The following is a 115,343-nucleotide window of genomic DNA, read 5'->3' on the forward strand; positions in this document are numbered from 1 at the left end:
CATTGATATAATTCCAGTTGTCGTTGCCGTTGATTTGGCTGAATTCCGAAAACCGCTCAATATCCACCCCCCAGGAGAGACTGCCCCGGGGGTCGCCCATAATCTTGGCATGGACCGCCAGCTCGGGAGCCAGCTCGTGAATAATCCCGGCCATCCATTCATGCCAGCGTGAAAAGTAGTCATTGTTGAACATCACATAATCGTACGACCAGGGGCTGGCCGTTACATTGGCAGGCATGGGCACCTCCGTAAAAGCGGCGTACCCGCTTTGATAAACCCGGTTCAGCTCCCCGATATCCCCGCCGTACAGCTCCTCCAGATAGCTGTGCCAGAAGGGCAGCGCGTAGGCATCCTTGTTGGACTGGTAGACAGATTCATTGGTCAAGGTGATGCTATGCAGCGACGGATAATCTTTGACAGCGGGAATCAACGCCCTCAAATAATCCTCCATAATGGCCTGCGCCATGGGTTGAAACAGAGAAAATTTAATAAATCCGTTGTTGGCTACATTCAGCTCCGGCCATTTGGTCAGAGCCCATGCCGGAAAATAATGGGGGGAAATCAGCAGATTAACCGCCACATCATGGGTTGCCGCCCGTGTTAAGGCCTGTTCAATATCCGACTGGATTTTTCCGGTGGACACAACATATTCCTTATTCTCGTCATAACCGCCCAAATCCTCAAAGCCGGAGTTGGCCACCAGATTCACGTCGCTTCCCAATTTTCCCACCCACAGATCATCCACCCAGATGACCCCTGTATTTTCCGACAGCACCATTAGCTTGTAGCTCGTTTCCTGAGGCCCCGTCGTATATTCATAGACCACTTCCTGCCAGTCGTAAGTGCCGCTGGGGAAGGATTTGCGCTGCTTCATGGAAGCGCCGCCGGGGAACCAGGTATTCCGTGCATTATTACCCTTCACCCACACCTTGAACTGATAGGTGGTGTTGGGTTCTACCGCAATGGTTTGGGCCACATTGATGTAGACGTTAGACTGGTATGGCGAGGAATTGGAAATCTGCAGGGAACGGAGGCCGGAATGGCTAACCCCCTCCACTACCTCCGCAGCAGCGTTGACATTGCCTGCGCGGCTCACCGAATATTGATTGATAAAATCCTTCTTGTCGAGAATCACATCACGGGGGCCGATTTCAATCTGAATGGCATTGGCTCCCAAATCCTGAAACTTGGGAATATCCTCTCTCACCTTGGTAAAAGCGCCATAACCCGTGAAGAAAATGGGACGTTCCTCCACTGCGCCCGTGCTTCTGACCTTCGTATCCCCCACAAAGGAATACCCGTCTATGGCCGGACGGCCGGTGACATACCGGGGGACGGCCAAGGGTGTTCCGCTTCCGTTCAGATAACCTTGCAGCTTCCCGGCAGCTTCCTCATAGAGCTCTTGCAGCTCCACCGCTACATAATAGGCCCGGCTCAGCCGGCCCTGAACAATATCCTCCTTGCCATAGCCGATAAAATCCTTGATCACCGCATAATTGATCCGCTCGTAATCCGTGGCAAGCCCCTGGGCCTCACACTGCTGCAAAAGCCCCTCCAATTGGGGAAGCTTGGCGGCGACCGCATTCAACCGGGCCTCCACCTCCGCCGGCGTCATCACCGCCGTTGCCACCAGCTCCTGCTGCCGTTCACCCCCGCCGGAGGCCGTCAGGGCAAAGTCCAAGGGATGGTCTCCCGCTTCCGCCGGGGCAAAGGGCAGCCTCACCTCGGCTACCGTCCGTCCGGGCACCGTCAGGCTCCGGTCCGCGCCCAGGGCTTCGGACTTCAACTGCAGGGTTACGGGAGCGCTTTCCCAATTGACCGCGTAAACGGCATATTCCACCGTAGCGGAAACCGGAACCTCCTTGGGCCCCTCCACCCAAAAGCTCCAATCCGTTTCTGCCGGAATCAGGTGAACCTGGGCATGGGAGGCCGGGCTTTTGGCCTTGCCGATCCCGGGGGTCCATTCCATCCATCCCCGGCGTCCCGCGCCGTCGTTGTCATTGAACAGCATGGTAAAGGGAAGCACATTCGTCTCCGGCTTCCCCGTATAAATGGTGCTCCAGGGCATCTTCACCTCATACACAATTTCATTGCCGCCCTGCACCGCAGCTACCGTAATTTGCGCCGCTCCCTCTATCGCCTTGCCCTCGCTGAACTGCCAAACATGGGCCTGGCCGTCCATATAGTTGATGCCGTATTCCGGGCCATAGGTGCCGTCGGGGCTGAAGGCAAACTGAATGCTGTCCCCCCGCCACATGGTGCTGTCGGAGACGGGAGTATGTACATTATCCGTCACCCGGGCTGCCCAGTAAAAATATTGCTCATCATAGGCCATATAGACGCTTGCCGACACGTCCTCCGGCCCGCTCCAGCCGGTCATGGCCAGTTGGGCCTCATTTTGCGGCAGCCGCAGCTCCGCATACGGCCCCCATTCGTCCAAGCTGCCGTCAATGGCGATGCTCCCTGTTCCTCCTGCTCCCGCTTCCAGAGCCAGGGCATGATTATGGCTGCCAAAGGAGGAACGGAAATCCTCCCACATGATGTAGACTGGAGGCTCCGGCGGCATGGAAGTCTCCAGTCGAGATTGTGACAGCGCTTGCAATTCTTGCCCCAGCACAGCAGCGGGAAATCCCGCTGCTGCCAGAGCGAACACGAGCAACCACATCGCCGCCGGGAAACACCGCCGCTTCCGCTGCTTCCATATGCCGAGGAATCTGCGATGCTCCCGCCTGTTTGTTTGATTGTTCATCCGTTTGCTCCCTTCTTTAATCATCTGCCGACTCAGCCCTTCACGGAGCCCAGCAGAACTCCTTTAACAAAATATTTTTGGAGGAATGGATACACGCATAGAATGGGCAGTACAGTAATGATAATTCCCGCCGCCTTCAGCCCCTCCGGCTGGATATATTGAGAGGCGTCCCCGCCGCTGAGCAGTGCGTCCAGAGGAGTCTGAAGCATCTGATACAGCTTTACGGTCACCGGCAGCAGCTTGGATTTGCTGATGAAGTAAAGGGCGTTGGCATAGGTGTTCCACAGCGCCACCGCATAGAACAGCGAGATGGCTGCCAGAATGGGCTTGGACAAGGGCAGAGTCAACCGGAAAAACACCACCAGGTCTGTTGCCCCGTCCATCATGGCCGATTCCTCCAGCTCCTTGGGCAGTCCCTCAAAGAAGGACTTCATCACAAACAAATTATAGGCGCTGACCAAACCGGGCAGCCAGATGGCCCAAAAGGTGTTTATCAGATGCAGGTTCTTGATGAGCAGGAACAGCGGAATCAGTCCGGTGCCGAACATCATGCTGAACAGCACAGCGAAGGTGAACACCGCCCTGCCCTTCAAACGCGGCTTCGACAGGGAAAAGGCAGCCAGAGTGGTAGCGACCATCTGCAGCAGCGTGCCAATGAGCGTAATCTCCACCGTATTGCGCAGGGCATAGAGCAACTGGCCGTCCTGAAAAAGCTTCCGGTAAGCCATCACGTTGAATTCCACCGGCCACATCACCACTTCACCCGAAACAATAGCCCTGCTGCTGCTAAAGGACATAGCCAGTATGTTCAGAATGGGGAACACAGTTGTAAAGGCGCAAAGCGCCAGTGCCAGATACAGGGGAAGACTTGCCGTCCTGCGCTTTACCATAGTCCGCCCTCCCCCAGCTTTTTCACCGTTTTGTTAACCGCAAGCACCAGGATCAGGCTGATGGCCCCTTGGAAGAGGCCCACCGCCGTAGCCAGGCTGTACTGGGCATTCTGCAAGCCTACCCGGTAGACATAGGTGCTGATGACATCCGACACGCTGAACACTGCCGGATTCTGCAAATTCAATACCTGCTCGAAGCCTACGTCCATCATCTTGCCCATTTGCAGCACCAGCAGAATGGCAATGGTGCCGCGGATGCCCGGCAGCGTGATATGCCAGATTTGCCGCAGCTTGGAGGCGCCGTCAATCTTGGCCGCTTCATACAGCCCCGGGTCGATGGAGGTAATGGCTGCCATATAGATGATGGTCCCCCAGCCTGCGCTCTGCCACACCGTAGAGGCGCTGAACACCGCCGGCCACCAGCGGGTGCTGGTCATGAAGAAGATCGGCTCCTGACCGAAGAATTGCAGCAGGGCGTTGACCACTCCTGTGGAGGGAGACAAGAGGGAGGTGATGATTCCTCCCAGCACCACCCAAGAGATGAAGAAGGGCAGATACAGCATATTCTGCACAACCCGCTTGAACCAATTGACCCGCACCTCATTCAGGAGGATGGACAGCACTATCGGCGCGGGGAACGCCACGATAAGATTATACAGGTTGAGCAATAGCGTATTGCGCAGAATCATCCAGAAATCCTGGCTGTGGAACAAGATCCGGAAGTGCTTCAGCCCCGCCCACGGACTGCCCCAGATTCCCTGAAGCAGCCGAAAATCCTTAAAGGCAATAATCTCCCCGAACAGGGTCACATACTTAAACAAAAGGAAGAAAGACATGGCCGGAAGCAGGAACAGGTACAGATAACGATCTCGCTTCAAGTAGTACAGCAGGCCTCTCCCGGGCCTCCGCTCCGGCATAACCGCAAGGGGAACGGCGTCCCCCGAGGAATGCTTGTGTAATGTGTTCATGTCCTACCTCATTTCAGCTTATCTTTGTTGGCGTCATACCAGGCCTGCACCTTGGCGGTTACACTGTCGCCGCCCAGGTTGTCCCAGGCTTGCTTGATCTCCGCCACAGCCTTGTCCGGGGTCTCATCCGTCATGGCCATGCGGGTGTTAATCTCCTTCCACTTGGCTTCAAACTGGGTGGCAATGGCGGAATATTCCGATACCGGCGGCACATACGGGAAATCCTTGCGGAACGGAGTGGTTTCCGTATTTTTGATGATGGTATTTTTCAGCTCGGCCATGGCCAGATCCGTCGGGTCCTTGCCCGCCCGGGTAATCAGATATTCCGGAGTCTGCTGCTCCTGAAGCACCAGCCGGTATTCATTGCCGTAGGCCACCTCTGTCTTCCACTTGTCGTAATCGCTGGTGACGGGAATGCCGTTTACCAACTGGTAATGAACCCCCTCGGTTCCGTAGGTGAGAGGTTTCCAGCCCGTATCCAGCATCCAGTCGATGAATTCCATGGCGGCCTTGGGGTTCTTCATATTCGTGTTGAAGGCGGTGAGGAGGAAATTGGGCACCTCCATCTCATAGCCGTTCGTTCCGTACTTGGTGGACAGGGGCGGAACCACGGCCAGCTTGGCCCCGGGATTATTTTTTTGCAGATCGCCCAATGTGTTGTCCATGCCGATGTTGCTAAAGTAGATCCCCGCTCTGCCGGTGGTCCAAAGCTGCTTCTGGCGGGAGAATTCCTTATCGGTGGCATATTCCTTGTCCACTAAGGATTCCTTGTAGACCAGTTGGCGGAAGGCCAGAGCATCCTTGTATCGGGGGGTAAAAAAGCTCTGAATCACCTTGCCGTCTTCCACGAACCATGCCCCGCTGCGGGCCTGGAACCAATCGTCGGTAATAGCCATATAGGCGGTGGACATGGCCATGGGGATGGTATCCTTGGCATTGTTGCCGTCCGGGTCCCTGTCGCGGAAGGCCTTGGCTACCTCGATCAGCTCATCCACCGACTTGGGCATCGCCAACCCCAGCTTATCCAGCCAATCCTGCCGGATATAGATGGCGGTGTTGGCGCGGGTGGGGCGCATGCTGGCAATGGTGTACATTTTTCCGTCCTCCAGGGTCAGGTACGGCTTCAGCTCCGGATGCTCCTGGAGATATTTTTTGTAGCTGGTGCTGTACTTGTCGATGTACTCATCCAGAGGCTGGATCGCCCCCTCCTTGGCCCAGCGGACTATGAAGTCCCGGTTGTAGGTGGACAGCATATCCGGGGCCTGCTCCGAGGCGAGAAGCACATTGAACTTGTCCGCCTCCTGATTGCGCGGGATGGGTACCCAGTTCACCTTGACACCCGACTGTTCATTGATCAGTTTGGTCCAGCGGTTCTCCTCATAGGTGCCTTCACTGGTGGCCACCTGCCCCCGGTCATAGATGGAAGCGGATACCACCTTGGGCAAGGCATCATATTTGTCGCCTCCGGCAACGGATGCCGACGGCTCTGCCCCTCCGGAATCGCCGCCGCTGCAGGCGGACAGTACAGCCGAGCCGCCTGCCAGGATAACCAGAAGCGCCGGAAGCAGTTTCTTCGTCTTCGTTCTGTTTGTCATGAATTGACCTCCTCTTGTGATAGTAGCGATGCAAACCGAGCGTACCAGAAAGCGCCGGAGGCAGGCCAGTGGCAGAATCACCGATCAGGTGGCAACAGCCCCACACCAGGCTTTTTTGTAGGAAACGGCAATGGATTATGGAAAATGACACGCGCTAAAATTGCCGCATCCAGGCTATAATGAATGGAGATTGCAGAGGGAGTGAACGGGTTTGCGCAGAAGGATATCCTTGAAAGTCCAGCTTATCTATATCGGCCTCTTCATTCTCATTATAGGCTTCATCGCGGCTATTAATTATACAAGCTCCATTCGCCAGTTGGAGAGCCAGGTTATTGAATCCAACCAGAATGTGCTGGCGCAAATCAGCAAGCGGATGGACAGCATGCTCCAGGAAGTGAACCTTACGGTTATCAATTATTTGCGGATGCCGGGAGTGCAAGCCTTTTTTGAAACGCCCTCCTCCGGCTCTTCCTCCTATCTTCTGAGTGTCTCCGCTCTCCAGGACCAGTTGGGCAGTGTTATGGGAGCCAATTTCAATATGAAATCGGCGATGCTCTATTCCCGCGTCAAGGACGAAGTGATGACCGCATCCGATGTATACAGTCTGAAGGAACGGAAGGAGCTGGAGTGGGTCAGGTCATTTCTGGACAGCAAGTCCCCCAAGTGGACGGCTCTGGGTCCGGAAGCAGACCTGTCGGGAGGGAATGCCGCATATGATGCAGCCTCACCGGATAGGCCCGGCGAGTGCCAAATTCTTCTGGTCCATTATTATCCCCTGAATGCAGGTCCGGCGGACAGCAAGGGAATGGCGATTATCCGGATTAATGAAAAAAGCATTTCCGCCCTGTTTGAGGATCTTCAGTTCAGCGGCAGTGACAATGTATTTCTCATGGACGGCAGCGGCCGCATTCTCTCCCACAAGAACCCCGGCTTGATCTGGCAAAGCGTGGCCGACAGGAGCTACAGCCGGGAACTGCTGGCCCGGCAGGGACGGGGCTACCTGATGGACAAAGGAAACCGCAGCCTGATTTTTTACGACACATCGTACACGGGATGGAAGCTGGTGTATATTGTTTCGGAGCGGCAGATCAGCACGCTCACCCTGACTGTCCGCTATATTTTGGCAGGGTTGGCCTGCGCCATGGTGCTTGTGGCTGTGGCGGCCAGCTTGTTCATTAACCGGAGATGGTTTGCGCCAATGGAGCGGTTTGTCGGCAAGCTGGAGGAAATGGCGGTTAGGCGCCGCGGAGGCCAAGGAGGCGGAGGCTCCTATCAGGAGCTTGAGCTTGAAATCCGGCAGGTGTTTACCGGATACTATGACGCGGAAAAGCGGCTTCACGAAAGCCTGCCGGCGCGGAAGCTGCAGATCATGTTCGAGCTTCTTACCGGTGGCAGAACCCGCTACCAGGCGGCGGAGCCGCTGCTGGAGCAAGCGGGAATCAGGCTGTACCCTGCCCATTACACGGTATTGGCTATGGAATTTGACTATACGGCAGATTGGGGCAAGCCCGGGGATATGAACCTCTTTTTGTATGGGCTGTGCAATGTGGCGGAGGAAATCGCTTCCTCGCTGGAGGGAATGAAGGGCGCCGCCGTCCAGATGAACGGCTACCAGGCGGTGATGGTGCTAAGCTTTGCCGATTCGTCGGAAGCCCGCAATCTGCAGGCTGCCAGACGTTTTGCGGAGGCTTTGATGAGCTATATCGAAGCCTGCTTCAAGCGGACGATCTGTGTGGGAATAGGCGGCCACTATACCGACTTTGGAAGCATCAAAACCTCCTATCAGGAAGCGCTGCGGATGATTTCATGCAAAATTCTGACCGGACAGAATACCATCATTACCCGGGATGAGGTGGGCAATTGGGACAACCGCAGGCTTGTGGAGGTGTTTGAAACGGCCGATACCTTGCTGGGGGTGGTGCGGCAGGCACAAGCGGAACGGGCCGGGGAGCTGCTGGAGGAGCTTTTTGCACAGGCGGAACGGGCCAGACTATCCAAGGAAATGATGGTTCAGCTTTGCCTGCAGCTTGTCCTCCGCACCTTGCAGACAGCGGAGGATGCAGGGGTTGGCGAGCTGTTCAGAGCGGAGCACAAGGCGCTTCCCGGCAGCCTGGAGCATTGCGGGTCGCTGAAGGAAATGCGGGAAGCCGTCGGCGTTATGACGGCGCAGCTGATTGCGGCGCTTCAGGAGAAGCGGAGCAGCCGAAGAAAAAGCGCGGAGCTGGTGGAGTCGGTTATGGCTTATGCAGCCGAGCATTATAATCAGAGCGATTTGTCGGTGAATTTCCTTGCGGAGCGTTACGGCCTCACCCCCAATTATGTGAGCAAGCTGTTTAAGGACTATACCAAATGCAATTTTGTGGATTATCTGGCACAGGTGCGGGCCAAGGAGGCGGCCCGCCTCCTCTTGTCCACGCCGATTAAGCTGGATGAGGTTGCGCTGCAAATCGGCTACACCAACTTTTCCAGCTTTCTGCGGAACTTCAAGAAGCATTACGGGATGACCCCCACCGAATACAGGCAGCTGCACCGCGCCGAAGACTCCTGAACTTGAGCGAGCGCACGTTAATCCTTGTACGGATCGAACTCATCCGCTCCGGCCATGCAAACTCCAATGGGCTTCAGCGTATGCAGCACGCCTATGGTTTCCGCATGGGCATCCAGCACCTGCCGCAGGCTCCGGTACACAAACGGACTCTCGTCCGTGCCTGCGCCCCGCAGCTCCACACCGAAGGACTGGACCGCCTCCATCATCTGCGCTCTGGTGATCTGCCCGCCGCTTCTCGCGCGGGTCTTCCAGTTCATCCTGCCGGCGGCCTGGGTCCGGCTCATAATCCGCCCGGCGCCGTGCACCGTGCTGTAGAAGGCCTCCTTGTTTTCGGCGCTGTCCTTCCCCTGCACAATGACCGAGATATCCCCCATGCTGCCGCCGATAAAACCCAGCTGCCCCGGCGCGGAGGGGGTTGCGCCCTTGCGCACCACAATTACCTCCCTGCCGTCATGCTGCTCCCGCCACGCATAGTTGTGATGGTTATGCACCGCAAAATCCGCTTCCGTCCCCAAAATCCGCAGCACCTGGTCCATGACGTAATCCCGTCCGGCATAGGCGTACCGTCCGGCCAGCCGCATGGCGCACTCGTACATCTCTCCCAGTTCGCTGTTCAGGTCAAACAGCACAGGCGGCTGCTCTAGCTTTTCCCCGGGGGCATTGTCCAGGAAGCCCCGGTCCGCCGCCAGATTCAGAAACCCGCTGGCCGTCCTGTGCCCGAAACCCCGGCTGCCGAAATGATTGGCCGCCCACAGGCGTCCGGTACCCTCTTCCTCAAACAGGTCCACAAAGTGGTTGCCGCTGCCAACCGTACCCAACTGGTCCCGGGCCAATGTTTTCAGCTTGTCATGGACCTGCTTGCCTATGGAACTGTACACCGCCCAATCCGGGTCATCAAAAAGCGCATGATCCGCCTTCTCCTGGTTCACCCGCCCGATCCCAAAGGAAATGGTCCGGGCAATCTCATCCATCACCTGCGCCAGCCGCGGCTTCATATCCGCAGCATAAAGCCGGGTGCGGACCGCCTTGTTGCCGCAGGCAATATCGTAGCCTACGCCGGAGGGGGAAATTTGGCCGTCATAGACCACCACCCCGCCGATAGGCTGGCTGTAGCCCTGGTGATGGTCCGCCATCAAGAGGGTTTGCACCACCTGCCCGGTACCGGCGCAGGTCCGCGCCTGGGCCAGCGCGCCCGCGTCCGGGCTGCCCCAAATCCTTATGCCGTCAATCACTTGATAGGCCATGGTATTGGCTCACTCCTTTAGGTGTATAAGTAGTCTCGAACTCAGCGACTCAGCCCCACACCTCTGCCAGCGCCGAGCGGAAGAGTTCATCCAGCTGCCGGTCCTGCCTCTCTCCGGCTGTCCGCATACCTGGTGCAGCTTCCTCGTAATAGGCGATTCCGGCCTCCAAAAAGTCGTTGATAGCCGAGATTCTCGGCTCTATATCCAGCTCCTCGCCTGCCCGATTCGCAGGCATACAAGATCCGCACCTGCTCCTCCCCTTCGATTTTGGCCAATTCGGCTGTTACCCGTTCCTTCATGTCTGTCATCCCTGTTCCTCCTCTCTCTTCGCGTCTATCTTCCCTCATTCCAGTCCCGCCGAACATGGCGGAAGTATTACGAGCGGAAAAAACTTTGCCATTTCCGTCCAACGGAACCCCTGCTACAATAAAACCAATAAGAAATGGAGGATTACCATGGCCAAGGAGAGCTTCGATAAGGAAATCCAATTTCTGCGGCTGCTGGCGCTGACCAGCGGGGCTTTCAGCAGGCAGCAGTTTGCCGAGCGGCTGGGCATTTCGGTGCACACCTTCGACAAGACTCTGCGCCGCCTGAAGGATGTGGTCGGCTCCATGCAGCAGCAGAACTATTATGATTCCGCCGACCCGCTTTTGCTGTTTCTCTTCCGGGCCAAGTCGGTGAAGGAGTCGGAAAGCGAACGGCTGTCCCTGCTCTTGGGGACGATGCAGCAGGGCGAGGCCCTGACTGCCATGGAGCTGCTGGATACCTGCTGCGGCGCCATGCCTGCCCATCTTCCCCCGCCTGACGAAAAAACCATCCGCTCGGATCTGAAATATCTGGAGGAGGTGGGCGTCATCCGCAAGGAGCCGGGCCCCCGCCCCTACCGCTACCGGATTCAGGACCAACTGGTGCGGAGCCTCACCGATGACGAGCTGCGGGATTTATATGATTTTGTGGATGTGATGTCCAATACCCAGGTGCCGTCCGTACAGGGCTATCTCCTCCGCGACGGGCTGAAAAAGCAGCTTCAGCGGACCGCCGGCGGGGAACCGGCTGTGGAGGCTTTTTTATACAAGTACCATTACCACTCGCGGATTCTGGACGAAGCCCATCTGTTCACCCTGCTCCATGCCATCCGCCGCTGCCGCAAGGTGGAGTTCCTTTACTTTTCGCCCAAGTCTGAAAAGAGCTATGCCTCCAAAAACACCAATCCCCTGTTTGAGCGGGATGCGGCGGGGAAAATGGTGCGGACGCTGCCCCTGCGGATTGTGTACGATCACCAATACGGCAGATGGTATCTGCTGGCCCATGGCAGGGAGGGTTTGCGGAAATACCGGATGGAGGGCATGACCCAGATCGAGGAGCATGAAGCCGTAGACGAAGCATGGTACGGGCAAAAGCAAACCGAGCTGGATGACAAGCTGCGGTACAGTTGGCTCATCGATACGGGTCCGGCGGTGCGGGTGCGGGCCCGGTTTTTCAGCCCGGAGGGCTCCGAGCCCAACTTCGTGAAGGAGCGGGTGCTGCTGCAGGGGCAGTGGGGAGAAATTGTACAGGAGGAGGAGCAATCCTTCATCTATGAAATCACGGTGAACGGCATTACCGAGATTAAGCCATGGCTGCGCAGCTTCGGCTCCAGCTGCGAGGTGCTGGAGCCCCGGCAGCTCCGCCAGGAAATGATCGCCGAATGGAAGGAGATCCGGGACTACTATGAATCTGTTTGAGAAAATCTTCAATTACCAGATTATCTCCCGGCTGGAGGATTCCGGCGCGTTTATGGTTACGGCCCATGAACGGGCCTGGCTGAAGACGATGCTGGGGCATCCTGCCGCCAGAGAAGCCTTCACCCCGGAGACTCTGGAGAAGCTGCGCTCCATTCTGGAACCGGATGAGACGCTGGATACCCACCGCTACCTGCTGGAAAAAGCGCGGAGTGTGGAGAAGCAGGTGTACCATCCCCTGCTGCGGACGGTGCGGCGGCTGATCCAGGGGAAAAGCGGCATCTGTCTTTCGTACAAGGTGAAGGACGGACGGGTGCATACCGGGCAGCATGGCTGCCCCTACAAGCTGGAATATTCCATGGTCAAGCGGGAATGGTATCTGCTCTGGTTCCACCTGCGGAGCCACTCCTTCATGAGCACCCGGCTGCAAAACATCCTCTCTCTGGAGGCGGAGCCTCTGCATCCCCAGACGGCGGGGGCCGTTGGCCGGAAAATCGGGAAGCTGCTGGACTTCCGCAGAAGCGAGGCTCTGATCGAGATCATCCCTATGTACAATGAGGAGCTGTCGCGGATTCTGTATGCTTTTTCCAGCTTCGAGAAGGATGTGCTGTATGACGGGGATACGGATACATACCGGGTGAAGGTGACGGTGATGGGGGACCAGGCGGAGTATCTGCTGTCCAAAATCCGCTTCCTGGGCAAACGGGTCCGGGTGGTGGAGGGGAATTATCTCAAGCGGCGTATGCTGGAGGCCTCCGCCAAAGCTCTGGACCGCTACGGCGTGGGCGAGTCCGGGGAGGCGTTGTCCCCATCCTCGTAACGCAGCCGCATTTTCAGAATGGGGAAAGGATTGCCTTGGTCATCCCGGGCGAGACGTTCAACTGCCTCGAAGCCCATATGCTCATAAAATCCTCTTGCCCCGGGATTCTGCTCATTCACATCCACATACCGGACGCCATAAGTGCGGATGGCCAGCTCCACCAGCCTTCTGCCGGTTCCCTGGCCTGCATAGTCCGGCGACAGGAACAGCATCTCGATTTTCCCGTCGGCCAGGCCCATAAACCCTGCGGGAACATCGCTGTCGCTGGCCACTATCAGCACAGGGATTTCCGCAAGGGCGGCTTTGACCAACGGCTCCAGCCTCTCGATATCCGCCAGGCCCAGAAAAGCATGGGTCGCCTCCACTGAACGCCGCCACACTCCCGCCAGCGCTGCCATCAGCTCCGGCGGTCTTTCTTTGTATAGGGTCAGCTCCATATTCTTCCTCCCGCTCTTATGCTGCCATCAAGGTCCGGCCGTTTCCTTTGCCGCGGCGGTATCGGCTGTGCTGTCCAGCATGCCATATTGGGCGAACATATCCGCCGTATACCGGGTAATGTTCCGCATCTGTTGCTCCTCCGGGTCAAGTTATTGCTTCCTGGCGGAAATGATCAGCATCATCGGCCGGCGAAGCTCGTTTTCCATCCCTTCCACGGTGCGGAGCAGCTCCTCGGAGGGAGTAGGCTCCACTACACCGGTGACGGCAAAGCCGCCTTGAAGGAGGCCATTCAGGTAAGTGGTCAGGGTACGGTGAACCTTCACCACCTGCTCCCCCAGAAACACGGTGCTGCGCTGCCCTTCGGAGAAATAGCGGTCCACCGGAAAGTGCATGATGCGGCCGTCCTCGTCATAATGCCAATCCTGAGCGCCGGATGCGGTAAACACCGGATGCTCCACCGTAAACACCAGCTCCCCTCCGGGAACCAGCCAGCGGGCCAGCTTCTCCACGATTGCCCCGAAGGATTCCACATAATGAAGGGCCAAGGAGCTGATGATCAGGTCAAAAGACCGGTCGGCGAAGGCGACCTCCTCAATGGACTCCTGGATGTAAGCGATGCGCGGGTCTGTTTGCTCCTTTGCCCGGCGGAGCATTTTTTCGGAGAGGTCTACCCCCGTTACGGAGACGGCCCCCTGCCCGATGGCGTATTGGCAATGCCAGCCGAAGCCGCAGCCCAGGTCCAGCACCCGTTTGCCATTCATGTCCGGCATCATCCGGCGGAGGCTTTCCCATTCCCCTGCCCCGGCAAGGCCGTGGACGGAACGGTTCATTTGGCTGTATTTTTCAAAAAAAGCCTGATCGTCATATTTGTTCTGCTTCATGATGAATGCTCCTTATTGGCGAAATGGAGGGGCTACAGTTCAAAAAAGGCGGTGGCTGCGGCTGTTGTGGCCTGTGCCACCTCTTCAGCCGATTTGCCCAGACACTGGGCGACAGTGTGCAGAATATGGGGCAGGAAAGCGGGTTCGTTCCGCCCGTCGGCAGGCTTTTCCGGCAGGTCCCGGGGAGTCAGGAACGGAGCATCCGTCTCCAGCATCAGCCGGTCCAGGGGGATCAGCCGCACCAGCTCCCGCAGATGCTTGCCTCTCCGCTCACCTGGGGCAAGGCCGCCAGTTCCTTCAGTTGGGCAAGGATATCTTCGTTGCAATGTTTGGCGTCATGGGGATGGACGCCTGCCGTGGCGTACAGCTTGCCGGGATACCGTCCCGCATAACGGGCCGCCTCCCCGCTGCTCCGCAGGTTGGTTCCGGTGATGACAAGGGGAGTCACCCGGTTGGACAACGCCCGCTCCACCACCTGCTCCCGGTCCTGCTGGAAGGAGCGGTGCATCAGATTGACGCCGATATCTACAATAGAATGAGGCAAGGGATGCCGCAAGTCCGGATTATTCATGATTGGGATGCCTTCCTTCCGCGTGTTGGTCTATGGAGCAGCTCGCCGCCGGAACCCGGTCTGCCAACCAGACTTCATTGCCTGCATAGTAAAAGGTGGCGCCGGACTCCCGGGCATGGGCCGTATCCACCCGCAAGATAACCAGCTCTCCCCTGCGGCTTCCCGCCATTGTGGCGAAATGGGTACCCTCCGAAAGATGAACATACTGCCGGCCCATGGGGAGCAGCCCCTCCTTCAGAATGGACGGCAGCGCCTTTTGGTTGGTGCCGTGATAGAGGACAGCCGGCGGAATCTCCGGGGTGTAGGAGATATGGTCATGGCTATGCCCATATCTGGCCCGTATCCGCTCGCCTTTCCATTCAAACCGCTGCTTGTCCGAATTGCGCACCACCTGCCGGATATGCTCCAGTGTAACCCATGACCACCGGGAATGCGAAGTAATCGCCGCCAACAGGGAATCGGCCGGACATGATCCGTCCTCCGGGTCCAGAGTTAAGCCAAACTCCCCGGGGGTGTGCCGGAGCGCTTTGGTCATCCATTTGCTTAAAGTTTTTTCTTGTGTTGGCTTTAGCATCTTCTTTTCACTTCCAGTTCTGTATTTCTCCCTTTATTATACCCGGCTCTACCTGCTGGTGCCGGTAATCTTTGGGTAGACTGAAAGATTCCGCAGAGCAAGCTGGGGAGAGCGGATACCGTTTTGTACGTGCCAGAAGGACAAATCTTCTTGGAATGTCCGTTGGAAAGTGGACACGGAGGGATATTGGGAGCACTCGGGAGGTGTGTCTATATGTAGTGTTTGAGCAGCACACCACTTCCGTATATTGTGTTTCACGAAGGAAGTGGAGGGAGAAAGAGCTATTAAGCTCGTGTCCACTTTATGAAAGACAAATTTCGCAAAACGTCTACTATCACAGGACAAAACAACAAGGCAATCGCATTAGAATCACGCACAACCCGCTATTTCCGTATAAATCCGGGCACAGGGAGACACAGCCGCAAACAGTTGAAAGGCGTGCGCCCCTTGGGGTTGCACGCCTCCACTTTCAACCGCGGCTCTACAGCCGCGGGTCAATGCCCTGCTCCTGCGCCACCTCAAACAGAAGGCTGGCGGCAATTTCCTTGTAGCCTTCGTGCTCAGGGGATATGCTGCCGAAGGGGATTTCCAGCATCCGCAGGCCAAGCTGATATTCATTCTGCGAGGTGCGGAGCTTTTCCCGGATGCTTTTTTGCTTCATCAGCTTGCGGTACTTGTGCGGGAACCGGTAGTCATAGCCGTAGATGATGGACAGATAATCGGCGTTGCGCACCTTCATGTACGGCACGGTTTTTCCGTCCCACAGCTCCGGCTTGATGACCACGCCCTCCATCCCTTCCTCTGCCGTAAGCTTGGCAAAAAACTCTTCCGCCTTCCCCACGGCATCCCCGTCGGACAAATCCAACACAAGGGCCTCATCCTCGGACAGAAACCGGAACATCTCCGAGGTGCTCCACCGGGGAAGCTCCTCTGTCCCTTCCTCCTTCACCAGCTTCAGCACGGCAAACGGCTTATACTCCAGCTCCCCCTCCTTGGCATACAGCTCCAACTGCCGTTTGTAGGTTTCATAGGCTGCCTCATGCCCGGCCAAAGGAACATACGTCTGCCGGATGGCGTAGAGATCCTTGTAGTTTTGGTACACATGGGAACCGTACTTTTCCATCAGCTCCCCTTTGGCGGTATGATGCTGGTCCTTTTCGAAGCCGCTGGCTTCATAATCCTCCAGCAGCTTCCCGTAAGCGGCCTCAAAGCCATGCTCCGCAAGAAAACCAAGCTCCGTCTCCAGCGCTTTGCCGATTACCGCAAACTGCCGGTTGATCAGTCCCTCGCCCAAGGCCCTCCAGGGCAGCAGTTCCCCGTCCAGCACCAGCATAGTTACTCGCTGCTCCGCCATATAGCCGCCGAACTTCTCCAACAGCCCGCCGTATACGGAGGTCATATCCGGCTGCTTCATCCTGTACCCATTTCGGCTTACGGCAAAGCATTGCTCCAGGTCGCGGTGCAGGTAGATATTGCAGCGCGAGCCCATATATTTGGGCTGGAGCACAACCTGCCCGACGTCATGCTCCCGGAAGTAAGCCAGCCCCCGCTCCAGGGACTCCAGCTCGCCTGCCGCTTCATCCTTATCTGCCGGAGACATGGTTCCGGAGATGAAGTTCACCTGATTGCGGGAGCAATAGTGGAGCCGCCGGATATCCTCCTCCCCCAGATCCCGCAGAGCAACCTTCCGCTCCTCCCGGAACAGCACCGGCAGCTCCTCCTGTACCGCCGCGCGGGCCGCTTTCCGGTTCTTATAAAAAGGCTTATATCCGATGCTCACGGAGGTGAGCTGGTTGCCGTGGGCGCATCCCGTGTCAATGTGGATTTTATTTCCGAAGCGGAAGGTCTTCGCGGCGGCAATATGGCCGAATATATGATAAGGATGGTTGGCCACCGCCTCCTCCTGCAGAAAAGCCAGTTGCCCCTCCAGCGGCTCCTCCCGGTTGATCCGCAGGTTCCGCTGGTGCCGCCTGGAGCCAGTATCCAGCTTGCCGATATATTTCTTCCGGCACGGGGCATGGGTCACATAGAAGGAAGGCCCCCTGATGCCCGCATACCGGTAGAAGGGTTGGGAAAGGGAAACCAGATGGCGGAATTTCGCCAGCAGCTCCGGCTCCTTGGCCAACACCTGCACCGAGTCAAAATAGCTGTCCAACAGTTCCTGCTCAACCCCGGCCACCTCGCCCTTGAGATATTTATCCACAAAATTCTCGTGGTTCCCCAATACGAAGTAAAAGAAATCCCGGTTCTCATACAAAAACTCGATGGTTTCCCTGGTGCAGCGGCCCTTATCGATCCAGTCGCCCACCAGAACCAGCTTGGTTCCCGCCACCTTCCCGGCTGCCTCCAGCCTGCCGCCGTTCAGCTTGAAGCCGTGGTCCAAAAGCAGTCCCTTCAGGTCATCCACACATTCATGGATATCGCCAATGATAATATATTGCCGGTCCTGGGGCAGCACAGCCGCCAGATAATCCTCCAGATTTCCGATTGCAACGGTGTAAGCGGGATTCGCCAGCCCTTCCTCCGGCAAATAAAAATCCTTGGCCCGCACCTTGTGGATGTTGTCATATCCCTCCCGCGGAAGGCCCCCAAGCACCTCTTTTTTCAACCGGTTGATATGGCTGGTAATCAGCTTCTTGGAGCGCTCCGAGGCGTAATAATCCTCCCGCTTCCGGTAGTCGAAGACGATGGCCTCCACCTTGTAGTTATTCTGGTGGGCGATCTCCTTCACCCTGGCCCGGAAATCCTCCGACAAGCCCGTGGTATCCACCACCACAAATTCCGCGTTCACCGGGAAGGAGGTCGCCGCCTTCAGCTTTTCAAACAGCAGCTGAAACGCCTGTTCACTGGCCTCCAGCATCACCTGGTCATACTTGTCGTATTCATACCCCAGCACCTCCTGGCGGATGGCGTCCGAGGAGAGATACTGGATGTTCGCCCTGATATTCCGCCCGGCATCCTCAAAACGGAGCCCGGGAATCAGTACCTCCTTGGCAAAGGTTGTCTTGCCGCATTCGGTGGAGCCTACCAGCATAAACACTGTGTGTACGTCGGCGCGGATTTCCATGGTTACGCCCCCTCTCTTTTCAAAATGACGCCCTGGGTGGTTCTGATATTGTCTACGCAATCGCCGATTGCAATAAACTCCGGATGCAGCTTGGAATCTTCAATGACCTCCCGGACCCACTCCCGGAAAGCCGCCTCTCCCATCTCCCATTTGTGGTCCTCATGCCGGAAATGGCTCAGCTCATAGAACGGATTGAAATCGGCGTTGGGGGTGGTGATGATGAAGCGGCCGAAGTCCACATGGCGGAGAATTTGCCGGATCAGTTCCTTGGCCTCCTCCTCGCCCATGTGCTCGATCACCTCCGTCAAAATCACATCCACCTGCTCCCCGTTGTAGCTGTCCAAAAACTCGTTCAGGGAGCCGAAGGTGATCAGATTGTCCAACTCCTTGGCCTCCGCCTTGCGCTTGACCTTCTCCAGCAGCTCCCCGTTGATGTCGATGGCATAATAGCTGCTTTCGATTTTGCCTGCGAAGGGAAGGGCATAGAATCCCTCGCCGCAGCCCACATCCAGAATCGCCTTGTCAAAAGCCAGCGCGCCCCCGATATAGCTCCTCCGCTGAAAAGCCGTACCCCCGTAGGCAAACTGGATGCTGTAGCGTCCGGTATTCTCCAGCTCCGCCTTGTACTTCTGGAACCGGCCCCGGGAGGACAGGAAATTGCGGACAAACAGGCTGCGGATATAAAACGGCGCATCGATCACATTCACGCTTTTGATATATTTGTCCAGAATGCTGTCGGAAATATCGAAATACTCATTGCCGAACATGGACAAAAACAAGCAGACCACGCTGGCGGCATGGAGGAGATGGTACAGGCTTTTCTCCGTCCCGATGGCAAGGGAATAGCTTTTGTGGGCTTGATGCTCCACGGTAAAGGTGAAGTCCTTCATATGCTTTTGGAAAAAATCAATGTACCGTTCCCGCTCAACATGGACCATATTGATGAAAAAGGTATGCCGATACCCCTCCGTGTCCCGTTCGTCGCGGGCCTTCAAGGGGGCGGAGAAAAATTCATTGATGGCATTCAGCGCAAACAAAGGCGAGTTATAGCGGGACACATTCAGGTATTCGAAGTGTTCGTCCGCATTTTGCTTATAGGAGATTTCATTGTCCGCATCCTTGAAATACACATTGTAGGTTTCCTTGTCGGAATACCAGCCATATGCCGTTCCCTTGCGGACGGCGCGGAGCATCATGCCGGAGCCGGGATTCTTTTTGATCAAAAAGGATAATTGCGGATTGGCGGATCGGATTTGCACGATGGCCATAGTCATCAGCTCCCGGTGTTCAGAGTGGTTTGGGTTACATCTATTTTCCATCCTCCAGGGAGAATTGAACAGGGCGGAAGTATTACGAGCAGGAGCAGGCGCCAAAAATCCCTTATAGGAAAACTTTACCTCCACTTGCCGCCGTTCCATGCTACCCTGTTTATAACCGGCGCTGCCGGCAACAACCTATGTATATGAAAGGAAACGGCATGAATATTTCCGCATCCGTCACTTCCAAGCAGCTCATGGAGCTGCTGCTCAATATTGCCATTATCCGCCCTGTGTTTATTTGGGGACCGCCGGGCATCGGGAAATCCTCCTTGGTCCAACAGTTTGCCGATATGGTGGGTCTGCCCTGCGTCTCCCTGCTGGGCAGCCAGCTGGCCCCCGAGGATCTGATCGGCGTCCCCCAGATTGTGGACGGGAAAAGCCGTTTCTGCCCTCCCGATATGATCGCCAAAAGCGAGCCTTACTGCTTGTTCCTGGATGAGCTGAATGCTTGCTCCCACGAGGTTCAGAAGGCCTTCTACAGCCTGATCCTGGAGAAACGGATCGGCGACTACAGGCTGCCCGCAGGCTCAGTGGTCATAGGAGCAGGCAACCGCGCCCAGGACAGCGCCATCGTCAAACCCCTGTCATCGGCTTTGATCAACCGCATGTTTCATGTGCAGCTGAAGGTATCCCACCGGGAGTGGCTGGAATGGGCGTATGCCAACGATATCCACCCTTTTGTCGTCAACTATATCGAGACCCGGCCGGACCATCTGTGGGTTCAGCCCCCCAAGCATGAGGAGCCCTTCTCCACTCCCAGAGCCTGGCATATGCTGAGCGACGCCTTGAAGGAATATGGGGAGCAGTTGTCTCCGGGGATACTGGATATTCTGGCGGCAGGCTGCCTGTCTCCCCATCATGCCGGGCAATTCAAGGCCTTTTATAAGCAAACCCAAAGCAAATACAGGCTTCATGCCATTCTGGAGGGAGAAACCGGCTGGCCCCGTGAGCCCCAGGACCGGGATGTGCTCTATTTCCTGGCCCAATCCTTCCGGGCGCATTTGCTGAAGGAACTGCCTCCTGCAAAGGAGGGCTTAAGCGGACGGAATCAGCAGTTGATCCACCGGGCCAAAGGCCTGATCAAGGATTTAAGCGCCATCAGCCTGGAGATTGCCCAGCTTGCCGTCTCCGAAAGCGAATCGGGAGAGAGCCTGCCCGACTGGTTCCTGGTGGAAATCGTGCGGGATTTGCCAAGATTGGTGCAGCGGAGGAAGGAGGGGTAAGATGGGAAAAACGAGATGCGGCGAGCAGCAGGACCCGGCCACAAAAGCTTTTACAGAAGGACTGCAGATCATATCCCGGCATCCCATGTTCACTCCTTTGGTCACACATGCAGGTATTAAGCGGTATGAGGGGAAGAGTTTTTGTCCCGATCAAGGGTGGGTGACGGTGGAGTGCAACGGGACTGTTCATGTCCACCCTAAACGCAGAGGGCTGCCGGAGGAATGGGTGTATGTGCTTGCCCATGCCTTGCTGCATCTGGGTTTTGGCCACTTTCAAAAGAGGGAGCGGCAGGAGCTGTGGAATGCGGCCTGCGACTGCTTTGTGGCCAAGTTTCTTTATGATATGAAATTGGGGAAGCCGCCTGCGGGAATGGAAGGCCGGGTGGAGCTTCCCGCCGAAAGCGAGGAGGAATTGTACCGCCTCTTTTTGGAAAATGGGATACCTCCTTCTTTGTACAATTTGGGTACAGCCGGACAAGGCCTTCAGGATATGCTCTGGCATACCAATACGGCGGAAGCCCATTATTGGAGCAAGAGAGAACAGAAGATCAACTGGCCGGATGTTTTGGGAAAAGGGCTGGCGATGGCCGTAACCAGCGCCGTCAATGTAACCGCAGGTTATGAGCCTTATCTGGGGGCAAACCGGGAGCGCCTCACTCCCGCCCAAAAAGCGCGGAATTGGTTTATCAGCAGCTATCCTCTCATGGGAGCGATGGCGGCTCATTTTACCATTATCGAAGATCCGCTCCTATGCCAGCGGTTATCCATCTCCGTAGCGGCTGTCGATGCGGAGGCAAGGGAAATTTATCTGAATCCGGCGGCGGGTCTGGATGAGCAGGAATGCCGGTTTGTGCTTGCCCATGAATTTCTCCATGTGGGCTTGCGGCACCACGCCCGTACGGATGGAAGGGACCCTTATCTGTGGAATGTAGCCTGCGATTATGTGATTAACCAGTGGCTGATGGAGATGCAATTGGGGGCGTTCCCCAAGGTGGGAGGGCTGCTTGACCCGGAGCTGGCGGGGCTGTCTGCGGAATCCGTCTATGACCGGATTGTCAACGATCTGAGGCTGTACCGCAAACTGGCCACCTTCCGGGGCATAGGGACAGGGGATATCCTGGGCGGACGGACACCGGATTGGTGGAGCCGCCAGGATGGGGTGGCGCTGGATGAATTTTACCGCGGCTGTTTGGCGCAGGGATTGGAGTATCATTACGGGGAAAACCGGGGGCTGATTCCCGCCGGGCTGATCGAGGAAATCCGGGCGCTGTCGCAGCCGCCTATCCGGTGGGATGTGGAGCTGGCCAAGTGGTTCGATGAGCATTTTCCTCCGGTGGAAAAGGTCCGGACCTATGCCCGAATCAGCCGCAGGCAAGCCTCCACGCCGGATATTCCCCGGCCCTGCTGGGTACCCAACCCCGATGACGCGTTTGGCCGGACCTTCGGAGTGTTGCTGGATACCTCCGGCTCCATGGATACCAAGCTGCTGGGCATGGCCCTGGGCGCTATTGCCAGCTACAGCATATCGCGGGATGTGCCGCTGGTCCGGGTAGTGTTCTGTGATGCCGCTGCCCATGATCAGGGCTATCTGGCTGTGGAGGCGATTGCCGACCGGGTTACGGTCAAAGGCCGCGGCGGAACGGTCCTCCAGCCCGGCATCGATCTGCTGGAGCAGGCGGAGGACTTTCCCAAGGAAGCGCCGCTGCTGATTATCACCGACGGCTACTGCGAAAGATTGACCGTCCGGCGGGAGCACGCTTACTTGCTGCCTAAAAGCCGCCATCTGCCGTTTGTGCCGAAGGGCAAGGTATTCCGGATGGAGTAAGGTCCCGCCGCATAACCCGGCTGCGGATTTCCCCGTCCAGCACATCCGTGCCGAACAGCTGCTCGATATGATACACCCCGGGAGGCTGATCTCCCCGTTAGAGCTTCGCCGCTACTGCTGCCGCCACCCGCGCCGTCATATCCGGTTCCACGCTGCCGTGGAAGAAGCGCTCCGTTTTCCACGGGATGCCCTCTCTGCTTCCGGAGGCCTCTACCTTCAGGGCGTAGGCTTTCGTTCCCATCCGCATCCGGGCGAACAGCTCCGCCGCCAGTCCGGCCGCCGGTTTAAAGCACAGCAGTTTCCAGAACCCCCAGCTTTTCCAAAGCAAACAGCAGCCAGGTGATAAAGGCAGAATCAAAGCACAAGCGGGTGGACACGGAGGCGTCTCCCAGTGAGGCAGGCAGGGTATGCTGGTCGGAAAAGTTGAAACGGTACGCGGTTTTCCGGAATCAGCCCGATAGATCTGCCGGATCGCCGCTTTGCGCATTTGATCGCCCCCGATATCCACGATGATAAACTCCACAGCGAGTTAAAACAGGAAATGTACACGCTGCTGGATTTAGCATTTCAATATGCAACAGATGCAGACAGAGCCATATATTATACGACAGGGCAAGTAAGCACTTAACAGCGGTGTATAGAACCGTCAATGGGAAAGAGACGATTCTGCGCGAAATTGTACAAGAATATGAAGTAAAAAAAGCCTCAGAACCAGCTTATGACGAAGTAGAACGGATGAAAGAGCTGGTTAAAGCACTCTTCTCTTTTGAAGAAAAATACGGTGGCACATATGAAGAAGTCATATCCCGCCTAGGAGATCCCCAATTAACCGATGACTGGACATGGTCCAGAGATGCCGATGAATGGCGTTACATCATGAAGGAGATCGCCGGTGAACGGTAAGCCCAAAAGTGACCTGAATCGCATTAGGGAGCCTTATCATATACATGCACCCAAGGATTCAGTTTTATCCGGCATGGACCGGTTCCCTAACTTTTCCCACCAGGACCTGTATCTGATTGTTGAAGGCATCATCATTTTCTCCGTTATCCCATCCCGTCCGTCTTTAGACTGAGGCCATTACGCATGATTCTGGATCAACCGCCCGGCGTGCTTCAAAAATCCGCTGACGGCCTCCAACTGCTCCCCGTTCAAGGCTCCGATATAGTCGAACAGCTCCCGGTCGAGGCGCTGGTGGTACTCCTCATGAAAGCGGTACGCCGTCCAGCCTTTTTCCGTAAGCCGGAGGCGGAACCGTTTTTTGTCCTCCTCGTCCTGCTCCTTGGCTACCAGCCCCCGCTCCTCCAGCTTGATCAGCGTTTTGTGGATCACCGCCCGGGTAATGCCGAACCTTCTGGCAATCTCCGAGCTGTAGATGCCGGGATAATCCCCGATGGTCTTGATGATGTGAATCTCCCCGCGGTAAAACACCATATCCTCGCTGCCGAAGTCCAGCACATTGGTTCTGCTGTTGGCAATTCGCTCAGTCAGCGCAATAAACGAATGAATCACCTCATGCTTCATCTCATTCATGGTTCTTCCCCCCTCCTGGCATATACAAGTATCCGCTGAACGGCCCGTTGGGCAGCTCCCGGACAAGCTCCAACCCTGCAGTATGGAGCGCTTCCTCCAGCACAGCCGCGGACGGTCCGGCCTTTAGTCCACCCAGCCTTCCCGACAGCCAGGCAAGAACTGCTGCCGAATCGCGGGTTTCCTTTTGGCTGTATTGCCCAATGACCAAAAGAAACCCGCCGGGAACAAGCGCCTCCCTCATCCGGCAGAGCAAATCCGTCAAATTCCCGCCGGCAAAATCCAGCACCCCGGAGGCAATCACCAGCTCGTATTGGCCGCCGAACCGGTCCCGGTTAAAATCCCCTTCCCGGACTCTGACCCGCTCCTGCACGCCGTACCGGGCGATTACCTGTCTGGTGGTCTCCGCCACGTCCGGATGCTCAAAAACCACCGCTTCACTGTTGGGGTAGCGCAGGACAAACTCAATGGCCAGCAAGCCGGAGCCGCCGCCTACATCCAAGACTTTAAGCGGCTCCTCTCTGCCGGGAAACGCCGTTTCCATCTCCCGGAGAAAGGCCTCCACCCTTCCGGTGGCATACATTTCCGGCACAACAGCCTCGGCCAGCCCGGCAAAATCATAGGGCAAACCGGAAACGGGTACCACTCCGCCCTCTGCCACAAGCTGATCCATCTGCTCCAGAGAGGTCATACGGGAGCGGAACAGCAGCGCGTCCCCGATGCAATGCCGGCTGCTCCGGGACAGATACTCCGCGGCATCCGGTGTATTGCGGTAGCGGCCGCCCTCCTCCTGAACGAATCCGGCTGCCGCCAGCGCCTCCAGCACCCATACAAGCTGCCCTTCCGGGTAGCCGGTACGGGCGGCAAGCTCTGCTGGGACGGTCCACTGCCCCAGGCAGGTGAACAGGTCCAGCCGCAGAGCAGCCAGCAGCAGCTGCGCCTCCCGCTGCTGGTGAAGCAGCTTATAATAACGTCCGGGAGATAAAACGGGGGTTTCCGTTTCCATGATGGCGGCGCCTCCTTAGTGAGTTACTTTTGTATACATAGCATACAAATAATCTAATTGTATGTCAAGCATACAAATACGCCAAAGGAAGGCGCTCGAAAGAAGCTATTGAACAGCTCTCCCGCCAGCTGCGGACCGAGGATCCGTTATTTTGCCAAAAGGAAGGCTTTTGACGATTTCGCGGACACATGGTACGCTATTTCCTCACCCCACCGTCCAATCCGGCTCTTTCCCGGCACATAACGGAAGCTGTGTCCGCTCAGATGACAAAACCCCGTTTTTCTGCCCAATAACGGATCGTCGGTCCGGCTGGCCAGGCCGAAGCCCCATAAAAAAACAAACCCGCTGAAAACTCATCCCGCGGGTTTGCTTTTTTGAATAAACACCAAGGTATCCTTGCCGGAAAGCTCCGCCGCATAGGCAAAGTCCATCCGGTCAAAACCCTTGATGTCCTCCACGGCGGTGATCCGATTTTCGGCCATGTACCGGACCATTTCCCCCCGGGCCATTTTGACCAATGTGCCCTTCTCCACCACCTTGCCGCCGATCCGCTGCCCGAATACGCAGGTGATGAACCGGATGCCTTGTCCCGCATAAGCGGAAATGCACTTGCTGTACTCCTTGGAGGCCAGGTTGACAATCACGCGGCTTTCGGCGAATAATTGGTCCGCCAGCTTCCTGTTCCAAAAGGCGTATAGGGAGTTCAGCTCGGGCCCGTTCAGCTTCGCCTGCATCTCCAGCCGGTAGGGCACCACCCCGTCAAAAGGCTGCAGCATCCCATAAAAGCCGGACAAAATGCGCAGATGCTTCTGCAGATAGTCCAGCTCCTCCATTTGCAGCACATTGGGAGCCATATATTGGTATTGAATGCCTTCATAGGAGAAAATAGCCGGAGTCAGGTTGCGCTGCAAATCCATATGTTGAATGCGGTCATAATTCAGCTCCGCAATGGAATCATTGCAATTCCAGACGGCCTTCGCCTCTTCATAGCGCAATGCCTTCAGGTACTCCAGCAGCGTCCCGGTCTCTTCCATAAATTGCGGCAGCCGCCTGCTGCCGAAAATATCATTGTCCGTTTTCATCTTTTTGGCAGGTGAAATGATGATTCTCACGGTTGCTCCCGCCCCTTCCAGATACGCATTGTAAAAGATCATATTCAAATTCTCCATGTGGCGGGTCTTAAATGCGTCGATCCGCTTGGCGCTTTCCTCCATGGGAACCAGACTGCCGAAGAAAAGCTTCAGCAGAATTTCATACTTGGTATACTCCTTCTGCTCCTGAACCTTCAGCCACTGGGTCAGCGTTTCCCGGCCCGCTCCAATAATGGAGTACAAATTCCGTTCCGGGCCTTTGCTCTCCCCACTGATCCGTTTGGTCACCAGCCCCTCCTGCTCCAGCTTGGCCAGGGTGGGGTAAATCTGCCCGTACCCGATTTCCCAGAAGCTTGCGATCATGTAATCCGCCCGTTTTTTGATATCGCAGCCGCTTAAATCCTCATGGTTCAACAATCCCAGGATAATGTGGATTGTTGTGTTTTCCTTGGCCGTTCCGATACCCCTTATATCAAAATAATATGTGCGATTATAGTCCTTTTCATAGAGGGATGTCAATCCGGTTGGATTCCTTGGTTGGATTCCTTGGCCCTGTCCGCCCGAGGCCGTCTCCTGCCTCCCGAACAGCAGCGCCGTGCCGGCAATCAGGCCCACCACCAGGAAGTAGGTGATATAGGCGTAGTTATGGGAAACAATTCAGCCACCACCCAATTTATTACATAAACCAGAAGGAAATGGATATAGTAAATCCATGAAGCAACTTGACAAAGCATTCCGGCACCCCGGTTATGCCAAGGAGACTTTTTCTGAAATGGAGCAAAAGACCAAAGCTTCTTCCCGGGAGCAGCAGCTGCCTTGGTGGCAATTATCCTTGCTGGGTGTTGCCTGTACGGTTGGTACAGGCTTTTTTCTGGGGTCTGCCATCGCCATCGGAATCGGCGGTCCCTCCGTGCTGTTCAATTACGCCCTGGCTGCACTGGGCACGTACCTGGTATTCGACCAGCTTGCACGCATGACAGCAGAGCAACCGCTTGAGGGCTCCTTCCGGTCTTATGCGCAAAAGGCGTACGGCCGTTGGGCCGGCTTCAGCAGCGGTTGGGTGTACTGGTCCTCGGAGCTGCTCATTATGGGCAGCCAGCTGACTGCCCTGTCCCTCTTCTCCCGGTACTGGTTTCCTTCCGTGCCCATGTGGTGCTTCGCCGCAGGATATGGAGGATTGGGGCTGTTGGTCATTGTATGGGGAACAAAAGGGTTTGAGCGGCTGGAGAATACGCTGGCTGTCATGAAGCTGGCCGCTCTCCTGATGTTTCTGGCCATCGCCGGCCTGGCATTGGCCGGCGTGATTTCACCGGATGAGCACGGCGCCTCCATGCCCGCCCAGTGGCTTCCCAAAGGAATCACCGCACTATGGTCGGCGCTGATATTTTCCTTTTACGCTTTCGGCGGGATTGAGGTAATCGGGCTCATGACCATCCGGTTGAGGAATCCCAAGGACGCCCCAAAGGCGGGAAAGGCGATGCTTGGCGCCCTTGCCGTGCTGTATGTCCTGTCCATTGGCTTTGTTCTGCTGCTGGAGCCCTGGACATCCTATGCGGCAAACGAAAGCCCGTTTATTGCTTCGCTGGCTGAGTATCATCTGGCCTTTGTGCCCCACGTATTCAACGCCGTGCTCATTATCGCCGGCTTTTCCACCATGACGGCCTCCCTGTTCGCCGTTACCAGCATCGTGGTCACTATGGCAAAGGATCATGACGCGCCTGCAGTCTTTGCCAGGGCGGCCGGGAAAAACGGCAAAAAGCCGGTAGCCTCCATCGGATTATCGGCAGCCGGTTTAACAGCTTCAGTGATATTCGCATTATTCATGCCTGAAAGCGTGTATGAATATTTGACCACAGCGGCAGGCATCATGCTGCTGTACAACTGGTTTTTCATTCTGGCAACGGCCTGGCGGCGGCTGCCGGCAACGCCCTTCACGCGCACGAAGCAGATTGCGGGCATGAGTCTGATCGCGCTGGCCGTAGCCGGAACCCTGTTCCACAGCATCAGCCGCCCCGGCTTTTTCATCAGCCTGGGCTTCACGGGGGTAATCGGTCTGTTGACACTTTTCATGGCGCGCAGGTGGAAGAACCGGCACGGGGAACCTTCAACCGAACAAAAGCTTAAACGCCTCCACACCGAAGAAAATTCCGAAGCCAATGAGGAACAGGCCCGAAAGCACCGATATGGCAGCAAGGAGCGCGCGCGTTAGAAACCGGCGGAAGGCGCTGGCCAAAAGCGCCATCATCACATCCCACAGCATAATGCCCGCCATGATAGCCGAGCTGTAGAGCAAAACTTCGGGGGCTTCGTATTTGGCGATCATGTCGGCCAGAACGGAGCCATAGATGCCGAGCCAGAAAAGAATGGACATGGGATTGGAGACTGAGAGCAAAAATCCGGACGCGAAGGATCTGACAGGAGACTCGGTGCCTCCCCGGCGCCCGTCCTTCTCTTTGCCTGCCTGAAGCAGACTTTCCACACCCGTGTAGGTCAGGACAAAGCAGCCGAACAGCCACAGGAAGGTTTTCATAAACGGTTCATTCAAAAAATGGATGACTCCGAAGTAAACAAGCAGCATAAAAGCGCCATCCGCCAGCATAGCGCCAAGGCCGATCAGCCAGGCATGCAGAAAGCCGTTGCGGATGCCGCGCTCCATCTGCGCAGTGTTAATGGGGCCGATGGGAGCGGCCAAAGACAAACCCAACAGAAAATGACTGAACAAAACCGTCATTATAAACCCACCTCTCATTTTCCTCTTAAGAGAATATGCGGTTGACCGGGCTCGTACTACCGAGCCTCCCGATTTTGTTTTTGGATGCAGCCGGGAAATTGTCTTTGTGCCTGAACTAAAGGAGGGAACGAACATGAGCGCGCCCAAAAAAAAGGACCTGCTGGCCCTGTCCTCCATTCCGTTAATTATGACCCTGGGAAATTCCATGCTGATTCCGGTGCTTCCCGGCATGCGCAGTCAACTGAATGTAAGTTCGTTTCAAGTCAGCCTGATCATCACCGTCTATTCCGTGGTGGCCATTTTCTTGATTCCGGTGGCGGGTTTCCTGTCCGACCGTTTCGGCCGGAAGAAGGTCATCGTGCCCAGCCTGATCCTTACGGGTTTGGGCGGGCTTCTATGCGGGATTGCCGCCGTATGGCTGGCGCATGCCTATGTCTGGATATTGGCTGGGCGGTTTATACAGGGCATCGGTGCGGCGGGGGCGTTTCCCATTGTTATGCCGCTGGTGGGCGACCTGTTTCAGGATGAAGCCCAGGTCAGCGCCGGACTGGGCATGATCGAAACCTCCAACACCTTCGGCAAGGTGCTCAGTCCCATTCTCGGCTCCCTGTTGGCTGTTATTGTCTGGCACGCCCCTTTTTGGGCAATCCCGGTACTATGTGCCGCATCGCTGATAATGGTCTGGCTAATGGTCAAGGTGCCCAAGAAACAAGAGGCTAAGCCTCCCGGCATTCCCCAATTTTTTGCTTCCGTGAGGACTCTGTTCCGGCAAAAGGGGCGCTGGTTATACGCTATCTTCGTCCTGGGCGGCATCTGCATGTTTGTGGTATTCGGCACTCTGTTTTATTTGTCGCAAATGCTGGAGGATGAGCATGGAATGCACGGTGTGCTGAAAGGGGGCATGCTGGCCATTCCGACGGCGGCTTTATGCGCCTGCTCCTTCGGAACCGGCAAGCTTATCGGCAACCACAAGAAGCGGATGAAATGGTTCAACCTTTCCGGAACCTTCCTGCTCACCGCAGCCACACTGGTTTGCGCCTGGTTTGGCGAGAAATCGGTCCTGCTGGATATGGTGCTGATCTCCTTGAGCTCGGCTGGAGTCGGAATCGCGCTGCCGTGTCTGGATGCGTTTATTACCGAGGGCATCGAAAAGGAACAGCGCGGCACCGTTACCTCCTTCTACAGCAGCATGCGGTTTATCGGCGTCGCGGCAGGGCCGCCCGTGGCCTCCGTTATGCTGAAGCCATCCGCCGGCCCTTTCTTTTATTTGGCCGCCGGCTTGGGAGGAGTCGCCATATTGCTGTCCGCCTTCGCCCTCAAGCCCAAGGAAGACTAGCGGCGGAGAGTTGATCGAAAAATAAGAGGCTGTCCAAAAAGTCAAATGGGAGAAGCGGCTAACGAATCCAGGTATCGCTATTTGCCTATAGGTGAGCCTGTTTGAAATCTAACGAATCGTAGGATCGCTATTTGTCCGAATGTGCGCCGAAAGGCGTTCAACCCGGCGAATAAGGCGATATAGATTCGTTAGATTTTTTGCCATGCCCGTTTTCGCGAAATAGCGTGAGAGAGATTCGTTAGCCAGACTCTGCTTGTCCTCAGACGTATGCTTCCGAAGCTGGGTTTCCTGCAGAAAACCCTTTACCTTCCGGTATGCCCTTGGAATTTTAAAACCATCTCGGCATTCTTCCGATTATTCGCCAGCAGGAGGTGCAGATCATAGGCAGGAGCCGTCTCATGCGAAACCAAGTGCTTAGGCTCTTGATCACGCTCATATCCATTCATTTCCAGGGAAATAAAAAAACAGGGAGCACGCTTTACCGCGGTCTCCCTGCTTCAGATCCCGGACGTTATTGGTACCGGTGCGGCGCCTGGTGCGGATTGGCCTGCTGTTGGTACGGAGCTTGCTGATAGGTCGTTTGCTGCTGGTATGGCTCGTGCTGGTAGGGAACCGGCTGGAAGGTTTGCTGCAGGGTTTTCATAGTGGAGACAGGCGCCTGCACTACCGGATACCAGCCTTTGCGCGCCATGAACTGCCATACCTCGAAGCTTTGGTGGGAGCACATGCGGAATGCATCCTCCAGGAAAGACCGGAGCTGGGGGGTTGAGGTTTCGAAAGCGGCCCATGCGTACTCTCTGCCCGCCCTCTTAAGCGTCAGCAGATATGAGGTGGCAATGGCCCGGTCATCCAGCTTCGACAGCTTGACCTCCGGTTGGACAGGCTGTACATTCATCCCGCCGGCCGGCATAATCGGATTCAGGTTGAGACCGGGTACATTCAATTGATCCCGGGACATGGCTTGGGAGATATACTCCACCTTCATGTTGTAATCCTGAATATGGACCTCAAAATGGGCGGCGATCATATTCTTAAGTTCAATATCCTGGGCTTGCTCAAGAAACAGCCCCATAGATTGGATGCTGTTGGTGCAGCTCATTAATAATTCGCTCAATTCGTGGGCTTCATGGGCTCCTAACATAGATGCTTCCTCCTTTAGAGTGCGCGGCCAATGCCGCTATCGACCAGATTATAGGGTTACCTGTTTCCAGTCGGGTATACAGGCTTCTCAAATGTAGCATCCAGGCAACCCCATCCGTTCGGAAGCCAGTTCAAAATAACGGGCGGCCCCTCTGTCTTTGGTCGTATAATAGGGCTTAAGGAGGTGGGCTCATGGATTGGGTTGAACGGATGAATCAAGCCATCGGCTATGTGGAAGAGCATCTGAACGGCGGCATGGATACGGAGGAAATCGCCAGAATTATGGCATGCCCGTTTACCGTGTTTCAGCGTTCCTTCATTGAAATTGCAGGAATGCCCCTGTCGGAATATATCCGCTTCCGCAAGCTGAGCCGGGCCGCATATGATCTGCAGAACAGCGGGGAAAAGGTGATTGATATCGCGCTTAAGTACGGTTATGAATCCGCCGATGCGTTTACAGCCGCATTCAAGCGGCTGCACGGGGTTTCTCCTGCAACGGCACGGAAGGAAGGCGTAAAGCTGGCATTTTACGGTCGGCTGCAATTTGAGCTAACGATTAAGGGGGCATCCAAAATGGATTATCGGCTCGTCCGGAGAGAAGAGTTTCAGGTGATGGGAAAAAGGTCCACAACCCCCTTCGGGGGCGGGACCTGGGCAATAGTGAAAAGCGACGGAAGCGCCGATGCCTTGCAGAAAATAAGCGGGCATTTTGTTGACCTGGGCCTTTGCTTCGGGTTCGGCGAAGACGGCAGCAATGACTATATGTGCGGGGTGGAATGGGCGGGGGCGAACCTGCCTGATTTTGAGCTTTACCGGTATCCGGCTGCTCCATGGCTGGTGTTTGAAGCGGCCGGGGCCATATCGGCGCATGTTCTGAACATGACCTGGCAGCGCATCCACCAGGAGTTTCTCCCGCAGAGCAAATACAAGCTGTCCGGCCTGCCCACCATCGAAAAATATGTTTCCTGGGACGACGCTGCCGACCGCTGCCAGGTAGAAATCTGGCTGCCGGTTGCACTTAAGTAAGCGTCCGCTCCTTCAAATACGCTTCTTCTGTCCAAGGATTCTAGGGTTGCCATTCGGACCAGTCCGCCAAGCCTTGGTTATAGGAAAAGGCGCTGCAATGAGAGGAGAGGTTCAGACATGTTCGCTGTACTTTTATTTATCGCCGCGGGTTTAGCCGAAATTGGGGGAGGTTATTTGGTTTGGCTGTGGCTGAAGGAGTCCAGGCCAACGTGGTATGGCATTGCGGGGGCTCTCATTCTGGTTTTGTACGGGGTGATTCCGACCTTGCAGAGGTTTCCCTCCTTCGGCCGGGTCTATGCCGCATATGGCGGGGTATTCATCATACTGGCAGTATTGTGGGGATGGATGGTGGACCGGAAAATGCCGGATCTGTATGATTGGATCGGGGCGGCCATCTGCCTGGTTGGAGTATCGGTCATGTTATGGGCGCCCCGAAGCTGAACATACGCTGGAGAGGATTTCACCTGGCTGTTAATCCAGCTTGTGATGGGCATGATGCTCCTCTCCGCCGCTTATCTCTGCAAATAAACCGGCAGCGTACGGAGAAACGCCTTGCGCTTCTCCGCCGGAAGCTCCCGGTCCGGCTTGCGCCTCCGCGGCCAGCGCCGGGGGCTGCCCTATGCCGGCCATGGCCGCATATTGGGCCAGCAGGCTTTTCATTTGGCCGTAGGTCAAGGGCTGGGCATCCGGCATATATTCGTAGCCGATCAGACCGTTGGTTTCCATGGTCACCGTCTTCATATCTCCGATTCGGGCAATCCCCGTTTGCCGCAGCTTCATCTCCAGCTGATCCACCGTCATCCGCAGCTTGGCCAGCTCCTTCACCTGCAGCTTGCCCTCCCGGATTACGGTGACTGCTTTGCCACGCATAATGTTTTCAAAAAAATTCCACTTCAATTCCAAAAGCTCCAGCAGAAGCAGAATGGAGATAAACGTAACCGCCGCTATCAGAGCCATCCAAATGCTCTCTTCTGCAATCGGCTGCACTATTACCGTACCGATGGAAATCATAATAACCGTAGTCGGTATCGTCATCTGGGAGATGGATTTGCGTCCGGCAACGCGCAAGAGAATCATCGCTGCTACAATGACGACACATGATTTCCAGAACTCTCCCCAGGCATCCATCCAATTCAACATCCTCACACTCCTGTCCGTCTCCAGTTTCTTCTATTATTCTTAAGGGGACAGCCAGGTATGCAAAGGCTCGCCGAATAAAATGGTCCGCACCGCCCGCTCCTCATGATTCCGCCTTTATTGGTCCGGCTGAATCCACATGCTCCCGACCCAGGTGTTGATATGGTACCATACCTTTCCTTCCGGATCGGTCCATTTTTCAAAAGCGGTGACGTTCTGTGGGGAAAGCATCCCGAATCTTAAGGAAGGAGCCTTGGGAAACATATAAAGAGTGACAGACTGCTTCAATTCTACAGTCTCCTTGATTTGCTCCGCTCCGGAGGGCTGGGCATAGTCCGGATGAACCCAGAATACACTGCCGTCCTGGGAACGGACATGGTATACGCCCTGCTCCGTTTTTTCCATGGCGAACACCTGCTGCGGAGGAATCAGCTTGGCGTCGGAGGGGCGCTGCATTCTGTTGGCCGAATCGTAATCCTCCATATACAGAGTTTCCGTAGGCAGCTCCATGTCCTGATTGACAATCTCCACATTTGTGAGTACATGGGGATTGGCCACCACCCACATGTCGCCCAGCCAGGATGTCTCAATGCGGTAAGGGGTGGACAGATAGGCAAACGGGGATTCAAATACAGCGTTGGCGTGAACCGTTTGCGGGGACAGCACCGCCTCCGTCTGCGCGGATACAAGCGGCTGCGTGTAGAGATAGGCGCCCCATAACAGGATAAGGTAGGTATCCACCGGCTTAACCACACCGACGGACTGGTAGTGGAGATTTACCCACAGATTGCCCGCCCAGGTGGTTTTGATCTTGATCCACACCCGGTCATCGGTTCTGGCGTACCAGCTTGCCCCCGCCTCCACCGTCTCCACATCCTGCGGGCTCAAAGCGGCCACAGGGGAAAGGGAAGCATCCGGTTCCGCATACAGCGGCGTCTCCTCCAGCAAGGTAATAACCGGCGGCAGCTCCGGGATGTGCGGTCCCAGGGCATACGCCGGAAGCGTTCCGGCGAGTCCGCTTAACGCCAACAAACACACAAGCACATACAGCTTCATTTTTCCCAACAACAGGTTTTTTCTCATCCCAACCCTCTCCTTCCTGCGTATCAAACTCTTCGTCTTGCCATGCGGTATATGCCATATCCCAAAAGAGCGGATACTCCCAGAGCCGCTACCGTTATCAGCCAAACTCTTCCGCCGGAAATCCCGGACGGTTCGGAGGCTTCGTTCAGAGCAATTTCCTTATCCTTTAAAAAAGCAAGCTCCTCAGCCGTGTTCTCCTGCTTCAATGTAGGAGAACAGAGAGGATTCTCCCAGTCGCTGCCGTTTTTCTTCAGAAAAAATAAATTCTCACTGATCGAAATACGGGCATCGGTTATGTCCATCAATCGGCGGGGGCTGGGCGCAGCTAAGCGCCTCTGCAGGTTGAGGCCGCTGGGCGCAGAGAATTGCCAGAAATGCGGCGGTCATGAACAGCGTTTTCATCCATCCTTTCATCGGCTCAACACCTTCCTTTGCCTTACAGACGGAAGCACAAACCTAGATGTTCCATTTCCCGCTTTCTTTTTTGAAGCGCAGGCTTCCGTCCGGCAATGTCCCGTCCAGCCGATACCCGTTCTTTTCCAGAATGCGGGCGGAAGGAAGATTGGCGGCAATCACGCAGGCATACAGTCTATGGAGCTGGAGCACCTCAAAGGCGAATGCATCCACCAACGCTACACACTCGGTGCCATAACCCTGGCCCCAGTAGCCCTTATGGAGCACGTATCCGATCTCCGCATGGCCCTCCCGGGCATCCATATTGAACAGCATGGCGTTCCCGATGACAGCTCCGGTGGATTTCAGAATAACCGCCGCGTACAAGTGGGTGCCTGACGCCTCCCGCTCCAGCAATGTGCCGATATGCCTGCGAGTATCATCTATGGTGTGCATGAGTTTCCAGCCAATGTACCGGGACACCTCTTCGTCGGACAGATAGGCATACATCTCCGCTGCATCCTCCAGGCTGATTTTCCTCAGCTCAATTCTTGCGCCCTTCAGGGAGTGGAATAGGACAGGATTCATATTTTCTCACACCTGCTATATGCAAATTGATATAAATGGCAGCTTATAATTTCATGAAGGCTTCACTCAATAGTTCATCTCTGACCTGCCTGCGGACGGGTTTCCCCGATCCGGTCAAAAAGCCGGGCACACTGCAAGGTCAGCTCATGGGGGACGACGGGGCTTTCGATTTTGCCATTTTGTATACAATGCATCGCCTCTTGAATTTGGTAGACAAACCCGTTTTGGGTCTCTTCATCCTTGTGATGGGTGCGAAGCTCCTTGTCAGCCGCATACAAAAAAGCCTCGGAAGCCACATGGGGCCGGGGAACAACGATTTTCCCGCTGTCGCCGTAAATTACCAGCCCTTGATCCAATGCGCATACGATGCTGGTTTCGAGGGATGCCAGCATGTCCGGGTAACGCAGCGTGATCTGGTTGGTCACATCCACGCCGGTGTCCGCCCAAATTGCCGCCACCTGCATGTCCTCGATAGGGCGGGTAATCAGGTACGTGGCGATTTCATAGGCGTACACCGTAATATCGTAAGCAACGCCGCCCCCCAGCCGGGGGTTAAAATACCGGTTTGTCCTGTCATTGGGAGCCACAAACCCGATGCCCAGCTCCAGGAAGGAGGGATTGCCGATAAGCCCTTCCGCCAGCCACTGCTTGGCCTGCTTCAGCGCAGGCAGGAAGCGGCTCCACATGGCTTCCATAACAAATACATTCAGCTCCTTCGCCCGGGCAAAGACCGTTTCCGCTTGCCCGCTGCTCACAAACATGGCTTTTTCGCAGAGCACCGGCACCCGGTGGTCCAAACAAAGCATGCATAAATCATAATGGGCATCTGTTGTGGCGGCGATATACACACAGTCCGGCCGCTCCCGGACAAGCATTTGCTCATAGCTGTCATATGTGGCAGATATGCCATGCTTCGCCGCAAACTCTGTGGCCCGTTCCATGGATTTGCTGGATACGGCGGCCACCCGGCAGCCGTCAATCAGCTCCACCGCGGCGCAAAACTTGTTGGCAATTTTCCCTGCGCCCATAATGCCGAATGTAAATGCTCCCATATGTCTCTCCTTTGTCATGAAGAAGTGAATACGAACCCGATATGCTTCATTGTGGCATACTGGTATACGGTTGGGAAGAGGGGATGACGCCCCTCTTTTTTATTTGCACGGATTCGGGAACATTATTTATAAAATAATTATATTTGTTTATTGACTATAATGTATGTCATACAGTATATTAAAAATGAGGTGATGACATGGAATCCATCGACGAGCTCATGAGCACATTGATCGTGGAGCTCAAGCGCGGAACTCTGGTGCTGTCGGTATTAAGCCAGCTGCGCTCACCTGAATACGGTTATTCCCTTGTCCAGAAGCTGGAGGAGAAGCAGGCCGCCATTGAGGCCAACACCCTCTACCCGCTCCTGCGCCGGCTGGAGAAGCAGGGGCTGCTTACCAGCGAATGGGATACCACCGAAAACAGGCCGCGGAAATACTATATTCTGAGCCCCACCGGCAAGGCTGTTTATGAGAAGCTGAAGGAAGAATGGATGCAGATGAGCCGCCAGTTGGCATTGTTATTGAAGGAGGACGATGAGGATGACACTGATAGACCGGTATATTGAGGCGGTGGCGGACCGCCTGCCGGAGAAGCTCAAGGCGGATGTGAAGCTGGAGCTGCGGTCCAATATTCTGGATATGCTGCCGGATGATCCGGAAGAGGAGGATATCCGGCGGGTGCTGGAAACTATGGGGAGCCCTTCGGAGCTTGCGCTGCAATACTCCCCAACCAAGCGGTATTTGATCGGACCGGCGGTTTATGACCGCTATATTGAGGTGCTGAAGCTGGTGCTGGGCATTGTGGCGGCAACCTTCACGGTGCTGATCAGCCTGGATTGGATGTTCAAGGATTCGGGCGGGGAGGATTTGGCGGGAAATGTGGCCGGCTATATTTCCGGGACCATCGGCGGAGTTTTGGAGGGGATGCTTCAGGCGGCTTTCTGGGTGACGATTATTTTTGTTTTCCTGGAGCGCAGCCATGTTCTGGACGGCCAATCTCTCTTTAACGCCAAACCTTGGCGCATCGAGGATCTGCCCAGCCCGGTTGTATCCAAGAAGAGCCGAATCTCCCGGGGCAAAACCATTGCCGGAATCTGCGTGACCATCTTCCTTACCTTCCTGCTCCTGACCCGGCCCGAGGTGATCAGCGTCGTTACGCATGATTCCTCCGGCACCATCGTCACGCCTATTTTCGATATAGACCGTTTTTCCGGATATGGCTTCTTCATTCTGGCGGCCGCTCTCCTCTCCCTGGTGCTGTCCATTTGGAAGCTGCTCACCGAAAGATGGACCTTCCCCATAGCCGTCGGCAATACGCTCTTCAATGCCCTGATCTGTGTCCTGATCGTGATGATGGCCAATGACGGCGCGCTGTGGAATGAAGCCCTGCCAAGCGCCATCAACAGCATCTTCTCAAAGGATGGCGCAGATCACCTGATCACCTGGTCCAAAAACAGTATCTATCTCTTCCTGATTATGGTCATTGGCATCAGCCTCTGGGATTCCGCCGACGGCTTCCTGCGCAGCCGGGGTTCCGGGCGCTAAGGGAAACAGGATATAAAGCTCCCCTATTGCAGCTGCAAGGGGAGCTTTTGTGTGACGCCCGGTATGGGCGCGCATTTTTCGCCCTATGGTTGGTTTTACCCCTCCGGCCCTAAATCCCCAGTTCCTGCATCCTAAGCGCAACAGTCTTTATCCGGTCTTCCGCGCTGCCGGACTGGGGGAGCCGCAGTTCGCTGACGATTTGGCCGTCGTGCATAAACAGAATCCGCCCGGTCCGCGCCGCTACCTTGGCGTCATGGGTAACCAGCACCACGGTTGTACCCTCGGCGTTGATCCCGGCAAGCAGCTCCATAATCTCCGCAGCCGCCGCCGAATTTAATGCCCCGGTAGGCTCGTCGCCGAAAATCACCCGGGGGCTGCCCATCAGGGCGCGGCAGATGCCGGCCCGCTGCAGCTGGCCTCCCGACACCTGGGCCGTGTCCCGTTTCTCCAGCTCCGCAATCCCTGTTTTCTTCATCAGCGCCCTGGCCTTCTCCACAAGGGCTGCGGCGTTTTTCCGGTTGTCCCGCATGGACGGCAGAATGATGTTGTCCAGCAGGTTCAGGTTTTTCAGCAGAGTGGGCTGCTGAAACACAAAGCCCATCCGGGTGCGGCGGAGATCCGCCAGCTCCTGCTCCCGCAGGGAGGACAGATCCCGTCCGTCAAACCTGATCCACCCGCTGTCAATGCCGTCCATCCCGCTCAAGGCATACATCAGAGTGGATTTGCCGGAGCCTGACGGCCCCATCACCGAGACAAATTCGCCCTCGCCGATCTCAACCGACACCCCGTCCAGAACCCTGACCTGCTCATCGCCTGCGCCGAAGGATTTGACAATTTGCTCACCGCTTATAATCGTCTTCATGGCCTACTCCTTCATATATTGGGATATTTGGACGTGGCCCGCCCTCCAGGCCCCCGCCACGGTGGCCAGCAGCACCGAACAAATCATTGCCAGCGGACAGACCAGGTAAGCCGCAAGAGGGTTAGCGGCAAATTTGAATGTGGAAGCGCCGAAGAAGGAAATGGCCATTCCTGCAAGCCCCTCTCCCAGGGTATTGGCCAAAAGCAAACCCAGCGCCATGGCGGCAAGCAGCACAAACAAGGAGCGGGAGGCGTATTGCCTGGCAATATCACCGCGGGTAAAACCCAGCGCTTTCATAATGGCGATGGAGGTTTTGTCCTTGGCCGCCAGCAGCTTCATAAACAACAGAGTCACCAGGAACATGAGCAGCAGGGCAACTGCAAATGCGGCATAAGCCGCCTTGCCCACGGCGCTGATGGTGGAGCCGAAGGTTTTGGCCACATAGTCGTCAAGGTCCGAAACCTTGGCATACCCGAACCGGTCGGCATATTCCCGCACCTTGCCTGCGGCCAAAGACGGATCGGCCAGCTCCGCGTAGATGACGCTGCGCATGGCTTCACCGCTTGTATCGGTAAACACAGCCTTGGCTGTTTTGCCGCCGTTGGTAATATCCGAATAAATGCCGCATACGGTAAGGGCTTTTGCTTGCCCGCCGCTCAGCAGCGTTAGCGTATCGCCAATGCTTCTGCCCAGCGCCTCCGCATTCAGCACGGACAAAGCAAGCTCGCCGCTTCCGGAGGGAGCGCCGCCCTGGGAATATTGAACCGGAAACACGGCATGGTTCCCCAGCTCAATGCTGATTCTCCCCTCCTGCCCGGCCTCTGTTTGGACCCTGTACGTGCCGGTGGTCAGCACCGCATGTTTCTTTACCGCCTTGTCGCCTGCCAGCGCCTTGTCAATCTCGGCGGCCTTGGCGGCAATATCAGCGGTCTGCTGAATGTCGAAGCGCATATCGGCGCGCCCGATGCCCATGTAGGTGCTGAAGCTTTCCGAGGAAATGGTGCTGTACAGGTTCTGGGGCACAATCATCATAAATGCCGCCAGCACCAAAACCGCAAGCATGGTGGCATAAAGCTTTTTGCGGGAGAGAACATCCTTGATCCCGAGAAAAATGTTCGTGTCCAGCAGCCTGCAGCTGCTTAGGCCCATACGTCCGGCGCCGCCGGACCGCTCCCGGGCTCCCCCAAACCGGATGGCGTCGGCGGCGGAGATTTTCTTAAACCGCGCCAGCACCCGGCTTACATAGGCCGTAATCACAAGGAATATAAGCGCTGTGCCTGCCAACCCGGCCAACAGAGCCGCCTTACCATGCCCGCTTTCGCCCATGGACAGCCGGATCTGCTCCAGAAGCGGCCCCTTGAACAGCAAGGACAGGGCATATCCCAGGATACAGCCAACCGCCGCCATAGCCGCATATTTAGCCAGATACAGCCTTTTGATATCCTTTACCCGCAGCCCGATGGCCTTCAACACGCCGATTTCCCGGTACTCCTCCTCGATTTTGGCAAGCAGGGTAAAGCGGATGCACATCAGGGCCACGGCCACTACAAGGGCGCTCATCAAGAGAATAACGGCGATCATCATCCCGTCGGAAATGGCATTGATCATCCTGAACAGCGGATAGGTAACCGCCGGTCCGTTGGCTTCCAGCCCTGCGGAGGCATAGGCCGCTTCAAAAGCCCCCAGCCCCGACAGCTCCTTAAGGCGAAACTCGATCAAATACTCCATGCTTCCCTGACCCTGGATAGCCGCATAATCCTCCTGGCTGACCAGAAACCGCTTGGAGGAGGAGAGGCTGGAGTTCATCTGCGAGTCCCGGAGAAATCCGGCCACCGTCAGCTCCCGTCCCCCAACCGCCGCTTTATCCCCCACCTTGGCGCTGTTGTCCTTCATATAAGCAATAGGGACATACAGCTCTCCTTTTGCCGCGTGGATCACATTGCCGTCCAGGTCCAGAAGATAGTCGAAGCGGCCGCTTTGGACGCTGAAGCCGTTGTCCTGGGCGCTGTCGGCCAGGGATTGCCCGCCCAGCACAATGCGCGCTCCCTCCACGTTCAGGAACTCCAGCACCTGGAAGTCCTCCACATTGCCGTTCCCCTCCGCAAAAGCGGCAAGCCGCTCCCGGTCTATCGTACCCGAATGCATCTGCATAAAATGGGGCGTTTGGGCCTTCGTCATCAGCGCCTCGATGGAGCCGGACAGCTGGATGGCAAGCAGCGCCGCCAGGGAAACCAGCATAGCCGCCGCTGCGACAAACAGGGTGGCGATCAGAGTGGTAACCTTGCTTTTCCGCACATCATTGCGGATGATTCTCGCGAACATCATGCACCTCCGGCTTCCAGCTTTTTAACCGATTGGACCTGGTACAGCAGAATTGAAGTCAGGCACAGCAGCCCTCCGGCCACTATGATCAAAAATCCCGTTCCTCTGCCGCTGCCTGTGCCGATGATCCGCCCCACGCTTCCGGCAAGAGCCCCGCCGTCTATCAGGAGCGGGTTGAACACATAATCCGCCAGCACCCCCGAAAGGGCATAAGCCGCCACATACCCCAGCTGGGAAATAACCCCGATCAGCCCCCAGGCTCTGCCTTGTTTGCTGTTCTCGATATTGCTCCGGGTCAAAAAATCCAAACTGGCATTGGCAAAGGGCAGCATGGCGAAGAAGAAAAAGCCCGAGAGGCAAATCCACACGATGCTCTCCCGCATGCCGAAGGCCGCCATGCCCAGCCCGGCGCAAAATAGGGAAAGCGAAAGCAGCTTTACATAGCCTTTTTTGATGGGGAGAATGCCCACAATCACACTGGTGACAAGCATCCCGGAGGCGGCCACGGTCTCCATGGTTCCCAGGGCGGCGCTGTCCGAAAAGGCCAGCACCAGCGGCGTGGAAAGGGTCTGGATGAAGCCCAGGAAAAAAGTAATCACCGAGGTCATCATGACCAGCACCAGCACACCCCTTTTTTCGGAAACGGCGGCCCAGCCTTCCTTAAATTCCCGGATAAAGGAGGCGGACGCCCTGCCCGAACCTGAAGCAAGGCCGCTGCGGACCACAAGGGTGGAGGCGACGGTGACGAAAAAGGTGCAGATGTCCAAAACAAGCAGCAGCTTGATGTCCGCCACAGTAAGCAAAAATCCGGCCACAATGGGCGAAATGAGGTATTTGGAGGAGCCCGCCACCTGCACAAGGCCGCTGGCTTTGGTGTATTGCTCCGGGGTCAGCAAATCCGTCACCGTCGCCTTGTACGCCGGCTCCAACAGGGAGGAGAATACCGAGCTGATGGCCACCCCTGCGCAAATCTGCCACAGCTGCGCTTCGCCGCGGAGCATACACACCAGAATAAACGCCACCCCCAGGGCGGAGAGGCTGTCCCCCAGCACCATCAGCAGCCTGCGGTCATACCGGTCCGCCAGCACTCCCGACACGGCACTGAGCAAGAGCGACGGCATAAAGGCAAGCAGGGTGACCAAGGCCACTGCCGAGGCTTTTCCCGTGGCCCCGTATACATACACCCCCAGGCCGAAGGACGACAGCCCGCTGCCAATGGCGGAAACCAGCTGTCCCGACCACAACAGCATAAATTTCCCGAAGGGGCTCCCCGTCCTATTCATGGCCGCCGCCCCCGCCGAACATCTGCATCACGGACAGAAGGCTTCCCGCCTCCGCTCCCAGAAGCCGCTCAATATTATGAATGAATGCGGGGATACGGGCGGCCACCTCCTCCTCTGTCAAACGGGCCCCATCGTCAAAAATCGTATTGGCATAGACTACCACCATCTCCATACATTCGTAGGGAAATGGCGTATTGAACAGCCCCTCATCAATCCCTTCCCGGATCATGTCCGCCAGAATGGGAGTGAGGCCGCTGACAATAACCTTCTGAATCTTCTGGTGCATCAGCGCATTCTGGGGCTTGTGAATATGCTCCATAATCTCCTCCCCGCCTCCGCCGCTCACATTCATGGCCGCCACGGCGCGGATAATCCGCTCCACAACCGGGATGCTCCTGTCCGCCGCCACTTCCTGCGCAGCGCGCATCAGCCGGGTATTGTACCGCTCAATCAGGGCGTCCATAATATCCTCTTTGGACTTGAAGTGGTGGTACAGGGTCCCCCGGGCGATGCCCACCTTTTCGAGAATATCGTTGGTGCTGGTGCCGTCAAAGCCCTTCTGGCCAAAAAGCGCATCCGCCGCATCCAATATTTCATCTCTGCGCTCCTCGGGCTTTTTCACAATTCTCATGCTGTGCTGCGCCTCCTTACAACAATAGACCGACTGTCTGTCGGTAATATCATGACATATCCCCCTTGATGTTGTCAAGGAGGAGTCTGACGTGGGTGGGGATGCTCTAACGGCGATGAGAGACGCTATTTGACCAAAAACGGAGGGTTGCAAAACCTAACGGAAGCAGGAGACCTTATTGGGACAAAATTGGGGTGGCGGCAGACAAATTGGGGCAAATAGCGGCTGTGGCCGCCGTTAGATTTTTAGAAGCGGTGTTTTCGCTGAAATAAAGGCTGTGGCCGCCGTTAGAATCCCTCATCGCCGGACCCCACCCTTTTCGCAAAAACTTCCGCGGCCGCGTCCGGCCACCTAAATCAGCTCCAGCAGCCCCATTTCGAGACAGGTGGTAAGGTCAAGGGTCTTCTCCCCGGTTGTGAACCGGATGCTGATTTCTTTTGCGGTTACTTGGGAGACGGTCCCGCTGCCGAATACCCGGTGCTTGATGGACTGCCCCCGGGCCAGATCGGACCGGTTGCGGATGGCGTTGGGGTTGGCGGCGGCTTGCCGATGGGTGTGCTGCTGAGCAGAGGAACGCTGGGAGGAGGCCCGTTGGGACGAAACCTGCCGGGAGGAAGATCCCTGCCGGGACGCTGCAGTTTGTTTGTTCTGCCCTGCCGCCTGGCCGCTCTGTCCTGCCTGCTGCGGCGGATTCAAGATGTTCCTCACCTCGCTGATAAACCGCGATTCCGCCGTCTTTTCCCCGTCCCGCTCCTTGTAGGAAATCATCTGGAGGTTCTGCTTGGCCCGGGTCATCCCCACATAAAACAGCCTGGCCGCCTCCTCCATCAACGCCTGCTTCACCTCCGGCGCGCCGCGCTCGTCATCCTTGGAGGGAATAATCCCCTCCACCAGATCGATCATGTAGACATGCTCGAATTCCAGCCCCTTGGCGCTGTGGAAGGTAGAGAAGGTGACGGCATTCTGTCCTTTGCGCCGCTTGGATTTCTTCAGCTCCGCCTCCAGATGCCTAAGCCGCTCATGGAACTGCACCATGGTTTCCAAACCCTCCGCAATGCCCTCCAGCGTGTTGAGGATGCCTAACAGGTATTCTTTCCGGAAGCCCAGCCGCTCGCACATTTTCTCGATGGCTTTTTCATAGCCCAATTTTCCCCGGATAGTCCGGATGGCTTCCAGGGGCGGAATGCCGCGCATCTGCTCAAAGGTTTCCTTGCACTCCTGCAGCAGCTTCACCTGGTAATCCTGGATGGGGGCGTACCGCTTCAGGTTATCGAATACGGACTCATTGTTGTCGAGGCCTCTGATGGACTCCATCTGCTGGCGGGTAATATACGCGTTCAGCTTCAGGTGGATTTTCTCCAAAATGTCGGCGCGTTTGTCCGAGAAGGTTAACCGCATGAAATTCAGAATGTCCTCCACGATCCAATGGTTGAAAAAACGGATATCCGCATCCTTCATGTAGAAGGGAATCCCCGCCCGGTCAAAGGCGTTCATCAAGGCGATGGAGGAGGAATTGTTCCGGTACAGAATGGCCGCCTCGCCAAGCTCCCCGATTCCTTTTATCTCCTGAACCAGATACTTCGTTTGGGATTCATAGCGTGAAAAGCTTTTATGCTTAATCCTGCCGCGTGAAGGATTATCCGTAAACATGTTTTTGGCATACCGGTTCTTATTGCGCTTAATAAATTCATTCGCTATATGAACAATCCCCTTGGACGAACGATAATTCTGCTCCATGTAGAGGATTGCCGCATTGGGGTAAACCTCGCTGAACCGGAGGAGATAAGAAGGCTCGGCCCCGCGCCAGCTGTAAATGGACTGGTCGTCGTCCGCCACGATGCACAGATTCCGGTGGACCCGGGCCAGCTTTTCGGCAATGGCATGTTGGACCAAGGAGGTATCCTGGCCTTCGTCAATGAGGAGGTAATCGTAGCGCCGCTGATATTTGCCGAGCAGCTCCCCGTCCTCCTCTAGCGCCTGCTCCGCCCAGGTGAGCATATCGTCGAAATCCACCAGCAGGCTGGCATGCCCCGACTGCTTGAAGGCCTCATACTCCTGCAAAACCAGCTCCGCTTGAGGCACATCGCATTTCACCGACTTCCATTGGTCGGACGGAAGCATCTTGTTCTTGATAAAGCTGATATAGGTGGTCAAATCCTCCAGTTGATCATCCGTAATCCGCTCACGGGCAACGGCGCTGTAGATGTTGCGGAGGATGATCTTTTTATGGAGGGGCAGTTGGCCGTCAGCCTGAACCGTTTCCTGCTCCTCCGGGGTGATGTCGCCTTCGATGATTTTATAGGAAATCCGCTTCCTCCAGAAATACTCCCGCATCACCTCAAAGGCAAGGCTGTGTATGGTGGAAAAATCCACGGTTGGCAGCTCCGGGAAAAACCGGCTGAACCGCTCCTTCATATCCATGGCCGATGCTCTGCTGAAAGTGACCGCCTTGATCCGGGAGGGGGCCACCCCCTTCTCTTCAATCAGATAGCCAGTCCGCATAATGATGGTAGTGGTTTTGCCGGAGCCGGGTACCGCCAACAGCAGCATAGGCCCGTCGGTTTGCGCCGCGGCCTTCGCCTGCACCTCATTCAGTTCCACGCCAAGCTCCGCTTTTTTCCGCTGGAAAAATCCGGCCATATCACTCATACTTTTTCGTGTCCTTTCGGTCTACTACAGAAAATTTTCGGTATTCCAGTACATTTTTCAATACTTTTTATGATATAATGCGGGTAGAATGGTAAAGAGGAGCTGCGCGAACAGCCCCTCAATGCCAGCCGCTACAAGGGCGGAGGTTCATCATGTTTTGTGGCAGAAGCTAGGCTCCCGGTCCTTCAAAACCAAGGGGGCCTACTTCTTTTTTAATTACCGCTGCCCCGAACAACCGCCGGGATCAATCTGACCACCAGGTCTCCCTCTACGGCCAGCTCCGTCCCTTTTGGCATATCTACATGCTTGATTTCTTCCACATCCTCTTCGTCCAAGCCGAATATTTCATTTACGCTCCCTTCCCCCACATTGATGCCGCCCGAGCCGGACACGGCTACAATATTGTAGGTGCCCGCCTTGAAATCATCTCCGGCCTCATAGTTCCCGGTGGAGAGCTCCACGGCCCGGGACATCTCATAGGTGCGTCCGGTAAATCCGCTTTGAATGGACTTATACACCACCTGCACCGTCAGCTTCTCGCTGATGATCAACGAAACTCCTCTCGGCAGCTTCAGACCCTTGAAGGAGGAAACATACCCCTTTTCCACACCGAACTCCTCATCCATCTCCAGCTCCGAATCCTGAAGAAAGCCTGTTCCGGAAACCGCTGTAATGTCGCATTTGCCTGGGGGAATATCAATGCCCGCTGTATAAAAGCCTGTGCTCAATGTATACGTATCCGGGACTTGGGACAAATCCTGCGGAGCTTCCGGAGCATAGGCGGCATTCACCGCTCCCGCAGGGGATTCATCCTCATCCTCGACATAGATAAGCGGCGCTCCGCAATACTCGCAAGCACAGTCATCCTCGATCTCATTCTCCGCCCCGCAGCCGGAGCAGACCACCATCTTGGGCGTGGTATAGATAATCCGCAGCTCGTCCTCTTGGTCCGTTTCCTCTTCATCCCGGTCCCTGTTGAAAAGAAACGAAAATAGCCCCTTTTTCATATGGAAGAGCCCCCTTGCTCGGTTGCCGGCAGCTTGCCGCATAAAGCCGCAATCCGATTTTGCTTGGTTTCTTCCTTTTTGGCCAGCTCAATAAATTGAATCTGCTCCCGCTTTATGTAATCCGGTTGGCGGAGAAAGGCGTCCAGCACATTCCGGTTCTTAAGAGCTTCCTCGATGTACGCCGGTAAAACCACCTGCCGGTTCTCCTTGCATTCCTTCAGAAGAACATGGACGGAATCTCCCAGCTCCTTGCCAACGGCTCTCCGCATAAACTCGTTGTAAACAAAATAATGCCCGTTTCTGGAGGGAAGCAAAGTATGTTCGAAGTCATGGCCGTCAACGGTTACGTGGACAGGCACTTTTCCATTGGTGCCGAAAACTTCTGTCCCCTGATGCGGAAAGTAGACCACCTTCCATTTCATTTTGCCCTCCAGCATTTTGATCCCGCTGTCAAACTCATAAACCAAAGCGCTTCCCCCCTGTGATCCTGCCATAAAATGCGTTTTTTCCCTGTATCCCACTGGGATTTCAAATCCATTTTACACCAAGAACAAGAGCTTGAGAAGATCACTGGTGATGGTTTTGCGGCTTTTGCCGTTTACGGGAATCGGGGTACAGAATTTTAGTTATTCCCAGATAAACTCTGCGCTTGAATATCCAATTCGGTCATCGCTCCGGCATATATCCGCACATCATCCAGCTTTCCTTTAAACCAGCCCGACCCGGATATCGCTCTTCCCAGGTACAACGCGCTTGAGCCTGTATTCAGCGTAGTCGTTCTTGCCGCCTTCAGCGTTCCGTCCAGATACAGGCGCATGGTAACACCGTCGAAGGTAAGCGCCAGATGATGCCAGCGTCCATCTGCATATCCATTGGCGGCTGTGCCGAGATTGTTCCCTCCGCTGTTAAAGCCGATCTCGCCATTTCCGTAAATGGAGATTTGCGAAAATCCGCTACCTGCGGCCGTTCCCCAACCAAGCAAAGTGGACGGCGAGATGGAGGTTGTATTGAACCAAAGGGAAATGGTGCGGGCGCTGTTGACCTTCAATAAGTCCCAGGAAGTCTCCACGGCATCGTCCACTCCGTCAAAAGCGAGCGCCCCGTTAAAGCCTGACGGCCCCTCGGTCCAGGACGGATTGCCCGTCAGGCTTCCGGTGCGGTCATTGCCCGAGGAATCGGCAACCGAGCTGCCGGTTCCTTCATCCAAGGTCCAGTGAACCAGCGGATCGGGATTGGCCAGCAGGCGAATCTCCTGGGCCGTCAGCTTGCGGTTGTACAGCATGGCCTGGTCAAGCATTCCCTGATAATAGCCGCCGCTTGCGCCCCGGCCGAGGAATAATTCGTCGCTTGCCGTATCCAGAGCGGTCGCTTTGCTTTTTACATTCACTCCGTCCACATAAAGAATCATATTGCTTCCGTCAAACGTAACAGCCAGATGATGCCAGGCATCGTCCGTATATCCGGCGGATGCCACCGTCAGCTCATTGCCGTTTCCGAAATAGCCGAGTTTGCCGCCCTCAATCCCCAACTGAAAAGCCCGATTGGCGCCATCGGCTCCGTAACCCAGCATCATTCCCTGGCCGGATGCCGATGTCTTGAACCATACCGCCGCACTTCTTGCCTCATTGCCGGCAAGCTCCTTCCACGAAGTGCGGACAGCATCCTGAACGCCGTCAAATTGCAGCGCCCCGCCAATCCGGCCGTCCGTCCGCTGCGGTGAACCTTCCAACAGACCGTCACGGCCGTTCAATGAAGCGTCCAGCGCCAGCTGGCCGGAAGCTTCATCGAGCACCCAATAGCCGTTCAAGGCGGATTCAATGACCGGTCCCATCCTTAACGGTGTGGAAAGTGCATCCGAGCTGCCGTCCGACGTTCTGAAATAGTAGCTGTGGAGCCCTTGCGGCAGCCTGGTCGTCACTGCATACGCTGCGCCCGACTGATAATTCGTATTTGCCGGGTCCGCCGGAGTCATGGCATGGACCACTCCGTCCACCACGGCTTCAACGGCCAGCGGCGGCTGATTGTCCGCATCGCTGTACACAACATGGAAGGTGAAGCCGGTCTCATTGCTGCCTCTGGAAGGCGTTACGCTCTCCTGGGCCAATACCGGGGAAGTCCCCGCAGGCAAGTTGACTGCGCTGATTTCATTCACATACAATTCTCCCGGCTGAACGGCGGTTTGCAGCAGCCAGAAGGTCAAATGCGCTTTGCTGCGGTCCAGCTGCGGATACTGGTCCATATCGAACAGATAGGTATCCCACTCTCCCCCGACTGCCACCGGCGTGCTGCCGGAAATGTTGACAGAGCTGACCCCGTCGCTGATCGCAACTTTGACGGTGGTCTGAGGCGCCGTCGGACTTTTCATCACCACTTTGAGATAACGGTAGCCGGTTAAATCAACCTCGTCCTTCATCGGCTCAAATTTGGCCTGGGATGCCGTGCTGGCCGGATTTTGCCGGAACAGTCCAACCGTTCGGCCGTCTATGGTCGTTCTTTCATAATAGCCCGTGCCTCCCCTGTCGTTCCACCAGTTCACCCAGGCTGCGCCGGAGGTTCCCCCATAATAGCCGCCGCCGCCAAAATCATCGTAAAGCAGCCCGTTGGAAGGATCGGGAAGCGGAGGCGCAACGGTAAAATGCGTGTTGGCAAAGCTCCGGTTGCCCGCATCATCCATCGCTCTGACATCGACTCTTCTGGTGGTATAAGGGCTTAAGCCGGATGTATCGTAAACCGCGCTGTAAACGCCGCCGCTTAGGGTCAACGGCTGCCAGGCGCCTCCGCCCACTCTAAATTCTGCCAGGTCAACACGGCCGGCCGCTTGAACCTTGATATCCACCTGGCCGGTTACGGTTTGCTCCGTCAGCGGAGACAACACCTTCAGCGGCTGCGGAGCCGTGCCTCCCTGATACGCGTCGCCGCCATGCTTGACCATTCCCATGATTGTATACACCAGGCCTGCCTGAATGCTGATGCTGAATTCATTGTAGCGCCACTGATTGGTATCGTCCGCCCATAACGCCCGGTCCTCATACCAGGGACTGACGCTGGCCCGGTCTTTCGTATCCTTGAGCACAGGGCCGCTGACCATGGCGCCGGGAATAATAACGCCGGTGCTGTCCCGGTCATAGGATTGTTCGTCCAGACGGGTATGCAGAAAATCCACATGATCCGCGCCGATTCCCGACACCCAGCTGATATTCCACGGATTTCCGCCAAAAATCCAGTACAGTCCTTTTTGAATGGCCTGCAGGACGGCAGGGTCCTCGAACAGCTCGTAGTAGCGCATCAAATCGCCCAAATAAGAGGCATGGGGCTCATTCACGCCAAAGTCGCCGAACTGGTTGAGCATCCCATACGGGGTATCGTCGGCCAGCGACATAAAATAGTGGGCCTGATAGCGCAAAAGCTGTTCAATATGGGCTTGGACCGCCGACTCGGCAACCGGATACAGCTCTGCCAGAGACATCGGCCGCAAATCCCAATAGTTCGTCGTGTAATATTGTCCCGGAGACAGCGCCAGGGCGCGCCCTTGGGCCGAGGTTAAATACCCGGCATTTCCGGTAAGGCGGTACAATTGGGTTTCCGCCCACAGCAGCACGTTATCCATGCCCCCGTAATTGCGGGTATTGTAGCTTTCGTTGGGACCGGCGAAATCATCGGCATTATCGACGGCAAATTCGTAGAAGACCAGAGCGGCCGCTTCGCTGCGGTCGATGAAATCGAGGGCATAGCCTTCTTGGCCGGCGGCAATTTTCCCGTGATCCAGCGCATATTGGAATGCCCGCGCGGCAGCGGCCAGCGCTCCCGCCGCTTTTCCCGCTCCGTGGATATTCGGCCGGAGCAGCGGCCGGTCATCCGCCGTGCCCGGAATATTGTCCGATACCTTGTCCGGATGCTGAAAGCCGTAGCCTTTGTTGATGTCGTACATCAGGCCGCCGAAATGATCGGCGAATTGGATTACATATTCGCTGCCGAAGGCCGCTTCATCCAGCAGGTCCGGAATCCCGTTGGCATCATTGTCATATTGGATGTCCGCCACATCGGCGTGATTCAGATAAGCCAGGGCCAGTTCCCCGATCACCCACTGGTTGCCGGCATATTTGCCGTAATCGCCGGCATCGTACCAGCCGCCGACCAGATCATAATGCTGTCCGTCCAGCACACCATCGTCCAGATGGGAGGCGCCGTGGAAAATTTTTGCCGACGGTGCGGTATCACTGTACCCTTGAGGATAGACGTCGCTGGTCGCCACGCCGGAGCGCAGCAGCCGGTAGAAGGCCGTCATCTCATCCTTATATTGGCTCCAGAGATTGGACTGGATTGCAAAGGGATAGGAGGCGGCTCCATTGCTGGAAATTGTGAACTGGCTGCCGGTCTGGGTCACATGGGAAAAATCCGCCACGTACACTCTTTTGCCCCATGCCATTCCCTGATCGTCAAGCACCCCGCTGGCAACAGTTGCCGAATTGTTCAGGACGCGAAAGCTCTTATCGGTCAAATCATGGTCCGTAATGACATACGCCACTTTGTATGCGCTTCCATCATAGCCCGCTTGACTGACGGCAATGACAGTTCCCGCCGCTGCCGCAGCCGGAAGCGGCGCGGCGAACAGCCCGCCGAAGGCGAGCAAAAACGAAAGCAACGTCAAAAACGCGGCCTTAAATCCCCGCGGCCTCTTTCTTGAAAACCATGGCATAGTAACGCCTCCGTATCATCATATTTTTGATGCGACTTTTATTAGCCGGATTGTAACTACAGTTCCTTCGCCGGGAACGGAATGAATGTCCAAACCGCCGGAGCTTCCGTTAAACAGGGCAAGCCGGTCCTCTACATTGGACAAGGCATAAGAGTCCCTTGCGCCCCCGGACAGCATGCCGTTTTTGCGGAGATCCATGAACCGTTCTCTTTTGTCAAAGCCTACACCGTCATCCCGCACCTGAATCACGATCATATCCGCTTCCTGGGAAACCGTAACGCGGATGGTGCCCCGCATCGTCTTTTTCTTGCGAATGCCGTGCAGCAGCGCATTCTCCACCAAAGGCTGGAGCGTCAGCTTGGGCATGGAATAATTGCCGACCCCGGAATCCGCCTCAAAGAAGAACTCAAACATTCCGTCAAACCGTTCATGCTGCAGCTCCAGGTACACCTTGGCCAGTTCAAGCTCATCGGACACCTTGACCAAATCCTCGCCCTTGCTTAAGCTAAGCCGGAAATAACTCGACAGCCCTTCAATCATGCGGCTGATATCCGGCGCCTGCCGGTCCCGGGCCAGCCAGTTGATGGTGTCCAGCGTATTGTACAGAAAATGAGGGTTGATCTGGGCCTGAAGCGCCTGCAAGCGGGCTTCCCGTTCCCTGACCTGCGCGCTGTAGACCTCCTCCATCAACAGCTGCACCTTGCGGATCAATTGGTCCACCGAACGCTCCAGCAAGCTGCCCGGTTCATTAAGATAATCGGCGTTTAGAGGTTCTCCCCCGGATTGCCGGATGGCCCGGACCGCAGTTTTCATTCTGCTGTTGATCCGGCGCACAAAATAGGTTTGCAGCACCAGCACCAGCAGCACCAGCATAAGCACGGCCCCCATCAAGGTCGCCAGCTCGGAATACCTGCCCAGCAGCACCGCCTGCCGCGAAATTTCCGCAGCGGGAATCTGTGCCGACAGCATCCAGTCCGGCCCGCCAATTTCAGTGAATACCGCGTACCGGGTTTCCCGGCCTTCATCCCAGCGCAGGATTCCCTCCGTCTGGCTCTTCCACTCTTCGGTCAGATGCCGGGGAAGCGCGGCGGATGGAGCGCTGTTATCCTGATACATAAGAAGCCCGTTCTTATCGGTCATGCTTACCTGTTGACTGGATTCCATGGATAAATTCCGAATCACCGTCCATATGGACGCCACCCGCATATCAATCAGCAGCAGTCCGGCCCACTCCTCGTAGTGCTCAGGGTCGCGCAGCATCCGGCCTACCGAAAAAATAATCTGGCCCTCCCGGTCGATGAAGCGTTCCAGGCGTGAACCGATCCAGACATTCCGCCCTGCGCCGGCTTCAACGCTTTTATACCAGGACTGGTCCTCGGCGTCGCTTAAGGAGAAGAAGTTAATCTTCTCTCCCGTGTATATCTTATAGTTCTTCAAGAACAGGCGTACCCGGAACACATTGGGATTGGCCTCCGCCGGAACGATAACCTGGGTGAGCAGCTTGTTCTTCTCCTCGTATTGCTGAAGGTAAGAAAACCCGCCCTCTCCGGGCGGCCGCAGCGCTTCATACACGACGGGATTCATCAGCAGCGCGTCCGACACTTCGCTGACCCGGTTGAACTGATATTCCATGTTCAACGCCGCTTGCTGGACCGTCTTCAGCATGCTGCGGGTTACCTGCTCCTCCACAACCGCAGAGGAACGTTCCGAATGCATATATAACAACAAGGACAGAGGAATGAACAACAGCATCGTATAAATGGCCAGCCACATCCGCGCCGCCCGCACCTCGGCTATCATCCGCTTGAGCCAGTGGCGCCAACCCGGCCGTTTTGCTCCCATTTTTCCTCCTCCTGTCCGTTGTGATTTATACGCTTTCGGAAACGAGTCCGCCGGCAAATTCCATTACAGCTGATCCCTGTAAGCGCTGGGGGTAAACCCGGTATGCCTTTTGAACTGCTTGGTGAAATACCCGGGATCGCTGTAGCCTACGGCACCGCTGATTTCGTACAGCTTCCAGTTGACGTCGGCCAATAATTCCTTGGCCTTCTCCATGCGCACGGCGGTCAAATACTCCAGCACCGTCATCCCGGTCTCCTGCTTAAACAACAGGCTGAGATAGGTGGGCGAAAGATAGACCTCCCGGGCGATGTCCTCGATCAAGAGGTTTTCCGGATACCTTTTATGAATGATGGATTGAACACTCTCAATGACATGCCTTGGTTTGCTGCTCCGTTTAAATTCGATCTGGGCGCAAATATCGGACAGATACCGGCCGACAATGCCCGAAAGTCCGGTCAAGGTCTCCGCGCGAAGAATGCTCGAGCAGCATTCGGTCTCCTGCTGCTCCATCCCGTCTTTGGCCACCCCAAGCTCCAGAAGCTGCCGTCCTGCAAGCAGCGCCAGTTCCATGGAAACGCTGCGGGCATAGACGATTCCGCCTTGGCGATATATGGACAGGCTGGAGAACAGGCGGTCCAGACAATTGGCAAGCGCATCCCTGCTGCCGCTATGAACCGCCTTGACCGTCTCGTCCACAATGGCCCGGTCGAACCGCTCTTCATTCTCCTGCTCCAGATAGTCCATGGTGATGGTGCGGTTGCTTCCCATATACCATTTATAAGCGGCGGCCTCCCGCGCGCCGGCAAAGGAAGCCGGAATCTGGCGGATATTCTCGGCTTTGTTGCCCACGCCAACCGTCGTGCTGATCTTGAGCAGCCGCCCTGCCGTCTCCCTTAATTCTTCCGCCAGCTTATACAGCGTTTCCTCGGGCATACCCGCCGACTCCCGCAAAATGGCGGTGAACTCTCCCGGCCCCGACTCAAAGCAATAAGCCTGCCAATACTGGCTGGCCAACTCCTGGTAAATATTGGCGAACGAATAATACAACAGCTGCATATCCCGTTCAGACCTCACTCGCATCAAATCCTGCTGCCCGTCAATGACCGCAACCATAATCCAATAGGTGCTATCCGCCGGCAATTCCAGGCCAAGCAGCGCCAAACGCTCCTCAAAGCGGGGAGTGGGCCGGATTGGCCCTTGAATCAGCGAGAGCAGAAATTTCTCCCGCAGCAGCGGCATGCTCTCCACAAGCTTCTTCTCCATGGCGCCGATCCGCTTGCGTTCGGCCTCTTCCCGGTCGAGGGCAAGGTTAATGTTCTTTATCGCCTCTTCCAGCTCGTTCATTCTCACAGGCTTGAAGATGTAGTCCACCGCCTGCACCTCAAGCGCTTTTTTCAGAAAATCAATATCATTATGCCCGCTGATAAATACAATCTTCATCTCCGGAAACAGCGTTCTTAGCCGAATCGACAATTCGATTCCGTTCATATTGGGCATCAGCACATCCGTCAGCACAATATCCGGAGGATTCTCCATAATCCTTTCCAGCGCCACATCGCCGTCATGGGCATCCCCGGAAACCTCAATCCCGTGCGCCGGCCAATCAAAATGCTTCCTCAAGCCTTCACGAACAGAACGCTCATCATCCACTATAAAGAGCTTCCGCATCCCTGCTTTCTCCTCTTCCGCTTGCAGCCTTGTCCGTGCCTCTCGTACTTGTTGTTTAAGCATATTACAATACACTTGAACAAGCAACGCGCTTGCCGCAGCCCCGCCTCCTCCCAAGCCGGTTGCCAGGCCGCGCTTACGGGCGCATCTCCAGGCAGAGGGAGACGGCGCCCGCACCGTCTGCGGGAATAAATGCCGCCGCGTCCGCTCCATTCCATGTACACCGGGCAATGCGGCTGCCGCCGCCCCGCAGCTCCAGGTTGATGGTCCAGCCGCGGTAAGAAAGTCCCTGCAAACTGACGGTTCCCAGATGGTCCGGCAGCACAGGAGCAAAACGCAAGCCTTCTGTCGTAAACTCCGCCCCCGCCAAGCCGAACAGAATCATCCGCACAAAACCGGTGGCTGACCAGGTCTGCCGGGACAAAGAGCCCCAGACCTTGTCCGGATGGGCCTCTCCCTCCTGAATGCCTCCATAGATGGAGCCGTCCAGCGGATGATACAGCTCGGCAAAATGCCCGTCCCGGCAAGCAAAGCCAGCCAAGACGGTCAGGTCATGCAGAAACAGATCCATCCGGCCGTTCCGCAGGGCCGCCTCTGCCCAAAAAGCCTGGATATGAGGCCAGACCGTTCCGCTATGCCGGCCAAAGGTGTTTCCGTCCGGGCGTTCATATCTGGCAAAATTGGGCCACAAGCAGGGAATGCCGCTTGGCGTTATATGCGCGCCGGCAAGAATTCTCCGGGCTTGCTCGTCATCGGCGATTCCCAGCAGCATGGCAAGGCTCAGCCCCATTCCTTCTTGGGCCTCGCTCCCGCCGTACTCGTCCACAAGATAACGGAAGGTGCCCTTGTCCTCGTCCCAGAAATGTCCGATGATCCGCTGTTTCAGCTCCTCGGACTTCACCAACCACAGGCTTGACGCCCTACCGTGAAGCTCTTCTTCCATTTGTCCGGCGATTTTGTAGGCGGCCGCATAGAGGCAATTGGTGGACAGGGCCTGCATGCCGATACCTTCCCCCGGCGTTGAGACCAGACCGGGATTGCAGACCGGCCATTGTTTGATCGAGCTTGAGCCATTGGTTTGGGCATACAAATCCGGGTAAGCGGCCACCCCGTCGCCATAACAGGCCGGGCCACGGAACAGTCCCGTCTGCGGATTCCATTCCGTCGCTTCAAAATACTCAATCGAAGCGGCCACAACCTCATAGGCAAAAGCGAGAAAATCCCGGTCTCCCGTATATAAATATTGATGCCAGGCGCCCAGCGCCCAAATAATGGCGTCCCAATATTCGCCTCCCGCACGCACGCGGCCGCCTTCCTCCACCAGCACGGACAACAGAGTATTCTTCGTCACCTCGGGCATCAGCAAACCGGCGCCGTTCCAAGTGTTGATGGAGGCATCCCGGGTCCATGGCGTCTTGTAGTTCAGCCCGGCCATCAGCACCGGCTGCGGTTCCCGCAGCACCCCCTCGCAATAAGGCAGCACATTGCCGGCGATATCCCCGATGGCGATTTGAAACGCATCGTTAAGCGCGGGGATATCCGTCTTCAGACTGGGAATGGAAATGGTAATATTCATAGGGCATGCACCTTCGGCCATTTCAGTTCAATTCCCTCTGAAACAAGCAACTTCTGAAAATCCTCCAGCAGCTCCGGCGTGTTGCGCACCTGTCTTGGCATCAATCCCTTCTCCAGGCAGTAGGCGGCCAGATAACCTGCCGCTTCGCCGATGTTCCACTCCACCGGATGCAGGCGGTAGCAGCCGTTGGTAATATGGGTGACGCCGAGATTTTTGCAAGCCGGCAGCAAATTGTCCATGCGCACAGGAATCAGGCTCCCAAGCGGAATCTGGAAAGGAAGGCAGGCGATATCAATGTAATGGCGCATACCGGTGCTGGGATGAAGGTCGATCCGGTAGCTGCCGATCCCCACGGAATCATGGAAGACCGCGGCCTGATCCCCTTGAATTTCAGGGCTTATATGCTGCTCCAGTACGGTAAACTCGGCGCGTATCCGGCGTGATTCCCGGATATAGGGATACATGGCCAAACCATCCGCTGTGCCCACGGCATGACCGCACGGCTTGAGGCCGGGGTAACCGGCGCCGCCGTCCGGGCGGGGAGCTTCGGTCTGCGCCCAATACAACAGAGAAAGCGTCAGCTGTCTGGCGCCCTCCAAATGCTTCTGCCGTTCCTCCTCGCTCACTTCATACAACGATCCCAGCCAATAATCATTCTGCTGCCAGTTGACAATCGTGATGTCGCTGGCGAATGCTCCGGCAGCGAACAGCTCCTTATCCAGCACCTTGCGCCATCTCCAGCGGGACATGCTTCCGGTTCCGTCTTCAAACATCGGATAATACACCGGTTCGAACGTGCAGTGATGGGCTACGGTCCAGCTAAGCAGCTCCCCCACCCAGAAATCCGGTTTATAGCTGCGCCAGAAGTCGTACTGGGCGGGCCTTTCGATGGTATGATCCTCTCCCGGAAAGTACTCCAGCGCCATGCAGTGGGTGGCCGACTGCATATCAAGCGGGTCCGCCTCTCCCGCAAGAGCATGCGGCTCCCCGGTATCGCGCCGGGATTCGGAGCCGGTCACATATTCCGTTCCTGTCATCGGCAGCAAATCCCCGCATTCCGTTGCGTCCAGGAAGTACGGAGCCCACAGCACAAAGCTGTCCCCGCTGTTCAAATCCTTCACCCTCACCGCAATTACGCGGTCCCCATCGACTTCGGCCGCCTCGGCCTGATGCCGCGTATAAATGATTACCTTCCCGGAATGCACGTAAGGGGCAAGCATTTCCTGCAGCACCGCAAGCGCCGTGCGCGGCTCATGGCAAAGCTTGCTGACACCGCCGCCCCCGGGATTCAAATACGAAACGCTTCGCGCCGCTTCCGTCAGCGGAAAATTTCTGCGGTAATAGTCTCTTACGCCGTTTCTGAACTGCCGGTAGCTGCGGGTGCAGCCGAATTGCTCAATCCATGGATGCTCATCCGGCGGAACCGCCTGGCTGGTCAGCTGGCCGCCAATCCAGTACGTTTCCTCTGTCAGGACCACCCGTTTTCCCCGTTTCGCCGCGGCGAGCGCCGCCGCACAGCCTCCAAGTCCTCCGCCGATAACCGCGATGTCAGCATATATTTCCCTCATCATGATGTATGTTCACGCTCCAGTCGCACAGTCAGCCGCAGCGGAGCGCCGGTAAGCGCAATCCGCATAAACAGCAGCTTGCCCTCCACAATTTTAGTGTCCACAGCGCCGTCGCATGCAGCGACCTTCCAGCCGCTCAACTCCTGCCAATACGTCAAGCCGAAGGGGATGGGCTTCCAATGCCCGATTTCGAACATCATTTCTATCGCCTGCCCCGATTCGGCATACTGCGTGACAAATACCGGCGGAGCCTCCTCCGCAAAGTTCTCCTGCATGTTCCATTTTCCTACGTAGCTGCGCAGCATTCTGGGTTTGCATTCCCCCTTCACAAAGGCCATCTGGCATTCCTTGTCATAATAAAAGAAGGTATCGGGCCACGGTCCCAGCCCCACTCCGCCCAGCGTCATCGTATATTCGTTGACCTCCGGCCGGATCAAAGGGTCTTCCGTCAGCATATAGGCGGGAGCCGTTTCCCGGTTTTGCCGTTTGTAGGTCCGAATCGCTTCAGGCAGCGTGGTCACCGTAATCGGGAAGGTGCGCAGGTACTCGAAAAAAAGCTCCTGCATTTGGTCGCAAGCTTCCACGTCGGCTGCCGGAAACACGGAAAAAGCTTCGGAGTTTTCCATTTCATGCGCTTCCTGCTGCTGAACGAAATACACATGGTCGTTATGCTCCGTATTCCTTAAATAATCCTGGAACACCCTCTTCCAATATTCCACATCGGTTCCCGAGCAAAGCCCGGCCCGCAGCACATCATTGGGATCGGTAGAATAAATGCAGGGATTGGCCGTATGGTAAGCCTGATGCAGATCACGGGCCGTCCATTCGCAGGCCACCATGCTTCCGCCTTCCGGGGCGGGGATTTTGTAGCGGTCCTTATCCACATACCAGAATCCCCATGGAATCCCTTCATTGGTAATGCCGTCCCACCATACCTGCTCCCAGCAATATCCCCACACGCCTTCAAAGCCGCATTCCTCCAGGAGACGGATCGCCTCCCCCTCCTTGATGCCCAGGCCGGCAACCTTTGTCTTCACCCATGGAAAAGCTTCGGTGATCGCCGCCCATTCTTCCTTCAGCAATTGCTTGAACCGAAGCGGCGATTCCCCTGCATCCCTTGCGAAGGTCGGACAACGCAAAATAACATCGTCCCCAAACTCCTCATGCCATTGCACAATTCTCTCCCGGAGCAGCGGAATCGAACCCCGGTTCACCATCCAGGTTACCGGCACTCCATATTTATGGGCGGTTGCCGCCGTATGGTCCACGCCTTCATCCGGCGCTCCTTGTCCCCAATCATTTTTGACATAACCCGCCATGCTGACATAGGTATAAATTAATCTCTCGGGTTTCATTATCCACCACTCCTTTATGCCAGGGCAGGATGACAGCTGCAGCCGTCATCCTTGCCCGTCAATGGATTGTTGATCAGTTTGGCTTCTTAAAGCTGCTGTACCACTTTTCAACCTCCTGCACGGCTGCTGTTGCTCCCGCCTGATTCATCTTCGTTTGCGCAGCAGGCAGATTGCTGATCGGCTCTGAACCGAAGATGAATTTTACCGTGTAATCATTGGTCATCGTATCCAACGACTGCGAGGTTTTGGCATATTGCGGCATGTAAGGGGCAACGCCCAGCCAGTCTTGAATTTTCGCTTTTTCCGGAATATTCTGCAGCAGCTGGAAGGCGGCAAACAGACGCTCATCCTTTCTGACGCGGGCCTGCCAGTAAATCGGATAGTTCACTTCGTCGATGCCGGTCAGGAATTGGTTGGCTCTGTTGCGCTCGTCGTTAAAGATCGGCAGAATCGGCTTGTAAGCGCCGCCCTCGTAGGTGTAATGCACACCTTCCACGCCGATTGTCATTTCACGGAACAGATTTTTCTCCAGCTTGGCGTTCAGGTATTGGACGGTTTCCTTGGGATGGGCCGAGGTTTTGGGTACAACGGTATAGTTCATGGATTTAATAATCCGTGTTCCCGCCTGACCGTCCGGTCCTGTCAGAATAGGAACGATGCTGTATTGGGCATTGGGGAAATTCTTGCTCAGCGCATCGGCGATGCCGGGAATATCCGACCAGTACGCCGGAATGACGCCCGCTCTGCCGCTGGTAAATTTCTCCTTGATCGTCGCGTCCTTGTTCACGGCGAACTCTTTATCAAGCAAACCTTCGTCGAACAGGCCTTTCATATAATCAATATAAGAGCTGTATGAAGGGTCCAGCAGGCGCGGCACCAGCTTGCCGTCAACCTCGTTCCACGTATTGGACAGCCCGAACGCCCCTGCAACGCCGTCAATGAAAGGATTGTTTCCGGTAATGGAGAAAGGCACATTTTTATCCTTGTTGCCGCCCGGGTCCTGATCCTTGAACGCCTTCAGCATAGCTTTAAACTCATCCGCAGTGGACGGCAGCTTCATGCCCACCTTATCGAGCCAGTCCTTACGGATCAGCAGTCCTGCGCCGACGGATTCAATGGCTTTGGTAGGAATGGCGTAAATTTTGCCGTTTACTTTCATCGCTCCGAAGGATTCCTCGGAGATGCTGGCTTTGATGTTGGGGCCATACTGTTCAATCAGATCCGTAAGATCGGTCAGCGCGCCTTTGCTGGCATAATCCGCATAAAGAGCGGAGAAAATCGGCGTTCCCGGCAAATTGATGAAATCGTAGGCTTCTCCCGAGGCCATGAGCAAGTTCAGCTTATCTTGGGGAGCATCGGCCGGAAGCGCTTCGTATTGGACTTTGTATCCGGTTTTTTCCTCCAACAGCTTCGCTACCGGATAGGTGTTATAGTCTTCCTGCAGATAAGCCAAAAGCGCTTTCAATACAGGCTTGGCAGCATTCGTGGGCGCAGCCGCAGCACCCGAAGAAGAGTTCGGGGACGGTGAAGCGCTTTGCGTATTGTTTCCGCTGTTGCACGCCGTAAGCAGAAACACACCTGCCATGGCAACCGCCATCCATCTGTTTCCTTTCATGTGTAACCCCTCCAATATGAGTATTTATTTATGATTTATTTCCGCCGGCAAAAGCAGCGTTTTCCCGGCGGAAAGCAAATCCATTCGTTCGCTCTTTAGAGAGCGTTCATCAGCCCTTTACAGAGCCGATCATGACGCCTTTGACAAAGTGACGCTGCAGCAAGGGATACAGCACAACGATGGGAAGCGTGGCCGCAATGACCGTTGCCGCCCTCAGCCCTTCCGCCGGAACATTCATCCGGTCCTCCGGACTGAGCATCAGGGAGGTGTCGTCCGCCATCAGCACAAGGTCCCGCAAATACAATTGCAGCGGTTTGAGGGCGGGTTTGTTAATATATAGCATGGCCTGAAAGAAGTCGTTCCAATAAGCAACCGCGTAAAATAATGCCATGGTCGCCAGCACAGGCCCGCTGACCGGAATAATGATCCTCCACAGAATCGTCATAATTCCCGCGCCGTCTATATAAGCAGACTCTTCAAGAGCTTCGGGAATGCTTTCGTAATAACTCTTGATAACCAGCAAGTTGAATACATTGAGCAAGGACGGCAGAATCAAGGCAAACAAATTGTTAAGCAGCCCGATATTTTTGATCAGCAAATAGTTGGGAATGATGCCGCCGTTAAACATCATGGTGAAGATAAACAATACCATAAATACGGACAGTCCCGGCAGTGAGCGTTTGGACAAGGGATATGCCACGATGGCCGTAAGTATCAGCGATAATGCGGTGCCGACGGAAGTGACAAACGCCGAATTCATAAACGCCTTCAGGAAGGTGGCATTCGTTACAACCACCTTCATGGTCTCCCATTGGAAATCAACCGGAAATACCCCCACGCGTCCGGATACCACCGCCCAATCGGCGCTGAAGGAAATCGCGATAAGATGAAGAAAAGGAATCAGAGTAATCACCATCAAAAAAGCAAGCAGAATGAAGATGGAGCCTTCAAAAATATAGTCTGTCGTTTTCTTTTTCATTGTCGTCTTCAATCCTCCCTACCAGATGCTGCGTTTCAGCCATTTTCTGCACGCGGCATTTCCGAACAGAATAAGCAGGAATCCTACAAGCGAATTAAACAATCCAACGGCGGTGCTGAAGCTGTAGTCCATCTGGCCAAGTCCGATCCGGTACACATAAGTTCCAATGACATCGCCGGTGGCATAGACTACCGGATTGTACAAGGTAAGAATTTGTTCCGTTCCCGCCTCCAGAATGTTGCCGATGCGGAGAATGAACATCAATACAATCGTTGAGGCGATTCCCGGCAACGTGATGTGCAGCATCGTTTGCAGGCGTCCCGCTCCGTCAATCTTGGCCGCATCATATTGCTCCTGGTCGATCCCGGCTATCGCGGCGATAAAGATAATGGCGTTCCAGCCGGATTCCTTCCAGCCTGCCGTAAACACGACCACGCTGCGGAAGAACTGATTGTCCGTCAGGAACGAGACCGGCTGGCCGCCAAAGAATGAAATGATCTCGTTTACCAAACCGCCCATGGGAGAAAGAATGGTTACGAACAATCCCGCGATAATGACCCATGAGAGAAAGTGAGGCAAATAAATGACCGTTTGCACCACGCTTTTGAACCGCTTCAGACGGACCTCGTTGAGCAGCAAAGCCAGAATAATGGGAATCGGAAAGAGAATAATAATTTTATAAATGCTTATCAGCAAGGTGTTGGTTAACACCTGGATAAATTCCTCTGAGGCCACAAGCCTTCGGAACTGGTCCAGCCCCACCCATTCGCTGCCCGAGATTCCTTGGAACACATTGTAATCCTGAAACGCGATCACGATGCCGTACATGGGCGAATACCGGAATATCGCCAAAAAAAGCAACCCTGGCAGCAAGAGCAAATAGTAGTCCCGATGTTGCCGTATTCTTCTCATTGCTTTAACCCCCCTGATCTTTGATTTAATTGTAGCAAGCGCGCCTTTACAGGGATACGGCACAATCCTAAGCTTTCTCGTAGGATGCTACTGACTTCTTAATTATCTCCCAACAATTGCAAAAACCCCCTCCATGTAGAAGGAGGGGGTTGATAATGCCGCCGTTTAACGGGAAACAATGGAGCCGTATCCGGCAAACGGATAGTCGATGACGACGCGACCGGCTTCCGTATCGCCGATTCCGCTGTACAAGTTTACCTTGCCGTCGGGCCGGAGCTCGATGCCGGCGGTGAAGGCGCAGTCCACCAGCTCCGGCTTTTTGGCCGGTCCCGGAGGATAACACGGTCTGGTGCCAATAATCTTCAAATCAGAGGCTTGCAGCGTATCGGGATTCAATACGAAGGACATGTTCATATAGGACTGAATCCAGACGCCTTCCGCATTTTGCTCCCTGTAGCAGATATGCCCGATGACTCCGATCAAGCCGCTGTCCAGATAATAGGCCTGATTGCAGCCGCCCCACTCATCCTTGCCGAACAAACCGGAGATGTAGGGGGCAGTCTCAATTGCTTCGGAGGTCAATTCGTCCAGGCTGCCGATTACGCGGAAACCGATGAGCGATTCGCTCCCGTACTTGCGCCGCACCTCCTCGCTGCGCGGTCTGGAGAACACGCCGATCCGGCCACCCTCCATTTGCACAAGGCGGATATCCTTCATATAATCCGGGCCGGTGGTGAAGTAGTACAGATCATTCAATTCCGTCCCTTTATAAAAATAACCGTAATACGTATCTATCGCGCCCTGCTTCATCCGCACATGGGTGCCGCCCAGAACCAGAGTGCCGTCAATGATGCTGATATACGGATCTTCCAATTGATAAATCATGGAATCAGGCACAAGCGTCCATTCGTCCTTGCCGCTTTGCTCGAACAGGCGCACCCAGGAGCGGGCCCATTCCTCCCGTTTTTCCACCCGGCCGTAAATATAGGTTTTGCCTTCCCACTTAAAAGGAATGGAGATATTGTATACATCAAAGCCTTCCACGCCATAAAAGGTAAGCTTGGCCTGCTCGTATATTTTTCGATTTTGTTCAAATGCCCGGCGTTTTTCCGGCAAACTCATAATTGTACCGCTCCTTTTTCCTCAAAAGTTTCTCCGAGCCACGCGCCCTGCTCCACCAGCGTTTGCTGCAGCAGCCGGATATCGACCTGGCGGGAGCCGCCCACACCCATTTTCCCGGCCAGAGCCGCCGCCGTTCCCGCCGCCTGCCCCATGGCAAAGCAATTGGGCATGACCCGCAAGGACCCTTGAACCACCCGGTCCGAGGAAGCCGCTCTGCCCGGGACCCACAGATTGCCGATTCCCTTCGGCAGCAAGCTGCGGTAAGGAACGCCATGGGATTTTCCGTCCGGCAAATGATGAATGTGGATTTTATCCTTGCTGGTAGCCATATGGATGTCGATAAAATAAGCATTGCGGGCAATGTCATCGGGGAAGCTGCGCATGTCCATGAAGTCTTCCGTCTGCAGCACATAATCGCCTTCAATTCTTCTCGTTTCCCGGATTCCAATCTGCTCGCCGGTCGCTACCACATGGGCGTTCTCGAAGCCAGGCACGTATTTGCGCAGAAATTCCACCTGAACCCCCACAAGCTTTCGTCCTTCAATGGCCCCCCGGGTCAAATCCTCCGCTTTTGTGCCGTCCACGCCAAAGATATGCCCGAAATTCAAGCCCACCAAATCATCCGCCAGCCAGGCAAAGCCGGATACTTCCTTGCGCCCTTCCGGCAAATCGCCGTTTTGCTGCGCTTTCACTACCGCCTGATGAACCTGGTGGTTGTCACCGCTTTCCTGCAAATAACGGTCAAACCTTTTTTTGTCCGCACGGGCCAGCAAATAACACATCGTACCCGGCTGCAGCTCGCCGTTGTCTCCGCCCTTTATAAAGGGTGCTCCGGCTTTGGCCGCAATATCCCCGTCGCCCGTGGCATCCACCACATATCGGCATTTTACGACTGAGCAGCCCGATTTATTGGCAATGACCACCCCTTCAATCATGGCTTCGTCCTTGTCCTTGATCACTCCGATCACCATGGTATGGAACAGCACCTGCGCGCCGCTCTCCAGTACGGCATCATCATATACCCGCTTCAGCACCTCGGCGTCAATCGGCACCCAATCCAGTTGATGCTCATAATTCCCGCGGTATTCCGCAGGGCAGTTCTGCTTCATTCGCTCCAGCATTTCCAGCCCGATTCCGCGGACAACTGCTTTCTCCTGATCGGTATAGGGACAGAAGGCCGGAACCAGAGAAACGGTGGCCATTCCTCCAAGAAATCCCCGCTGCTCGAGAATCAGCGTTCTGCTTCCGTTTCGGGCCGCGGCAATGGCCGCCGCAATCCCTGCAGGTCCTCCGCCAATCACCAGCACCTCCGTTTCCGCCGATACCGGCAATTGCTGCTCCGGCCAACTTAATGCATCACCCATCTTTTTCATCCTTCCCCTCGAATCAAATATAGATGGAGTTACCTTGTACTCAGGTTTACCTTATAATAAGAAAAACCTTCTGTTTAGTTATCATTTTGCTTACATTGAACCGCACCCACTGCATATGCCGCGCTACAGCCCACTCTCCACAGTCCGGCATATGGCAAAAACAAAATCTCCGCCCTGCAAAAGCAAGGCGGAGCAAGAGCTTTATTTTGTTCATTCGCCAGCGGCATCAGAACCGATGCCGAAAAGCATATCGGTGTAATAATAACAAGCCCCGGGAACCGTCGTATTGGAGGTGGCCACCGGCAATACATAAACCTGCAAAGGAGCGGCATTTTTGAAGGCGGTCACCTCCACCTCATAAGCTCCGGCTGCCAGTGTCAGCTCCACCCGCTGATCCTCCGGCGCTCTGTGATAGGCAGGCATAAACTCGAGAGTTTGCTTGCAATCAATCACCGTCTTCCCGTTAAGCTTGAGGGACACGGGGCAGTTGGCAGCGGCAATGAGCCGAACCTGCCGTTCCGACGGATTTGTCAGCGTTGTTGCCGCCCGGTAAGCTCCCTCCGCCTCCGCATCCATAACCTTCTCCCACTCGATGCGGTTTCCGGGGAACAGGGCTTCCTTTCCTTCACTGGAACCAGGCCCCCAAACCGTCCAGCGGGAAGCGCCAAGCAGAGCAAACGCCACTTTCTCCGTTGCCCACACCGCATGATCGTGAATCCGCGTCCAGAGTATGGCCAGCTCCTGCCAAGCTCCAACTGAGGCCGACGCCTGAAGGTTGACTGCCCATTCCACATTCCCGTTCGGCTCTATGGCCGCTTCAAGACAATCAGGTCCCTTCCAGCCCTCGGGCAGGTCAAGAGAAAGCCTCCCTCTTACAGCAGTTGTGGAGCGGTTAACCAATGTGACCTGGATGGACTTCGTTTGGTTGGGGCCGATGACCGGACCCTCAGCACCATACTCCAGGATTAATTCCAGCAGAGGGTTCTGCAGGGTCCCTTGCGGCAGCAGGTAATGATTGGAGGTTGCCGATCTGTCCCAAAGCGGCTTGATCTCCTGAAGGGAAAATTCCTGCCGCTCCCAGCGGCTCGGCTCCTGCGGATGGACAATAACATCAATCTCCGCCCCGGCCAAAACCTGCTTGCCGATACGGATGGTCCGGCAGGTTAATTCATGCAAATCCTTGGGAGCCGGAAAACCGTTGATGGGCGGGCTGACAACCACACGGTCTCCCACCGGCTTGACCCATTTTTCCGGGAGCCCCTCCGGTCCCGCCAGCATCCCCAAAATAGCGCCCAGCGTGGCCGCCGTACAATCGGTGTCGTAGCCGCAGTTGACAGCCTTCAGAATCGCATCCCCAAAATCGCTGCCGTACAGCCAGCCCAGTATAGTGAACGCAATATTTTGCGGCGCATCCGTGAAATTGTCGCTGCCGTGATGCTCCAGGATCAGCGCCCGGGCATCCGTCCAGCTTTTCCCTTCCCGGTGCCAACGGAGCAAATCCTGTACGGCTTTATAGGTCCGGCTGTCGGCCGGAATAAAGCTCAGACCAATGTCGATCAGCCGGTCACGGTCCTTTTCAAGGAAGATGGCGCTTTCGATAGCCGCGAAGAACATCTCCCCATATACCCCTTCGCCTCCCGCATGGTCGACAATGGCATCCTGATACGCATAATAAGCCGCTTTTTCCGGCAGGCCGGGGGTCACCATCGCCCATATTTCAGACCGGATCGGGGAACCCATACAGTTGGTGAAGGGATTGTTGAACCAGCCGGCAACAGGCGGCAGCAGCCCTCTCCGCAGATTGGTTAAGGCGTAACCATACTCGTCGAACGGGAAAAAAATATGATCCAGCCACTCCTGCCCAAGCTCCCGCGCCGTTAACCCCGGCCCATACTGCTCCAGCGCATGTAACCAAACCAACTGGAGGTCGAGATCATCATTCTCCAGCGGGCCGTCCGGCAGCTCCGGATAAAACGTCAAGGCCAGCAGCTCCTTCACGCCCTCCACAGGTGCGCCGAGGGTTCCCCCAATATTTTTGCCAAGCCAGCCGCCATATACAATCCGGTAATAGTCCTGTTCATTCAAAATGTTCAAGCTGCATGTCCCCTCCTCCATATTACCTATAACGCAACAGCTTCATTATAAGATCCCTATTTTGATGAGGCCATGAACGGGCTTAAGATGTTTTTCGGTTTCATGTGATATTTTTAACCCCTGATTCCCTCAGGTTTGCCGCTGGCCTTCAGGTACAGCTCTTTTGAATTTCAGCAGAAATGGGGTCCCTGGAGACAGCCTCCTGCCGCTTCGACATGGACATTTTCAACAAGAACCAGACTCCGCACATAAAAATTGTCCATAAGGGATGGCCAAACGCACGCAAAAGCCGTCAGGCCCAATATGCGTCTCAACGGCCACACCGACTGACTGCCCCCGTCCTTCCATATCCCCTAGTCTTGCGCCCCTCAGGCAGCGGACGGCTTAAGCAATATGATATAATCAGCTCATTCGAGGATTCTCCAAAAAAACATTGCAGGGAGCCATTCCATGTACTACTCCATGTCCCGATTATCCGTATTGGACGTAAAGTGGGCCGATCTTTTCGATGTGGATACAAACCCCACCTTTTTCGAAAGCCATTCCAATCCCTATTTTGAGCTGATTGTAGCGGCGGATGGAATGGTCAACTTGGAGGCCGGAGGCAACCGGGTGGTTTTGCAGGCCGGGGATTCGCTGCTGCTTGGGCCATGGGAGCAGCATAACGGCTGGAATCCGAAGGAGCGTCAGGGGAAGTTTTATTGGGCCCAGTTTTCCTGCACGCCGGGGCTGAGCTCCATCACCATCGATGGTTCAACCGGGCTAAACAGGGTTCATACTGAACGCACCGAGCTGAGAACAACGGAAATCGGCCATGTGGATTTGCTCATCCTCCCCCGGCTGCAGCGGAGCCGTCAGCCCTATAAGCTGCTCAGCCGGTTTGAGGAGCTGGTGGACATCCTGAAGCAGCCCCGCGGGTATTTCCGTTACCAATGCACCCAGCTTATGTCCGAAATGCTTGGTTTCATCGCCAACGATTTTCTGGATCACAAGTCTGTGGATACCAGCTTCCCTGTGTCCTACTTCACCTTCCGCAGGCTGGTCAACCATTTGAACAACTTCTATGAATCGGATATCTCCAGAGAAAGACTGGAGCGCGCCTTGGACTACAAATATGAATACCTCTGCCAGGTGTTCAAAAAGTACGCAGGGATTCCGATGGTCCACTATATTCAGCAGCTGCGGGTCCAAAGAGCCAAATATTTGCTGGACCATTCCGGCAAAAGCATCCAGGAAATTGCCCGGGAGGTAGGTTACCCGGACCAGTTTTACTTCAGCCGCCTCTTCAAAAAATTCACCGGAATGGCCCCCCAGCATTACCGGGACGGCAAGCATCATCCCCCTCCCGGCATGTAGGAGGGAGGGGGCGGTTAGATTTGTATCACATATATAAACCCAGCCATTTCATCAGATAAGGCCGGTCATTGTTAACCGGTGTCTCGTACCATTCCGAACACAGGAAAAACTCCTCGCCATATATTTGGACCGGGGCAGAGTAATAGCGGGGCGGGCGTTTTCCCTGGGTTATAGAAGCTTTCTGAAGAAGCGGATACTGGATATCAAAGGTTTCCTTGGAATACGACTTGGACTGCATTCGTCCAATTTCATCTTCGGAAACCTTGCCTTCTTCAAGTAATCTGCGAAGAATTGTTTTTACAATAACGCCAATTTTCATCTCCTTGAGCCCGCTTAATCCGTCTGCCTCAATGTTGTCCAGCTGTGGTGCAGCCCTTCTCAACACAGGCCTCCCCGGAACCGCCCCTTGCTTTGAAGCCTTGGCTGCAAATAGGTTATACATTTGCAAGCTGCGCATAAACAGTTCGGATGTATCCGCCACCTCGTCCAGGATGCTCAGGACAGGCTCCAGAATCGCCTCTCTAAAATTCTCGTTATAGAGAATACGCACCTGGTATTGCAGCCCGGACTCCAGCAGAATCTGTTCTGCATCCCCAACACACCGCATCAACTCCATATGTATTGCCGGATTAATCCTCGGCGAGGCGAAAACAATGGTCCCGACTCCCACCCCCATATATCCATGAAGACACATAGCTGCTCTTAAAATCTTCTTGACCACTCTGGCAATGGTCTCGGCTTTGGAGCCATAGTTCAGCCCTCCTTCGTGGAAGGCCACATCAATGCCATATACATGGGGAGCTCCGTTATCATAACTCATTCCCATTACATCGATTTCGGCTTGAGTGAGGAGTTGATCGATGGATTTCGTTTCCTTGTACAAATCATATCCATATTTCTCTGCAAAAAAAGCTTTGGAACTCGCCATCAGCTGCTCCAAGGTTTCCCGGTCCCGTAAATCCCATTTGCTTGATGGCTTCCAATTCAATTGAACCAACCGGCATTCCTTAACGTGCTTTAACCAAGATAAAAGCAGCGATTCTCCGATTTCTATTTTCATAGCCAGCCTCCATTGGCAGCACTCCAGAGATAACAGCATCCTCCCGGACTGCCTGCATCATACCTTTGATTATACGGACCCTGGTTCCTTTCGCCTGAGCTTCAAAGCTTCGATGCCGCGGCCTCCCATCCGGGAGGCATGGAACTCTTCACTTACTCCCGCTTCAAACAAAACACCGCGTACAGCGGAAGGCTTTTCAGGCCGTTTTCATAGCCGAAGTTTCTGGCGGATACCCGAATGGCATAAGGCGGTTCATACGCGGAGGTATAAACCTTCAAGCTCTTTGCCCGCACGTTATCTGCCGATTTCACCTCCAGCGGAATGATGTTTCCTTGTTTGTCCTGGAACACAAAGTCCAACTCCGCTTTTCCCGGGGAGCTCCAATAGTACGGCGTAAAACCATTTGCAACCAGCGCCTGCATAATATAATTCTCCGCCAAGGCTCCCTTGAAGCCATTGAAGCCGACAGGCCCATTCAGGATCACGTTTGCCGCGATATCAAACTTGGAGCACAGCAGCCCGGTGTCCATCATATACACCTTGAAGGAATTGTGATCGGCGTAAGCGCTAAGCGGCATATTGCCCTCCGTAACCCGCACACATTTATGGATCATGCCTGCCGACTTCAGCCAATCCAGCGGCGTTTCATATTCATAGGCCCTTGCCCCCGATTTAATCACTTTATACTGAAACTTGTGATTCTCCTTCGCCAGCTGTGCGGGAACACTGGCCCATGCCGCCATGATCTTCGTGGTTTCCTGCGGAGAAGCATACTTGGCCATATCGGCAATATAAGCGTCATTGAGCATTTTCTGCGCAGCCACCACAAAGTCAAAGTCCCGGGTCTCCACATACTCGCTGACAGCCCGCGGCATCCCCCCTACAAACAGATACGTTTTGTACAGCTCCATCGCTGTTTCATGCAAGGACAATGGGGTGAATTCCTCGTATGCCTGTTTGATCAGCCCGCATAATTCCCGATGCCCCGTTGCCCATAAAAACTCCTCAAAATCAAGAGGGTGCAGCAGCAGCATGTCCACCTTCCCCACTGGGAAGGAATACTTCTCCCGGTTAAGCGCCACACCCAACAGGCTGCCCGCGGCGATAATATGATACTCGGGCGCGTTCTCACAGAAATACTTCAGAGACGTTAATGCCCGTTCACAGGCTTGAATTTCATCCAAAATAAGTAAGGTATCGCCTTTCAAAATAGTTTGCCCGCTTTTGGCAGCCAGTTCCCGGATGATACGCTCCGGATTCAAATCCCGCTCAAAAATAGCGGCAACCTCGCTGGCCCCCTCCATATTGAAATATACTGTATTTTTGTAGTGGGTTTTTCCAAAGGTCAGAGCGGAATACGTTTTTCCAACCTGCCTGGCCCCATGGATGACAAGAGGCATTCTCCTCGCACTTTGTTTCCACGCCAACAGTTTCTCCACAATTTTACGTTCCATAAAGTGTGTTCACCTCACACTTAATATAACATTTCAATAAGTGAGAAGCAAATCCATACTTAAAATCCAACATTAACCACAACAAAACACCCCTCCATCACCATCAACTCCCCAAAGGGAAGCCAAATGTCTGATGATAAGGGGTGTCCGTTCGCCTGCTGAGGAAGCGTTTTTATTGCCTACTCTATTTTATTGGCCTCTAGAATAAAGGCCGCGCTATGGAAACAGGGAAATGGAGCGGTGTTTTACCAGATGAACATGGTGAGCTGATCCGGGTACCCGCGGAAGGTTCCATCACGGCAGCGTTATTTTATATATAATGCAATTTATAGTTATAATCCATTATTCAAGCATAAAGAAATGGTACAGCAAAACCGCCGCGTGTGAGCGTTCCGCAAACTGTTGCGGTGCGAAGAAACCGTCACCCATACCGTTTATGAGCCCCGTACGGTACATGCGTTCCACCGCCTCCAGCGCATAGGGGGAAATCTCGCTATGATCCGTGAACGGTGTGCGATTCTCGCCCGCAGGAAGCTTTATCCCCAGAATTGCTGAAGTTCGATCCAGTATCACCGCCATGTCCTGACGAGTGATGAGATCATGGGCGCCAAACGATCCGTCCGCTTTGCCGTTAATAATACCCGCCTTTTCTGCCGACGCCACTGCTGGGGCATACCAATCAGCCGGACTTACATCCGTAAACCTGCTTTCCACCCCTTCTTGCGCCAAATCCACCATCCCGACCAGCAATTTTATGAACTCGGCGCGTGTAATGGAATCATTGGGACGAAATAAGCCCTTTCCATCACCTTCAATTACTCCTCTCGCCGCTAACGTCCGGATTGCATCATCAGCCCAGGGTACAACGAAAATATCATTAAAGTTCACTGGATTCACAACAGCCGAATAAAAGCCCAATTGCTTCGGTCTGAAGGAAACCTCACCGGCAGCCGCATCGTATTTGCTGTTCCGTACGATTTCCAATTTCCCTTCTTCGCTGATGAAATAGATGACGACCTGCCTTGGATCTGCTCCAGACGAAAGCGCATATGGAACGGAAATCTCCACGCTGTTGCGGCCGGCAAACTCTGGTATCGTGACTCCATCAACGCTCAAATTGAAGTCGTATACGGGAACGTTGCCTATACCCGTTTTTACGTTGGCAGGCACTGCCTCTTCAGCAACCAGCGATACTTGAACTTCCACTGACCGGGATTCCTCCTTGAGCTGATTCCCCAATTCTTTCATGGTGAAAGAGAGGGAAGCAATTCCCAGGTCAAGCTCAAGCTTTTCATTGCTTGCAGCCGATGCCATCGAAGCCAAGGATGAAGCTGGAATTGCAAGTTGGGCTTTTTTCGTGCCGGCAGGAGCATCCATAATAATTTTCAAATTTCCTTTGGAATTGGACAGCGCTTGCCGCATTTGCTCCTCCGTCAAATCCCCGCGTGCTTTGCCGTCCGAACCGACGGCAGGTTTGACTGCAATGCTTCCCGGAGATACGACAACATTGGATGCCGGTTGGGGAGGCGCTGGAGTATTCCCCTCTTCAGCCGGTGGTTCGGTTGGAAATGATGCTGCTGCTGATACAGTCACTGCGGCAGATGCCGTCTCTCCGTTGTAAGTGGCCGCTACTACCGTATTGCCCTCGGCGATTGCCCGCACAAGCCCTGTGCTGTCCACCTCGGCCACTGCAGGATCTGCGGACTGGTAAGTGGCATAAGCCGACACGTCTATGGCGTCCCGCTGTACTTCCGAAGGAGAAATTCTGGTCTCATAAACGGCCTGAACCACCGATTGATGGGTTGTCCCAACTGCCAGTGAGTATGCGGGATGAGCGAACTCAACGAAATAGTCCGTTACCGGCAATACCGTAATCTTATTTACAGCGGTTTTACCGTTATAAGTGGCCGTAATATCCGCCTGACCCGCTCCAACTGCATGAATCATGCCTGAAGCATCCACGGCGGCGGCTTCCGGATTGGATGATACGAAGACTGCTTGCTCCGTTACCGTGCCATACACAAGGCTGACTACTGATTGGGCGCCCGTATGTTCAGTAACAGATGTGACGATAGATTGATGAGTTTCCCCGACAATCAGCGAAGTTTGATTCCGGTCCAGGGCAATTCCCGCCAGGAATGGATCAAGCGGCGGTTTAGCCTGCCCCAGGATCAGGTCGCCAATCGTAAACATACTAACCGATTGCCGCTCATCCTCCGAATTCCATGAGGCAATATACTGGCGATGCCCTGTGCCCGGATCATCGCTCACCTGAATGTCGAAGCCGATTGTCAAACCTTCATGCGCGGTTATAGTTTTTAACGGGATTTTGGCCTCCACCAAATAGCCTGTATCCGTCAGCTTCACCGCTGCCTCCAGATTGGTATTGGCCGACAGCTTGCCCGCATAATTCACACGGTATTGAAAGTCATTGGCATCATAGGTTGTCGATTTGCTGTTATCTTCATCCACATAAATTTCAACCGAATCCTCATCCCAGTCGCCGTAGCTTTTCGAATTGTTTGCATTGACAACCGGATCAATAACATCCGCCAATACATAAAGGTTGGACTCGTCCCATAATGTTTTGACATTTGCCCCCGACGGCCCCGGCAATCTCGCTTTTCGGCGGTCCGTCACCAGAGTTTGCGTATTATTCCAAATGCCATCCGCCTGACCGTCGATTACAGGAGTTCCCCTGTCTGCAATTGCCGTTTTCAGCGGCTTGCCAACAATCACCAGCTCTTTTTCCGGCTGCGGAATCCCATAGTGAATCTCCGCTTGTGATAATTGGTAATGGGTATTGGTTCCTCCGCCTCCGATTTCAAGCTTCAAATAGTCTGCTTTGTAAGGCAGGAGCTCAGCCGGTGAGAAGGTCTCACTATACCAGCCGCCGGCAAGACTTTGTGCGCCGCTTCCTTCAATCTCCACCAATGACCAATATTCCATATCGGAGGATGTGTATATCTTGAGCTTTCCTGCATTTCCCGGTTCAGCCATGCTGCCCAAGGAGAATAGTTTCACAGCGAAATCATGGATATCATTGAAGTTATAGATGATGGAAGCCGTTTGACTGTCAGCCGGCGACCATCTCACGGGGTCATTTTCAAAATCCGCGGGATTATCCGTTACCAGGCTCCAATTGCCGCTGCTTTCCAAAACCTTGTCGCTGTCAGCCGTATTTAATTCGTCCACAACCACGTTGTCCTGAATGAAGTCGAATTGGCCAAGACAATACTTCCAGGCATCATTTTCAGTTGTGCTGGTTGGGTGAAGCTCCACTTTAAAATATTTTGAACCGGCAGGTATAGGGTTTTTGGGGGTAATAACTGCTCTGTACCAGCTATTGTTGTTCTGTCCGTTTGTATAGGTGAGCTCCAGCTCTGTCCAATTTTGATTATCGGGCGAGGCGTATATTTTCGTTTTGCCTGCAAAAATGCCGCTGTTTGCTGTAGAGCCCCATGCGTAGGCGGTCAGTTTGAAGGATGCGACGTCATCGATCTTGTAGGTGATCCATTTCATCGTATTCTCCGACCGCTGCGCCCTGCTGGTGTCATTGTCCATAAATTGAGGATAATTCGTAATCAACGACCAGCCGGTGCTTCTATCGAACAGTACCGTTCCTGCCGCCCCCTTGGTCAGATTATTAAACGGATCGGAAACGACTCTTGCAGGCGTACGCGGAGGTTCAATAACCGGCGGCTGCGGCGGATCGGTCAGCGTTCCATTGAACACCTTAAGCTCCATAACACCCGCCAGTTCCTCGTTAATCGTTAGTTTGATATACCTGGCATTTACCGGATTGAACGTATCGGTACTGGTTTGAAGCAGCGGCCTTCCCGTTTCCGTCATTCTGTCCTTAACCGTGGTCCACGTATTCCCGTCTACAGACACTTCGATTTTATAAGGATACCGGCTGGCGCTGTCCCAACTGATTTCGGTTCCGTTTACATTGCTGTAAACCTGCCCCAAATCAACCTGAAGCTCATGGTGGCTTCCACCGTAGGGATACCAGAACGTATTGGAATTGTTGTCCGTCGCTTTGGCCGGTTCATTGCCCTCCCATGACGGGCCGTTGCTTGTTGCCGTTTTGTTCTTAGCCAAATTTTCCAATACCTTGCTGGTTGGCGAACGTTGATACATCTTGACATAATCGATTAAGAATTGCTGCGGGAACACACTGGTCTCATCCGGGGAGCCCGGCCAGCTTCCGCCGATAGCCGTATTCAGAATCAGATACATCGGTTCATTGCTGATTGCCTCGTAGAGCCCGCCGTTTTTGACCAGCTTGCCACTGTAGGTGTAAGTCCGGATCAGGTTGCCGTCCAGGTAGTAGCGGATTTCTCCCGGGTCCCACTCAAAACCATACACATGAAATTCCTCCGACAGATCTTCGGAGCCTTCGTATTTGCCGCCCACCTGCCCATTATTCGGAAATTTTCCCCAATGGTTATTTGTATGGAGAACTGTGGGCTCATGACCCAGGAACTCGATAATATCAAATTCCGGAGGCCATCCGCTAACGGCATTTAACCAAATAGCCGGCCAGTACCCTTGGCTCTTCGGGACTTTACCGCGAACCTCAACCTTCCCGTAAGTCAAATTGAATTTATTAAGCGTATTCACTGCGCCGGAAGTGTACTCCCTGGTTTGACCGGCATCCTTCTTGCCTTCAGGAATGGTATACGTCCGTTTCTGGCTCCTCAGAACCAAATTGCCGTCTTCCACAAACACATCATCCGGAGCGTAATATTGCAATTCCTGATTTCGGTCGCTCGGCCAGTCTTCGATGTTCCATTTGGACGTATCTACCGTCGTGCCGTCAAAATTGTCTTCAAACACCAAATCCCAATTGGAATCGCCGCCTCCCCCGTTAGCGGACACCTTGGCAGGTGTGAAGCCAATATCGAACAATGGGACCAAGCCTAATAACATGGCCAAAAATAAACTTACAGCCCTTTTACCCAACCATCGCCAGTCTTTCATTTAGACACCTCTCATCATAATATAATGTATGCCTAAACAAGATCTATAAAGCTGCTTCACTTCAACCTTCCACCCGCTTGAATATGCCCAGCTTAACTCCGTTCCTCCCTACAGAAATCGTCAACTGCTGTCCCGCATGAACCTGTACGGATTCCTTCGTTGCCGCGTCGATCCACCTTCCCTCCGAGCGGAAGCTGAGAACGGCTTCCTGCTCTCTCCCATTATTCAGAAGAATCACAATTGCTCCATCGGGATGGTTCAGCAGCTTGAGCCTTACCTTCTCCCGCCGGTTCAGCAAGGTGATCTCACTGTCCATACGGCCTCCAATGATACGATGGAAATAGGCCAGCAGCCCTTCCTGAGGTCGGCTAAAATAATGCTGGAAAAAATTTGTGCCGATTCGCAGAACCTTGCCGCTCCCGGTTTCCTTGATGGTCACGGCTGGCCGTCCATCGGGAAAATGTCCTGCCACCCGGACCTCTTCCCCAGCCTTCAAGTCCAGGCAATACTGCCAGGCCGGAATCTCCAGGCCGCCTTCCGCGGCAATCACCGTTTCCTCCTCGAAGCCGGTGTCAATATCTCTTACGGCGCTGCCAAACAGCGACTCCGCTTGAGCGCAGACGCAAGCATTGATGTTCCCTGCGGGGTCCTTCATTCCGGCAAGGCCGTCGGCAATCACCAGTCCTCCCCGGTCTGCGAAGGCTTGGAGCTGCTCAAGCTCTTGCTCTCCCAGCACAATCGTATTGGGCAGAATGAACACGTCAATATGCCCGGGAATCCCTTCGCTCGCAAGGCGTTCTTCGTTGACGAATTCCACCGGCACCGACAAATCGGAACACATCAGATAGGCTCCTGTCATGGCATCGGCATACATGTTCTTGTTCCGCGGGTTGGCCGGGTCATCCCCTTCGCCCTCCAGAGCCCCCAGCAACCAGGATCGCTCCGAATACAAGATCATCACCTTGCCGGGTTCAGCAGCGGAGCGGGTGAACCAATCCCCGTACTGGGCCAGTAATTGGGCGGCCTCTTTGGCAGCCAGCAGCCTGGGAGATGGTTCGCCCAACTGATCGAGCAGGGCCCACTCTCCGCCCTCGAAGCCACCGGTCCGGAAGTTGAAGCACCAGAACACAACTGCCCTGGCACCGCTTCCAATTCCCTCCCAGACCCATTGGGAAATGGTTTCTCCGGAGGGGGTGTAAGCCTGGACTGCGGAATACAGAGTGGGACCGCCCTGCAGTTCAGTCACCCAGTAGTAGCGATCCTTGGCCCGGGTGGCGCTTTTCATCAGATCGGAAAAGAAGGAAACAGACTGCCCCCAGCGCCTCTCGGGAAACCGGACGGAATGCCAGACGGGATGAGCCGAGCAGCCCATAAAATCGGCAATTTCACTTTCCTGCCAGATGGACTGACCCGCTCCTTGCATATCCATCTGGAGATTATGCGGGTTGACATGCACAGGGTGACACCGGTCCAGCTGCCTGATTTCATCCCGAATCCATTTCAGCTGCCTGTTCAAATCGTACACGGCGAAGCGGCGCCATTCCGCTTGTTCCGCGAAGGACTTGAACATGGCCTCACTGGTTCCCGCCCCCGATGCAGGCCCCTCCGCCAATTCCTCGAAGGACTTATATTGCCGGTATGAAACCTGCCGGTTGTACTGCTCCAGATCAGCATAGCAGGCGCGGACGTAATCCGCGTATGCCCGGTTGGCGTGGACCGTCCGGGAAATCGTTCTGCTGGGCTCATTCCACAATATCCAGGAGTGCAGGTTGGGATAGTCCTTATACCGGTTGACCACCTGGCGGATATACTCCCTGCTCTGCGCCATATAGGCCGGATCATTCAGATCGGCGATGGATTGGGGCCCATCGGTAAGTCCCATCCATCCGGGGGGACTAACCGACATCAGGGTGGGCACAACCTCCATCCCGCATTCCAACGCCTGCTCAAAGCAGGCGTCGTAGTTGTCGAATACCCACTGGCCTTCCCGAGTCTCCAGTTGATCCCAGATCATAAAAAGTCTTATAATTTCCAGATGATTTTCCTTCATCAAGCGTACCCACTGCCTGACATTCCCGGGTGTATCATCCTTATTGATGAACAGCTGGCTGCCGATGCGAATCCGCTCTCCGGACGGCCGGGTCCCCTCTCCGCCGCAGTTCTGAATCATGCCATTCTCCTCCTAATATCCGTCACTTGACCCTTAAGTCTATCTCGTCAGGCAGAAGCCCCGGCGATTCCGCCCTGACTCTGATTTCTCCAGCCTGGCAGCCAGCCTGAACAATAGCCAGGCAGTAGCCGTTGAATGCCCGCCGCCAGGGCAGCTTATCGGATTCATGGCTGCTGGGGTCGCCGTTGCCGACGCCGTACAGCGCACCGCAGCCTTCTACTGTAAAGCGGACAGAATTGTCCGCAATGGGGACCACCTGTCCCAGCTCATCGGTAATCATCACCCGAATAACGCCAACATCCTGTCCATCCGCGTGAAGCTCGGTCCGGTCAGGGACAAGCAGAATCCGGCGCGCCTCCATTGCCGTGGCAATCCGGTGCTCTGCTCTGACTTCACCGCCGATGCTCCCCCTGGCGACAAGCTCACCGGGCTCATACGGCACCTGCCATTCCACGCGGCCGTAAGGCGTCCTCTCCTTGATCCCCAGCGAGCATCCGTTCAACAGCAGCTCCACCTCGTCACAATTGCTGTACACCCAAACCTCGACGGCTTCACCCTCCCGGCCCAGCCAATTCCAATGCGGCAGAATATGAACCAGAGGCTCTTTTTTCCACATGGCCCGGTAATAGTAATACGAATGTTTGGGAAAACCGCAGGTATCCATAACGCCGAAGTGGGAGTTGACATTGGGCCATTGATAAGGAGTCGGCTCACCGCGGTAATCAAAGGCAGTCCAAATGAAGACGCCGGTCAGGAAGGGATTCTCCATCAGATCCTGCCACACTTTCTCCGGCCTGTCGCACCATGTTCCCAGGCTGGTGCCGTACTCGGAGCAGTAACCCAGCTCGGGGTCATCCTGATATATCCCCCTGGTTGCCGTGTAGGAGGCACTTTCGCTGCCGATCATCCTGCGCCGGGGGAACAGGGCCCGGTCCCGAAGATCCCGGTTATGATCGGTGGCGCCGTAGTTGTACCCAACCAGGTCCACCGCATCCGCATAGCCGTTGTCCCGGAAGCCATGATTCATGGCGGCCATTGTCGGGCGTGTGGGATCAATGCGGCGGGTTGCTCTGGCCAGAGTGTCCAGAATCCGCGTCCCCGTGAGGGTGCCCTCCAGAGGTTCCTCATTCTCCAGGCTCCAGATGATGATGCTGGGATGATTCCGGTCGCGGTAAAGCATGTTTGTCAGATTCCGGAGTCCTTCCGGCGAGCTGTCCAGCTTCCGGTTTTCCTCCACCACCAGAAGGCCAAGCCTGTCACAGGCATCCAGAAGCTCCGGAGCGGCAGGATGATGGGCCGAGCGGTATGCGTTGGCCCCCATTTCCTTGATCAGCTCCAGCTTGTACGTATGGAGCCGGTCAGGCAGAGCCACCCCTGCCCCGGCAAAATCCTGATGGGCGCATACGCCCTTGATCACCAGCGGCTCCCCGTTCAGGAGGAAGCCGCGATCTTCCGTAAACTCCAGATGCCGGATGCCGAAGGGCGTCTCGTAATGGTCCACAACCCGGCCTTCACAGCGAATGGAGGTCAACATGGTGTACATGCTTGGCGAATCGGGAGACCACAGCCGGGGGTGCTCCACACTGAAATTCTGGCATACCGCCAATTGGCTATCCGGCGTCAGGGAAACCGCAGACAGGGCTGCGGCAACCTCCGCTCCCTCCCCATTAACGATAACGCTGGCAATCTCGCATTCCATAGCCCGGCTGTGCTCGTTCATCACCGTAAGCTCCAGACAAATGGATGCCTTCTCCCTGCTGATCTCCGGTGCGGTTACAAAGGAACCCCAATGTCCCACATGAAGCCGGTCCGTCTTCTCCAGCCATACATGCCGGTAAATTCCGCAGCCGTCATACCACCAGCCCTCATAATCGGAGGCATCTACCCTGACAAAAATGGCATTTTCGCCTTCATCCCCATACCTGAGTACATCGGTGAGATCGTAGCGGAAGCCAATGGTGCCGCTGGTTTGGGTGCCCAGGAGATGGCCGTTGACCCAAACCGTACTTTGCCGCATCACCCCGTCGAATTCAATGGCAATTTTCTTCCCCAGGTCTGAAGCGGGAATCCGGAACAGCTTGCGGTAACAGCCGATGCCGGTGGGCAAATATCCCCGTTCCTTGGATGCCGACCTGCTATAGTCTCCCTCAACCGCCCAATCATGGGGAAGATTCAGAAGCTGCCATTGGTCAGGGTCCATCCGCCCATGCCGCTGCTCGTCGGCATAGGCCACCTCCAGCCACTGCCCCTGTTCGAGCTGCCGGCAATCCGTCAGGCCTCCGGTCATTCCCGCCTTGACGGCATAGGGAACGGGAATATCCCCCTTGTGAAAATACCACTGCCCGTCGAAACAAATTTTTTCCCGTGGATGTGTTGTCGTCATGGTCGCCAACCCCCGCTATTCGTAGCAGCGAATCTCGTAAAGCGCAGCCGACGGATCGCCATTGGTGGCATGCACCACAAGGCGCAGCTTGCTTGTGGTCACAGGCTGCGGCAGCTTATGGATACAATGCCGCTGATAATTGTCCTTGTTCATGAACACGGTCTGCCAGCCTCCATCGACCCAGGCCTGGATGGAATAATCCTTCGGGCATTGAGGGTCGCGGTACAAGGCCGGATAACGGTGATATTCGTTCAGAACATGGCCGGGGAAGGTCAATACCACCTGGCCGATCTGCTGCTCTTGACCCCATTCCAATTGCAGCCATTGATCCAGCGGCTCGATGGGATTGGAGCGCCATACATTGGTGAACCGGTGCGGACGGGCCACTCCGCTTATGACATTCCTCGGTCCATAGCAGGCTTGCGCAGGCTCGATCCGGAAGCTTTGCGTCTGGCCCCAATGAGCGTACCGGCGCATCTTGCCCGCACCATACTCATAGGCCGACGGATGCCCCGGTATGAAAGCGCCTGCCGAATGCCACTGCACATGAGGATTGGCAAGTACATCCAACCTTACATAAGTTCCCTTGCGCAGGCCGCCTGCCGCATTCAATCCGATATCAGTCCAATCCGCCCACTGGCGTCTGGCCCCGGCGGGCACCGTGATCGCCGTTTCCGCCAACCGGGCTTGCGTGTCCACCCGATAATCCCAGATATGATCCACCTGGGACAGCACCAGTTCGATTACCTGCGGCTCATCCGTATCATTGCTGACACAAATGGCAAGTCGGCGGATTTCATCGGCTCCCACGGCAATCCACTGGCCGCGCCGGTACAGGAGCGGCTCCGGTGCGTCGCCGATCTTGTTCATCGGGGCGGGCGGCAAGCCGCCGGTATGATCCGAATTTTCCGGACCAGCCCCGAATGAAACGGCAGAGCTGCTGGCGCTGACGCTGGCCTGTCTGGCCAAGTCCCGCTTATCGCGGTTGAACACATTGGGCAGGAAGCAGCCATCGCGGAGCAAGGTCTGTTGAAGCTCTTCGATGGCTTCCTCCGGCACCTTCTTGATAGAGATGCACTTGCCCAGCGCCAAAGCGGCAGCCGTTCCCACGGCTTGGCCCATAAGGGCAGTGGTGCCCATAACCCGCACCGTGCCCAACGCTGCCCGTGTTACACTGACATTGCGTCCGGCCAGCATCAGATTGTCCGCGTCTTTGGCAATCAGGCTGCGCAAGGGGATGCCATAGGGGGCGACATGACTGGCGACAGCATATTCGCTGGTGCCGTCATACCCCTCAGCGCTGGAGGGCTCGGCAGTGGAAGCCAGCAGCCCTCCCGGTGTATGAAGGTCGATAAACCAGCCGCCATACGCAATCTCATCCGGAAACTTTGTGTTGCCGGACGGATCATGCTCCGTCATCAGGTATTCGCCCTCCACCCGCCGGCTCTCCCGCTTGCCGGGAACCTGACCGATCCAGTCCAATGCATAATTGCGCGCCTTCTCCTTCAACTGGGGATCCTTGTTCTTGATCCAATCCCAGATCCCCAGTGTGTGACGCGTCAATTCATGGCGGATAGTCTCATTATCATATATCGTATTCCAGGGAATACCGATTTCAATCCACCAATACCCGCAATCCAGATCGTAGACAATTCTTCCCTGCTTCTCAAAATAATCGGGATTGTCATGCTTCACCGCCCACTCCGGCGGGGTAAATTGTATAGGCCTGCCCATGTCCTTGGCGCGAAAATGAATAGAATTGCCCATGGTGTCCGCAGTTGGTGCAAGAGGAGCATGCGGCTCTCCAAATTCGCTTCGCCCTTCCGAGCCCCATCTCCACTGGCAGCCGGCCAGATCTGCAACCACTGCATCTCCCGTACAATCGATGAATATAGACCCTGCAATGTGCAAATCCGTTTCCGCGTTGGCAACTCTGGCAATTACTGTCCGGATCCTGCGTTCCGTATCCATGATTACTTGATGGACCGTGGTATTCAGATAGAAGGTCAGATTTTCCGTTTGGGTGGCCATGTCATACATCGTCAAGTCCCAGATGCTGTTCGTCCACCCGTTTTCCTTAATGGTTTCGTGATTGCGCATCCGCTCTTCGATAAGAAGCTCCGAGATGATCCCTGTCTCTCTGGCATAGCTGTGGAAAGCCGCAGCGCCATGAGGGGTCACGCGAACCTCCGAGGAGCTGTTACCGCCGAATACGGGTCTGTCCTGAATCAGGCAAGTAGAGGCTCCTTTACGGGCAGCCGCCACCGCAGCGCAGAATCCTGCCAGTCCTCCCCCGCATACCACTACATCGTACTGCTCATTCACTACTCGCGTCATTGCCATTTCCTCCGGTATGGTTATTCTTATTAAAATTATCCGAAGCTGTTAAACTTCGGATAATTTTAACGGGGTGAGCTTACTTGCCGTAGCCGAGGTCCTTCAACTGCTTAATGGCAGACTCCACATATGCTTTATAGCCAAAGGTGGTTTCCAGCGTTTGCAGGAATTTGTCGTACTCGTTCAGATTGCGTTTGCCGTATACGAACTTGAACGTTTCCTCTTCAATAAAGCGGATGGCATCAGCCGCATTGTAGCCCTCCGGATTTTGGACAAAACCGTCCAGCGTTTTGATGCGGGGCAAATCAGCCTCAAAATCAATGTAAGAGGTGACAGTAGGGAATTTGGTCTTCAGATATTCGGTTTCCTGACGGCCGGTATACTGGTACAACCAGGTGAAGCCTGTTTCTTTCTGTCCCTGTTCAGTTATAGCTGCCTTGCCGTTTGCCAGCGTGAAGTGGATATCCTTCAAACCGAATTGAACCAGCAGATTCCCTTCCTCGGTGGACATATAATTCAGAACCTCAAAGATCTTGTTCAGCTTCTCCGGCTGTCCTTCCAGACTCTTCGGAATGACGAACAGCCCGCTTGCTGCCCCGATGTTGATGGAGTTGGCATATGCAAGACCGGTTGGCCCTTTGGGAGCTTCCAGTTGAATCCACTCTGCCTTCGGGTTGGCCTCCCTCCAGATCTTCTGCGCATCTTCTTTCATGAATTGCGCCCATTCGCTGTTAATGATGCCGACTTTTCCCTGGAAGGCCTTGTCTCTTGCGGCAGTTCCCTTATTACTGATGACTTCCGGGTCAACAATTCCGGCATCAAGGAACTTCTTGATCGCGGCCAGAGCATCCTTCATACCCGGTTGATAATAGGTGTTGACCACTTCGCCGCCGTCTTTTTGGAAGAACGCGCCGGCAGCTGTGACGCCATAAGCGCCGTATATGGGCTCAAAGGTTGCCAGGGCGGTACCCGTCATCCCGAAGGTATCCTTCTTGCCGTTGCCGTCAGGGTCATTCTCGGTAAATGCTTTCGCTACCTCGAACAGCTCGTCGACGGTTGTCGGCGCTTTCAGCTTAAGGGCATCCAGCCAATCCTTGCGAATCCAATATGTGTGGGTAACAGCTTGACCTGCTTTGGGCAGAGCGTACTGCTTGCCGTTGACGATCCCTTTCTTCAATACATCTGCTCCGGCAAAATCCTTGTAATCCGCCAATTTGTCCAGGTAGGGGGTCAAATCAAGCAGCATGCCGGATTCAGCCAACTTCTGAACATGAGCCTTGCTCGTGGCCATGAACAGGTCCGGCAGGTTGTTGGAGGCAGCGCGAACATTGATTTGGTTCTCGTAATCCTTCTGATCTGCCACAAGAAGCTGCGTGAGTTGGATGTTCAGCTTCTTGTCCAACTCCTTCTTCACGAAGTCGTCTGCCGGAACATTGGCGCCCCAGCTGATCTGCGCAACCTCTAGCTTGACAGGCGCGGCAGGCTTGGCAGATGCAGCGGCGCCCGGCGAAGCGCTTGCCGCTGGCACAGTCTCCTTGTCGGCGTCAGAGCCGCACCCCGCCGCAGCGGTTAGTGCAATGGAAAGCGATACGGCAGCGGCGATTCTTTTTTTCATAACCATCCTGTACCCCTTCTTTCATTCAAATTAGTGAATGGCTCTTGCAATATGAATGAACTGAAAGTCCTTGGGCCGGACTCAGCTTATCCCTTGATAGCGCCCAGCAGCATCCCTTTGGTGAAGTGCTTCTGGATGAATGGATATACCGCAATGATCGGCAAGCTGCCGGAGATAACCGCCGCCATTTGCATGGCTGCCGTTGGAACGGTAACATCCGTCATAACCACGTTGGACTGGCTCAACAGCAGCATGTTGCGGATAATCACTTGAAGCGGGTGCAGCTTGACATCGGTAATATACAGAACCGCCGAGAAGAAGGCATTCCAGTGTCCAACCATATAGAACAACCCTACTGTCATGATGGACGGAATCGACAGGGGAACTACAATCTGCCACAGCACCCGGAATTCCTTGGCGCCGTCCATCCGGGCCGACTCGAACAACTCCTCGGGAATCCCTTCGAAGAAGGTTTTCATAATCAGCATATTAAAGGTGGAGATGGCGCCGGGAACAATGAGCGCCCATACCGTATCCAGAAGCCCCAGGGATTGCACAACCAGATAGGTGGGGATGAGACCGCCGTTAAACAGCATTGTAATCACGATCAGCATGAGAAAGAAGGTTCGGCCCCGCAAATTTCTGCGGCTTAGGGAATAGGCGGCCATCATGGTCAGAACCAGGTTGATAGCGGTTCCGACGATGGTGACGAAGAGGCTGACCAGCATGGATCTGCCCAAAGCGGGATCAGAGAGAATCTGGCTGTAGGCCTCCAGGGAAATCCGGTGCGGGATGATAATGAATCCGCCGTTTTTGACTACTTCGCTATAGGGAGTCAGGGAGACCGAAACCACATACAGCAATGGAAAGATGGAAACCGCAGCCACCAGAATGAGCAAGGTGTTGACCAAGATGTTAAACATTTTATCCGACCGGCTGATTACCATATTCCTCCCCCCCATCGTTTAGCCAATTTATTGGTGCCCAGTACCAGAACGAAGCCGATTGCCGACTTGAACAAACCAACCGCCGTCGCCATGCTGAAGTTCATCTGCTGCAGCCCGGTGCGGAATACCCAGGTATCAATGATATCGGCTACCGGATAAACCCGCGGGTGATAGAATACATAGATTTGCTCGAAGCCGGCATCCAGAATGCTGCCGACCCGCAGGATCAGAAGCAGGATGATCACACTGCGAATCCCCGGTAGCGTAATATGCCAGATCATCCTGAAGCGTCCCGCTCCGTCTACCCTGGCGGCCTCGAATAAGGTCGGGTCGATTCCGCTGATGGCGGCCAAATAGATGATGGCGCTCCAGCCCAGGTCCTTCCAGATTTCTGTCCCCACCAGCACGGTCCGGAACCATTCCACGGCATTCATGAACGGAACGCTGCTCCAGCCTGCTTCCACGATCCAGCGGTTGAACAACCCGGTTGTTTCGGACAGAAAGGCGAGGGAGATGCCGTAGATGATGATCCAGGACAAAAAGTGCGGCATATAGCTTAAGGTTTGCGCCCACCGCTTCAGCCAGGTGCTGCGGCATTCGTGGATCAGGATGGCCAGTACAATGCCGGGAACCATGCCGAATGCCAGTTTGTACAGGCTAATCAGAAGGGTGTTGGACATGAGTTGGGTGAAATACGGAGAATCGAAAAAAACCTTAAAGTGCTTGTACCACGGGTCCGCCCAGGGACTGTGCAGCATGCCTTCGGAGAAGTTGTAATCCTTGAAGGAAATAATCACGCCGTACATCGGTAGGTACTTGAAAATAAAATACCACACCAAGCAGGGCAGCAGCATAAGATATAATGCCTTCATCTGCCACAGGTACACCCCTAATTTATGGAGATACCTCCTGGCTTGTTTTGGCCTTTCGGCCGCAGCCGTTGCCGTTGTCATTGGCTCCACCTCTTATCCGCTTGTTTATGTCTGTAGCTTTATCATACCTTCGCGGGATCAAAGAGATAATCACCAAATCTAAGGGGTTAGGTGCACGATTCTTATATGATTCTTATATGTTAAAACCGGAGGCGCTTCAAAGCCGCTCCCGGTTTTTGTGCTCCGCGCGGAACTCGCTTGGCGTAAGCCCTGTCCAGCGCTTGAATATTTTGAAGAAGTAGCTGGGATTGGTAAAACCCGCACGCTCTCCGATCTCCGCTACGGGCAATTCCGTCTGCTCCAGATAAAACTTGGCCTCGCTCACCCGGATTTGCTGCAGATAATTGATGAAGGTGTCCCCCGTTTTTTTCTTAAACAGACCGCTTAAGTAATTTTCGTCCATATTGACATACGCGGCCATAGCTTGCAGCGAAATATCCTGATCATAGTTGCGGAGCACATAACCGATGATCTTGTTGACCTCCGGATGGTCCGTTTCGGGGTAGGCGATCCTGCTCCGCCCCTTGGCATATTGCTCCATATTCGTCAGGAGCGCCGCCAGCACCTCCTGATGGGAAACAGCCTGCCGGATTACGTCCGTCCGCAGTGGCGTTTTTTGGCTGATCCGCGAAAAAATCTTATCCAGCCGTTCCGCCGTCTCCTTGACCAGCACCATCGGCATATGCGCTTCCTTCACATAAAGCCATATATCAGCCAGCTTCCGTCTGCATTCCTGCAGCGCTCCCGCCTCAAACGAGCGGATCACCCCCTGCTCGATCTCCCATGGAACGGCTGCAGCCTTCTTAATGTCGCGGCTGATCTGTGACATATTCTTCGAAGCGTCCCCATTCCCGGCCGCCTCACCGCCGTAGTACGCGCTGTCCAGCACTCCCAGATTCCGCAGCCATTCCTCCTCCACAGTTTGCTCCCTGGAGGCTGTGCGGCATACCACCGGCACTTCGTCCAGCATCATCCTTTGAAAGCCGGCAGTCGACGGCGAGTTTCCCCAGATAAAAAAGGTTGTTTGTCCCATGTCCGAATAGCTGCAGACCGCTTCCTGCCCACCTCCTGTAAAGGCGGGAAGCCCCTGAAGCGATGCGGAAGCAAAGCTCCGGGGGCCGTGCAGCGAGGAGACGATGGCAAGCCGGCCGTATTGCCGCTCTGCCGTCCGGAACTCCGCCCGTTTCCGTTCCTCGTCGCCGGACAGCTCCTTGCCGAACATGGATTTCCAGATCACCGGCAACCCTTCCCGCAGGCTGTCCTGAACCAGCAGTTTTTGCCGCTGCTGCTTATGCATAAGTTGGGCCTTCGCCTTGTTCAAGGCCTGTATCAGCTGATCGTCATTCATGGACAACTTCAGAATGTAGCTGCTGGCCCCATATTCCAGCGCCATGCGGGCATATTCAAACTCATTGGCACAGGTCAGCATGATGAAGATGGCTTCGCTGCCCTCCTTGCGGACCTCCTGCAGAAGCTCAATTCCGTCCATATAAGGCATGATGATGTCGGATAAAATAATATCCGGATGCAGCTCCTTCATGAGCGCCAGCGCTTCCTTGCCGTGAGAAGCTTCACCGGCGATGGTAAACCCGTGCTCCTCCCAAGGAATGGAGCTCCGGATGGATCTGCGGACAAAAGGCTCATCCTCAACCAGAAGGATTTTCCACATGCTGCTGCTCCTTTCCGTATGGAGAAGAAATCAAGAGCGGGATATCCAGCTGAACCAGGGTTCCCTGCTCAAGCGGCTGCAGATGGAGCCGGGCGTCCCCCTTATAGAGAAGCTGCAGCCGTTCCCGGAGATTGCTTAACCCGATTCCTTTCCTTTTGCGGGACAAGCCGGCTGCCTCTGCATCCGGCCCCTGTCCGTTATCCACGATTTCCAGACGGAGCTTGCCGTCCAATCGGAAGGCTCTCACAATAATTGTGCCGCCGCGGTTCATATGCACCAGCCCGTGATGGATGGAGTTCTCCACCAGCGGCTGCAGACTGAGTTTGGGAACAAGGGCATAATCCAGAGCCTCCTCCACCTCGTACCGGACTTCAAAGCTATGGTCATACCGGAAGGACTGAATATGGACATAAGCCTGGACCAGCCCGATCTCCTCGCGCAAATGAACCAAATCCACATCGGTGTTCAGGCTGCATTCCAATAGCTTGCCCAGGTTCTGACAAATTTCCGAGGTTCCCGTATCCCCGTGGTTCCGGGCATTCCACTTGATTGTGTTCAAGGTATTCAGCAAAAAATGGGGGTTCATCTGTGACATCAGCATCTGAAAGCGGATCGCTTCCTTCTGGCGCTCCTCCGCCTTCAAACGGGCGATGAGCTTGCGTATATCGTCGGTCATCCGGTTAAAGGCGCGGGCCAGCATTCGGCTTTCGCCTTTATACCGGTCTTCGGGAAGATGGACCTCCAGATTGCGTTCCACCAGCTCCCTCATTCTCAGCTCCAGACTGCGCAGAGGCCGGCTGATGGCGTAAGCAATGGCGAAGGTGATGCCGATAAATATGCACACTGTCACACTGAAGGAAAAAACAAGCTGCTGCTTCATATCCCGGATGTTGCCGGACAAGGCCTCCAACGGAAACCGGTTGATCAAGTACCAGTCCGAATTGGGCAGGTAAATGCTATTGTACAGCGAGTGATTGCGTGAGTCGGTAAAATAAAATTTCGGGTCCTGCCGGAAGCGGGGAAGCATCTCCTCGATCCCCGATTGCCCCCAGCTGTCATCGGTTTGCAGCACCGGTTCGCCGTTCCCGTCCATGATGGAATAGGATTGCTTCACTTGAAATCCGTTGGTAATGGAAGAAAGCCATGCGCTGATATCCAGGCTGACGCGAAGATATCCGAATGTGGTTTTGTCAACGCTTTCTAATTTGGCGAAGAAGGAATACAGTCTGGCATGAGGGAATTCCTTTGCCAGCATATCCTTCGGGTCATGAATACTCCAAAAGTAAATCTCATCCGTTTGGTCAAAACGCCGGAATTCCGGCTCATCCAGGATTTCACTGCTGGCAATATTCTGCTGCTCCAGATCCTCCGCCATGGTGGTGTAAATATTCCCGTGCAGATCGATCATCGTAATTTGAAGCGGAACAGTGCCGCTCATCAGGGCATTTTTGACGGTGAGCAGCTTATTGCGCAGGAACAGCACCCGCTCCTCCTCGGGATACATTCCGGGATCAATAAGCCTGTTTTGCAAATCGGGCTCCCGCTCCAGCTGCAGCATGGCTGCAAAGGCATCAAGCTTCAGGCTCTCAAAGCTGTCCTTCAAAAATTCAAGCTGGGTCGCATTTTGCTGGGCGATACCGGCCTTCTGCTTAACCTCCAACTGGTTAATATTGCGGAATTGAAATAGCGAGAAGGGCACAAGCACAAACAGCAAGATGGACACAAACATCCGGTACTTCAGGCTGCCGGGCCACATATGCCGGGTCCAAGCCATGGAATCGCCTCCTGCGGATGCGTTTTCAATCGTGCAAAGGCCGGAGACTCCGCCAGTCTTGCCGGACAAGGCCCCCCTCTCATTATAAGTCTTGAAGGCGGCAGATAACATCAACAAATCTTGTGAGTCGGGTATGCATATCTTATGGGCAAATGGAATCGCCGACCGCCGCGCAGTTCCGGCAGGCCAAAAAGCCCAGGCCTCCCTCCGCCTGGGCTTCGATACTTCGAGACCGCGTGCTCTTTCATCCAGGGAACGGGATGCCGCGGCTGCTATTTATGCACCGCAGCTACTCGGCCGCAGTCCAAATGTCCAGCGCTAAGGAACGGACTGTCAGATTCTCATGAACCCGATAGGCTCTCAGCCGGTTTGCACAATTCGCATTCCACGCCAACGCCTCCCCTGCAGCCGCAAGCACCGACAGTCCGATGGACAGGGCCTCGCTCCCGCCTTCATTGTCCAGTGCGTCCACCACGTCCAGCAGCGTTTCCGGTTGCCAATGTCCCTTGCTGTCCCGGAGCTTGTGAGCCACCTGCCGGCAAACCTCAGTCAGAAGATGCGGCTGCCGGCTAAAACAATGGGCCAAGCGGGTCATTTCACCGGCAGCCGCCTCCGCCCGGCTCCAATCCGCTGCCGCAATATGCAGCTTGATGACCAGATGCTGCAAGGTTTCATGGGCAGAGAGACAATCGATCATCCTCTGGTATAAAGGAATAAGGGCAAGCCGCGTGCCCCAGGGCAAGGCGGTCAGCTGCCCGATCACCTGCGTCAGCCGCTGCCGGTGCGGCAAATCCCGCTCTTGGGAGGATGCGCCTCATACGCGCCATCCTCCAGCAAAGATGAGAGCAGCCGTGAATACGCCGCAGCGTCCTTGCTCTCGCCCCAGCAGGGCAATTTTCTGCATCCGGGCCGAATAACCCAGCACATCCAAAGCCTCCAGCAGTTTCTTTTTATTCAGAAGATTTGTATTGGACATGGAAAATTTCCTCCGTTCAGGTTCCTCTTGTGCAAATCTATAAAACTCCAATTCATTCAGCAGAAGAGGGGTTTTTTAGTTTAAAACAATTGATAAATAAACCTAATGATTCATCTGAGACTTTTATTGGAATTCTTTCTGAGTTCTCTTTAAGTAAAAAAGTATTGCTAAATTCCACACTAAATTCCAAACATGATGCTGCTACTGTTTCAATTGGAGCACATAAGGAAAGGAACAGGTCTAGAAATGCCACCAATTCTCTTTGTCCCCAATCAGTATAAATATTGTAACGCTCTGTTGTTGTAATTCCATGAACTAACTTGTTTCTCATATGAAGAAATAAATCCAGCGCCATTTTTATCTCTGCCTCAATTTCAAACGCTTCTTGCGCTGCATTGAATATCCCTCCTAATGTCTTCTTCTCCCATCCCCCCGAAAAATCATTAATCGTTTCATACTTTCTCTGTTGTTTTTCAGATACGCCAAAAATAAACGATTTTGAAAATAGGCTTTCAATTTCATGACACTTTGTCAAAGCTAACCCCAAGGCAGTATAAAGTTGATTAGTAATATCAATTTCTGGCTCATTATCGTAATTGTCATATTTGGGAAGCCGCTCATTCCTTTCATAAAGAGCTCTTGCGCCAATGGTGTAGGTATGCCACTGTCCATCAGGCTTCTTTGCATAGACAACATCCCGTAAAAGTATCTGCTCTTCATCATCTATACTTCGGAATTTTGCACCAAGGTCTTCTAGAAGCCATGTGGCTGCATACCAAGGCCATTGATGCAGGTCAGGTCTATCGGCTTGCTGTAGCGCATGTTTTTGGGACCATTCTCTAAATTTTGTATCTGCTTTTTCTTCAAGTGTATCAGGTACATCCATTACACGGACAGCTGTAACGTCGGATGCATCAAATCCATTCATATGTATCTCAACTGACTTTGCACTACGGCTATTTTTAGCAACAACAAAACAGCCCTCGTAGCCATCCGATTTCACCCAATATAATTTCCATTTTCCCATATAAACACCTCTATTGCTTATTATTCCTTATATGAATGTTATTGAATAGGGTAAAAGTATTACGAACTCACCCGTTGCTGTAACAAATAACACAAAACACCCCTCCATCACCATCAACTCCCCAAAGGGAAGCCAATGTCTGATGATAAGGGGTGCTTGTTCGTCTGCTGCGGAAGCTTTTTCTGTTGCCTACTCTATTTTATCAGCCACCAGCCGCAGATCTAACTCGTTGATGATGTTATCTTGGTTGACATCCGCCGTTTTATAGGCTTCCCAATTCGGGCTGCCGGAGGTGAGGCCGAACAAACCGGCTACGATGCCCAGGTCGCCTACATCCACCACCTGGCTGCCGTCCACATCCTCAGGAATGCCAGGAGCTTTTTGCCCAGTAATGGTGATGGCCATGCTTCCTTGTACGCCGGAGCCGTCCACCGCTTGTGCGACAACCAGCACCGTCCCGTCCTTGGCCGCCTGGAGCAAGCCGCTGGCGGAGATTACCGCCTTGTCCGTGGCGGTAAAGCCATCGGCCTCGTACACGGACCACGTGACGGTAGCATTGGACGCATGGCTGGGTAGAACATCCGCCTGCATTTGCAGCGTACCGCCCAAGACCGTAATGGCGCTGCCTCCCAAGGAGCTTACGGTGATGGAGCCTACAGGAACCACAACAGCTGCTTCGTCGGGGGTGGCGCTTTGTTCGATAGAATTCCCACTTTCCCCGTAGGCATTGACCGCCCTCACCACATAATAGTAGGTGGTTCCGTTGCTTACGGCGGTATCCACATAAGCAGTCCCGGCAATACCGGATTGCAGTACCGTGTAAGGCCCGCCTTGATATGTGCTTTGGCTCACGGTGTAGGTATCCGCCCGGTCAACTGGCAGCCAGGACAGACTGACCTGTTGATTCCCCGCCACAGCTTGCAGTCCCGCCGGGGTGTCGGGAGCCGTTCCCTGCTCCGGATCAGGGTTTGCAGACGTGGAATCGAACACGATGCCGCCGCTGGCATTGATAATTTTCACATGGTCGAAGACAGCCGATGCATGGGTTACAGCCAAGCCTACATTCAATGTACCTGAAGTCATCGTTCCGGTATCCGGATGTGTGGTATACGGATTGTTGTAGGTTTCCCCATCCGCCGAATAGGCAGCTGTAAAGGTATTCCCGGATTTTTGCAGCTTCAGATATACCGGCGCCGTTACGCCCCCGGGATTGCTGCCGCTGTTATTGGTTGCAAACCGTCTGTAATACCCCAGGGTTCCCGTATCAGGCTCCGTCACCGACGGGAAATAGCTGGCTGTAAATGAAGCGCTGGTATTGGATACTCCGTTCTTCACCATCAGGGCAACACGGGAGTGTGAATTGATGGCCGAACCGTTGGGAGGTCCGTCAACAGAGGCGATTCGGGCCGTGATGGTAAAATCCCCCTCAACCGGCAGATACAAAAAGTATACCGTATCCCCATTTGCTTCCCCGCTAACGCTTTGCTGCTTTCCGTCTACCGCTTCCATCCGGAATTGTCCGCTGCTGTAGCTTGACGCCTCTTGCTTTACAATGGCGGTGCCGGTGGATGTCCCGTTCATTGTCGCTGCCGTCCAGCCTGCCGGCAGTGCGCCGGAGGCCTCTGCTCCGGAAGGAACCGCCAGCTGCCATGACTGTGCAGCCATGAACATGGCAAGCAGCATGGCCATCCCTCTTTTTTGGATCAAAGCCTTCATATCTGAGCGTCCCCCCTATGAGGTTGTTTAGTTCATCAGCTCCGCGTATTGAAGCAGCCGTTTCAGTACAACAGCCGCCTCGGCGCGGGTTGCATTGGACGAAGGGATAAACAGCTGCGAGTCCTTGCCATTCAGCAGCCCTGCCTCCACAGACTGGGAGATGCCCTCCTTTGCCCAACTGCTCATCAAGCCTTCATCGGTGAAGGCCTCCAGATTCTTGACCTTGGCCGCTTGCGGCTTTCCGGCAGCCTGCATGGCCCGGCTGATCATAACGGCCATCTGCTCCCGGGTAATATTGCTGTTGGGGGCAAAAATACCGGCATCCATCCCCTCCACAAGCCCGGCCTTCACCGCCGCGCCCACGTAACCCGCGTGCCAGTCTGAGGAAGCAACATCCTTGAATGCCGCCGCCGCTGGAGCCGGAGACAAACCAAGCCCCCTAACCAGCAATGCCGCAAATTCAGCTCTGGTAATATCTCCTTGGGGCACAAACTGCTCATCCGCCCGGCCGTTTACCAGCAGCTTGGACGCCAGAAGCTCCACCTCCGCCTTGGCCCAATGGCCGCTCATATCGGCAAAGGTTTTGCTGTGCTCGATGACGGTATATATTCCGTTGCCCGAATGTTTGATGGTGGCTACGGCAACACCGCCTGCTTGCCCAAACACCGTCGGCACAAAAGTGAGCTCTCCGGTGGCCGGGTTAAACAGGACTCCTGTCGCCTTCTTCATGTCGATTCCGGCCGGGACTTCAATGGAAACCTGCAGATAACCGCCGTTCTCCGCAACAGCATCGGTCTTCACCGGAGCGGCCAGAAGCTTGGCGCCGAGCCGCTGCGCGCTGGAGGCAACCAGCTCCGCCGTCCCGCCGGATACTTTCTCCACTGGAGCCCCCGAAGCAGGAGGACTAACAGGAGGACTTGCAGGGGCGCCAACTCCCGGACTTGTGCTTTCGCTGCTGTCAGAGGTAAAAATCTGTGCGGTAACCGTCCGAACCTCCGTCCACCGGGTACCCAGACTATCCGGGGAAACGGCGAGAAGCTTGATCAGCTTGATATCGGCAGAGCCAACAGCCCGCGCCTGAAATGTAAAGGTCCCCAGCTCGGCGTTTCCGCTTAGCCCCGCCTCTTTTCCTACCTTGGTGAAAGCAAAGGTGATCTGGTTGCCGTTGACCGAAGGAGTGATGGAAAATCCGCTGCCCTGAATAGAGGACTTGGCTGCTTTAAAGGAAAGCTTGCTGGCGTCATACTCGATCACCGCCTCATAGCCGTATAAATCCGCCAGATTCTCGCCCTTTAGGGTGACCGTCACCTCCTGGCCCACACTTGCCCCGGAGGCCGGTATCGATAAGGCATAGGCTGCATTCCCTTCAGCCCGGGATACCTGCGGCTCCACTATCAGCGCAAGCAGCAGGATCATAGCCAAACAAACGCTCCATAGTTTGCGATTCATTCCCGTGCCTTCCCTTCGTTAGAAGAACAGGGAGGGGCGTTGACCGCTCCCCCCGGATTCTCTTGGATAATTACCGAATCATATTCGCCACATAAACAAGGTCAAGAATATCGATGATCCCATCTTGATTAAAGTCCAGATTGGCATTCCAGCCCGCCGCACCGGACCGGAGTCCGTAAGCTGCGCCAAGGATGGCCAGGTCGCCGATATCCACTTGGCCCTCAAGCGGCTTAATGACTTCGCCGAGGAACGTATCCACCGCCGCGTTCAGCGCGATTAAGGCTTGATCCGCCTGCTGCTGGGTGGAGGCGCTGTTGGCCAAAACAGCCTTTGCCGAATCGATGGCTGCCTTCAGAATGCCCTTCGCACCCACCGGATATTGGGCAATCTTGGTCCCTTCCACCGCAGCGTTATGGCAGGCTTCTGCACTTAACACTGCTGCCTGCAGGGCAGACAAATCCACCTTGCCCACGATCTGAATCTGGAGGGAAACGGCGGCCGCCTGCTCAACAATGCCGGTGCTTCCCGAAAGTTTGACCGTTTGAGCGGCAATGGCGGTTGTTGGGGCAACAGCTTTGGCCTTCCAGGTCAATTCGATCAATGGCCCGTCTGCCGTCACAGCCCCTTCCTGTCCGAAGCTGGCCACAAGAAAACGGATTTGGCCCGGGACATCCTTGATTTCCCTCACAATAGACAGTCCGGACTTTAAGGGGTTCGCCAAAACAAACTCCACTTTAGCACTGTCGTACTGGAACGTAATGTCCTGCGCAAAAATGGGGGTGGAAATATTGCTCAAGCCATACTTCGTCGCAAATTCCGCTCCGACTTCCACCGGCTCCACATGGGAAAGGGAGACAACGGGCTTGTTGCCTACCGGCGCCGCAGGAGTTGCGCTGGCCTGATTGGACGGCAGGCTTTCGCCAATGGCGTTAACCGCTGTAACCACATAGTAGTAGGTGGTGCCGTTATTTACACCGGTGTCGATATAGGAGGTCTGGGTGACATTGGAGGCAACCGTTGCAAACGTACCGTTGGCGCTGGTGCTTCTCTTCACGGTATAGGACGTTGCCCCGGAGGATGCTGTCCATGTCAGGGCAACCTTGGCGTCGCCTGCAGATGCAGTGACGGAAGCCGGTGCGGAAGGCGCTGTGGGCACTGGCGTTGTCGGTTCCGTCGAATTGCCTCCAATGGAGACAATAGAGCTTGCGTAGCTTTTGATCTTGTTCATCAGCGGCGCATTGATACTGTACGAAGGGTCATCCACCTCATTATTAAAGGTCCAGGTAAAGTCCCCGTTATTCATCCGTCCGGCTTTGGCCGTTACAACCTGCTCCACATCGCCTGCGGGATGGATATTTGCTGCGTTTACCCCTGTGTCAATCAGCGTATCGAAGTTATTGTAGACCGTTCCGCCCTTCAGGGTGACAAAATGGCTTGGCACCGCTTCGCTTCTGGACGATGCCAGATAAGCGTCGAAGGAGGTGGGATTGGCCGGAGCTGTTCCTGCATTGGAGTTGGCATAGATCAGACTGCCGGGATCACGGATGATGTTATCGTAGGCTTTAATCATGCCGCCCGTCTCGCCGGAGAAGGTGCCATTGGCAACCCCATCCTTGATATCCGTACCTTGCAGGGAGATCATCATCGGATTTTTGGCATTGCGGAACAGGTTGGATTCCACAAAGATGGAGCTTCCCGTAGTAGCGCCTACCCCATATTTGGCGATTCCGTCAAAATAGTTGTTATAGACATGAATCGTTCCTCTTCTGACCCGCGGATGGCGGGAGTCGGAATGGTCAAACCAGTTATGGTGCAGGGTGACAAAAAACTCATTGGACTCGCTCAAACCGACCAGAGCGGATTTTCCGGAATCCCAATAGTGGTTATACGAGAAGGTGATAAAGGTGGAGCCGCCCTTCAGATCCGTGGAGCCGTCGCCCTTGGCCTGGTCCGCATCTCCCCCGGCAGTGCCGTAGAATAAATCATTATTATGCAGCCACACATTGGCATTGCCCGTATCCAGGGAGATGCCGTCGTCAGGGAAAAGCATGATTCCCATATTCCTGATTTCGGCATTTCCGGCATATCTGACTAGGAAGCCCCAGCCATGCGCATACGCGTCTTCCCCGATGCCTTCCAGGGTTATATTCATTTCCGCATAATTGGACTTGCCCTTTACTTCCAGATATCCGCTGCTGTTCAACTGGCCGCTCATGTCGGCAGCCGTCACTTTCCCGATGAACCGGACAGCCAGAGGAGTTGTATCATAGCCTTTTTGCCGCAGGGACAAAATGTTGCCGATACCGATTCCTTGGGTAATAGCGCCTTTGTTGCTGGTGATAACGTCAAGGGTTACGGTTTTGGCGGTTTCCGGCGTAACATAAATCACCTGGGCCCCCGGTCTAAGCGTACCGTCATCGTTATAAGCCCCTGAGCCTGTTTTGAATGTGGAGTTGGAGGCAAATGCAAAACCGGATCTGTCATGCTTCTCTACGGTTATGATGTCGGAAACCGAGCTGGCTCTTGAATTGTCCGGCAGCACAGCCTCCACCTTCAGCACATAGTCTCCGGCTGCAAGGCCTGCAGCATCGGCTCTCCAATATGTAGGGTATTGGCGGATTAATTGCGTATCAAGCTGAGCATATTGGGAATCGGCTGCGCTTAAGGGCTTCACATATACGTTATACCCTTGGGCATTGCTGACAGGAGCCCATTCCACATAAGCGGTCTCGAACCAGCCGCCGCTCTTGGATAATACAGGACTGAAGGCGTCCAACGGCACAGGGGCGGCGGAGACAACAGCCGAGCTTACGCTCTCCCCGTCGATGTTCACCGCAGTCACGACGAAATAATACGTGGTGCCATTGATCAAGCCGCCCACCGTATAGTTGGTGGCTGTTATGTCGGCGGCAACCGTTGCAAAGCTCTCCCCGTCTGTGCTCATTTTCACCTTGTAGCCGGCTGCTCCGTTCACAGCTTCCCACGATACCATAACCTTGGCATCGGCTGCAGTAGCCCTTACCCCTACAGGCGCCAAGGGCGGCGGCGATTGCACAGGGATTGCCTGCACCTCCGCTGCGTCTGCGCTGGGGCCTACGCCGTTAACGGCGGAAACTGTAAAGTAATACGTTGTAAGGTTCGCCAGCCCCGTTACCGTGTAGGAGTTGGCTGGAATGTCCGCCACAGAGGTGTACGGGCCTCCGCTGGCTGTTCCATATTTAACTGTGTAGCTCTGCGCTCCCTCAACAGCACTCCAGTTCAAAACCACCTGGCCGTTCTGCGGGGAAGCAGTAAGCCCTGTGGGGGTGGCCGGAGGCTGCGGCTTCTGCGGCGTTGCCATAACCTGTGAGGAATCGGCGCTCTCCAGACCGTTGCTGGAGGCGGTTACCACATAGTAGTAGGCGATACCCTTGGTCAACCCCTGGTCCACATAGGAACCGGCTGTAAGGCCGGACTGGACATCCGTGTACGGACCTCCGTTTGTTTCCGAACGCTTCACCGTATAGCTCACTCCGTCTACGGCAATCCAGGACAAGCTCACTTGGGCATCGCCCGCTTCAGCCGCAAGGCCTACCGGTGCGGATGGCCGCGTGACTTTGGTGTATACCTTCAGATTATCGTAGTACATGCTGGAGGTCTGAGATGATGTGGTGAAGCCCGAAAGCTGCGAGATTTCCGCAGCGGAATTGGCCGCAGTTTCGGAAAACTCGAACACCCCGGCGCTGGAGAAATTCCCCGATGTGCCTGCACGGGCGAAGGCTTGGGCTTTTTTCTCGTTGGTATCCACTTCCAGCCTGATCTGATACCAAACATCCTTTTGGTAGCCCTGGACCACCCGCTTGTTGGAGCTGGCGCCGTACAAGTATTGGGACAGATTCGTCCCGCTGTCGCTTAGCCGCAGCTCAATCAGCGCCTGCCCCAATTGATTTTCCAACCGGATGACCTTGTAGCCGTGGCTGTCCATTCCCGTTTTTTCCACGCGCCAATCAAATTCAACCGTCACCAAGCCGGTAAGGGAGGAAGGCAGGGTCCGCACAAATTTGCTGTCCCCGCTGTCCGTATCCTTCACAATCATTACATTGCCTGTTTTCTCGTTATTGACAGCAGGGTTGGATATGCCGCCTGCTTCGATAACCGTAACATCATTGGTGGGTGTACCCGGATTAGGCGTAATGGCATAACCGGCCGCTTCCAGCCCGGCGCGGTCTGTTATGCTGTTATATCCATCATGAATGATATCCGTTATGATGTAATCATCGGCGGCATGAGCAGCCGGAACCAAAGCCGGAATCCCCGGCAATATCAGATTGAAACCAAGCACCGCCGAAATCACCATGCTTAGCAAACGTTTTCTTTTCATGGAGCCCTCCCATAAAAGTAATGTGGCCGCATGTGTGAGGTACTTCCACTCCATGCCGCCCCTGCAAAATCATTCTCATGAACAAAGGTATTTCCTCATCCCTTTTCTTCCCCATCCCTTTTTCCGGTATATGCTGGATAACGCCCCCTCTCGACCTGAAACCGCTTTCTAAGCATAATGAATGAAGCGCGTTTCATGAATAATCATTGCCTCACAAGTAGCGTCAAATTTGCTCTATCTAAGCTAGTGAGCATCTGTGGAATAAGGGGCCGCGTTATGAAAACCTTAGGATGCGGTTGGTTAGCAGCAAACTGCCATGCAAAAAACAAAAAGCCCTCCATAAACAGAGGGCAAGCTGCAATATTGGATATTCAGTTTATCAGCTCCGCGTATTGAAGCCGCCGCCCGGACGGGCAGCCTTCCTGTTTTGCGGGCCGAATTATTTCAACTGATCCTTATTCTGCTGGTACCAGTCATTCACGATTTTATCCACATTTTCTCCGCCAAGCCGCTTCCATTCCTTGTGCAGCTCGTCCATTCCCGTCTGGGCGGTCATGGACGCTCCGCCTGTTACTACCTTGGCCTCAATCTGCTGGGCGATGGGAGCAAAGGTGGCCAGCAGTTGGGTCAGCTCCGGCATGGTCGGGCTATAGGCGATATCGCGGCGGTATTTGTTTTTGAGAGCGATCTGCAGAGAGTCTCCTTTTTTCTTGGCATATTCCTGGGAGACCGCATCCTTGGCGGCCATGGCCGGATACCATTCCGGCTTGATGATCTGCTTGCTCACAATCGCATACTCATTGGCATAACTGACTTCCTTGCGCAATTTTTCCGCATCGATGGTCTGGGGAATTTCGCCCTCATACTTCACATGAACGTTTTCTTCCCCATATTTAAGCGGCATCCAGCCCGTATCCAGCATCCAGTCCAGGAACTTGAAGGCCGCCTCGATTTTATCTTCCTTCATATTGGCATTAAAGGCGGTCAGGATGTTCGGCGGCGTTTCCTGATAAAGCCCGTATTTGCCGTATTTCGTCGAGAACGGCTCCATTGGCACCAGATTGGAGTCAGGCAGATTTTTCTTCAGATCCATAAATTCGTTCTCGACGTTCCAGGAGGCCAAATAGATGCCCGCTTGGCCCGTGGTCAGGAATTGCTTGGAGCGCTGGAAGCTCTTGTCGGTGATATATTCCTTGTCAATCAGACCCTCGTCAAACAGCTGCTTCTGGAAAGCCAGCGAATCCATATACCGGTTGGAGAGGCGGCCAAATTCCAGTTTGCCGTTCTCCAGGAACCACTGGTTCTCATGGGTCCCGAAGAAGGCTCTCAGGACCGAGGCGGAGTTGCCGTGGAAGGCGATGGGAACCGTATCCGCCTTGCCGTTGCCATCCGGGTCCCCGGTCTTGAACTTCCGGGCCACCTCCAGAAACTCCTCCTGGGTGGTGGGCATTTTCAGATTCAGCTTATCCAGCCAATCCTGGCGAATCCAGATGCCGTGATTGGCAACGGAGCTGATCATGCGCACGCTGGATACCGCATACATCTTGCCGTCGAAGGTCAGATAGGACTTCAGCTCCGGGTTATCCTTCAGATATTGCTTGTAGGACGTGCTGTACTTCTCGATATAGGCGTCGATGGGCTGAATGGCCCCCTGATTGGCCAACTGGGCAATATATCCGCGGTCAAATTCCCAGATCAGATCGGGTGCGCTGCCGGAGGCAATGAGGGTGTTGAGCTTGGTTTGCGCCTCATTGCGGGGGACCGGAATCCATTTGACAATGGCCGGGCCATTTTCATTGATCCACTTGGTCCAGCGGTTGCTCTCGTAGCTACCTTCTTCAGCCGCTACTGTTCCACGGTCAAACATGGAGATGGAAATTTCCTTCTTGGGCGCCGGGGAGGCTGCCGTTCCGCCGGGTGAGGCGGAGGCTTGGGGTTCAGCGGCATTGCCGCCGCAAGCGGCCAGCATGGATGCGGTCAGACAAGCTGTCACTGCCAAAGCAATTCCTTTTTTTCTGCTCAATCGATTCATCCCCTATTCAAATTTTTAAGTTCAATTTATATCCAAGCGGGTTTTTGCCCGCTGTGATATCAGCCTTTTACAGAGCCGATCAATACGCCCTTGACAAAGTGCTTCTGCAAGAACGGGTATACCAGCAGGATGGGAGTGATAGCAATAACCACAGAAGCGGCCTTGATGGCTTCCGGCGTCAGGAGAACAACGGCTGCGCCTTCGCTCCCGCCGCCATTGTTGAGCAAGCTCTGGTCCACCTGCTTAATCATCTGGTAGAGCTTCAGCATCATCGTCTGCAGGCTGGACCGGGTAATATACAGCATGACATTGAAGTAGGAGTTCCACCAGCCTACTGCGTAGAACAAGGACAGCGCCGCCAGAATCGGCTTGCACAGCGGCATCATAATCTGGATCAGAATCCGCCAGTTTCCCGCCCCGTCTATGGAGGCCGACTCCTCGATTTCCTCGGGAAGCCCCTCCATAAAGCTTTTCATCACAAACATGTTATAGGTACTGATCAAGGCGGGCAGCCATAACGCCCAATAGGAATCCATCAAACCGAGGGATTTGATCAGGATGAAATTGGGAATCATGCCGGCCACAAAAATCATTGTGAAGGTAATGAACATAAGCAGGAGGCCGCGTCCGTACAGCCGTTTCCGGGATAAGGGATACGCCGCCATAATGGTCATGACCATATTGAGCACCGTTCCCACTGCTGTGACAATAACGGTGTTGCCCATGGCCCTGAACAGTTGGCCGTCCTCCAGCAGCCGTTTGTACGACTCCACATTAAATTCCACGGGCCACAGGAATACCTCCCCCGCCGTAATCGCCCGGCTGCTGCTGAAGGAAGCGGCAATTTCATACCAGAAGGGATATAGAGTAATCAAGGACAAGCACGCCAGAAGCAAATAGTTCACGGATGCGGCCACCCGGTATCCGGGCGTAAGGCCGCCGCGGTTGCTGCGCATAGTTACCAAAGCCCCCTTTCGCCAAATAAACGGATAATTTTGTTGACGCTGACTACCAGCACCAGACTGATGGCCGACTGGAACAGGCCCAGCGCAGTTGTGTAGCTGTAGTTCATGTTCTGCAATCCGATGCGGTACACGTAAGTGCTGATGACATCCGCCACATCCAGCACAGAATCGTTCTGCAGGGAGAGGGTTTGCTCCAGCCCCACATCCATCATGCTGCCCATTCGCAGGATCAGCAGAATAGCGATGGTGCCCCGTATGCCGGGAAGGGTAATATGCCAGATTTGCCTCAGCTTGCTGGCCCCGTCAATCTTGGCCGCTTCGTACAGCTGCGGATCGATGGCAGACATGGCAGCCAGGTACAGAATCGTTCCCCAGCCCGCCTCTCTCCAGATGGAGGACAGGGTGTACGCCACCGGCCACCAGCCCGAGTTGGCCATGAAATAAATCGGTTCCATCCCAAAAACATGATGCAGGATCAGGTTCACCACGCCGGTGCTAGGGGACAGCAGGGCAATCAGAATACCGCCCAGCACAGCCCAGGAAATAAAGTGGGGAATGTATAGCAGGTTTTGAATGACCCGCTTGAAGCCCTCCAGCCGAATCTCATTGAGCATCAGAGCCAGAATAATTGGAACCGGAAAGCCGAAGGCCAGGCTGTATACATTCAATAGCAAGGTGTTGCGCAGCACTCTCCAGAAGTCGGCGCTTTGAAACAGCATATGAAAATGCTTCAGGCCCACCCAGTCGCTTCCGAAAATTCCATCCACAAAACGGTAATTCTTAAAAGCAATGATTTCCCCGACCATCGGGGAGTATTTGAACAACAAGTAAAACGAAACCACCGGAAGAAGCATGACATACAGGGATTTATTCTGCATGATCCGTTTCCGTACAGACATAAGCGCGATCCCTCCTGAGTAACTGCCCAAGCTTGCAAGCTGTGCATTGGATGATGTCCTCATCCTATCCGGCCGCGGCGGATTACGCTAGCGATTCCTTCTGGGATAGGTCGCTTTTCTTTGGAATGGGGCAGTCGCAATTTTTTCCCAAGGTCATTTTTCTTTCGATTTTGGCCCACAAGACGCAAAAAAAAAGCCGATGAGCAATCATTCATCAGCTTTCTCTTTTACAAATTGGTCTCATTCTTTTCCCTGTCAGTCATCCGCCTGTTCGTTGGCCAATATCCGCTCCCGGTATTCCGTGGGAGTCAGGCCCGTATACTTCTTGAAGGTTCTCATGAAGCTGCGGCTATTGGTATAGCCTATGGCGTCCGAGATTTCATTGATTTTAATATTCTTGTCCTTCAGCAATTCCTTGGAGGCGCGAATCCGGGTTTCGATCAAATAATCGATAAAGTTTCCTTCCGCATGATCCTTGAAGAGCTTGCTGATATAGGTGGGATTCAGGTGAAATTCATCCGCCAGCTGATCCAGGGAAAGGGCGCTGTCCGAATAATGCTCCTGGATGTACACCAGAATGTTGTCGATGGTGTCGCTTTTGCCCCGTTGGCTGCGCCGTTCCTCAATAGCGGAGGCCAAACCGGACATAAAGGAGCTTACCAACTGCTCCGCCTGCCTCCAGTTTTCGCATTGATGAATCCGATCATGCAAATTGCCTGCTTTCCCCTTCAGCTCATCGGTGTTCATGCCCAGTGCTTCCACCGTCTGCAGAGCCCGAACCGCCAACTCGAAGGAAAATTGCCGGATCAGGTCGGGAGACAGATTGCTTCGGACTGCCGCCTGATAAGCCTCCGACAGCAAGCTGTCCATCTTGTCCGGATCGGTCTGCTTCAGAGCCTCCAGAATCCGGTCGATGCGCTGGACGAATTGAAGATAATCCTGACTGTCCGTTGTCTGCAAATCTTCAATGGAAATAACCGTGTGAATGCCTGTCATCATCTTGTAGCGCAAGGCCTGCTGGGATTCTCCATAGGACAGGGGAATATCCTTCATATCCTGATAGCATCTGCCTACACCCGCGGTAACGGTCACGCCTATTTGCCTGCGCATAATATCCAGTATTTGCTCCAGCAAGGCGGCAGCCCTCAGATGGTTCTGGGCTTCATCGCCTTCCGCAAAGCTGAGCAGAATAACCGCGCGGCCCCCGCCTATGTCAATGGCAAGCCCGGCATTCTCCCGGTTGATAATCTCCTCGGCCACATTGCACAAGGCATAGGTATAGAGAATCTCATCCTTGGGATCGATTCCCCCCTCCTTGCCCACTTCCGCTGTCACCACCACAAACCATTCCGGCAGCAGCCGCCCTCCGGTAAATTCCAAATGATTCTTCACCATGGAATAATCCGTCCGGTATCCCACCAGCATGTCCATGACGGTCCGCCACTTCAGCATCGGCTTGGAATCCCGCACCTGCCGCTCCAGATTCTCGCGGTCCAGGAACATCTGGTCAAAGACCGTTTCAAGATAAGAGAAGCTTTGGTGAGCGGCGGACATCCCCCCTATTTTCTGATGGCTGTATTTCCCGGAGAGCTTGCCAAGCAGCAGGTCCATTGGCCGGAAGGTCTGGATGCTGAAGTAGAAGATCAGGATAATGGCAATCAGAAACATGACGGCGGTAAACGCCAGGAGCAAATTGCGGGTCACGATTAGAGGCCCGTACGCCTGGCTCTCCGGCACGATGCTGACGATTTTCCAGCCGGTGTACCCGGACGTTTTATAGAATACCGATTGTTTGACGCCGTCCAGGGTTATGCCGAAGGAGCCGCTTTTTTCCCCGGTCAAGATACGCTCAATATATGGAAGCTCTTTCATATTGCTGTACAGCTTGCTTTTGTCGCTGTGGGTCACCACGTCCCCATTGTCTGCAATCACAAAGGTGAGCCCCTGGTAGCCCTCTTCATAAATATCATGAATCATCCGGTAGAGTACCGCTTCATTCATATTAACCGCCAGAAGTCCCGTCCGGTGGCCGGGGGCGCTGACAGCGGGATAGGAGCGGATCAGCGTCACCACATCCCGCTTGGTTGCTCCATCCCAGATTTGATGGGTGGGCAGCCATTGGAAGTAGCCCTTCATATTTAAATACTCGGTCAGCCATTTATTTTCGGATATGTCCTTGTTCATAAAGGTCTTTTCCGACAGGATATTTCCGCTCTTATCGGAATAGACAAAAATGGAGGAGAAATGGGGATTCCGGTTCAGGAAGCTGCTCATCTTCTCATTAATGGCATAGAAGCTGGCATACCGTTCCGGCTCATCCTTATAAACATTGCCCATGAAATAAGCAAAATCCAAATCATTGGTCAGCTCCAGCAAATCCTTCTCGATCTGCTGAAAGGCCATCTCCATTTTCTGATCGAACTGTTTGAGCAAAGCGTAATTGGTTTCCGTAAGCTGGCGGCGCAGGCCTCCCACTGTTCCCAGGTAAGAAAAGAGAAAGGTCAGGGTAATGACCGTAAGCAGGAGCCCCCCATAAATAAGCATAATTTTTTTGGTAAAGGTGAACTTCATCAGCTTCGCTCCCTCGGTGAAATTCGCTTCCATAGTCTATCCATTGTACATGGAGCGCAAATCATTGCCTACTGCCATCTTTTTATGCCAGGTCGCTTTTCTTTAGGAGCCAAAAAAAGAAAGCCCATTCTATAAAAGAAGGGCTTGACCTTTCAATAACTCCATATACTGTTGGTAGTCGTCAGGCGTCAGTGAAGCTATTTCCTCTGACTCGACTTTTATTACGTCAAATACAGCCTTGATCTCCTCAAAGGTTGTATTCTGAGCGGCCTTGTATAAGTCAATCCGCATCAAAATATCTTTGGTGTATGGCCTTTTCTCATCCAAAAATACAACGGATTGCAAGAAGTCCTGCACAATCGAACCATTTAGGACTGCAAATGTAAACGAGGCTGTTTTCATATCGTCGAATGGCAGGAAGTAGCAGGTGTCGTCTAACATTACTGCTTTGCCGTTTATCGGGGGAACCAATGTAAAAGCGGATTTTTTGTACATGCCCGATATTGCCACCTTGTACGCCGAAAACGAATAATCGCCAACGCCAAAAATTGAAAAATCAGGTTTTCCTTTATAGATACTTGACTTTCTGGCTTCAAATTGCTTTTTGTGATTCGTTAAATATCTCCAAGTATTAGGGAAGTCGCGCTCAATAGGAGCCGTTTCCTCGCCGATACTCTTTTGGGTAACAATCACTTTTTTTCTTGGGCTTTCCGTTATCACACTTGTTTTAAGGTCAGAGCTTTTTAACAAATCAAATACTAAAGCATCCTCAATTTCCACAGCCTCTTTAAGTTTATTGGTCAGCCGGCCTTCCGCGAAATCCAGTTCCATGACACTGGAGCAATCATGCTTAATGCCGGACCTCCAAGTAAACTGGCAGCAATGATCAATCATGGATGAATGTTTGTACTTTTCGATGTTGGATACGAATTTATGATTATGCCACCCGAAAGTAGATACTTTATGATCAGGCTCGTCTAATTTATAGGTGTCACATACTATTTTATCTGCTTTCCCGCCCAACCTGGCCACAAATAATGAAGCATCTGCAGCCGCATTAAAGTCCTTCTTGGCGTCAATGTTCAATAGCTTCATATCGGTAATATGAAAATTCTTTTTAGGCAGATCCTGCACGAGCTTTTTGGCAACCGAGTTTTTACATAACATGGCAAACGTACCGTTGCAATTCTTAAAGGTCTCAAGCATCATTAACATAATGTACTCGCAGATATCAAAATTACTCTTTCCCGTTAAAGCATCCAGCCCTTTATGTTCCTTAAAGTTTTGTTTTTTCGGAAGGTTTTTTGAATCCAGAGAGCCTAGCTCCGAATTGGTAACCCACGGCGGATTTCCAAGGATTAAGATTTCCTCTTGCGGATTAAATAAAGCTCTATCAAATGAATGAGTAAAAATATCATCATGGAACAACTGAATATCGGGCTTTTCCCATGTCCGATTTAGGGCTTCCGCTTGATGAAATAATGCTTGTTTGGAAAGCCAATGGTAGTTTTTTTGAATTTCGACGGCATAAACCTTCCGCAGCTTCGGGAAACATTCGATAGCGCTGCGAATGAAATTGCCTTTGCCGAAGGTTGGCTCAATCACCACAGCAGGATTTATTTGATAATGGGCAAGTAAATAATGGCAAACCTGTGAAGCGAGATGGGAGGGGGTTTGGAAATCGCCAAACTCCCGTTCACCCTGAACAATCCGCTCCATATCCAATGACTTAAACTCCTCAAGCTCGTCAGCGGATTGAAAAAAATCTCTGATGCCTGTAATGCTGTGAAGTTTTCCGTTAATGGCCTTAAGGTCTGATGAGGAGAGCAATATATCGTTGAGGGCCGGTTTCATTAAGACATCCACTTTCCCGATCATATAATCTTCACAATTCCTTTAACTGAGTCTTTAGGGGTATCCACGATTCGCTTATACTGAAGTCTCCACTGGAGAGCATTGGAAATCGTAAGATAACCTTGTTTGGGGCGATTCTCCATGATTTCCTCGGCAAGCCCCTGAAAAATGATTTCATCGCCGGGGAAATTTTTATCATAGAAAAATCCGACCAGGTCATCGACATTGCCATTGTTGTCAAGGATTTGCCTTATCCCTTTTGTTGTCTGAAAGTCGCCCGTTCTCTTCTTATCGATGAATGCGCAGCTGATAAAGTTAAGCTTAGTTGTTTGTGTTTGGGGATCGTCCTTTTTGTCATAAACAAACAAAAGCAAATTATATCCAAGTCCGTATACCTTTTCTCTTGGAGACTTAAAAGGACAGGATGATTGCGGCTGCTTAATCGAAGTCACTTTAATGTCTGTATTAATATCATCCGACGGCAAATCAATGCCTTTTGCTGAACTGCCTATTTGAATTTCGTAAGCATCCGAGATGAAGGTCTGGAAAGCATGTTCAACAAAAGTCCCAACTGCCTTTCCGTCCGTAATTCCATAAAGCAATGGGTTTGCATACTGGGATTGTATAGCGCAGAACTCTACTGCTTTAACAAGTAAACGCGGGATCGTCAGGAGTTCTTTCATTTATTGCGTCACTCTCTCTTTAGTTTAATAGTCATATCATAGCACAGTATTCCCCCCCGGTACATGATGGCAGTCTGCCGCGGCAGCAAAAACCAAATCAATCGCCAGTGCGGTCTGCATTCACGCGACAGATCGTCTATAAATACTCGTTGCCCAGCTAAGAGTGATCGCAAGCAGCGGGATCATAACGGCAAACGCCAAAAGAACCTTCATATCCCCAATTGTGCCGCCGGCTAATACGCGAGAGGCCTCGACTACATAATACAGAGGGTTTAGGTGCGCGAGAACGCGCAGCCATACAGGCCCAAAGGATATGGGAAGCAAAACGCCTGCCAGCAAGGTAACCGGAAGCTGCAAGCCTGTGATGACAGCAGCCAAGGTGCCGATGTCTTTTAACAGGAGCCCTAAACTGCCGCTGACGGCAGATACCACAGCGGTCAATATGCTAAGAAGGAGCAGCAGAACGGCAAGCCCGCCAACGTGAATGTGAAACCCAGTGAAGCTGGACACACCAATGACAATAAGAGAAGGCAGCAAAAACATCACAACATCCTTCAACACGTTTCCCATGAGGCGTGCCCTCCGCCACAATTTTCCCGTGATCCATAATGGCAAGCCGGTTGCTTAAAGGCGTCCGCTTCATCCAAATAATGGGTAGTCAAAAAAATGGTTGTGCCGCCCTCTTGCAGCCTTCTGATTTGTTCCCAAAGATTGGCGCGGTTTTGCGGATCAAGTCCGGTGGTCGGCTAATCGTGAGCGTGTCGGTCGTTTGATTGTTCGCCCCGTCACCGCTCCATTTGTACGAATATCCGGCTTCGAGCACGTCCGACGGTGATAACCCTCTTCCTTCGGCGGTAATCACCAGCGTTTTGCCGCCGAGAACCACAGCGCCGCTGGCAATGAAGCTGTCATTGTATTTTGCGATGATGGCTGAGCCATTGGACGCGCCGGCATCCTCTGCCTTGAATTCAACCGTGTAGTAGTTGAGCGTTTTGGCAGCGGTTCCAGAAACGGCAACTGTTTCACCGGTGTCATCGCTGCCGTCAAAAATGTTATATGTACCGTCGTAAACGGCAAATGTAACCGTGCCGCCAGTGCTGGAGCCGGTACCTTTTATTTCCCCATTCTGCCGGAGCGTGAACGATTTGCCATGGCCGTCAAACGGCTGGCCGTCTTTGCTGATGTCCAAGGTTACGTTGTAAGCGCTTGCGAAAGACTGCTGTATTGCGGTTAAATATACGGTTACACGGTAGTGCTTAACATTCGTTTCATCCTGCGAGACAACTTTGATGTACACATCATTTTCTCCCGCATGGAGAGAAATTGTATTCTGGTTTGCACTGAAATTCGAGTCACTGTACAGCCCAACCGCCGCTGCGGAAGAAGCGACAACATCATCCGCCGTAATCTGGGTTTGCAAAACATTGACGCTGGCCGTGATCGGATTGTTTTGTTGTCCATCTCCTCCGCCCGGGGCGATCGTCTCCCCTGCCACGCTGATCAGCACAGCCTGGCTGGACCCGGCTGGATCGGCCGCAAGTGCTGTCAACGGCGCAAGGTTGGTGCCGATTGCCGACAGCATCATGGCCAAAACCAAGACCATGCTCAGAATCATGCGTTTTATTTTGCCCACAGTTATTGCCCTCCTTATACATATATTAGATTGTAGTAGGACAAAGCAGCCTTGGCCTTTTTGCCCATGCTACTATCATTGATTATATAAAACGGCGGCGCCTGTATGGAATGCAATATGGTATCTTGTCGGATGTACAATCGTACACTCATTTCAGAGTACAGAATATCCTGTAATTGGTTTGCTATTTGTGCAATAATCAGGTTTAGGGAGGAATTTGGAAAAGATTTCCTCACATGTGCCATCATATAGTCAAAACATGCAGATAATGTAAAAAGATTTCTATTATTTGATATGATAACGACAACTAGAACATTGAAGGAGAAATATGAATGGACATAAATCAACTTGTAATCCAGTATTGGAATCAGGCGAATTCTTGCGGGCCAACTGTGACTATCCTGGAAGTTGGAGCGGGGAAGTTGAGCGTTAGGCAAGCCCATTCGATAAATTCCAATTTGTTGAGCAGGCCAGCCTGTCTCTTCTTCCGGGGCGACTCATCAACTGCAATACAAAAAAACTCCGCCGCAGAGGTGGAGTTCATTAAATTTAGTTGTTTGTTGACCGGCGTTCACAAGGAGCTGTCCCTATTCATTTCCCGATAGACTCCCGGGGTCACTCCCTCATACTTTTTGAACAGCCGGATGAACGTGCTTACGCTGTAGATGCCAACCGCCTCGCCAACATTCTTAATCACCGCGTCATCCGCCAGCAGCATCCGCTTCGCTTCCGAGATGCGGTATCGATTCAGATAATCGGATAGGGAATCGCCGGTCTGATCCTTGAAAAACCGCGACAAATACGACGGATGAAGATCAAAATGCTCAGATATCGTCGCTACGGAAACGTTGGGATTCATATAATGACCGCTGATATAGCGGAGCAAGTCCTCCTTCAGCCTTACGTTGCGGCTTTTTTTGCGCGAATCCACATGGGTGCATACGCTGTGGAGAAACATGTCCATGCGCTGCCTCATTTCGCCGATGGTCTGCTCCTGAAGAATGGCCTGCACCGCTCGGCAGTTGTCCTCATACAGCTCGGGATGCACGGACGCGGCCTCCATCGACGCCTTCATCATCGTGCTGATCATATCGAACATGAAGCAGCGGGCCAGGCCCACGGACAACCCGCCGCCGTGCAGATTCGATTCGATGACATTGTCCATGATTGCTTTGGCTTTATCGTAGTCGCCGGATTTAACCTGATTAATGAGCTGCTGCTCCATCTCCAGCGGATACGCATAGCCGGCTCCCTGTTCCTGAATGCGCTCGTAATCGATAGTCGCTCCCGTTCCCATGAGCATCCGGTATTCCATCGCCTCCACCGCTTGGCGGTAAGCATCCGGTATAGCTGCGATGGAAGGGTGCACGGCGCTGATTGCAGCGGTAAACACAATGCGGAAGCGCTGTTCAATGATGCTTCTGGCCTCCTCCAGCAGACGCAGCAGGCTCGCCTTCGCTTCTTCCGAATCCGCGCCGGACTCAAAATTGACCAGGCAAGCCAGCATCTCGTCAACCTCCGTCATCCAGCCGCGATGCTCCCTTCCCGCCAACTCTTCAATAATATTGGACATGATGAGATGAACGAACCGCAAATTTTTCTCGGGATCGAGCTCCTCCTCCCGGAACAATCCGCTGAAATCCTCGATATAAAACAACATGACGGCGCATTGGCCCGCTTCCAAATCCAGGCGGTATTCGGCAAGCGCCTCCTCCAACGGGAAGTTGGCCTCCAGACGGCCTTTGAGCAATCTTACAATCAGATTGGAGCGGAGAAAGGTATTCTGCTGTTCGATAACACGATTCATTTCCACATTTTGCTCCAACGTCTGTTCCAGGGTCGCTTCAATATAATTCATCTCATTGTCAGACGGCGACGGCCTCAGCCTGAACTTCAGAGACAGCATATTCATGAGCCGGTGGATGGGATTATAATTGCGGCGCGCGCCGTAGATCGCCGTGGCCGCTCCCAGTATAATGGCGATGACGACCATCAGGATACTGAGATTGCGCACATATTCGACCTTCTCCTGATAAACGTCGGAGGGCAACGTATATACGTAGGTCCAATTCACCAGCGAGGAACGAATGTAAGATACGATAAGCTGTCCGTCCCCATTCTTTCCCTGAAAAGTCCCGTAATCGCCCGCAGGCTGCCATACGAGAGGAGACGCAGGGGCAATACGCTCCACGGAAGCCATGATTTGATTAGTATCGTTCATAATATAGGCATTGCCTTCATTATAAGTCTGGATATTCCGCAACGATGTCTCCAGATGCTCTTTATTCATATGAATGACCAGTGTAGCCAATTTGCTTGCGGGATTCTCAATGGGCAAGGACTGCGCAAGCATAAGGCTGCCGCTTCCCGGTTCCATTCCCAATTCCTCGCCGTTCATGAGAACTCCGCGGTACTGCCTGTCGAGGAAGCTGCGCCACTCGTCATAGGCAATCCCCGATCCTTCCAGATACATCTGATAATAGACCTCGGGACTGTAATAAGAGCGGTCGGTCAATATGAAATCCCCATTGGCGAAATAAATATAGAAATGGTTAACATACCGGTTCGTAGAGCTGTACAGCCTGAAATCGGCAAATGCCTGCACCATCGCCACACGATGATCGGTATTCAGCTCGCGCGGCGCGAACAGAAATTTGCGCACATGGGTATTAAAGGCTATGACATCCCGCATACGGTGCACATGCTCGATCTGGGAATCGATCTGCTCCCGCAATTGCGTCAGAAGAGAGAAGTTGGCCCGGTTGATCTCCTCTTCAATAACCCGATGCGTCTGCATGTAAGCGATTCCCATCATGACAACGGGAATAAACAGTACCAATGCATAGGATTGCAGCCATGTGTACAGGATGCTTTTTTTTCTCCATTTGAACATCCTCTGCCCCCCACAACTTGAACGCGTCGTTGCAGCGATTCAACTACCCTTTGATAGAACCTATCATAACACCTTTGACAAAATATTTCTGCAAAAAGGGATAGACCAGCAGAATCGGCAGCGTTGCAATGATAATGGTGGCGTATTTAACGCTTTCGCCAATCGCTTCCAAATCACCGGAGGAAGCATCCGACGCCAGAAATTGAGCGCTGTTCTGAATCAGAATTTCCCGTAAAACAAGCTGCAGCGGAAACAAGGAATGATCCCGCAAATAAATCATCGCTCCAAACCAGCTGTTCCAATGACCGACGCTATAGAACAGGATCATGACTGCAATAACCGGCATCGACAACGGGACGACAATACGGAATAAGATGGTGAAGTCCTGGGCGCCATCGATTCTGGCCGACTCAATCAGACTTTCCGGAATCGACTGGAAGGAGGTTCTTAGGATAATCAGATTCCAGGTGGAGACAAGTCCGGGAATAATCAAGGCAGCCAGGCTGTTGCCAAGCCCCAGCCAATTATTGACCAGCAGATAGGTGGGAATAAGCCCCCCGGAAAAAAACATCGTAAACACAATAATCAGCATAATCGGACGCGTCCACGGAACGCCCTTGCGGGACAGCACATAAGCGCCCAGGCAAGTAACGAATAAATTGGACACCGTCCCCACCGTGACGATGAACAGCGTATTGTGAAACCCCGTCAAAATATTCGGATTGCGGAATACCATCGTGTACGCATTCATTGTAAAGCCAAGCGGTTTTAACAGCACGCCGGTATGGGACAAGAGCCGCATGGAATCGCTGATGGAAGCCATGAATACGTATACAAACGGGTAAAGCGTAATGACAATCATAAACAGCATAAACAGGATATTAAACACGTTAAAAGTCGTTTCTCCGATGCTCTTCCGAACCTTCATCGCCTCTTTCCCCTCCCTACCATAAGCTTGTTTCGCTTGTTTTGCGGCTGAACCAATTGGCGAAGATCAACAGAATGAAATTCAGGCTGGATTGGAACAGCCCAACTGCCGTTGCATAGCTGAATTCAAGGGAAGAGGTCAAACCCCGGCGGTATACGAATGAATTGATGACGTCGGCGGTCACATACGTGTTGGGGTTGTAAAGCAAGATAATTTTTTCAAATCCGATATCCAGCATGCTGCCGATTTTCAGAATCAGCAGAATCACAATAACCGGAGCAATTCCCGGCAAGGTCACATGCCGCATCTGCTTCAAGCGCGTCGCTCCGTCTATTTTCGCCGCTTCATAAAGCTCCGGATTGACGCCGCTGATCGCCGCCAAATAAATAATCGAGCTCCATCCCACCGATTGCCATACATCCGACGCAATATAAATGGGACGGAAAAACTGGGGATGTCCCAGCAGCGCAGTCCGCTCCATTCCCAGCCACACCAGCAGATCGGTGATCAGACCGTCTCTCGACACAAACTGGGTAATCATGCCGCAAATGACGATCAAGGATATAAAGTGGGGCAAATACGTAACCGTCTGCACAATCCGTTTAAACCATGATCCCATCAGCTCATTGAGCAGCAGCGCAAACAGAATGGGCGCCGGAAAAACAAACAACAGCTGATACAGATTAAGCAAAAACGTGTTTTTGAGCAATCTCCCAAAGTAATGACTGTTGAAAAAATCGGCGAAATGCTGGAAGCCGACCCATGGACTTTCCAATACGCCTTTTGCCACATGGAAATCTTTAAAGGCGATAATCGCTCCGTACATGGGCGCATATTGAAATATAACATAATACGCAATGAGGGGAAGGATCATGATATACAAATACTTATGGGACCTGTAGTCCTTGCGCAGCGCATTCGACCACCGTTTTGGCATAAAGCTTCGTCACCACTCATTCTGTGCAGAAATATTCGGGATGGGGCGCAATCGTCCCCATCCCCTCAAAGCGTTGAAATTACCGCTTGTTG

General features: G+C 54.2%; 81 protein-coding genes and 4 pseudogenes (1 of these 85 running past the window's edge). 13 read left to right on the top strand and 72 right to left on the bottom strand.

The window, feature by feature from the left end; translation table 11 throughout:
- From DQG13_RS16565 to DQG13_RS16580, 4 genes are all read right to left on the bottom strand, one after another.
- Window positions 1–2,749 (bottom strand): sugar-binding protein (locus tag DQG13_RS16565; RefSeq protein WP_181592789.1); only part of this gene is annotated, 2,749 nt, incomplete at its 3' end.
- Between the two features lie 32 nt (window positions 2,750–2,781).
- Window positions 2,782–3,639: a carbohydrate ABC transporter permease gene (locus DQG13_RS16570; RefSeq protein ID WP_113020902.1), complete on the bottom strand. Its 858-nt coding sequence runs from the start codon at window positions 3,637–3,639 to the stop codon at window positions 2,782–2,784.
- Window positions 3,633–4,607: an ABC transporter permease gene (locus DQG13_RS16575; RefSeq protein WP_258525705.1), complete on the bottom strand. Its 975-nt coding sequence runs from the start codon at window positions 4,605–4,607 to the stop codon at window positions 3,633–3,635. The genes DQG13_RS16570 and DQG13_RS16575 overlap by 7 nt, the downstream gene beginning before the upstream one ends.
- An 8-nt stretch (window positions 4,608–4,615) precedes the next feature.
- Window positions 4,616–6,202, bottom strand: a complete 1,587-nt coding sequence (locus tag DQG13_RS16580; protein ID WP_113020903.1) for an extracellular solute-binding protein — start codon at window positions 6,200–6,202, stop codon at window positions 4,616–4,618.
- Between the two features lie 229 nt (window positions 6,203–6,431).
- On the opposite strand from DQG13_RS16580, the gene DQG13_RS16585 reads away from it, so the two are divergent.
- Window positions 6,432–8,750 (top strand): helix-turn-helix domain-containing protein, encoded by a 2,319-nt coding sequence (locus tag DQG13_RS16585; RefSeq protein ID WP_181592790.1) that lies wholly within the window; start codon window positions 6,432–6,434, stop codon window positions 8,748–8,750.
- Window positions 8,751–8,767: 17 nt separating this feature from the next.
- On the opposite strand, the gene DQG13_RS16590 is transcribed toward DQG13_RS16585, so the two are convergent.
- From DQG13_RS16590 to DQG13_RS31880, 3 genes and pseudogenes are all read right to left on the bottom strand, one after another.
- Window positions 8,768–9,994, bottom strand: coding sequence for an RtcB family protein (locus DQG13_RS16590; protein ID WP_113020905.1), 1,227 nt, complete (start codon window positions 9,992–9,994; stop codon window positions 8,768–8,770).
- 49 nt (window positions 9,995–10,043) lie between these two features.
- On the bottom strand, window positions 10,044–10,229 hold the full coding sequence (locus DQG13_RS16595; RefSeq protein ID WP_220094393.1) for a nucleotidyltransferase domain-containing protein: 186 nt from the start codon (window positions 10,227–10,229) through the stop codon (window positions 10,044–10,046).
- 7 nt (window positions 10,230–10,236) lie between these two features.
- A pseudogene (locus DQG13_RS31880) lies at window positions 10,237–10,359 on the bottom strand (hypothetical protein); the annotation flags it as partial.
- 90 nt (window positions 10,360–10,449) lie between these two features.
- On the opposite strand from DQG13_RS31880, the gene DQG13_RS16600 reads away from it, so the two are divergent.
- The gene (locus tag DQG13_RS16600; RefSeq protein WP_113020907.1) at window positions 10,450–11,718 is read left to right on the top strand and encodes a helix-turn-helix transcriptional regulator; all 1,269 of its coding nucleotides are present in this window, start codon (window positions 10,450–10,452) and stop codon (window positions 11,716–11,718) included.
- Window positions 11,705–12,535 carry a WYL domain-containing protein gene (locus DQG13_RS16605; RefSeq protein ID WP_113020908.1) on the top strand — a complete coding sequence of 277 codons (831 nt, stop codon included), beginning with the start codon at window positions 11,705–11,707 and terminating at the stop codon, window positions 12,533–12,535. The genes DQG13_RS16600 and DQG13_RS16605 overlap by 14 nt, the downstream gene beginning before the upstream one ends.
- On the opposite strand, the gene DQG13_RS16610 is transcribed toward DQG13_RS16605, so the two are convergent.
- The 6 genes and pseudogenes from DQG13_RS16610 to DQG13_RS16635 form a co-directional block, all read right to left on the bottom strand.
- The gene (locus DQG13_RS16610) at window positions 12,490–12,972 is read right to left on the bottom strand and encodes a GNAT family N-acetyltransferase (protein ID WP_113020909.1); all 483 of its coding nucleotides are present in this window, start codon (window positions 12,970–12,972) and stop codon (window positions 12,490–12,492) included. The genes DQG13_RS16605 and DQG13_RS16610 overlap by 46 nt on opposite strands.
- Before the next feature lie 150 nt (window positions 12,973–13,122).
- Complete coding sequence (locus DQG13_RS16615) at window positions 13,123–13,854, bottom strand: class I SAM-dependent methyltransferase (RefSeq protein WP_113020910.1); 732 nt, start codon at window positions 13,852–13,854, stop codon at window positions 13,123–13,125.
- A 32-nt stretch (window positions 13,855–13,886) separates the two neighbouring features.
- Window positions 13,887–14,425 (bottom strand): annotated as a pseudogene (locus tag DQG13_RS16620) (TatD family hydrolase).
- The gene (locus DQG13_RS16625) at window positions 14,418–14,999 is read right to left on the bottom strand and encodes an RNA 2'-phosphotransferase (protein ID WP_113020911.1); all 582 of its coding nucleotides are present in this window, start codon (window positions 14,997–14,999) and stop codon (window positions 14,418–14,420) included. The pseudogene DQG13_RS16620 and the gene DQG13_RS16625 overlap by 8 nt, the downstream one beginning before the upstream one ends.
- A 481-nt stretch (window positions 15,000–15,480) precedes the next feature.
- On the bottom strand, window positions 15,481–18,066 hold the full coding sequence (locus DQG13_RS16630; RefSeq protein ID WP_113020912.1) for a metallophosphoesterase: 2,586 nt from the start codon (window positions 18,064–18,066) through the stop codon (window positions 15,481–15,483).
- Between the two features lie 2 nt (window positions 18,067–18,068).
- Window positions 18,069–19,334, bottom strand: a complete 1,266-nt coding sequence (locus DQG13_RS16635; RefSeq protein ID WP_113020913.1) for a class I SAM-dependent methyltransferase — start codon at window positions 19,332–19,334, stop codon at window positions 18,069–18,071.
- 209 nt (window positions 19,335–19,543) lie between these two features.
- On the opposite strand from DQG13_RS16635, the gene DQG13_RS16640 reads away from it, so the two are divergent.
- Both DQG13_RS16640 and DQG13_RS16645 read left to right on the top strand, forming a co-directional pair.
- The gene (locus DQG13_RS16640) at window positions 19,544–20,608 is read left to right on the top strand and encodes an AAA family ATPase (protein WP_113020983.1); all 1,065 of its coding nucleotides are present in this window, start codon (window positions 19,544–19,546) and stop codon (window positions 20,606–20,608) included.
- A gap of 1 nt (window position 20,609) precedes the next feature.
- The gene (locus tag DQG13_RS16645) at window positions 20,610–22,433 is read left to right on the top strand and encodes a DUF2201 family putative metallopeptidase (protein WP_113020914.1); all 1,824 of its coding nucleotides are present in this window, start codon (window positions 20,610–20,612) and stop codon (window positions 22,431–22,433) included.
- A 97-nt stretch (window positions 22,434–22,530) separates the two neighbouring features.
- On the opposite strand, the gene DQG13_RS30805 is transcribed toward DQG13_RS16645, so the two are convergent.
- Window positions 22,531–22,680: a hypothetical protein gene (locus DQG13_RS30805; protein WP_181592792.1), complete on the bottom strand. Its 150-nt coding sequence runs from the start codon at window positions 22,678–22,680 to the stop codon at window positions 22,531–22,533.
- Window positions 22,681–23,066: 386 nt separating this feature from the next.
- On the opposite strand from DQG13_RS30805, the gene DQG13_RS16650 reads away from it, so the two are divergent.
- The gene (locus tag DQG13_RS16650; protein WP_113020915.1) at window positions 23,067–23,336 is read left to right on the top strand and encodes a hypothetical protein; all 270 of its coding nucleotides are present in this window, start codon (window positions 23,067–23,069) and stop codon (window positions 23,334–23,336) included.
- Between the two features lie 177 nt (window positions 23,337–23,513).
- Here the strand turns inward: DQG13_RS16650 and DQG13_RS16660 are convergent, their stop codons facing one another.
- The 3 genes from DQG13_RS16660 to yaaA all read right to left on the bottom strand — a co-directional run bounded on the left by DQG13_RS16660 (window position 23,514) and on the right by yaaA (window position 26,579).
- Complete coding sequence (locus DQG13_RS16660) at window positions 23,514–23,966, bottom strand: MarR family winged helix-turn-helix transcriptional regulator (protein WP_220094394.1); 453 nt, start codon at window positions 23,964–23,966, stop codon at window positions 23,514–23,516.
- On the bottom strand, window positions 23,959–24,969 hold the full coding sequence (locus DQG13_RS16665; RefSeq protein WP_113020917.1) for a methyltransferase: 1,011 nt from the start codon (window positions 24,967–24,969) through the stop codon (window positions 23,959–23,961). The genes DQG13_RS16660 and DQG13_RS16665 overlap by 8 nt, the downstream gene beginning before the upstream one ends.
- Before the next feature lie 353 nt (window positions 24,970–25,322).
- Complete coding sequence (yaaA, locus tag DQG13_RS31490; RefSeq protein ID WP_146767164.1) at window positions 25,323–26,579, bottom strand: peroxide stress protein YaaA; 1,257 nt, start codon at window positions 26,577–26,579, stop codon at window positions 25,323–25,325.
- Window positions 26,580–26,832: 253 nt separating this feature from the next.
- Here yaaA and DQG13_RS16675 point away from each other — a divergent pair, with 253 nt between their 5' ends.
- Complete coding sequence (locus DQG13_RS16675; protein WP_113020919.1) at window positions 26,833–28,269, top strand: amino acid permease; 1,437 nt, start codon at window positions 26,833–26,835, stop codon at window positions 28,267–28,269.
- On the opposite strand, the gene DQG13_RS16680 is transcribed toward DQG13_RS16675, so the two are convergent.
- Window positions 28,165–28,791 (bottom strand): LysE family transporter, encoded by a 627-nt coding sequence (locus DQG13_RS16680; protein WP_113020920.1) that lies wholly within the window; start codon window positions 28,789–28,791, stop codon window positions 28,165–28,167. The two genes, DQG13_RS16675 and DQG13_RS16680, sit on opposite strands and share 105 nt — an antisense overlap.
- A 133-nt stretch (window positions 28,792–28,924) precedes the next feature.
- Here DQG13_RS16680 and DQG13_RS16685 point away from each other — a divergent pair, with 133 nt between their 5' ends.
- Window positions 28,925–30,127 (top strand): MFS transporter, encoded by a 1,203-nt coding sequence (locus DQG13_RS16685; RefSeq protein WP_113020921.1) that lies wholly within the window; start codon window positions 28,925–28,927, stop codon window positions 30,125–30,127.
- A gap of 511 nt (window positions 30,128–30,638) precedes the next feature.
- Here the strand turns inward: DQG13_RS16685 and DQG13_RS16690 are convergent.
- Entirely contained in the window at window positions 30,639–31,268 is a 630-nt protein-coding gene (locus DQG13_RS16690) for a spore coat protein (RefSeq protein ID WP_113020922.1), read from the bottom strand.
- A gap of 191 nt (window positions 31,269–31,459) precedes the next feature.
- On the opposite strand from DQG13_RS16690, the gene DQG13_RS16695 reads away from it, so the two are divergent.
- Together DQG13_RS16695 and DQG13_RS16700 are read left to right on the top strand one after the other, a co-directional pair.
- The gene (locus DQG13_RS16695; protein WP_113020923.1) at window positions 31,460–32,293 is read left to right on the top strand and encodes an AraC family transcriptional regulator; all 834 of its coding nucleotides are present in this window, start codon (window positions 31,460–31,462) and stop codon (window positions 32,291–32,293) included.
- Window positions 32,294–32,410: 117 nt separating this feature from the next.
- Complete coding sequence (locus DQG13_RS16700; RefSeq protein WP_113020924.1) at window positions 32,411–32,734, top strand: YnfA family protein; 324 nt, start codon at window positions 32,411–32,413, stop codon at window positions 32,732–32,734.
- 30 nt (window positions 32,735–32,764) lie between these two features.
- Here the strand turns inward: DQG13_RS16700 and DQG13_RS16705 are convergent, their stop codons facing one another.
- The 4 genes from DQG13_RS16705 to DQG13_RS16725 all read right to left on the bottom strand — a co-directional run bounded on the left by DQG13_RS16705 (window position 32,765) and on the right by DQG13_RS16725 (window position 36,546).
- Window positions 32,765–33,433: a DUF421 domain-containing protein gene (locus DQG13_RS16705; RefSeq protein WP_113020925.1), complete on the bottom strand. Its 669-nt coding sequence runs from the start codon at window positions 33,431–33,433 to the stop codon at window positions 32,765–32,767.
- Window positions 33,434–33,547: 114 nt separating this feature from the next.
- Window positions 33,548–34,513, bottom strand: a complete 966-nt coding sequence (locus tag DQG13_RS16710) for a hypothetical protein (RefSeq protein ID WP_113020926.1) — start codon at window positions 34,511–34,513, stop codon at window positions 33,548–33,550.
- Between the two features lie 456 nt (window positions 34,514–34,969).
- The gene (locus DQG13_RS16720) at window positions 34,970–35,494 is read right to left on the bottom strand and encodes a GNAT family N-acetyltransferase (RefSeq protein WP_113020928.1); all 525 of its coding nucleotides are present in this window, start codon (window positions 35,492–35,494) and stop codon (window positions 34,970–34,972) included.
- 74 nt (window positions 35,495–35,568) lie between these two features.
- On the bottom strand, window positions 35,569–36,546 hold the full coding sequence (locus DQG13_RS16725; RefSeq protein ID WP_113020929.1) for a Gfo/Idh/MocA family protein: 978 nt from the start codon (window positions 36,544–36,546) through the stop codon (window positions 35,569–35,571).
- Window positions 36,547–36,752: 206 nt separating this feature from the next.
- On the opposite strand from DQG13_RS16725, the gene DQG13_RS16730 reads away from it, so the two are divergent.
- Window positions 36,753–37,112, top strand: a complete 360-nt coding sequence (locus DQG13_RS16730; RefSeq protein ID WP_181592805.1) for a PadR family transcriptional regulator — start codon at window positions 36,753–36,755, stop codon at window positions 37,110–37,112.
- Complete coding sequence (locus tag DQG13_RS16735; RefSeq protein WP_113020931.1) at window positions 37,087–38,091, top strand: HAAS signaling domain-containing protein; 1,005 nt, start codon at window positions 37,087–37,089, stop codon at window positions 38,089–38,091. The genes DQG13_RS16730 and DQG13_RS16735 overlap by 26 nt, the downstream gene beginning before the upstream one ends.
- A gap of 109 nt (window positions 38,092–38,200) precedes the next feature.
- Here the strand turns inward: DQG13_RS16735 and DQG13_RS16740 are convergent, their stop codons facing one another.
- The 19 genes from DQG13_RS16740 to DQG13_RS16830 form a co-directional block, all read right to left on the bottom strand.
- Entirely contained in the window at window positions 38,201–38,953 is a 753-nt protein-coding gene (locus tag DQG13_RS16740) for an ABC transporter ATP-binding protein (RefSeq protein ID WP_113020932.1), read from the bottom strand.
- Window positions 38,954–38,956: 3 nt separating this feature from the next.
- Entirely contained in the window at window positions 38,957–41,275 is a 2,319-nt protein-coding gene (locus DQG13_RS16745) for an ABC transporter permease (protein ID WP_113020933.1), read from the bottom strand.
- Window positions 41,275–42,558 (bottom strand): MFS transporter, encoded by a 1,284-nt coding sequence (locus DQG13_RS16750; RefSeq protein WP_113020934.1) that lies wholly within the window; start codon window positions 42,556–42,558, stop codon window positions 41,275–41,277. The genes DQG13_RS16745 and DQG13_RS16750 overlap by 1 nt, the downstream gene beginning before the upstream one ends.
- Entirely contained in the window at window positions 42,551–43,189 is a 639-nt protein-coding gene (locus DQG13_RS16755) for a TetR/AcrR family transcriptional regulator (RefSeq protein WP_113020935.1), read from the bottom strand. Before DQG13_RS16755 ends, DQG13_RS16750 begins: the two co-directional genes overlap by 8 nt.
- A gap of 351 nt (window positions 43,190–43,540) precedes the next feature.
- Window positions 43,541–45,838, bottom strand: a complete 2,298-nt coding sequence (locus tag DQG13_RS16760; RefSeq protein WP_113020936.1) for an ATP-dependent helicase — start codon at window positions 45,836–45,838, stop codon at window positions 43,541–43,543.
- Window positions 45,839–46,050: 212 nt separating this feature from the next.
- Complete coding sequence (locus DQG13_RS16765; protein WP_113020937.1) at window positions 46,051–46,845, bottom strand: hypothetical protein; 795 nt, start codon at window positions 46,843–46,845, stop codon at window positions 46,051–46,053.
- Entirely contained in the window at window positions 46,842–47,339 is a 498-nt protein-coding gene (locus DQG13_RS16770; protein ID WP_113020938.1) for a YdeI/OmpD-associated family protein, read from the bottom strand. The genes DQG13_RS16765 and DQG13_RS16770 overlap by 4 nt, the downstream gene beginning before the upstream one ends.
- Before the next feature lie 128 nt (window positions 47,340–47,467).
- Window positions 47,468–51,541: a LamG-like jellyroll fold domain-containing protein gene (locus DQG13_RS16775; protein WP_113020939.1), complete on the bottom strand. Its 4,074-nt coding sequence runs from the start codon at window positions 51,539–51,541 to the stop codon at window positions 47,468–47,470.
- Window positions 51,542–51,559: 18 nt separating this feature from the next.
- Window positions 51,560–53,383 (bottom strand): sensor histidine kinase, encoded by a 1,824-nt coding sequence (locus DQG13_RS16780; RefSeq protein ID WP_113020940.1) that lies wholly within the window; start codon window positions 53,381–53,383, stop codon window positions 51,560–51,562.
- 63 nt (window positions 53,384–53,446) lie between these two features.
- Window positions 53,447–55,051 (bottom strand): response regulator, encoded by a 1,605-nt coding sequence (locus tag DQG13_RS16785; protein ID WP_181592793.1) that lies wholly within the window; start codon window positions 55,049–55,051, stop codon window positions 53,447–53,449.
- A 136-nt stretch (window positions 55,052–55,187) separates the two neighbouring features.
- The gene (locus tag DQG13_RS16790; RefSeq protein WP_181592794.1) at window positions 55,188–56,627 is read right to left on the bottom strand and encodes an MGH1-like glycoside hydrolase domain-containing protein; all 1,440 of its coding nucleotides are present in this window, start codon (window positions 56,625–56,627) and stop codon (window positions 55,188–55,190) included.
- Window positions 56,624–58,198 carry an FAD-dependent oxidoreductase gene (locus DQG13_RS16795; protein WP_113020943.1) on the bottom strand — a complete coding sequence of 525 codons (1,575 nt, stop codon included), beginning with the start codon at window positions 58,196–58,198 and terminating at the stop codon, window positions 56,624–56,626. Before DQG13_RS16795 ends, DQG13_RS16790 begins: the two co-directional genes overlap by 4 nt.
- Window positions 58,195–59,550 (bottom strand): hypothetical protein, encoded by a 1,356-nt coding sequence (locus DQG13_RS16800; RefSeq protein ID WP_113020944.1) that lies wholly within the window; start codon window positions 59,548–59,550, stop codon window positions 58,195–58,197. The genes DQG13_RS16795 and DQG13_RS16800 overlap by 4 nt, the downstream gene beginning before the upstream one ends.
- A gap of 73 nt (window positions 59,551–59,623) precedes the next feature.
- Window positions 59,624–61,165 (bottom strand): extracellular solute-binding protein, encoded by a 1,542-nt coding sequence (locus tag DQG13_RS16805; RefSeq protein ID WP_113020945.1) that lies wholly within the window; start codon window positions 61,163–61,165, stop codon window positions 59,624–59,626.
- Window positions 61,166–61,274: 109 nt separating this feature from the next.
- Window positions 61,275–62,144, bottom strand: a complete 870-nt coding sequence (locus tag DQG13_RS16810; RefSeq protein ID WP_113020946.1) for a carbohydrate ABC transporter permease — start codon at window positions 62,142–62,144, stop codon at window positions 61,275–61,277.
- An 18-nt stretch (window positions 62,145–62,162) separates the two neighbouring features.
- Entirely contained in the window at window positions 62,163–63,056 is an 894-nt protein-coding gene (locus tag DQG13_RS16815; protein ID WP_113020947.1) for an ABC transporter permease, read from the bottom strand.
- Window positions 63,057–63,221: 165 nt separating this feature from the next.
- Window positions 63,222–64,178 carry an MTP-1 family protein gene (locus DQG13_RS16820; RefSeq protein WP_113020948.1) on the bottom strand — a complete coding sequence of 319 codons (957 nt, stop codon included), beginning with the start codon at window positions 64,176–64,178 and terminating at the stop codon, window positions 63,222–63,224.
- A complete protein-coding gene (locus DQG13_RS16825; RefSeq protein ID WP_113020949.1) occupies window positions 64,175–65,542 on the bottom strand; it encodes an FAD-dependent oxidoreductase in 1,368 nt (455 codons plus the stop codon). Before DQG13_RS16825 ends, DQG13_RS16820 begins: the two co-directional genes overlap by 4 nt.
- A gap of 219 nt (window positions 65,543–65,761) precedes the next feature.
- A complete protein-coding gene (locus DQG13_RS16830) occupies window positions 65,762–67,645 on the bottom strand; it encodes an ADP-ribosylglycohydrolase family protein (protein ID WP_181592795.1) in 1,884 nt (627 codons plus the stop codon).
- A 450-nt stretch (window positions 67,646–68,095) separates the two neighbouring features.
- Here DQG13_RS16830 and DQG13_RS16835 point away from each other — a divergent pair, with 450 nt between their 5' ends.
- Entirely contained in the window at window positions 68,096–69,001 is a 906-nt protein-coding gene (locus tag DQG13_RS16835) for an AraC family transcriptional regulator (RefSeq protein ID WP_113020951.1), read from the top strand.
- 25 nt (window positions 69,002–69,026) lie between these two features.
- Here the strand turns inward: DQG13_RS16835 and DQG13_RS16840 are convergent, their stop codons facing one another.
- The 30 genes and pseudogenes from DQG13_RS16840 to DQG13_RS16980 all read right to left on the bottom strand — a co-directional run.
- Window positions 69,027–70,061 carry a hypothetical protein gene (locus DQG13_RS16840; protein ID WP_113020952.1) on the bottom strand — a complete coding sequence of 345 codons (1,035 nt, stop codon included), beginning with the start codon at window positions 70,059–70,061 and terminating at the stop codon, window positions 69,027–69,029.
- Window positions 70,062–70,213: 152 nt separating this feature from the next.
- Window positions 70,214–71,515 carry an ATP-binding protein gene (locus DQG13_RS16845; RefSeq protein ID WP_113020953.1) on the bottom strand — a complete coding sequence of 434 codons (1,302 nt, stop codon included), beginning with the start codon at window positions 71,513–71,515 and terminating at the stop codon, window positions 70,214–70,216.
- Window positions 71,516–71,857: 342 nt separating this feature from the next.
- Window positions 71,858–76,450 carry a sugar-binding protein gene (locus DQG13_RS16850; protein WP_258525709.1) on the bottom strand — a complete coding sequence of 1,531 codons (4,593 nt, stop codon included), beginning with the start codon at window positions 76,448–76,450 and terminating at the stop codon, window positions 71,858–71,860.
- A gap of 112 nt (window positions 76,451–76,562) precedes the next feature.
- Entirely contained in the window at window positions 76,563–78,671 is a 2,109-nt protein-coding gene (locus tag DQG13_RS16855; RefSeq protein ID WP_113020955.1) for a beta-galactosidase, read from the bottom strand.
- A 22-nt stretch (window positions 78,672–78,693) separates the two neighbouring features.
- Window positions 78,694–81,054, bottom strand: a complete 2,361-nt coding sequence (galA, locus tag DQG13_RS16860; RefSeq protein WP_113020956.1) for a beta-galactosidase GalA — start codon at window positions 81,052–81,054, stop codon at window positions 78,694–78,696.
- A 15-nt stretch (window positions 81,055–81,069) separates the two neighbouring features.
- The gene (locus tag DQG13_RS16865; RefSeq protein WP_113020957.1) at window positions 81,070–83,391 is read right to left on the bottom strand and encodes an FAD-dependent oxidoreductase; all 2,322 of its coding nucleotides are present in this window, start codon (window positions 83,389–83,391) and stop codon (window positions 81,070–81,072) included.
- Window positions 83,392–83,470: 79 nt separating this feature from the next.
- Complete coding sequence (locus DQG13_RS16870) at window positions 83,471–85,006, bottom strand: extracellular solute-binding protein (RefSeq protein WP_113020985.1); 1,536 nt, start codon at window positions 85,004–85,006, stop codon at window positions 83,471–83,473.
- An 86-nt stretch (window positions 85,007–85,092) separates the two neighbouring features.
- Complete coding sequence (locus tag DQG13_RS16875; protein WP_113020958.1) at window positions 85,093–85,953, bottom strand: carbohydrate ABC transporter permease; 861 nt, start codon at window positions 85,951–85,953, stop codon at window positions 85,093–85,095.
- Complete coding sequence (locus DQG13_RS16880; protein WP_113020959.1) at window positions 85,947–86,906, bottom strand: ABC transporter permease; 960 nt, start codon at window positions 86,904–86,906, stop codon at window positions 85,947–85,949. The genes DQG13_RS16875 and DQG13_RS16880 overlap by 7 nt, the downstream gene beginning before the upstream one ends.
- Before the next feature lie 136 nt (window positions 86,907–87,042).
- Window positions 87,043–88,554: a response regulator transcription factor gene (locus tag DQG13_RS16885; protein WP_113020960.1), complete on the bottom strand. Its 1,512-nt coding sequence runs from the start codon at window positions 88,552–88,554 to the stop codon at window positions 87,043–87,045.
- Complete coding sequence (locus tag DQG13_RS16890) at window positions 88,532–90,328, bottom strand: sensor histidine kinase (RefSeq protein WP_181592797.1); 1,797 nt, start codon at window positions 90,326–90,328, stop codon at window positions 88,532–88,534. The genes DQG13_RS16885 and DQG13_RS16890 overlap by 23 nt, the downstream gene beginning before the upstream one ends.
- 289 nt (window positions 90,329–90,617) lie before the next feature.
- Window positions 90,618–91,118 (bottom strand): hypothetical protein, encoded by a 501-nt coding sequence (locus DQG13_RS16895; protein ID WP_113020962.1) that lies wholly within the window; start codon window positions 91,116–91,118, stop codon window positions 90,618–90,620.
- A gap of 24 nt (window positions 91,119–91,142) precedes the next feature.
- A complete protein-coding gene (locus tag DQG13_RS30810) occupies window positions 91,143–91,304 on the bottom strand; it encodes a hypothetical protein (protein ID WP_181592798.1) in 162 nt (53 codons plus the stop codon).
- 52 nt (window positions 91,305–91,356) lie between these two features.
- Window positions 91,357–92,331 carry a hypothetical protein gene (locus DQG13_RS16900; protein ID WP_113020963.1) on the bottom strand — a complete coding sequence of 325 codons (975 nt, stop codon included), beginning with the start codon at window positions 92,329–92,331 and terminating at the stop codon, window positions 91,357–91,359.
- A gap of 189 nt (window positions 92,332–92,520) precedes the next feature.
- A complete protein-coding gene (locus tag DQG13_RS16905) occupies window positions 92,521–94,047 on the bottom strand; it encodes a dockerin type I domain-containing protein (protein ID WP_113020964.1) in 1,527 nt (508 codons plus the stop codon).
- A 27-nt stretch (window positions 94,048–94,074) separates the two neighbouring features.
- Complete coding sequence (locus DQG13_RS16910; RefSeq protein WP_113020965.1) at window positions 94,075–95,496, bottom strand: S-layer homology domain-containing protein; 1,422 nt, start codon at window positions 95,494–95,496, stop codon at window positions 94,075–94,077.
- A gap of 871 nt (window positions 95,497–96,367) precedes the next feature.
- A pseudogene (locus tag DQG13_RS31885) lies at window positions 96,368–98,566 on the bottom strand (pectate lyase family protein); the annotation flags it as partial.
- A gap of 27 nt (window positions 98,567–98,593) precedes the next feature.
- Window positions 98,594–99,910 (bottom strand): annotated as a pseudogene (locus DQG13_RS31890) (fibronectin type III domain-containing protein); the annotation flags it as partial.
- Between the two features lie 385 nt (window positions 99,911–100,295).
- Window positions 100,296–101,888: an extracellular solute-binding protein gene (locus tag DQG13_RS16920; RefSeq protein ID WP_113020967.1), complete on the bottom strand. Its 1,593-nt coding sequence runs from the start codon at window positions 101,886–101,888 to the stop codon at window positions 100,296–100,298.
- A gap of 59 nt (window positions 101,889–101,947) precedes the next feature.
- Window positions 101,948–102,844, bottom strand: coding sequence for a carbohydrate ABC transporter permease (locus tag DQG13_RS16925; RefSeq protein ID WP_113020968.1), 897 nt, complete (start codon window positions 102,842–102,844; stop codon window positions 101,948–101,950).
- A gap of 2 nt (window positions 102,845–102,846) precedes the next feature.
- Window positions 102,847–103,752 (bottom strand): ABC transporter permease, encoded by a 906-nt coding sequence (locus tag DQG13_RS16930; RefSeq protein ID WP_113020969.1) that lies wholly within the window; start codon window positions 103,750–103,752, stop codon window positions 102,847–102,849.
- 255 nt (window positions 103,753–104,007) lie between these two features.
- A complete protein-coding gene (locus DQG13_RS16935; protein WP_181592800.1) occupies window positions 104,008–106,323 on the bottom strand; it encodes a cache domain-containing protein in 2,316 nt (771 codons plus the stop codon).
- A 129-nt stretch (window positions 106,324–106,452) separates the two neighbouring features.
- The gene (locus DQG13_RS16940) at window positions 106,453–108,201 is read right to left on the bottom strand and encodes a hypothetical protein (protein WP_113020971.1); all 1,749 of its coding nucleotides are present in this window, start codon (window positions 108,199–108,201) and stop codon (window positions 106,453–106,455) included.
- Entirely contained in the window at window positions 108,198–108,860 is a 663-nt protein-coding gene (locus DQG13_RS16945; protein ID WP_113020972.1) for a type II restriction-modification system restriction endonuclease, read from the bottom strand. The genes DQG13_RS16940 and DQG13_RS16945 overlap by 4 nt, the downstream gene beginning before the upstream one ends.
- 120 nt (window positions 108,861–108,980) lie before the next feature.
- Complete coding sequence (locus tag DQG13_RS16950) at window positions 108,981–109,430, bottom strand: ABC transporter permease (protein WP_113020973.1); 450 nt, start codon at window positions 109,428–109,430, stop codon at window positions 108,981–108,983.
- Between the two features lie 88 nt (window positions 109,431–109,518).
- Window positions 109,519–110,493, bottom strand: coding sequence for a hypothetical protein (locus tag DQG13_RS31740; protein WP_181592801.1), 975 nt, complete (start codon window positions 110,491–110,493; stop codon window positions 109,519–109,521).
- 571 nt (window positions 110,494–111,064) lie between these two features.
- Entirely contained in the window at window positions 111,065–113,386 is a 2,322-nt protein-coding gene (locus DQG13_RS16965; RefSeq protein WP_113020974.1) for a helix-turn-helix domain-containing protein, read from the bottom strand.
- Between the two features lie 43 nt (window positions 113,387–113,429).
- Window positions 113,430–114,314, bottom strand: coding sequence for a carbohydrate ABC transporter permease (locus DQG13_RS16970; RefSeq protein ID WP_113020975.1), 885 nt, complete (start codon window positions 114,312–114,314; stop codon window positions 113,430–113,432).
- A 16-nt stretch (window positions 114,315–114,330) separates the two neighbouring features.
- Entirely contained in the window at window positions 114,331–115,251 is a 921-nt protein-coding gene (locus DQG13_RS16975; RefSeq protein ID WP_113020976.1) for an ABC transporter permease, read from the bottom strand.
- 79 nt (window positions 115,252–115,330) lie between these two features.
- On the bottom strand, window positions 115,331–115,343 hold the final stretch of the coding sequence (locus tag DQG13_RS16980) for an extracellular solute-binding protein (RefSeq protein WP_181592802.1). 1,637 nt of this gene lie beyond the right edge of the window; the window shows 13 of its 1,650 coding nt (coding positions 1,638–1,650); the start codon falls outside the window, past its right edge; it ends in the stop codon at window positions 115,331–115,333.

Source organism: Paenibacillus sp. YN15 (assembly GCF_003285005.1).
GTDB lineage: Bacteria > Bacillota > Bacilli > Paenibacillales > NBRC-103111 > Paenibacillus_AR.

Excerpts from the sequence above, each read along its gene's own strand:
- DQG13_RS16570 (WP_113020902.1), bottom strand. The coding sequence starts at position 3,639 with ATGGTAAAGCGCAGGACGGCAAGTCTTCCCCTGTATCTGGCACTGGCG.
- DQG13_RS16575 (WP_258525705.1), bottom strand. The coding sequence starts at position 4,607 with ATGAACACATTACACAAGCATTCCTCGGGGGACGCCGTTCCCCTTGCG.
- DQG13_RS16580 (WP_113020903.1), bottom strand. The coding sequence starts at position 6,202 with ATGACAAACAGAACGAAGACGAAGAAACTGCTTCCGGCGCTTCTGGTT.
- DQG13_RS16590 (WP_113020905.1), bottom strand. The coding sequence starts at position 9,994 with ATGGCCTATCAAGTGATTGACGGCATAAGGATTTGGGGCAGCCCGGAC.
- DQG13_RS16595 (WP_220094393.1), bottom strand. The coding sequence starts at position 10,229 with ATGCCTGCGAATCGGGCAGGCGAGGAGCTGGATATAGAGCCGAGAATC.
- DQG13_RS16600 (WP_113020907.1), top strand. The coding sequence starts at position 10,450 with ATGGCCAAGGAGAGCTTCGATAAGGAAATCCAATTTCTGCGGCTGCTG.
- DQG13_RS16605 (WP_113020908.1), top strand. The coding sequence starts at position 11,705 with ATGAATCTGTTTGAGAAAATCTTCAATTACCAGATTATCTCCCGGCTG.
- DQG13_RS16610 (WP_113020909.1), bottom strand. The coding sequence starts at position 12,972 with ATGGAGCTGACCCTATACAAAGAAAGACCGCCGGAGCTGATGGCAGCG.
- DQG13_RS16615 (WP_113020910.1), bottom strand. The coding sequence starts at position 13,854 with ATGAAGCAGAACAAATATGACGATCAGGCTTTTTTTGAAAAATACAGC.
- DQG13_RS16625 (WP_113020911.1), bottom strand. The coding sequence starts at position 14,999 with ATGCTAAAGCCAACACAAGAAAAAACTTTAAGCAAATGGATGACCAAA.
- DQG13_RS16630 (WP_113020912.1), bottom strand. The coding sequence starts at position 18,066 with ATGGAAATCCGCGCCGACGTACACACAGTGTTTATGCTGGTAGGCTCC.
- DQG13_RS16635 (WP_113020913.1), bottom strand. The coding sequence starts at position 19,334 with ATGGCCATCGTGCAAATCCGATCCGCCAATCCGCAATTATCCTTTTTG.
- DQG13_RS16640 (WP_113020983.1), top strand. The coding sequence starts at position 19,544 with ATGAATATTTCCGCATCCGTCACTTCCAAGCAGCTCATGGAGCTGCTG.
- DQG13_RS16645 (WP_113020914.1), top strand. The coding sequence starts at position 20,610 with ATGGGAAAAACGAGATGCGGCGAGCAGCAGGACCCGGCCACAAAAGCT.
- DQG13_RS30805 (WP_181592792.1), bottom strand. The coding sequence starts at position 22,680 with ATGCGGATGGGAACGAAAGCCTACGCCCTGAAGGTAGAGGCCTCCGGA.
- DQG13_RS16660 (WP_220094394.1), bottom strand. The coding sequence starts at position 23,966 with ATGAATGAGATGAAGCATGAGGTGATTCATTCGTTTATTGCGCTGACT.
- DQG13_RS16665 (WP_113020917.1), bottom strand. The coding sequence starts at position 24,969 with ATGGAAACGGAAACCCCCGTTTTATCTCCCGGACGTTATTATAAGCTG.
- DQG13_RS16675 (WP_113020919.1), top strand. The coding sequence starts at position 26,833 with ATGGAGCAAAAGACCAAAGCTTCTTCCCGGGAGCAGCAGCTGCCTTGG.
- DQG13_RS16680 (WP_113020920.1), bottom strand. The coding sequence starts at position 28,791 with ATGACGGTTTTGTTCAGTCATTTTCTGTTGGGTTTGTCTTTGGCCGCT.
- DQG13_RS16685 (WP_113020921.1), top strand. The coding sequence starts at position 28,925 with ATGAGCGCGCCCAAAAAAAAGGACCTGCTGGCCCTGTCCTCCATTCCG.
- DQG13_RS16690 (WP_113020922.1), bottom strand. The coding sequence starts at position 31,268 with ATGTTAGGAGCCCATGAAGCCCACGAATTGAGCGAATTATTAATGAGC.
- DQG13_RS16695 (WP_113020923.1), top strand. The coding sequence starts at position 31,460 with ATGGATTGGGTTGAACGGATGAATCAAGCCATCGGCTATGTGGAAGAG.
- DQG13_RS16700 (WP_113020924.1), top strand. The coding sequence starts at position 32,411 with ATGTTCGCTGTACTTTTATTTATCGCCGCGGGTTTAGCCGAAATTGGG.
- DQG13_RS16705 (WP_113020925.1), bottom strand. The coding sequence starts at position 33,433 with ATGTTGAATTGGATGGATGCCTGGGGAGAGTTCTGGAAATCATGTGTC.
- DQG13_RS16710 (WP_113020926.1), bottom strand. The coding sequence starts at position 34,513 with ATGAGAAAAAACCTGTTGTTGGGAAAAATGAAGCTGTATGTGCTTGTG.
- DQG13_RS16720 (WP_113020928.1), bottom strand. The coding sequence starts at position 35,494 with ATGAATCCTGTCCTATTCCACTCCCTGAAGGGCGCAAGAATTGAGCTG.
- DQG13_RS16725 (WP_113020929.1), bottom strand. The coding sequence starts at position 36,546 with ATGGGAGCATTTACATTCGGCATTATGGGCGCAGGGAAAATTGCCAAC.
- DQG13_RS16735 (WP_113020931.1), top strand. The coding sequence starts at position 37,087 with ATGACACTGATAGACCGGTATATTGAGGCGGTGGCGGACCGCCTGCCG.
- DQG13_RS16740 (WP_113020932.1), bottom strand. The coding sequence starts at position 38,953 with ATGAAGACGATTATAAGCGGTGAGCAAATTGTCAAATCCTTCGGCGCA.
- DQG13_RS16745 (WP_113020933.1), bottom strand. The coding sequence starts at position 41,275 with ATGTTCGCGAGAATCATCCGCAATGATGTGCGGAAAAGCAAGGTTACC.
- DQG13_RS16750 (WP_113020934.1), bottom strand. The coding sequence starts at position 42,558 with ATGAATAGGACGGGGAGCCCCTTCGGGAAATTTATGCTGTTGTGGTCG.
- DQG13_RS16755 (WP_113020935.1), bottom strand. The coding sequence starts at position 43,189 with ATGAGAATTGTGAAAAAGCCCGAGGAGCGCAGAGATGAAATATTGGAT.
- DQG13_RS16760 (WP_113020936.1), bottom strand. The coding sequence starts at position 45,838 with ATGAGTGATATGGCCGGATTTTTCCAGCGGAAAAAAGCGGAGCTTGGC.
- DQG13_RS16765 (WP_113020937.1), bottom strand. The coding sequence starts at position 46,845 with ATGAAAAAGGGGCTATTTTCGTTTCTTTTCAACAGGGACCGGGATGAA.
- DQG13_RS16770 (WP_113020938.1), bottom strand. The coding sequence starts at position 47,339 with ATGGCAGGATCACAGGGGGGAAGCGCTTTGGTTTATGAGTTTGACAGC.
- DQG13_RS16775 (WP_113020939.1), bottom strand. The coding sequence starts at position 51,541 with ATGCCATGGTTTTCAAGAAAGAGGCCGCGGGGATTTAAGGCCGCGTTT.
- DQG13_RS16780 (WP_113020940.1), bottom strand. The coding sequence starts at position 53,383 with ATGGGAGCAAAACGGCCGGGTTGGCGCCACTGGCTCAAGCGGATGATA.
- DQG13_RS16785 (WP_181592793.1), bottom strand. The coding sequence starts at position 55,051 with ATGCGGAAGCTCTTTATAGTGGATGATGAGCGTTCTGTTCGTGAAGGC.
- DQG13_RS16790 (WP_181592794.1), bottom strand. The coding sequence starts at position 56,627 with ATGAATATTACCATTTCCATTCCCAGTCTGAAGACGGATATCCCCGCG.
- DQG13_RS16795 (WP_113020943.1), bottom strand. The coding sequence starts at position 58,198 with ATGATGAGGGAAATATATGCTGACATCGCGGTTATCGGCGGAGGACTT.
- DQG13_RS16800 (WP_113020944.1), bottom strand. The coding sequence starts at position 59,550 with ATGAAACCCGAGAGATTAATTTATACCTATGTCAGCATGGCGGGTTAT.
- DQG13_RS16805 (WP_113020945.1), bottom strand. The coding sequence starts at position 61,165 with ATGAAAGGAAACAGATGGATGGCGGTTGCCATGGCAGGTGTGTTTCTG.
- DQG13_RS16810 (WP_113020946.1), bottom strand. The coding sequence starts at position 62,144 with ATGAAAAAGAAAACGACAGACTATATTTTTGAAGGCTCCATCTTCATT.
- DQG13_RS16815 (WP_113020947.1), bottom strand. The coding sequence starts at position 63,056 with ATGAGAAGAATACGGCAACATCGGGACTACTATTTGCTCTTGCTGCCA.
- DQG13_RS16820 (WP_113020948.1), bottom strand. The coding sequence starts at position 64,178 with ATGAGTTTGCCGGAAAAACGCCGGGCATTTGAACAAAATCGAAAAATA.
- DQG13_RS16825 (WP_113020949.1), bottom strand. The coding sequence starts at position 65,542 with ATGGGTGATGCATTAAGTTGGCCGGAGCAGCAATTGCCGGTATCGGCG.
- DQG13_RS16835 (WP_113020951.1), top strand. The coding sequence starts at position 68,096 with ATGTACTACTCCATGTCCCGATTATCCGTATTGGACGTAAAGTGGGCC.
- DQG13_RS16840 (WP_113020952.1), bottom strand. The coding sequence starts at position 70,061 with ATGAAAATAGAAATCGGAGAATCGCTGCTTTTATCTTGGTTAAAGCAC.
- DQG13_RS16845 (WP_113020953.1), bottom strand. The coding sequence starts at position 71,515 with ATGGAACGTAAAATTGTGGAGAAACTGTTGGCGTGGAAACAAAGTGCG.
- DQG13_RS16850 (WP_258525709.1), bottom strand. The coding sequence starts at position 76,450 with ATGTTATTAGGCTTGGTCCCATTGTTCGATATTGGCTTCACACCTGCC.
- DQG13_RS16855 (WP_113020955.1), bottom strand. The coding sequence starts at position 78,671 with ATGATTCAGAACTGCGGCGGAGAGGGGACCCGGCCGTCCGGAGAGCGG.
- galA (WP_113020956.1), bottom strand. The coding sequence starts at position 81,054 with ATGACGACAACACATCCACGGGAAAAAATTTGTTTCGACGGGCAGTGG.
- DQG13_RS16865 (WP_113020957.1), bottom strand. The coding sequence starts at position 83,391 with ATGACGCGAGTAGTGAATGAGCAGTACGATGTAGTGGTATGCGGGGGA.
- DQG13_RS16870 (WP_113020985.1), bottom strand. The coding sequence starts at position 85,006 with ATGAAAAAAAGAATCGCCGCTGCCGTATCGCTTTCCATTGCACTAACC.
- DQG13_RS16875 (WP_113020958.1), bottom strand. The coding sequence starts at position 85,953 with ATGGTAATCAGCCGGTCGGATAAAATGTTTAACATCTTGGTCAACACC.
- DQG13_RS16880 (WP_113020959.1), bottom strand. The coding sequence starts at position 86,906 with ATGACAACGGCAACGGCTGCGGCCGAAAGGCCAAAACAAGCCAGGAGG.
- DQG13_RS16885 (WP_113020960.1), bottom strand. The coding sequence starts at position 88,554 with ATGTGGAAAATCCTTCTGGTTGAGGATGAGCCTTTTGTCCGCAGATCC.
- DQG13_RS16890 (WP_181592797.1), bottom strand. The coding sequence starts at position 90,328 with ATGGCTTGGACCCGGCATATGTGGCCCGGCAGCCTGAAGTACCGGATG.
- DQG13_RS30810 (WP_181592798.1), bottom strand. The coding sequence starts at position 91,304 with ATGTCCAATACAAATCTTCTGAATAAAAAGAAACTGCTGGAGGCTTTG.
- DQG13_RS16900 (WP_113020963.1), bottom strand. The coding sequence starts at position 92,331 with ATGGGAAAATGGAAATTATATTGGGTGAAATCGGATGGCTACGAGGGC.
- DQG13_RS16905 (WP_113020964.1), bottom strand. The coding sequence starts at position 94,047 with ATGAAGGCTTTGATCCAAAAAAGAGGGATGGCCATGCTGCTTGCCATG.
- DQG13_RS16910 (WP_113020965.1), bottom strand. The coding sequence starts at position 95,496 with ATGAATCGCAAACTATGGAGCGTTTGTTTGGCTATGATCCTGCTGCTT.
- DQG13_RS16920 (WP_113020967.1), bottom strand. The coding sequence starts at position 101,888 with ATGAATCGATTGAGCAGAAAAAAAGGAATTGCTTTGGCAGTGACAGCT.
- DQG13_RS16925 (WP_113020968.1), bottom strand. The coding sequence starts at position 102,844 with ATGCGCAGCAACCGCGGCGGCCTTACGCCCGGATACCGGGTGGCCGCA.
- DQG13_RS16930 (WP_113020969.1), bottom strand. The coding sequence starts at position 103,752 with ATGTCTGTACGGAAACGGATCATGCAGAATAAATCCCTGTATGTCATG.
- DQG13_RS16935 (WP_181592800.1), bottom strand. The coding sequence starts at position 106,323 with ATGAAGTTCACCTTTACCAAAAAAATTATGCTTATTTATGGGGGGCTC.
- DQG13_RS16940 (WP_113020971.1), bottom strand. The coding sequence starts at position 108,201 with ATGATCGGGAAAGTGGATGTCTTAATGAAACCGGCCCTCAACGATATA.
- DQG13_RS16945 (WP_113020972.1), bottom strand. The coding sequence starts at position 108,860 with ATGAAAGAACTCCTGACGATCCCGCGTTTACTTGTTAAAGCAGTAGAG.
- DQG13_RS16950 (WP_113020973.1), bottom strand. The coding sequence starts at position 109,430 with ATGGGAAACGTGTTGAAGGATGTTGTGATGTTTTTGCTGCCTTCTCTT.
- DQG13_RS16965 (WP_113020974.1), bottom strand. The coding sequence starts at position 113,386 with ATGTTCAAATGGAGAAAAAAAAGCATCCTGTACACATGGCTGCAATCC.
- DQG13_RS16970 (WP_113020975.1), bottom strand. The coding sequence starts at position 114,314 with ATGAAGGTTCGGAAGAGCATCGGAGAAACGACTTTTAACGTGTTTAAT.
- DQG13_RS16975 (WP_113020976.1), bottom strand. The coding sequence starts at position 115,251 with ATGCCAAAACGGTGGTCGAATGCGCTGCGCAAGGACTACAGGTCCCAT.